The sequence below is a fragment of the SAR86 cluster bacterium genome (assembly GCA_029268615.1).
GTDB lineage: Bacteria > Pseudomonadota > Gammaproteobacteria > Magnimaribacterales > Magnimaribacteraceae > JAQWNM01.
The window spans coordinates 1-115343 of record JAQWNM010000005.1 but is presented as its reverse complement, the minus strand read 5'-3'; the positions used below and the strand labels follow the sequence as shown (position 1 = coordinate 115343).

General features: G+C 34.4%; 116 protein-coding genes and 1 tRNA gene (1 of these 117 running past the window's edge). 73 read left to right on the top strand and 44 right to left on the bottom strand.

Annotation, left to right across the window (positions count from 1 at the left end):
* The 12 genes from P8J93_02085 to tadA form a co-directional block, all read left to right on the top strand.
* Positions 1–317, top strand: the 3' portion of a protein-coding gene (locus P8J93_02085; protein ID MDG2060589.1) for a hypothetical protein. 379 nt of this gene lie to the left of the window's left edge; the window shows 317 of its 696 coding nt (coding positions 380–696); its start codon lies beyond the left edge, outside the window; it ends in the stop codon at positions 315–317.
* Positions 318–353: 36 nt separating this feature from the next.
* The gene (locus P8J93_02080) at positions 354–1130 is read left to right on the top strand and encodes an SDR family NAD(P)-dependent oxidoreductase (GenBank protein MDG2060588.1); all 777 of its coding nucleotides are present in this window, start codon (positions 354–356) and stop codon (positions 1128–1130) included.
* Between the two features lie 32 nt (positions 1131–1162).
* A complete protein-coding gene (locus tag P8J93_02075) occupies positions 1163–1687 on the top strand; it encodes a cupin domain-containing protein (protein MDG2060587.1) in 525 nt (174 codons plus the stop codon).
* A gap of 23 nt (positions 1688–1710) precedes the next feature.
* A complete protein-coding gene (locus P8J93_02070; GenBank protein MDG2060586.1) occupies positions 1711–2838 on the top strand; it encodes a zinc-binding dehydrogenase in 1128 nt (375 codons plus the stop codon).
* 58 nt (positions 2839–2896) lie between these two features.
* Positions 2897–4057, top strand: a complete 1161-nt coding sequence (neuC, locus tag P8J93_02065; GenBank protein ID MDG2060585.1) for a UDP-N-acetylglucosamine 2-epimerase — start codon at positions 2897–2899, stop codon at positions 4055–4057.
* 119 nt (positions 4058–4176) lie between these two features.
* Complete coding sequence (locus P8J93_02060; protein MDG2060584.1) at positions 4177–5007, top strand: class I SAM-dependent methyltransferase; 831 nt, start codon at positions 4177–4179, stop codon at positions 5005–5007.
* Positions 5008–5018: 11 nt separating this feature from the next.
* Positions 5019–6224 (top strand): glycosyltransferase, encoded by a 1206-nt coding sequence (locus P8J93_02055; GenBank protein MDG2060583.1) that lies wholly within the window; start codon positions 5019–5021, stop codon positions 6222–6224.
* Entirely contained in the window at positions 6214–7320 is a 1107-nt protein-coding gene (locus P8J93_02050) for a glycosyltransferase family 4 protein (protein ID MDG2060582.1), read from the top strand. Before P8J93_02055 ends, P8J93_02050 begins: the two co-directional genes overlap by 11 nt.
* Positions 7321–7360: 40 nt before the next feature.
* Positions 7361–8590 carry a class I SAM-dependent methyltransferase gene (locus P8J93_02045; protein MDG2060581.1) on the top strand — a complete coding sequence of 410 codons (1230 nt, stop codon included), beginning with the start codon at positions 7361–7363 and terminating at the stop codon, positions 8588–8590.
* 10 nt (positions 8591–8600) lie between these two features.
* Positions 8601–9617, top strand: a complete 1017-nt coding sequence (gene rfbB, locus P8J93_02040; GenBank protein MDG2060580.1) for a dTDP-glucose 4,6-dehydratase — start codon at positions 8601–8603, stop codon at positions 9615–9617.
* Positions 9618–9656: 39 nt separating this feature from the next.
* Positions 9657–10529, top strand: coding sequence for a glucose-1-phosphate thymidylyltransferase RfbA (rfbA, locus tag P8J93_02035; protein ID MDG2060579.1), 873 nt, complete (start codon positions 9657–9659; stop codon positions 10527–10529).
* A gap of 35 nt (positions 10530–10564) precedes the next feature.
* Positions 10565–11026: a tRNA adenosine(34) deaminase TadA gene (gene tadA / locus P8J93_02030; protein ID MDG2060578.1), complete on the top strand. Its 462-nt coding sequence runs from the start codon at positions 10565–10567 to the stop codon at positions 11024–11026.
* Here the strand turns inward: tadA and xthA are convergent.
* The 5 genes from xthA to P8J93_02005 form a co-directional block, all read right to left on the bottom strand.
* Complete coding sequence (xthA, locus tag P8J93_02025; GenBank protein ID MDG2060577.1) at positions 11023–11835, bottom strand: exodeoxyribonuclease III; 813 nt, start codon at positions 11833–11835, stop codon at positions 11023–11025. The two genes, tadA and xthA, sit on opposite strands and share 4 nt — an antisense overlap.
* A 15-nt stretch (positions 11836–11850) precedes the next feature.
* Entirely contained in the window at positions 11851–13905 is a 2055-nt protein-coding gene (locus P8J93_02020) for a carboxy terminal-processing peptidase (GenBank protein MDG2060576.1), read from the bottom strand.
* A 79-nt stretch (positions 13906–13984) separates the two neighbouring features.
* Positions 13985–14989: an NADPH:quinone oxidoreductase family protein gene (locus tag P8J93_02015; protein MDG2060575.1), complete on the bottom strand. Its 1005-nt coding sequence runs from the start codon at positions 14987–14989 to the stop codon at positions 13985–13987.
* A complete protein-coding gene (locus P8J93_02010) occupies positions 14986–15627 on the bottom strand; it encodes a 2OG-Fe(II) oxygenase (protein ID MDG2060574.1) in 642 nt (213 codons plus the stop codon). The genes P8J93_02015 and P8J93_02010 overlap by 4 nt, the downstream gene beginning before the upstream one ends.
* Entirely contained in the window at positions 15617–16354 is a 738-nt protein-coding gene (locus tag P8J93_02005; protein ID MDG2060573.1) for a glutathione S-transferase N-terminal domain-containing protein, read from the bottom strand. Before P8J93_02005 ends, P8J93_02010 begins: the two co-directional genes overlap by 11 nt.
* Before the next feature lie 79 nt (positions 16355–16433).
* Here P8J93_02005 and P8J93_02000 point away from each other — a divergent pair, with 79 nt between their 5' ends.
* Entirely contained in the window at positions 16434–17450 is a 1017-nt protein-coding gene (locus P8J93_02000) for a TIGR03617 family F420-dependent LLM class oxidoreductase (GenBank protein MDG2060572.1), read from the top strand.
* Here the strand turns inward: P8J93_02000 and P8J93_01995 are convergent.
* A complete protein-coding gene (locus P8J93_01995; GenBank protein ID MDG2060571.1) occupies positions 17447–18445 on the bottom strand; it encodes a quinone-dependent dihydroorotate dehydrogenase in 999 nt (332 codons plus the stop codon). The two genes, P8J93_02000 and P8J93_01995, sit on opposite strands and share 4 nt — an antisense overlap.
* 259 nt (positions 18446–18704) lie before the next feature.
* Here P8J93_01995 and P8J93_01990 point away from each other — a divergent pair, with 259 nt between their 5' ends.
* Positions 18705–21071: a hypothetical protein gene (locus P8J93_01990; protein MDG2060570.1), complete on the top strand. Its 2367-nt coding sequence runs from the start codon at positions 18705–18707 to the stop codon at positions 21069–21071.
* Between the two features lie 251 nt (positions 21072–21322).
* Here P8J93_01990 and P8J93_01985 read toward each other — a convergent pair whose 3' ends face one another.
* From P8J93_01985 to P8J93_01965, 5 genes are all read right to left on the bottom strand, one after another.
* Entirely contained in the window at positions 21323–22012 is a 690-nt protein-coding gene (locus P8J93_01985; protein ID MDG2060569.1) for a YjbF family lipoprotein, read from the bottom strand.
* Between the two features lie 4 nt (positions 22013–22016).
* Positions 22017–24155: a YjbH domain-containing protein gene (locus P8J93_01980; protein ID MDG2060568.1), complete on the bottom strand. Its 2139-nt coding sequence runs from the start codon at positions 24153–24155 to the stop codon at positions 22017–22019.
* A 19-nt stretch (positions 24156–24174) separates the two neighbouring features.
* The gene (locus P8J93_01975; protein ID MDG2060567.1) at positions 24175–26043 is read right to left on the bottom strand and encodes an SLBB domain-containing protein; all 1869 of its coding nucleotides are present in this window, start codon (positions 26041–26043) and stop codon (positions 24175–24177) included.
* 71 nt (positions 26044–26114) lie between these two features.
* Positions 26115–26990 (bottom strand): NAD(+) kinase, encoded by an 876-nt coding sequence (locus P8J93_01970; protein ID MDG2060566.1) that lies wholly within the window; start codon positions 26988–26990, stop codon positions 26115–26117.
* A 7-nt stretch (positions 26991–26997) separates the two neighbouring features.
* The gene (locus P8J93_01965; GenBank protein MDG2060565.1) at positions 26998–27711 is read right to left on the bottom strand and encodes a queuosine precursor transporter; all 714 of its coding nucleotides are present in this window, start codon (positions 27709–27711) and stop codon (positions 26998–27000) included.
* A gap of 86 nt (positions 27712–27797) precedes the next feature.
* Between P8J93_01965 and P8J93_01960 the strand changes: the two genes are divergently transcribed.
* A complete protein-coding gene (locus P8J93_01960) occupies positions 27798–28544 on the top strand; it encodes a Sir2 family NAD-dependent protein deacetylase (protein ID MDG2060564.1) in 747 nt (248 codons plus the stop codon).
* Here P8J93_01960 and P8J93_01955 read toward each other — a convergent pair.
* Positions 28541–29584, bottom strand: a complete 1044-nt coding sequence (locus tag P8J93_01955; GenBank protein ID MDG2060563.1) for an alcohol dehydrogenase — start codon at positions 29582–29584, stop codon at positions 28541–28543. The genes P8J93_01960 and P8J93_01955 overlap by 4 nt on opposite strands.
* A gap of 99 nt (positions 29585–29683) precedes the next feature.
* Here P8J93_01955 and P8J93_01950 point away from each other — a divergent pair, with 99 nt between their 5' ends.
* From P8J93_01950 to topA, 5 genes are all read left to right on the top strand, one after another.
* On the top strand, positions 29684–30874 hold the full coding sequence (locus P8J93_01950; protein ID MDG2060562.1) for an acyl-CoA dehydrogenase family protein: 1191 nt from the start codon (positions 29684–29686) through the stop codon (positions 30872–30874).
* A 39-nt stretch (positions 30875–30913) separates the two neighbouring features.
* Positions 30914–32053 (top strand): acyl-CoA/acyl-ACP dehydrogenase, encoded by a 1140-nt coding sequence (locus P8J93_01945; GenBank protein MDG2060561.1) that lies wholly within the window; start codon positions 30914–30916, stop codon positions 32051–32053.
* Complete coding sequence (gene mazG / locus P8J93_01940) at positions 32043–32843, top strand: nucleoside triphosphate pyrophosphohydrolase (protein ID MDG2060560.1); 801 nt, start codon at positions 32043–32045, stop codon at positions 32841–32843. Before P8J93_01945 ends, mazG begins: the two co-directional genes overlap by 11 nt.
* Positions 32844–32851: 8 nt before the next feature.
* Entirely contained in the window at positions 32852–33712 is an 861-nt protein-coding gene (locus tag P8J93_01935; protein MDG2060559.1) for an acetyltransferase, read from the top strand.
* Between the two features lie 86 nt (positions 33713–33798).
* On the top strand, positions 33799–36378 hold the full coding sequence (topA, locus tag P8J93_01930) for a type I DNA topoisomerase (protein MDG2060558.1): 2580 nt from the start codon (positions 33799–33801) through the stop codon (positions 36376–36378).
* Here the strand turns inward: topA and lexA are convergent.
* On the bottom strand, positions 36369–36977 hold the full coding sequence (lexA, locus tag P8J93_01925) for a transcriptional repressor LexA (protein MDG2060557.1): 609 nt from the start codon (positions 36975–36977) through the stop codon (positions 36369–36371). The two genes, topA and lexA, sit on opposite strands and share 10 nt — an antisense overlap.
* A 63-nt stretch (positions 36978–37040) precedes the next feature.
* Between lexA and P8J93_01920 the strand changes: the two genes are divergently transcribed.
* The 7 genes from P8J93_01920 to P8J93_01890 all read left to right on the top strand — a co-directional run bounded on the left by P8J93_01920 (position 37041) and on the right by P8J93_01890 (position 43886).
* A complete protein-coding gene (locus tag P8J93_01920; GenBank protein MDG2060556.1) occupies positions 37041–37913 on the top strand; it encodes a 5'-nucleotidase in 873 nt (290 codons plus the stop codon).
* A gap of 61 nt (positions 37914–37974) precedes the next feature.
* Complete coding sequence (gene thrH / locus P8J93_01915; GenBank protein ID MDG2060555.1) at positions 37975–38583, top strand: bifunctional phosphoserine phosphatase/homoserine phosphotransferase ThrH; 609 nt, start codon at positions 37975–37977, stop codon at positions 38581–38583.
* Positions 38584–38605: 22 nt separating this feature from the next.
* Positions 38606–39487, top strand: coding sequence for a methylisocitrate lyase (gene prpB, locus P8J93_01910; protein ID MDG2060554.1), 882 nt, complete (start codon positions 38606–38608; stop codon positions 39485–39487).
* 9 nt (positions 39488–39496) lie between these two features.
* Entirely contained in the window at positions 39497–40621 is a 1125-nt protein-coding gene (gene prpC / locus P8J93_01905) for a 2-methylcitrate synthase (GenBank protein ID MDG2060553.1), read from the top strand.
* A 28-nt stretch (positions 40622–40649) separates the two neighbouring features.
* Positions 40650–42098 (top strand): bifunctional 2-methylcitrate dehydratase/aconitate hydratase, encoded by a 1449-nt coding sequence (locus tag P8J93_01900; GenBank protein MDG2060552.1) that lies wholly within the window; start codon positions 40650–40652, stop codon positions 42096–42098.
* 27 nt (positions 42099–42125) lie between these two features.
* Entirely contained in the window at positions 42126–42701 is a 576-nt protein-coding gene (locus P8J93_01895) for a DsbA family protein (GenBank protein MDG2060551.1), read from the top strand.
* A gap of 27 nt (positions 42702–42728) precedes the next feature.
* Positions 42729–43886, top strand: a complete 1158-nt coding sequence (locus P8J93_01890) for a serine hydrolase (protein MDG2060550.1) — start codon at positions 42729–42731, stop codon at positions 43884–43886.
* Positions 43887–43888: 2 nt separating this feature from the next.
* Here P8J93_01890 and P8J93_01885 read toward each other — a convergent pair whose 3' ends face one another.
* Both P8J93_01885 and P8J93_01880 read right to left on the bottom strand, forming a co-directional pair.
* The gene (locus P8J93_01885) at positions 43889–45997 is read right to left on the bottom strand and encodes a penicillin acylase family protein (protein MDG2060549.1); all 2109 of its coding nucleotides are present in this window, start codon (positions 45995–45997) and stop codon (positions 43889–43891) included.
* Complete coding sequence (locus P8J93_01880; GenBank protein ID MDG2060548.1) at positions 45994–46641, bottom strand: HAD-IA family hydrolase; 648 nt, start codon at positions 46639–46641, stop codon at positions 45994–45996. Before P8J93_01880 ends, P8J93_01885 begins: the two co-directional genes overlap by 4 nt.
* A 114-nt stretch (positions 46642–46755) precedes the next feature.
* Between P8J93_01880 and aroC the strand changes: the two genes are divergently transcribed.
* The 17 genes from aroC (at position 46756) to P8J93_01795 (ending at position 62870) form a co-directional block, all read left to right on the top strand.
* Complete coding sequence (gene aroC, locus P8J93_01875; GenBank protein MDG2060547.1) at positions 46756–47847, top strand: chorismate synthase; 1092 nt, start codon at positions 46756–46758, stop codon at positions 47845–47847.
* A 12-nt stretch (positions 47848–47859) separates the two neighbouring features.
* Positions 47860–49278, top strand: coding sequence for a 3-isopropylmalate dehydratase large subunit (gene leuC / locus P8J93_01870; protein MDG2060546.1), 1419 nt, complete (start codon positions 47860–47862; stop codon positions 49276–49278).
* 1 nt (position 49279) lies between these two features.
* Positions 49280–49918 (top strand): 3-isopropylmalate dehydratase small subunit, encoded by a 639-nt coding sequence (leuD, locus tag P8J93_01865; GenBank protein ID MDG2060545.1) that lies wholly within the window; start codon positions 49280–49282, stop codon positions 49916–49918.
* Positions 49915–50991: a 3-isopropylmalate dehydrogenase gene (gene leuB / locus P8J93_01860; GenBank protein MDG2060544.1), complete on the top strand. Its 1077-nt coding sequence runs from the start codon at positions 49915–49917 to the stop codon at positions 50989–50991. Before leuD ends, leuB begins: the two co-directional genes overlap by 4 nt.
* Positions 50988–52004, top strand: coding sequence for an aspartate-semialdehyde dehydrogenase (locus tag P8J93_01855; GenBank protein MDG2060543.1), 1017 nt, complete (start codon positions 50988–50990; stop codon positions 52002–52004). Before leuB ends, P8J93_01855 begins: the two co-directional genes overlap by 4 nt.
* A gap of 7 nt (positions 52005–52011) precedes the next feature.
* Positions 52012–52362, top strand: a complete 351-nt coding sequence (locus tag P8J93_01850; GenBank protein MDG2060542.1) for a hypothetical protein — start codon at positions 52012–52014, stop codon at positions 52360–52362.
* On the top strand, positions 52352–53146 hold the full coding sequence (truA, locus tag P8J93_01845) for a tRNA pseudouridine(38-40) synthase TruA (GenBank protein ID MDG2060541.1): 795 nt from the start codon (positions 52352–52354) through the stop codon (positions 53144–53146). Before P8J93_01850 ends, truA begins: the two co-directional genes overlap by 11 nt.
* A gap of 52 nt (positions 53147–53198) precedes the next feature.
* The gene (locus P8J93_01840) at positions 53199–53822 is read left to right on the top strand and encodes a phosphoribosylanthranilate isomerase (protein ID MDG2060540.1); all 624 of its coding nucleotides are present in this window, start codon (positions 53199–53201) and stop codon (positions 53820–53822) included.
* Positions 53815–55017 (top strand): tryptophan synthase subunit beta, encoded by a 1203-nt coding sequence (gene trpB, locus P8J93_01835; protein MDG2060539.1) that lies wholly within the window; start codon positions 53815–53817, stop codon positions 55015–55017. The genes P8J93_01840 and trpB overlap by 8 nt, the downstream gene beginning before the upstream one ends.
* Complete coding sequence (gene trpA, locus P8J93_01830; GenBank protein MDG2060538.1) at positions 55017–55817, top strand: tryptophan synthase subunit alpha; 801 nt, start codon at positions 55017–55019, stop codon at positions 55815–55817. Before trpB ends, trpA begins: the two co-directional genes overlap by 1 nt.
* A gap of 5 nt (positions 55818–55822) precedes the next feature.
* Positions 55823–56677 carry an acetyl-CoA carboxylase, carboxyltransferase subunit beta gene (gene accD, locus P8J93_01825; protein ID MDG2060537.1) on the top strand — a complete coding sequence of 285 codons (855 nt, stop codon included), beginning with the start codon at positions 55823–55825 and terminating at the stop codon, positions 56675–56677.
* Between the two features lie 7 nt (positions 56678–56684).
* Complete coding sequence (locus P8J93_01820) at positions 56685–57947, top strand: Mur ligase family protein (GenBank protein MDG2060536.1); 1263 nt, start codon at positions 56685–56687, stop codon at positions 57945–57947.
* Positions 57944–58450 carry a CvpA family protein gene (locus P8J93_01815; protein MDG2060535.1) on the top strand — a complete coding sequence of 169 codons (507 nt, stop codon included), beginning with the start codon at positions 57944–57946 and terminating at the stop codon, positions 58448–58450. Before P8J93_01820 ends, P8J93_01815 begins: the two co-directional genes overlap by 4 nt.
* Positions 58451–58482: 32 nt before the next feature.
* Positions 58483–59970 carry an amidophosphoribosyltransferase gene (purF, locus tag P8J93_01810; protein ID MDG2060534.1) on the top strand — a complete coding sequence of 496 codons (1488 nt, stop codon included), beginning with the start codon at positions 58483–58485 and terminating at the stop codon, positions 59968–59970.
* A 43-nt stretch (positions 59971–60013) separates the two neighbouring features.
* Positions 60014–60505 carry a CinA family protein gene (locus tag P8J93_01805; protein MDG2060533.1) on the top strand — a complete coding sequence of 164 codons (492 nt, stop codon included), beginning with the start codon at positions 60014–60016 and terminating at the stop codon, positions 60503–60505.
* Between the two features lie 59 nt (positions 60506–60564).
* A complete protein-coding gene (gene recA, locus P8J93_01800) occupies positions 60565–61602 on the top strand; it encodes a recombinase RecA (GenBank protein MDG2060532.1) in 1038 nt (345 codons plus the stop codon).
* Positions 61603–61691: 89 nt separating this feature from the next.
* Complete coding sequence (locus tag P8J93_01795; GenBank protein ID MDG2060531.1) at positions 61692–62870, top strand: acetyl-CoA C-acetyltransferase; 1179 nt, start codon at positions 61692–61694, stop codon at positions 62868–62870.
* On the opposite strand, the gene proS is transcribed toward P8J93_01795, so the two are convergent.
* A complete protein-coding gene (gene proS, locus P8J93_01790; GenBank protein ID MDG2060530.1) occupies positions 62867–64141 on the bottom strand; it encodes a proline--tRNA ligase in 1275 nt (424 codons plus the stop codon). The genes P8J93_01795 and proS overlap by 4 nt on opposite strands.
* 105 nt (positions 64142–64246) lie before the next feature.
* Between proS and P8J93_01785 the strand changes: the two genes are divergently transcribed.
* The 12 genes from P8J93_01785 (at position 64247) to P8J93_01730 (ending at position 72283) form a co-directional block, all read left to right on the top strand.
* On the top strand, positions 64247–64540 hold the full coding sequence (locus tag P8J93_01785) for a zinc ribbon domain-containing protein (protein ID MDG2060529.1): 294 nt from the start codon (positions 64247–64249) through the stop codon (positions 64538–64540).
* Positions 64541–64573: 33 nt separating this feature from the next.
* On the top strand, positions 64574–66346 hold the full coding sequence (aspS, locus tag P8J93_01780; protein MDG2060528.1) for an aspartate--tRNA ligase: 1773 nt from the start codon (positions 64574–64576) through the stop codon (positions 66344–66346).
* 4 nt (positions 66347–66350) lie between these two features.
* The gene (locus tag P8J93_01775; GenBank protein ID MDG2060527.1) at positions 66351–67094 is read left to right on the top strand and encodes a YebC/PmpR family DNA-binding transcriptional regulator; all 744 of its coding nucleotides are present in this window, start codon (positions 66351–66353) and stop codon (positions 67092–67094) included.
* A 5-nt stretch (positions 67095–67099) separates the two neighbouring features.
* A complete protein-coding gene (locus tag P8J93_01770; GenBank protein MDG2060526.1) occupies positions 67100–67513 on the top strand; it encodes a hypothetical protein in 414 nt (137 codons plus the stop codon).
* Positions 67510–67914, top strand: coding sequence for a YbgC/FadM family acyl-CoA thioesterase (locus P8J93_01765; GenBank protein MDG2060525.1), 405 nt, complete (start codon positions 67510–67512; stop codon positions 67912–67914). Before P8J93_01770 ends, P8J93_01765 begins: the two co-directional genes overlap by 4 nt.
* Positions 67911–68585: a protein TolQ gene (gene tolQ, locus P8J93_01760; protein ID MDG2060524.1), complete on the top strand. Its 675-nt coding sequence runs from the start codon at positions 67911–67913 to the stop codon at positions 68583–68585. The genes P8J93_01765 and tolQ overlap by 4 nt, the downstream gene beginning before the upstream one ends.
* 36 nt (positions 68586–68621) lie before the next feature.
* Positions 68622–69017 (top strand): protein TolR, encoded by a 396-nt coding sequence (gene tolR / locus P8J93_01755; GenBank protein MDG2060523.1) that lies wholly within the window; start codon positions 68622–68624, stop codon positions 69015–69017.
* A gap of 1 nt (position 69018) precedes the next feature.
* Positions 69019–69660 (top strand): cell envelope integrity protein TolA, encoded by a 642-nt coding sequence (locus P8J93_01750; protein MDG2060522.1) that lies wholly within the window; start codon positions 69019–69021, stop codon positions 69658–69660.
* Positions 69650–70951: a Tol-Pal system beta propeller repeat protein TolB gene (tolB, locus tag P8J93_01745; GenBank protein ID MDG2060521.1), complete on the top strand. Its 1302-nt coding sequence runs from the start codon at positions 69650–69652 to the stop codon at positions 70949–70951. Before P8J93_01750 ends, tolB begins: the two co-directional genes overlap by 11 nt.
* A 50-nt stretch (positions 70952–71001) precedes the next feature.
* Positions 71002–71475: a peptidoglycan-associated lipoprotein Pal gene (pal, locus tag P8J93_01740; GenBank protein ID MDG2060520.1), complete on the top strand. Its 474-nt coding sequence runs from the start codon at positions 71002–71004 to the stop codon at positions 71473–71475.
* A 2-nt stretch (positions 71476–71477) separates the two neighbouring features.
* On the top strand, positions 71478–72176 hold the full coding sequence (ybgF, locus tag P8J93_01735; GenBank protein ID MDG2060519.1) for a tol-pal system protein YbgF: 699 nt from the start codon (positions 71478–71480) through the stop codon (positions 72174–72176).
* A 31-nt stretch (positions 72177–72207) separates the two neighbouring features.
* Positions 72208–72283, top strand: a tRNA-Lys gene (locus P8J93_01730).
* Positions 72284–72293: 10 nt separating this feature from the next.
* Here the strand turns inward: P8J93_01730 and P8J93_01725 are convergent.
* Genes P8J93_01725 through P8J93_01715 form a run of 3 tightly spaced genes read right to left on the bottom strand, consistent with a single transcriptional unit; the run spans position 72294 to position 74252 of the window.
* Positions 72294–73262: a TIGR03621 family F420-dependent LLM class oxidoreductase gene (locus P8J93_01725; protein ID MDG2060518.1), complete on the bottom strand. Its 969-nt coding sequence runs from the start codon at positions 73260–73262 to the stop codon at positions 72294–72296.
* Positions 73263–73265: 3 nt separating this feature from the next.
* On the bottom strand, positions 73266–73682 hold the full coding sequence (locus P8J93_01720; protein MDG2060517.1) for a DoxX family protein: 417 nt from the start codon (positions 73680–73682) through the stop codon (positions 73266–73268).
* A gap of 33 nt (positions 73683–73715) precedes the next feature.
* Positions 73716–74252, bottom strand: a complete 537-nt coding sequence (locus P8J93_01715; GenBank protein MDG2060516.1) for a hypothetical protein — start codon at positions 74250–74252, stop codon at positions 73716–73718.
* A gap of 129 nt (positions 74253–74381) precedes the next feature.
* Between P8J93_01715 and P8J93_01710 the strand changes: the two genes are divergently transcribed.
* Together P8J93_01710 and P8J93_01705 are read left to right on the top strand one after the other, a co-directional pair.
* Positions 74382–74900 (top strand): nuclear transport factor 2 family protein, encoded by a 519-nt coding sequence (locus tag P8J93_01710; protein MDG2060515.1) that lies wholly within the window; start codon positions 74382–74384, stop codon positions 74898–74900.
* Between the two features lie 10 nt (positions 74901–74910).
* Positions 74911–76323 carry an aromatic ring-hydroxylating dioxygenase subunit alpha gene (locus P8J93_01705; protein ID MDG2060514.1) on the top strand — a complete coding sequence of 471 codons (1413 nt, stop codon included), beginning with the start codon at positions 74911–74913 and terminating at the stop codon, positions 76321–76323.
* Here P8J93_01705 and P8J93_01700 read toward each other — a convergent pair whose 3' ends face one another.
* The 20 genes from P8J93_01700 to P8J93_01605 all read right to left on the bottom strand — a co-directional run bounded on the left by P8J93_01700 (position 76324) and on the right by P8J93_01605 (position 97327).
* Complete coding sequence (locus P8J93_01700) at positions 76324–78501, bottom strand: DUF3604 domain-containing protein (protein MDG2060513.1); 2178 nt, start codon at positions 78499–78501, stop codon at positions 76324–76326.
* Between the two features lie 9 nt (positions 78502–78510).
* Positions 78511–79026 carry a nuclear transport factor 2 family protein gene (locus P8J93_01695; protein MDG2060512.1) on the bottom strand — a complete coding sequence of 172 codons (516 nt, stop codon included), beginning with the start codon at positions 79024–79026 and terminating at the stop codon, positions 78511–78513.
* Entirely contained in the window at positions 79023–80417 is a 1395-nt protein-coding gene (locus P8J93_01690; GenBank protein ID MDG2060511.1) for an aromatic ring-hydroxylating dioxygenase subunit alpha, read from the bottom strand. Before P8J93_01690 ends, P8J93_01695 begins: the two co-directional genes overlap by 4 nt.
* A 109-nt stretch (positions 80418–80526) precedes the next feature.
* Complete coding sequence (locus P8J93_01685) at positions 80527–82734, bottom strand: TonB-dependent receptor (protein MDG2060510.1); 2208 nt, start codon at positions 82732–82734, stop codon at positions 80527–80529.
* A gap of 113 nt (positions 82735–82847) precedes the next feature.
* On the bottom strand, positions 82848–83453 hold the full coding sequence (locus P8J93_01680; GenBank protein ID MDG2060509.1) for a TetR/AcrR family transcriptional regulator: 606 nt from the start codon (positions 83451–83453) through the stop codon (positions 82848–82850).
* A complete protein-coding gene (locus P8J93_01675; GenBank protein MDG2060508.1) occupies positions 83450–84205 on the bottom strand; it encodes a ThuA domain-containing protein in 756 nt (251 codons plus the stop codon). The genes P8J93_01680 and P8J93_01675 overlap by 4 nt, the downstream gene beginning before the upstream one ends.
* 9 nt (positions 84206–84214) lie before the next feature.
* On the bottom strand, positions 84215–85612 hold the full coding sequence (locus tag P8J93_01670; GenBank protein MDG2060507.1) for an aromatic ring-hydroxylating dioxygenase subunit alpha: 1398 nt from the start codon (positions 85610–85612) through the stop codon (positions 84215–84217).
* 99 nt (positions 85613–85711) lie between these two features.
* Positions 85712–86464 (bottom strand): SDR family oxidoreductase, encoded by a 753-nt coding sequence (locus tag P8J93_01665; GenBank protein MDG2060506.1) that lies wholly within the window; start codon positions 86462–86464, stop codon positions 85712–85714.
* On the bottom strand, positions 86457–87272 hold the full coding sequence (locus P8J93_01660; GenBank protein MDG2060505.1) for a ThuA domain-containing protein: 816 nt from the start codon (positions 87270–87272) through the stop codon (positions 86457–86459). The genes P8J93_01665 and P8J93_01660 overlap by 8 nt, the downstream gene beginning before the upstream one ends.
* Before the next feature lie 11 nt (positions 87273–87283).
* Positions 87284–87664 carry a nuclear transport factor 2 family protein gene (locus P8J93_01655; protein ID MDG2060504.1) on the bottom strand — a complete coding sequence of 127 codons (381 nt, stop codon included), beginning with the start codon at positions 87662–87664 and terminating at the stop codon, positions 87284–87286.
* Positions 87665–87679: 15 nt separating this feature from the next.
* Positions 87680–89095 (bottom strand): aldehyde dehydrogenase family protein, encoded by a 1416-nt coding sequence (locus P8J93_01650; protein ID MDG2060503.1) that lies wholly within the window; start codon positions 89093–89095, stop codon positions 87680–87682.
* A 6-nt stretch (positions 89096–89101) separates the two neighbouring features.
* Entirely contained in the window at positions 89102–90403 is a 1302-nt protein-coding gene (locus tag P8J93_01645) for an SRPBCC family protein (GenBank protein MDG2060502.1), read from the bottom strand.
* An 18-nt stretch (positions 90404–90421) separates the two neighbouring features.
* Positions 90422–91621, bottom strand: coding sequence for a dihydrolipoamide acetyltransferase family protein (locus tag P8J93_01640; GenBank protein MDG2060501.1), 1200 nt, complete (start codon positions 91619–91621; stop codon positions 90422–90424).
* Positions 91622–91640: 19 nt separating this feature from the next.
* Positions 91641–92654 carry an alpha-ketoacid dehydrogenase subunit beta gene (locus tag P8J93_01635; GenBank protein MDG2060500.1) on the bottom strand — a complete coding sequence of 338 codons (1014 nt, stop codon included), beginning with the start codon at positions 92652–92654 and terminating at the stop codon, positions 91641–91643.
* A 26-nt stretch (positions 92655–92680) separates the two neighbouring features.
* Complete coding sequence (locus tag P8J93_01630; GenBank protein ID MDG2060499.1) at positions 92681–93649, bottom strand: thiamine pyrophosphate-dependent dehydrogenase E1 component subunit alpha; 969 nt, start codon at positions 93647–93649, stop codon at positions 92681–92683.
* Positions 93650–93663: 14 nt separating this feature from the next.
* Positions 93664–93915, bottom strand: a complete 252-nt coding sequence (gene grxC, locus P8J93_01625; GenBank protein ID MDG2060498.1) for a glutaredoxin 3 — start codon at positions 93913–93915, stop codon at positions 93664–93666.
* Between the two features lie 6 nt (positions 93916–93921).
* Complete coding sequence (locus tag P8J93_01620) at positions 93922–95121, bottom strand: acyl-CoA dehydrogenase family protein (protein MDG2060497.1); 1200 nt, start codon at positions 95119–95121, stop codon at positions 93922–93924.
* 4 nt (positions 95122–95125) lie between these two features.
* Positions 95126–95500: a limonene-1,2-epoxide hydrolase family protein gene (locus tag P8J93_01615; protein MDG2060496.1), complete on the bottom strand. Its 375-nt coding sequence runs from the start codon at positions 95498–95500 to the stop codon at positions 95126–95128.
* An 8-nt stretch (positions 95501–95508) separates the two neighbouring features.
* On the bottom strand, positions 95509–96768 hold the full coding sequence (locus tag P8J93_01610) for a cytochrome P450 (protein ID MDG2060495.1): 1260 nt from the start codon (positions 96766–96768) through the stop codon (positions 95509–95511).
* A gap of 25 nt (positions 96769–96793) precedes the next feature.
* The gene (locus tag P8J93_01605) at positions 96794–97327 is read right to left on the bottom strand and encodes a VOC family protein (protein ID MDG2060494.1); all 534 of its coding nucleotides are present in this window, start codon (positions 97325–97327) and stop codon (positions 96794–96796) included.
* A gap of 156 nt (positions 97328–97483) precedes the next feature.
* On the opposite strand from P8J93_01605, the gene P8J93_01600 reads away from it, so the two are divergent.
* From P8J93_01600 to P8J93_01580, 5 genes are read left to right on the top strand one after another with little or no spacing between them, the layout of a single operon-like run.
* Positions 97484–98674, top strand: coding sequence for an aromatic ring-hydroxylating dioxygenase subunit alpha (locus P8J93_01600; GenBank protein ID MDG2060493.1), 1191 nt, complete (start codon positions 97484–97486; stop codon positions 98672–98674).
* Positions 98675–98688: 14 nt separating this feature from the next.
* Positions 98689–99480, top strand: coding sequence for an SDR family oxidoreductase (locus tag P8J93_01595; protein MDG2060492.1), 792 nt, complete (start codon positions 98689–98691; stop codon positions 99478–99480).
* Entirely contained in the window at positions 99473–100246 is a 774-nt protein-coding gene (locus P8J93_01590; protein MDG2060491.1) for a glucose 1-dehydrogenase, read from the top strand. The genes P8J93_01595 and P8J93_01590 overlap by 8 nt, the downstream gene beginning before the upstream one ends.
* 22 nt (positions 100247–100268) lie before the next feature.
* The gene (locus P8J93_01585) at positions 100269–101027 is read left to right on the top strand and encodes an SDR family oxidoreductase (GenBank protein MDG2060490.1); all 759 of its coding nucleotides are present in this window, start codon (positions 100269–100271) and stop codon (positions 101025–101027) included.
* The gene (locus tag P8J93_01580; GenBank protein ID MDG2060489.1) at positions 101028–101366 is read left to right on the top strand and encodes a histidine triad nucleotide-binding protein; all 339 of its coding nucleotides are present in this window, start codon (positions 101028–101030) and stop codon (positions 101364–101366) included. It abuts the gene before it with no gap.
* Here P8J93_01580 and P8J93_01575 read toward each other — a convergent pair.
* The gene (locus P8J93_01575) at positions 101363–102805 is read right to left on the bottom strand and encodes a M48 family metalloprotease (GenBank protein ID MDG2060488.1); all 1443 of its coding nucleotides are present in this window, start codon (positions 102803–102805) and stop codon (positions 101363–101365) included. The genes P8J93_01580 and P8J93_01575 overlap by 4 nt on opposite strands.
* A 91-nt stretch (positions 102806–102896) precedes the next feature.
* Between P8J93_01575 and P8J93_01570 the strand changes: the two genes are divergently transcribed.
* Both P8J93_01570 and P8J93_01565 read left to right on the top strand, forming a co-directional pair.
* On the top strand, positions 102897–103124 hold the full coding sequence (locus P8J93_01570) for a sulfurtransferase TusA family protein (GenBank protein MDG2060487.1): 228 nt from the start codon (positions 102897–102899) through the stop codon (positions 103122–103124).
* 2 nt (positions 103125–103126) lie between these two features.
* Positions 103127–104191, top strand: coding sequence for an AI-2E family transporter (locus P8J93_01565; protein MDG2060486.1), 1065 nt, complete (start codon positions 103127–103129; stop codon positions 104189–104191).
* Here the strand turns inward: P8J93_01565 and P8J93_01560 are convergent.
* Positions 104186–104653 carry a peroxiredoxin gene (locus P8J93_01560; GenBank protein MDG2060485.1) on the bottom strand — a complete coding sequence of 156 codons (468 nt, stop codon included), beginning with the start codon at positions 104651–104653 and terminating at the stop codon, positions 104186–104188. The two genes, P8J93_01565 and P8J93_01560, sit on opposite strands and share 6 nt — an antisense overlap.
* Before the next feature lie 114 nt (positions 104654–104767).
* Here P8J93_01560 and dapA point away from each other — a divergent pair, with 114 nt between their 5' ends.
* From dapA to P8J93_01545, 3 genes are read left to right on the top strand one after another with little or no spacing between them, the layout of a single operon-like run.
* Entirely contained in the window at positions 104768–105664 is an 897-nt protein-coding gene (gene dapA / locus P8J93_01555; protein ID MDG2060484.1) for a 4-hydroxy-tetrahydrodipicolinate synthase, read from the top strand.
* A gap of 9 nt (positions 105665–105673) precedes the next feature.
* Positions 105674–106660: an outer membrane protein assembly factor BamC gene (gene bamC, locus P8J93_01550; GenBank protein MDG2060483.1), complete on the top strand. Its 987-nt coding sequence runs from the start codon at positions 105674–105676 to the stop codon at positions 106658–106660.
* A 3-nt stretch (positions 106661–106663) separates the two neighbouring features.
* Positions 106664–107383, top strand: a complete 720-nt coding sequence (locus P8J93_01545; protein ID MDG2060482.1) for a phosphoribosylaminoimidazolesuccinocarboxamide synthase — start codon at positions 106664–106666, stop codon at positions 107381–107383.
* Between the two features lie 2 nt (positions 107384–107385).
* Here the strand turns inward: P8J93_01545 and P8J93_01540 are convergent, their stop codons facing one another.
* Genes P8J93_01540 through P8J93_01530 form a run of 3 tightly spaced genes read right to left on the bottom strand, consistent with a single transcriptional unit; the run spans position 107386 to position 112270 of the window.
* The gene (locus P8J93_01540) at positions 107386–108441 is read right to left on the bottom strand and encodes a 2-oxoacid:ferredoxin oxidoreductase subunit beta (protein ID MDG2060481.1); all 1056 of its coding nucleotides are present in this window, start codon (positions 108439–108441) and stop codon (positions 107386–107388) included.
* 2 nt (positions 108442–108443) lie between these two features.
* Positions 108444–110270, bottom strand: a complete 1827-nt coding sequence (locus tag P8J93_01535; protein MDG2060480.1) for a 2-oxoacid:acceptor oxidoreductase subunit alpha — start codon at positions 110268–110270, stop codon at positions 108444–108446.
* On the bottom strand, positions 110267–112270 hold the full coding sequence (locus tag P8J93_01530) for an FAD-dependent oxidoreductase (protein ID MDG2060479.1): 2004 nt from the start codon (positions 112268–112270) through the stop codon (positions 110267–110269). Before P8J93_01530 ends, P8J93_01535 begins: the two co-directional genes overlap by 4 nt.
* A gap of 297 nt (positions 112271–112567) precedes the next feature.
* Here P8J93_01530 and P8J93_01525 point away from each other — a divergent pair, with 297 nt between their 5' ends.
* The 5 genes from P8J93_01525 to fdx form a co-directional block, all read left to right on the top strand.
* Positions 112568–113029: an Rrf2 family transcriptional regulator gene (locus tag P8J93_01525; protein ID MDG2060478.1), complete on the top strand. Its 462-nt coding sequence runs from the start codon at positions 112568–112570 to the stop codon at positions 113027–113029.
* Positions 113030–113033: 4 nt separating this feature from the next.
* Entirely contained in the window at positions 113034–114248 is a 1215-nt protein-coding gene (locus tag P8J93_01520) for an IscS subfamily cysteine desulfurase (protein ID MDG2060477.1), read from the top strand.
* A 30-nt stretch (positions 114249–114278) separates the two neighbouring features.
* Positions 114279–114683 carry an iron-sulfur cluster assembly scaffold protein gene (locus P8J93_01515; protein ID MDG2060476.1) on the top strand — a complete coding sequence of 135 codons (405 nt, stop codon included), beginning with the start codon at positions 114279–114281 and terminating at the stop codon, positions 114681–114683.
* Between the two features lie 4 nt (positions 114684–114687).
* Complete coding sequence (locus P8J93_01510) at positions 114688–115050, top strand: iron-sulfur cluster assembly accessory protein (protein MDG2060475.1); 363 nt, start codon at positions 114688–114690, stop codon at positions 115048–115050.
* An 11-nt stretch (positions 115051–115061) separates the two neighbouring features.
* On the top strand, positions 115062–115343 hold a 282-nt coding region (gene fdx / locus P8J93_01505; GenBank protein MDG2060474.1), incomplete at its 3' end, for an ISC system 2Fe-2S type ferredoxin.

The window sequence follows — 115343 nt, the reverse complement described above, 5'->3', positions numbered from 1 at the left end:
GAGATATGCATATATACTTTGCAATTAATGCATTTAGACTGCTAATTCCGGGTTCTATATTTTATGTCATTGTTTTGTATAGGAGTTCTGTCCCTAATAAATATACATATATAACTTCATTTTATTTATTATCGACCTTCTTTTATGTTTTTTATCAAATTTTCAGTGGCAGTCCCTTGGAAAGTAATCAAGCATTAAGAGAGGCCGCCTTGGTGCAGAAGTTTATAGTTTTAATAAGTGTGATAAGTATCTTTTCATTAAGTTATGCTTTTTCTTCAAAATTGAAAGAAAATAATATTTTGCAATATAATCTATAAATTAAATTTATCATTTATTTTAAGAAGGAGGATTAATTGGAATTAGAAGGTAAGCGAATTATCGTAACTGGCGCCTCAAGAGGTATGGGGGAAGCGACTTTAAAAATGTATGTGAAATCAGGTGCAAATGTTTTTGGGATGGATGTTCTAGATGATATGGGATCTTCAGTTTGTAAAATTGCAAATAATCAAGGACCTGGCTCAGCTAAATTTTTAAAAGTAGATGTTTCAGATAAAAACAGCGTAGAAGAATCTTTTGCTGAGGCAATAGATTCTTTAGGCGGTCTAGATGTACTTGCTCATCCGGCTGCAATACAAAGCGGATCTGATCCTGCTGAAGTAAAAGTTGAGGATTGGGATCATATGTTTGCTGTCAATGTTAGGGGAACTATGTTGACTAATCAGATAGCATATAGATATATGAAAGAATCAGGTGGCGGCTCTATAATTAACTTTGGATCTATTTCAGGGCAAAGACCAGAACCAGGGGCAGTAGCTTATTCAGCTGCAAAAGGAGCTGTGCATTCATGGACTAGGAGTGCAGCAGGAAGTTGGGGAAAAGATAATGTAAGGGTTAATGCGATCCTGCCGGCTATTGATACTCCAATGTTTCGATCTGCAGTTTCTTCTTTGAATGAAGAACAAAAGGCTGCAAATGAATGGATAAATTTTAAAAATATTTTTATAGGGGGCAAATATGGAGATCCAGAAAAGGATCTTGGTCCTGTAATGGTTTTTTTTGCTTCAGATGCATCTCACTTCATTACGGGACAGCTAATACCCGTAGATGGAGGTCAAACTAGTGTTCGATAAATCAAACTTACTAATTTAGTCTTTTATATTTTATGAGAAGAATAGTAACTGGGCATAACTCGAAAGGTAAGTCTGTTATTTTAATAGATGGACCACCATCAAGATCTATTGGCGAAGAGGTGGGAGGCTTGTTTGAAATATGGAATACAGATAGCAAAGTTACAGATAGAATGGATAAAAGTGATAAGGCAGATATTGATATAGTTCTTTCACCTGATAAAAGCTGTACAAAATTTAGGTATTTTCAGATTAATCCCACTCCAGATAATATATCTGATGAAATATTAAATGAATTAGCAGAAGAAGCATTTAAACAAATCGGCGCTGCTCATCATAGGGTGGATGTTTCTAGGCATCATGCTATGCACGAGACTGGCACTATTGATTATATTATTTTACTAGAAGGGGACATAACTTTAATATTAGATGAAGATGAAGTCGATCTTAAGCCTTTTGATGTTGTAGTCCAGAGAGGAACAAATCATGCATGGAGAAATAATGGTAAACAACCAGCTACCCTAATAGCTGTCTTGATTGATAGTGATTTTGACGAATAGAATTTTAATAAAAAGGAAAAAAAATGAATGAAGGAATTTCAATACAAATTAGATCTGAAGTTACTAATGAAGGAAAACTTAAATTATCTTTAATTGAAGAGAAAAAGCCAACACCCAAAGAAAATGAAGTGTTAATTAGAGTTGAAGCTACTCCAATTAATCCGTCTGATTTAGGACTTTTACTAGGTCCAGCTGACGTCAATTCTCTCAAAGTGGAAGGCCATAAAGAAAATATTGTGGCTGTGATTGATATTCCTGAACCTCTTATGAGAATGGTTCAACCAAGACTTGGAAAGTCATTACCGGTAGGTAATGAGGGCGCTGGGGTTATTGAGGATGCTGGTGAGAATGCTAAGGATTTAATAGGCAAAGTTGTTGGAGTCGCTGGAGGAGCGATGTATTCACAATACAGATGCGTTCCTGCTTCTAGTTGCTTAATTATGAATGAGGGAACTTCTCCCTCAGAAGCTGCCTCTTGTTTTGTTAATCCACTAACAACTTTAGGTATGGTGGAAACAATGAAATCAGAAGGGCATAAAGGCCTAGTGCATACAGCAGCTGCGTCTAATCTGGGGCAGATGTTGGTAAAGGTTTGTAAAATGGATGGAGTACCCCTAGTTAATATAGTGAGAACTGCAGATCAAGAAGATAAATTACGAAGTTTAGGAGCCGAGTTCGTTTGTAATTCTAGTAATGAAGATTTTATGACCAGTCTAGTAGAAGCATTAGTTGCTTCTGAGTCAACTTTAGCTTTTGACGCAATAGGTGGTGGAAAATTATCAGGCCAAGTTTTAACTGCTATGGAGATAGCGGCTAATAAAAATTCTGCAGAACATAGTATTTATGGTTCAACAACTTATAAACAGGTATACATATATGGTGGGTTAGATAGATCTCCAACAACTTTAAATAGAGCTTATGGCATGTCTTGGGGAATAGGTGGTTGGCTTTTGACGCCTTTTATAGGAAAGATAGGCCCTGAGAAATTTCAGGCTTTAAGAAAAAGGGTCTCTGATGAAATAAAAACAACTTTTGTAAGTAATTACTCCAAAGAAATTTCTTTACAAGAAGCTCTTCATGAAGAGAGTATTTTAGATTACTCAAAACAGGCAACTGGAAAAAAATATTTAATAACACCTCACAAAGAATAAAAAATAAATTAGAGTAGAAGAAATTAATTATTAAAGTTATGGAAATTATTTCTTAATCATGACCAAACGCAAAATATGTGTAGTTACTGGAACTCGAGCTGAGTATGGTCTTTTGTCTCACTTGATATCATTAATAGAACAATCTCAGGAATTTGACCTCCAAATTATAGCTACAGGTATGCATTTATCAGAGAAATTTGGATTAACATATAAAGATATTGAAAAAGATGGTTTCAAAATAGATTATAAAATTGATATTAATTTAATTTCTGATACCCCTTTAGGTTTATCCAGCTCTACTGCTATTGCTCTTAAAGAAATTTCTCGTGCATACCAAGATTTAAAACCTGATCTAGTTTTAATACTCGGAGATAGGTTTGAAATCTTTGCTTCCGCAATTGCCGCTATGTTTAATAGAATACCCATTGCTCACATTAGTGGAGGTGAGAGGGCAGAAGGTGCTATCGATGAAGCAATTAGGCATTCAATTACTAAAATATCCCACTTTCACTTTGTTGCTGCAGAAGAATATAAGAAAAGGGTAATTCAACTTGGCGAATTACCGGATAAAGTTTTTATGGTTGGAGGTTTAGGTGTAGATAGTATAAAAAGACTTCAACTCATGGATAAAGAAGAATTGGAGGATTCATTAGGTTTAAAATTTAAAGAAAAAAATCTTTTAATTACTTTCCACCCTGTGACGCTTGAAGAATATTCTTCTCAAGATCAGATGAAAGAATTAATGAAATCTTTAACTTCTTTAAAAGATACGCAACTTATTTTTACTATGCCCAATGCAGACACAGATAGCAGTATTTTATTTTCAATGATCGAAGATTTTGTATTATCAAATAATAATGCATATTCCTTCACTTCTTTGGGGCACTTAAGATACTTATCATGCATAGCTCAAGTAGATGGAGTGGTAGGAAATTCTTCAAGCGGGATTTCAGAAGTTCCTTCTTTTTGTAAAGGAACAATCAATATAGGTCATAGGCAGGATGGTCGATTAAGGGCATCCAGTATAATTGATTGTAATCCTGACAAGAATTCTATAATTAAAGCTATAGATAATCTTTATTCTGAATCATTTCAAAAAAGTCTTGAATTGACTGATAATCCATATGGAGAAGGTGGAGCATCACAGAAAATAATTCAAATTTTAGAAGATGCATCCTTTAAAGATCTTTTAATGAAGCCATTTTATGATTTAAGTTAATTTTAAGATTAAATGTAAAGTGTCTTTGAAAATCTTTAAAATACTTAGGAGTTGTATGTTATGTGTCTATCTCGTAAAGTGAAGAATTTTTTAATATACCATAAATTTAAATATTAAAGATGAGTAACATTGACGATAAAGTTGTAGAAGATTTTGGGAATGAGTGGTCAACTTATGATCAATCTGCATTAAGCGATCAAGATATTAAGAAAGCATTTAACCAGTACTTTGATATATTCCCCTTTAAGGATCTAGGTGATGATGTTAAAGGTTTTGATATGGGTTGTGGAAGTGGAAGATGGGCTAAATTTGTAGCTCCTAAGGTAAAACATTTGAATTGTATTGAGCCTAGTAAAAAAGCAATTAAAGTGGCTAAAACAAGACTTTCCCATCTAGAGAATATTGACTTTTATCAAGCTTCAGCAGATAACATTTCTATTGAAAAATCATCCCAAGATTTTGGCTATTGTTTAGGTGTCTTGCATCATATACCAAATACAGCTGAAGGCATAAAGTCGTGTGCGTCTTTGCTCAAAATAGGAGCTCCTTTTTTACTTTATCTTTACTATAATTTTGAGAATAAACCTTTGTGGTTTAAGACAATATGGAAATTAACTGATTTAATTAGAGGTGCAGTCTGTAAAATGCCATTTACTATTAAACGGGTTATATGCTTTATGATAGCTGTGATAATTTATCTCCCGGTTGCTAGATTTGCTATGTTGTTTGAAAAAATAGGATTCAATATTGATAATTTCCCTTTATCAGATTACAGAAACAAACCTTTTTATTTTTTAAAGACAGATGCATTAGATAGGTTTGGCACAAGATTAGAGCAACGTTTTAGTAAAAAAGACATTACTATAATGCTTGAAGAGGCTGGGTTTGAAAGAATATCTTTTTCAGATAAAACACCTCATTGGGTTAGCCTCGCATACAAGAAAAAATAAAAACATAAAATATGTCCAAGATTCTTTATATTTCTTACGACGGAATTCTTGAACCTTTAGGCTATTCTCAAGTTTGGAGTTATTTGAAAGAACTGTCTAAGAATAATGAGATATGGTTATTAAGTTTCGAAAAGAAGAAAGATATTCTTGACCAAGAAAGAATTATCAACATGAGACAAGATTGTTTAGATTGTGGAATAAAATGGAAGAGCCTGGACTATCACAAGTCTCCAACGGCCTTAGCTACAGGTTTTGATATATTTTTGGGGTGTTTAGTGGCATTTATGATTTCTTACAGAAATAAAATATCAATAATTCATGTTCGAAGTTATGTCCCCGCTCTTATAGGAGTATTTGTAAAAAAATTATTGGGCACGAAATTTATTTTTGATATGAGAGGGCTATGGCCTGATGAAAAAGTTGATAGCGGTTCTTGGAAAAAAAAAGGTATGTTGTATAAAATAGCAAAGTTTCTAGAAAAATCTTTCTTTTTAAACGCAGATATAATTGTTTCTTTAACTCGAGCTGGAGTAAAAGAGATTAAATCCTTTCCTTATTTACAGAGCATAAATAAAGAATTTAAGGTTATAACAACCTGTGCAAATTTAAAGGTATTTAATCTTCCCCAAGAAAAAGGGATAGAAGAGTCAAGCCTTAATAAACCTTTTACTTTAGGTCATGTAGGTTCAGTTACTCTTTGGTATGCTTTTGAAGAAGCTTTAGTTTGTTATCAGATGCTCCAAAAAATAGATCCCTCAGCAAGATTTTTTATTTTAAATAAAGGGCAACATGATTTAATTCAGAAGAAGTTAGATGATCTAGATATAGATCAAAAAAATGTTATCTTAATTGAAGCTAATCAGGATGAAGTGGCTAATTTTATGCAACAAATGGATGCAGGTATATTCTTTATTAAACCCTTTTATTCTAAAATTTCTTCTGCACCTACAAAATTAGGAGAATTTCTTGGATCAGGAGTACCTTGTCTCGGAAATCATGGTATAGGTGATATGACTGATATATTAGAAGCCAATAATGTTGGCGTTTCCATTAAAGATTTTAACAGAGAATCTCTGCAAGAAGGTTTGCAGGAAATAATGCAATTATCAAAAGAACCTGACATCAAAAGAAGATGCAGAAAAGTAGCTGAAGAAAATTTTTCTCTTGAAAGGGGCGTCCAGTCTTATCAACAAATTTACAATCATCTTGATAGATAGTAAGAAGAAGATTTTAGTACTTTGTCCTTATCCAGAAGGAGTTGCGGCAGGCCAAAGATTAAAGTACGAGCAATATATTGAAAATTGGCAAGAGAATGGTTTTGAGGTGGAGGTATCAAATTTTTCTGATATGGATTTATGGTCAATTCTTCACCAAGAAGGACATTATGCAAGGAAATTTCTCGGCACTATTAGAGGTTATCTAAAAAGAATTAAAATTTTATTTAGAATTAAAGATTATGATTTAGTCTATGTCTTTATGTGGGTTTCTCCGATTGGAACTTTATTTGAAAGGGCTGTGAGAGGGTTGTCTAAGTCTTTAATCTTTGATTTTGATGACTTTGTTCATATAGATTTATCTTTTAACAAGACCTCTTTTACTTCTTGGATAATTGCTAAATTAAAAGGAGGATCTAGAAAGACTAAATATTTAATAAAGAATTCTGATCATGTAATTATCAGCTCACCTTTTCATCTAGATTATTGCAGAAATTTAAATTATAAGCATGCTTCGGATTACATACCCTGTTCTTTAAATACAGATTATTTTGTACCCAGGCATTCTTCTAAAAAGGAAAGAAAAGTTGTCATTGGTTGGACAGGAACTTTTAGTTCAAAACCTTATCTTGATTCTTTAAAAGAAGTTTTTATGAGTTTGTCAGAGATGCATGATTTTAAATTAAAGATAATTGGTAATTTTGATTATAAATTACCTGGGATAGATTTAGAGGTTATTCAATGGTCTAAGGATCATGAGATAGATGATTTACAATCTATTGATATAGGTATTTATCCTATCTTCTTTGATGAGTGGGGTTTAGGTAAGGGAGGGCTAAAAGCTATGCAATATATGGCGATAGGCCTGCCAGTGGTTGCTTCGGATTATGGAACAAGTTCTATTATTTTAGAAAATCAGAAAGATGGTCTATTAGTTAAAACAAATGAGGACTGGCTAAACGCTTTAAATTTTTTAATTAAAAATCCTGATAAAAGAATTGAATTAGGACAATATGGAAGAAAAAAAGTTGTAGAAAAATATTCAACAAATGTAGTTAAGTCAAAATATTTAGCTATTTTAGAGTCTAATTGTTTATAGTTCTTGTTTTTATGTCTCGAAAATTGAATAAATTTTAAAAATGACTAAAATCTTAGAGAGCTCTTGTCGTATCTGCAACAAAATAGTAAGAGAAGTTATAGATATAGGCTCTTCGCCGCCAGCTAATAATTTTATTAGTTCTTTAGATGAAGAATCAAGACTCTATCCTTTAATTGTTGATTTTTGTGATTCATGTAGCTCTCTTCAGTTAAGAAATTGTTTAAATGAGGAGGATCTTTATAAGAATTACTCTTATATGACTCCAGATACTGATTCTCAATTTCAACACTATGAAATCTTGATATCTTATTTAAAGGAAAGGAATATTGTAGACAATAGAACAAATTGTTTAGAATTAGGGAGTAATACTGGTCTCTTCCTTAAATCTTTAGAGCCAAATGTTGCTTCAGTTTTAGGTATAGATCCTGCAGAAAATATAGCTGCTATAGCCAATAGAGAAGGGGTTAAAACTATCGCTGAATTCTTTACTCCTGAAACTGCTTCAAAAATTCTTAAAGATTATGGGGCTCAAGATCTAGTTATAGCAAGACATATGTTTGCTCATAATAAGTTCCCTAAGCCGATGCTTGAAGGAGTTTGCGCACTTCTTTCTGAGAATGGATCATTTATTATTGAAAATGCATACGCAATTCCAACATTGGAAAATGGTGAGCTAGACCAAATTTATCATGAACATATGTTTTATTATTCAGTTAAGTCCATGCAAACTTTACTAGATTTTTATTCTTTGGAGATTACCAGTCTTTTAGAAACTAATCTTCATGGAGGATCTTTAGTTTTTATTGCTTCTAGGAAAGGCTCTAGGCCTATAGAGCCAATAGTTGAAGAATATGTTGAAAAGGAAGATTCCTTATTCTTAGAAGATAAGATATTTTCTCATTTTAATGAGAATGCTTCTTCTTTAAAAGATAAAGTTCTACAGGAAATAAGACTAGACCAAGCAGGTGGAAAAAGAATTGGTGCTTATGGAGCTACTGCTAAGGCTTTTACCTTATTCTCTTTTTTGGAGCTTGATAATTCTGATCTCGAATATTGCGTTGACACTACCCCTACAAAGATAGGTAAAATATTTCCATTTTTTAATATTCCTGTTATTTCAGAAGAACAACATACATTAGATCCAGTAGATTCTTTCATAGTTACGGCTTGGAATTATAAAGATCATATAGTTAAGAAAGCACCTAAATTTATGAAAAAAGGAACTAAATTAATTTTCCCATTACCTTATTTTGAGGTAATAGAAGTTTAAAGAGTTAATGATGAAGTTATTAGTAACAGGAGGAGCTGGATTTATTGGATCTGCTTTAATCAGATATATTATTGGAAAGACAGATAGTCATGTTTTAAATCTAGATAATTTGACTTACGCAGCTAATCTTGATTCTTTGAACTTCGAAGAAGTTAATGAGAGATATTCATTTAAAAAAGGGGATATTTGTGATAAAAATTTTTTAGAAAAAATTTTTGAGGATTATCAGCCCGATAGGGTAATGCATTTAGCAGCTGAATCTCATGTTGACAGATCCATTGATGGTCCTTCAGATTTTATTCAAACCAATATCATTGGTACTTATAATCTCTTGGAAGTCTCAAGAAGTTATTGGATGAGTTTGAATAAACCGCGAAAAGAGAATTTTCTTTTTCATCATATATCTACGGACGAAGTCTTTGGAGATCTTAAAAAACATGACTCTCCTTTTACTGAAGATTCTAATTATAAACCTAGTTCTCCTTATTCTGCTTCAAAAGCAAGCTCAGACCATTTAGTTAGGTCTTGGCATAGAACTTTTAATTTACCTGTAATTGTATCTAATTGTTCTAATAATTATGGTCCATTTCAATATCCCGAAAAATTTATACCTTTAACGATAACTAATGCTATAAGCGGAAAAGCTATTCCAGTTTATGGCGATGGCCAACAGGTTAGAGATTGGCTTTATGTTGAAGACCATGCAAAAGCTTTATATCTAATTCTCACCAAAGGTGTAATTGGTGAAAGTTATAATGTGGGAGGTGATAATGAGCTTAAAAATATCGAAGTAGTTCATCAGATTTTAGATATAATTGAAAGAAAGATACCTAATAAACCAGGCACATTAAAGAATTATGAAGATTTAATTTCTTTTGTTGAAGATAGGCCGGGGCATGATCTGCGGTATGCTATAGACTGCAGCAAAATAAAAAAAGATTTGAATTGGTCGCCTTCTGAAACTTTTAAATCAGGCTTAGAAAAAACAGTAAATTGGTATTTGGAAGATTTGAATAAGAATACATAGCTTGGGATTTAATATATATTCTATTAAGAGAGAAAATTTATGAAGGGAATAATATTAGCAGGAGGCAATGGGACTAGGCTTAGACCTATTACCTTGGGAGTATCAAAACAATTGCTCCCAATATATGACAAGCCAATGATCTATTATCCATTGTCTGTTTTGATGCTAGCTGGAATTCAAGAGATTCAAATTATTTCTTCTCCTCAAGATATTGATGGTTATGAGAAACTGTTAGGAAATGGAAGCCAATTTGGTTTAAAACTATCTTACAAAATTCAACCATCTCCAGATGGCTTAGCTCAGGCTTTCATTTTAGGTGAGGAGTTTATAGGAAATGATAGTGTTTGTTTAATCCTTGGAGATAATATTTTTTATGGTCAATCCTTTAGTGAGTCTCTTCATGAAGCAGTTTCATCAAAAGAGGGTGCCACGGTATTTTGTTATCGAGTAAATAATCCAGAAGATTTTGGCGTCATTGATTTTAATGATGCTGGCGAAGCAATTCACATAGAAGAAAAACCGTCCGACCCTAAGTCAAACTTTGCAATAACTGGTCTTTATTTTTATGATAATGATGTAGTCGAGATAGCTAAATCAATAAAACCTTCAGGAAGAGGGGAATTAGAAATTACAGATTTAAATAAGGTGTATTTAGATAGAAAGAAATTAAAAGTCAAAGTATTGGGCAGGGGGTTTGCTTGGTTGGATACAGGAACACATGATTCATTATTAGATGCTAGTAAATTTGTTCAAACCATTGAGCATAGACAAGGACTTAAGGTTGCTTGTTTAGAAGAAATAGCTTATCTCAATGGGTGGATAGATAAAGAAATACTGGAAATGCAGATAGTGAAACATTTGAATACTGGTTATGGAGAATACCTTTCGTCTATCGCGCTTGATACTAAATAAAATAATTGTAATCTCATCAAAATGAATAAAGTCTTATGAAAGATAGTACCTTTCATGAAGATATGATGCTTCTTGCTTTAGAAGAAGCAAATAAAGCAGAAATTTTAGGAGAGGTTCCCGTGGGTGCTATAGCTGTAATTCAGGGGGAGGTGATTGGTAAAGGACATAATTTATGTATTAACTCTTTAGATCCGTCTGCTCATGCAGAGATTTGTACTCTTAAACAAGCAGCCTACCATCAAAAAAACTATAGGTTAAATGGTGTAAATCTCTATGTAACTTTAGAGCCCTGCATGATGTGTGCAGCTTTTTTAGTTAATGCACGCATAGATCATTTATATTTTGGAACCTTTGATGAAAAGTCGGGGGCCATCATAAGTCAAGCAAGATTTCTAGAAGAAGGATACTTAAATCATAAGGTTAAATATGAAGGAGGGATTCTTGCAAAAGAATGCTCAGAAATCTTAATAAATTTTTTTTCAAATAAGAGAAGTTAGAGATTAAAACTTGACCATACTGGTGCGTGATCTGAAGGTTTTTCCATTGACCTAGTTTCATAATCAATACCAGTATCTTGTAAAGCATTATTGAGTTTATCAGTAGCCCAAATATGGTCTATTCTGAGACCTCTTTTTGGTTCGTCTTTAAATCCCCTGCTCCTGTAATCAAACCAACTATATATTTTATTTTCATCAGGGTTCATTGTCCTGTAAGTGTCATGGAGGCCCCATTTAATAAGATCAGATAACCACTCTCTTTCCTCAGGGAGAAAGCTACATTTACCAGAGCTCAACCATCGTTTTCTGTTATTTTCGCCTATGCCTATATCAATATCTTGAGGTGAAATATTTAGATCACCCATGACAATTAAATTTTCTTGAGAATTATGATGAGATTTAAGGTGAGAAATAAGATCTTTATAGAATTTTTCTTTAGCAGGAAATTTAATAGGATGATTTCTTTCTTCCCCTTGCGGGAAGTAACCATTGAATATGGTAATTTCTTGATTATTTTTCTTAAATGTTGCCCAAAGAAGTCTTTTTTGTGATTCCTCAGTATCGGAATCAAAACCCTTGCCATATTTAATAGGTAAATCTTTAGAAAGTATTGCCACCCCATAATGACCTTTTTGACCATGTATTAAAGGGATATATCCCATCTCTTCTATCATTTCATGAGGGAAATCATCATCATGAACTTTTGTTTCTTGTAAACCAATCACGTCAGGATTATGTAAATCGATTATAGATTGTATTTGATGGGGCCTGGCTCTAATACTATTAATATTGAATGAGACTATTTTCATAATTTTAGAATATTATTATTTATTCACTGAAGCAACTATAGGTTTGAATGATGAATCAATTGAATCAGCTAATATATTAGAAGCTTCTTTTAAGATTTCCTCATATGGATCTATTAAATCTTCATCTGCATCCTTTTCACTGTCTAAATATGACTTGTAATTTTTAAATATACTTAGTCCTAATTTTCCTCTTAATTCATTTTGTCTTTTTAGAAATTCCTCTTCTAAATCTTTTTTTAATTTCTTTCTTTTGTCTAAGTTCAAACTTACAAGATTTTTTTCCTTTTGTTGAGTGCGCCACATTTTCTCTCCTACAATATACTGAAAAACAGGAGATGCATTCACTCTTTTTCTTGTAGCTTCGATTAAATCTTGATCTATGAAGGGTACTCTTTTAAAGCTCCTGAATTTAGCAGGTGAAATTGTGTCATATATGAGAGGGTTTTCTAGAGTCTTCATTCCAATTTCTTCAGAATTAATAATATCAGGCAATAAAATATCAGGCACTACTCCATTAATTTGGACACTATTTCCAGTTACTCTATAGAATTTAGATTCCGTGAACTTAAGTTTTCCTCTGCTTAAAGGTTCCATCCTTTGAACAGTTCCCTTTCCAAAAGTTTCAGTACCTATGATGATGCCTCTTTCATAGTCTTGTATTGCTCCAGCAAGAATTTCTGAGGCAGATGCACTAAATTTATTAACAAGCACAGCTAACGGTTTATCATAAAATTGGAAGCCTCTTCTTTGACCAAGGCCTTGTATATTTCCTGACGCATTTTTAACTTGTACAATTTGACCTGCTCCTAGAAATAAATGGGCTAAGGAATTAGCTTCAAAAAGAGAACCCCCGCCGTTATTTCTAAGATCAAGAATAAGGCCATCTATTTTCTCTTCTTTAAGCTCTATTAGAAGTTTTTTAACGTCATTGCTACTGCTCTTAAAATTATATTCTCTTCGTTGATATGCTTCAAAATCCATATAAAAGGCCGGTAAAGTAATCACCCCTATAAGGTAATTTTTACCTTCCTTATTAATAGTAATAGTTTTTTTCTGTGCAGATTGATCTTCTAGTTTTACTAGTCCTCTTTCGATTTCAATAATTTTTGTCTCTGATTCGTCTATTGCATTTGCTGGTATTAACTCTAGTTTTACTTTAGAGCTCTTTGGCCCCCTGATCAGCCTCACAGCGTCATCAAGTCTCCAACCAATAATATCAACAATTTCTTTTTCTCCTTGTCCTACACCAATAATTTTATCTTCCGGAGATAGTAAATTTGATTTATCTGCAGGACCTCCAGGGACTATTTCTCGAACTGAAGTATATAATCCATCGGGAGCTAAAATTGCACCAATACCTTCCAAAGAAAGTTTCATATCTATGTCAAAGTCTTCAACCATCTTTGGAGAGAAGTAATTGGTTGCAGGTCCAAATCTAGAAGTTACCGAATTCATGAATATATTAAATACATCAGATTTTTTTGTTTGACTAAAATAGTTCTTTTGACTTTTATGTCTCTTAGCTAGTTTAGATTTAGATTCATCCAATGTATTTCCATTGACCATCAATTGAATTAGATCATTTATCAAAAAGTCAGCCCAAAGAAGTTCTACTTTATTTAAATTCTTTTCCCAAAAGTTTTCACTTCTATCTAATTTTAAATTTCTATCTTCATAGAAAGACGGCGTGTCTATTTCATTTAATAGGTTTGTTTTGAATTCCTGTCTTATCTTGTTTCTGATTGAATATAAATTAAATATTTCAAATGCTTTATAAATAGTGAAATCTATATCTTTATTATTTTGTTGTGAAAAGTAGGAAACTTCTGATTCCAGAAATAATAATCGATTTGGATCTAAGGACTCTATAAATGTTTGAAGGGCGTCTTCTTGAATTTCATCAAAACTTATATCAACATAATGTTCTTGTTGCAGGATACTGATAATTTCTTTTGCCAAATCAATATCAGTTTCTTCAGCTCTAAATTTGTCTTCACTTATTATATTGAAATTACAAAAAGCTATTACAACGAAAAAAAATATTTTATTTCTATGTAGTTTTTTGACCATATTTTTTGCTTTTACTAAGAGAATTTTTGTTAGGGTAATAAAAATCTGAAAGATAAATATTTTAGAAATTAAGTTACCATTAGTCCATAGAAATAACTACTTTACCAATGACTTTACGTTCATTCATAAATTTTAGCGCTTCAAGCCCATCTTCTAGGGAGAAGATTTTACAAATATATGGTTTAAGTATATTTTCATTAGCGAGTTTATAAATCTCTTCTAAGTTCTCTAAACCTTTTTTTGGATCTTTTCTTCCGAATTCTCCTGCCCTAACTCCAACGACTGAGAATCCTTTTATAAGAGGTATGTTAACTGGTACATTAGGTATTCTGCCTCCTGCAAAACCAATTACTAGAATTCTACCTCCCCAATTTATACACCTTAAAGACTCATCAAATATATCGCCTCCAATAGGATCGTAAATAACATCAGCACCTTTGCCTTCAGTGAGGTTCTTTATTTCTTCTCTAAAAGATACATGATTATCTTGTGAAGTTACTACAATCTGGTTTGCTCCCCATTCTAAAGTTGTTTCTAATTTATCTTTTGAAGTTCCAGTTGCTATAACATTAGCTCCAATATGAGCACCTAGTTGAACGGCAGCCATTCCTACTCCTCCAGTAGCTCCATGAACTAGAAGAGTTTCATTTTCTTTTAATTTTCCTAATCTTATAAGAGCAACATATGCAGTTAAAAAAGCAGTTTGGAAAGCAGAAGCTTCAATGAAGCTAAGAGTATTAGGTTTTAATCTTGCATTTTCTTCAGGCACAATTACATGCTGAGAAAAGGTTCCATTGCCCCAAGAACCAAAACAGACTTCATCACCTACTTTGAATTTTGAAACCAAATTTCCTTTTTCTATGATGATGCCTGCACCTTCCATACCAAGTACAAATGGTAACTTTGGTTTATGTTGATATTTTCCTTGGCTCATTAGAAGGTCAGGAAAATTTACAGAAGAAGCTTTTACGTTAATTAATAAATCCGTTTCTTTTAATTTGGGTAAAGAAAGAGTTTCCAGAGAAATTCCTTCAAAGCCTTCTGATAGGGATTTACACAATAAAGCTGTTGTTTTTTTTGTCAATGCTCTTCCTCAGCTTTGCTTTCTCTATACCATAGATTGAAAGCCCATTTTTCTCCCATAACTACAGGACAAGCTCCATGAAGAGCTCCTTTATTGGGAGAGGTAGAACCAGCATGGCAATTTTGAAAAACAACAACCTTTCCTTTTTTGGGCTTTACTATTTTATCTATGTTTGGAAAAGATGTTTCTCCGCCTTTCTCAACATCATTAAGATAACCAAGTACAGTTATAATTCTTTGGCCAGAATTTCCCAAAAAAGCTCTACCAAGATCTGTATCTTGTTCAAATGTATCCATATGCGGCTGATATTCTTCTTCGACATCGTAGTGGAGGACTTGAAAAGCTTCGGCATTTTCTAAAGGCATTTGAACTAATTTTGAAATCTTTTTTGCTAAAGATAGGGTTATTCCAGAATGTGAATGCTTAACCCAGCAGTTCTTACTTGTTCTCCTTTTATCAATTGAACCAGATTTTTCCTCTGATGAATCTATTGAGCTTACAGTAGATCTTTGCATAAAATTCCAAGAAATTTCTTTGAGATGCTCACACTCTATATCGCTTAGAACACCTAGAAGAGTATATATAAGAGGGTTATGATGAATAACCTCCATTTCAAAATTTCCTAATTCAATCTTCATTATTTTTCATTTTTTCTGTCAACTCTTTGATGGATTCTGCAGTCTGACCAAACATATTTTCTAGATTTTCTTTAGTCATTTTTTGACCAAAACTTCTTGCTTCTTTACCTAGGTCCATTCCTTTTCTAACGGCAGGTCTAATCTTTATTTTATCAAACCATTTTCTGACATTAGTAAAAGAATCAAGATTTACACCATATCTTTTATAGGCAGTTACCCAAGGGAATGATGCTATATCTGCAATTGAATAGTCGCCCGCTAAATAATCTCTTTTGCTGAGAATATTATTCATGATACCTAATAAGCGGTCGTATTCATTTTTATAACGAGTTTCAGAATAAGAGTGATCACCTGGAAAATTTGGAGCGTAGTTGACAAAGTGACTTACTTGTCCGGCCATAGGACCAAGTCCTCCAATCTGCCAAAATAACCATTCTAAAATTTTAATTCTTTCTTTAGGTTTTTGTGAAAAAAACATACCTGATTTTTCTCCTAAGTACATGAGAATAGCGCCTGACTCAAATACACTTATATCATCTTTATTTGGTCCATTATGATCTACAATAGCAGGCATTTTATTATTAGGACTTATAGATAAAAACTCAGGTTTAAATTGATCTCCAGCTCCTAAATTAACTGGTATTACTTTATAAGGTAAACAGCATTCCTCAAGCATAATAGAAATCTTCCATCCATTCGGAGTCGGAGAATAATATAAATCAATCATAAAGTTAGTTAATGCATTAATTGTTAGATGATAGTATTCTAAAAAAAAGATTTATGAAATTAATATTTATGGAGATCTAATGAAAATAGATGCAGGGATTATTGCAAAAGATGCAAGGCAAGCTGGAATTTCAGCTAAAAGTCTAGAGGATGCTGGATATGATGGGGCTTTTACCTATGAGGGTCCTCATGACCCCTTTTTACCTATAGTAGGTGCAGCATTAGAAACAGAAAAGATACATCTTATGACATCCATTGCTGTTGCTTTTGCAAGAAACCCAATGACTTTAGCTAATTTGGGTTATGATTTAAATCTACTTTCCAAGGGAAGGTTTATCTTAGGTCTGGGTTCGCAAATAAAACCCCATATCACGAAAAGATTTTCAATGCCTTGGTCTAGACCAGCGGCGAGGATGAAAGAGATGATTTTAGCTATTCAAGCTATTTGGGACTGTTGGCAAAATGGTTCAAAATTAGATTTCAGGGGAGAATTTTATTCGCATACCATAATGACACCTTTCTTTACTCCTGAAGCTCATTCTTATGGTCCGCCTAAAATTTATGTAGCTGCAGTAGGTCCATTAATGACTAAGTCTGTAGCTGAGTCAGCTGACGGTCTTTTAGTGCATCCTTTTCACACTTTAAAGTTTATGGAGGAAACAACTTTACCTGGAGTTAAGGAAGGTTTGGAAAACGCAAATAAAAATGAAGAAGATTTTGATTTTTCTATTAGTGTTATGACAGCAACAGGCATTGATGAACAATCTTTTAATAATTCTGTAAATGCGGTTAGAAATCAAATAGCATTTTATGGATCAACACCGGCTTATAAAGGGGTTTTAGAGTCTTGTGGAGCAGGAGACTTGCAAGAAAGATTAAATCTTTTGTCTAAAGAAGGTAAATGGGCTGATATGGCAAATTTAATAGATGATGAATTATTAAATACTATAGCTGTTATAGCTGAAAACCCAAAAGAAGCAGCAGAAAAGATAAAAAGTCGTTACTCTGGAAAGGGTGATAGGTTAACTCCAGCTCTTTATTCAGATAATCCTGAATTAGCTCCGGAGATGCTCAAAGCTCTAAAGCATCTGATTTAATTAGAGACACTAAGAATATCCTGAATAAGTTCAGGGCCTTTATAAATTAATCCAGAATAGATTTGAACTAAATCAGCTCCTGAGTCTAATTTCTCTAGGTAGTCATGTTTAGTCATGACTCCACCTGACGCTATCAAAGGAAAATCTTTTCCAACCATATTCCTTATCTTTTGTAGGATTTCTGTAGATAATGTAAATAATGGTTTTCCACTGATTCCACTAGGTTTGTGATGATGATCATGATGAATCGAAGTATTTGTAGCTATTATCCCATCTATGCCATTATCTAAAATTGTATTTACGATTGAATCTATTTCTACATTATTTATATCCGGAGATAATTTCACTATTAGAGGTTTGTAGTGATCAATCTTAGCCATATTTAACTGTTTATCTTTCAAGGATTTTAAGAGTGTAGGGAGATACTCTTTTGATCCTAAATCTCTAAGATTCATGGTGTTTGGTGAGGATATGTTAATTGTTATAAAATCAGCTACAGAGTAAGCCTTTTCAAAACATATCATATAATCTTCTAAGGCCAGATCTAGAGGAGTTTTTGAATTCTTTCCTATGCTAACTGCAATTGGGCATATTCTTGAAGAGCTTGATATATTTTTTATCAAGTAATCCACTCCTTTATTGTTAAAGCCCATGCTGTTTATTAATGCCTCTTCAGATCTATCTCTAAATAATCTAGGTTTTGCATTTCCTGCTTGGTGCACAGGAGTTACTGTTCCTAGTTCTAAGAAACTAAAACCCAAGGATGATAAGCTTTGAATATAGTCCCCATTCTTATCGAGCCCTCCAGCAAGTCCTAGTTTATTTTTAAAATTTATTCCAAAGCATTCGATATTAGATCTTTTACTATCCTTGATTAAATTAATCCCTATCTTATTGGACACCTTTAAAGACTCAAGAGCTAAGTAATGAGATAGTTCTGTAGGTAAATATCTAAGACATTTTGTTATAAAAGAAGTTAATTTTATTAGCATCATATATTGAATTCATTGTACAATGAGTTTCGTAATAATGATCCGAAAATTATTAGGTACTACTTAGCTTTTAAAAAAAACACATAATAAATATTGTAATTATGGAATTATTTTGTAACATGATGATATGAGCCCAGTTTTGTTAACAAAAATAAGTCGAATTTAATCTTGATTCTGGGAACAGTTTCAACTAAAGTCGCATATTCAATTAACAACTGAGTTCCTATTTTTAGGTGGCAATAAAAAGACAGGTTTAAAATTCATGAAAAACAAACTAATATCAATAGCAGCATCTTTCTTTCTTTTACTGACTTCTCAGCTAGGTTTAGCTGCAGAGTCAGATGGGGACAAAAAGAAAGCTGAGGATGGAGAAAAGAAATCAACGGGTGGAGCTGCAGGTAGTGATGCAGCATCTAGCGCATCTGGAGGAATAGCACTTGGTACTGTAGCGGCTATTGCAGCAATTGCTGCAGCGGCTCTTGCAATTGCAGATTCTTCTACTGGAGGTAGTGATGAGGCTCCTACGCCACCACCACCACCACCACCACCACCACCGCCGCCGCCTCCGCCGCCGCCTCCTCCGCCGGAGCCGGTTATAGAGGAGTACATTAAATCTGAAACAAAGAACATCGTTGTAGATGTTCCTGGTACTAGAACAACCGGTGCAACTGCCACAAGAACAACGGGTGCAACGGCTACTAGAACAACCGGAGCAACGGCTACTAGAACAACGGGTGCAACGGCTACTAGAACAACCGGAGCAACGGCAACAAGAACAACGGGTGCAACTGCAACAGCAACTATGACAACTGGGGATGTAGACGAATCAGGAGATCCTGATATTACAACAGTCGCAGATGCATACGCCACAGGCTCAGCAGCAACATATTATGGAGAGTTACAAGAACAAGGACTTATTGAATCTGTAACGCTTGTAGCATCTGATTCTTACCTTATTTATACAATACCTGAGCCAGGTGCTAATGCTGAAGCTGCTAACGCGGCAGCTGGGGATACAAATACTGCTAACGCAAATATTAATGGCTTAACAGTTTATAGGGATCCAAATACGGGCGGTAATGCTCCGGGTTATTTAGGTGACTATGTAACTCAAGCAGCCAATGGTGGACCAACTAGCTTTGGCGGGGGTAACTACGCTGAAGATCCTATAGTTGCAACAAACTCAGTAAGTGGAATTGGAAATTATAGAGATATAAACACTGGCGTTCGTTATGATGCTTCAGGTGTTCCAGTTTCGGCACAAGAGGTATACATTATCCCAGTTGGTACGCCAACAGATATTATTCCTGGATCAGCTAACGCTGATGGTACATCTACTTATGTAGATCCAAACACGGGAGGAAATGCCCCAGGTTCTTTGGGTAGTTCAGTAGTGGCTTCTTCAGAATCTGGTGAGGCCGGAGCGTTATCTGCTGGATATTCTTCAAATTCTGGTTATGAAGGAGAAGGCTATAATGTTGATGGTGATAATTTAGCTGGAATGGGTGCTTCGGTAGCTTATGTAATTCCACCTGAAACTTATGTTGATGGTTCAGTTGTAGGTTTTACTGACCCTAATACAGGTAAAGGATCTTCTGGTGATCCAGAAAGTGCTCAATACGTTAGAGGAGCTGTAGGTGGAGGTAATAACACTGTTGGTAGAGACGAAGGTTTAGCCGCCTCTCCAAACGCATGGACAGAAAGTGGAGATTATAGAGATTCTGGTTATTCAGAGTCTTATGCAATACCTTATGAAGCTTATGCTGATGCTAATGCATCTGCTCTAGGACAATCAGTTGGTGGTGCAGGTAACGCTCCAGGATATCAAGGTGGAGAAGTTACTCAAGGTGCTAATATTGGAGGCTTAGTTGCAGAAGGAAAGGGATACTCAGAAGTGTATGAGATTCCATATGTTGCAGCAGATGATGTAGTAACTCGTGGAGACGTTGCTTCTACTAAGACAGGCTATAAAGATCCAAACACAGGTGGTGCAGCCCCTGGTTACTTAGGTGACTTTGTTACTGGTGCTTCAAACGGCGTAGAAGGATCTTTCAGTATGGGTAATGAAGGTGTAGGTGCATTAGAAGAGTATGTCATTGGGGAAGCTTGGGATGGAACTGGAGGAGGTTATGTTGACCCTCAAAATGGATTAGACCAATCTGTAGTTACAGGCTCATCTAGAGGTGCAGCAGACTTTGTAGGTAATGTAGGTTATGAAGAATATGTTATCCCTGCAGCTTTCAAACAGGGTGATGGAAGAGGTAACTACTATATCGATCCAAACACAGGTGGTGCAGCCCCTGGTTACTTAGGTGACTATGTATCTGCAGGTCCTGGTGGAGGTTTAGCTCCTAGCGGTGAAAGTACCGAAGGAAAAGGTTACTCAGAAACTTATGCGATTCCTTCAGATACTTATATAGACCCTAATACTGGTGGAAATAAGCCAGGTTACCAAGGAGATTATGTAACTGCTAATCAAAATACCGACCAAACTACTTTAGTTAATCTTACTGAAGAGTTCTTAGGTGATAATACAGATGCTGGTAAAACAACAATCACAGAACCATCTACTACTACAAAGGCCACAATTGTGACTTCAGTAGCAACAAGATGTACTGCTAACTGTTAACAAAAATCAGCAAAAAAAACCCGCTATGTGCGGGTTTTTTTTGTTTTTAATTTTATCTTCTCTATGTGATTAAAATAATAATGTAGAGAAGAAAAATATATAGTCCTGAGAATAACATCTCATAAAAGATCTCTCTTTATAAGAAATTTTGTTTTGCTAAATATTTATTTTTTAATGATATATTTTACCAGATAAAAATATCTAGATAATAAGGATCTGTTCAATCTAGATGTTCTAAAAGTCAAATTAATTTATGCTGAATAGGGTTTAGTAACTTCTATTACTATAGGCGGTACATTAGGAGCAATTTGTTGAATTGTCTTCCATACAAATCCTTCTGAGTCTACCCAGTAAGTATTTGTAAATTTCCACTTAATCAGCCGATTATGAATCTTTTCTGAAATTTTAATAAGTTCATATTCATTTCCTAAGATCTCTATAGTTTCTTTTTTATCTTTAGTACTGGATGTAACTTGAAGCTCAATATGACTTGCTTTTGGATTTGTTAAGCTTATTACCCTTTGAGATTTTATTTTTTTCTCTTCAAGTATTTCTATAAATTCTGGATCAGTATCATAATAATAATCTGATAAATCATTATTTAGTTTTGATGTTCTGACTATTCTTCCATTCTTGGTCTGAATAAGAACTTCGTCCCTGCTTATCCAGGAGAGTGTATTTCCTTCTATTTTTTGTAATATCATTAATCCAGCAGGACCCTTGCCTATTTTTATCCTTAAAGATGCATAGGGTATATTCTCAACCATTTCCCTTGAAATAGGATAATCAGGATATCCAAAGATCACTTTACTAAAGCTATTTATCCATAAGTTAGAAGATAAGAATCCTGCTCCACTAGACTTTAATCCTACAGCAGAGCAATTTGCTAGGATTATTGCTCCTAAAGCTAATAAAGTATTTTTTATGAATTTTCTATTCACTGTCCTAGTCTAATATATCTTGCCAATCTCTTTCCAGCTCATAGAAAGAAGTATTACCTGTAATGGAATAAAGAGAGTGATGTTGAACAAGAAGGGCGCCGCCATCTCTTGTGAGTGGATGTATACCAAAGAAGACATTACCGGTGCTGTAATTAGTAAAAAATAAGTCATGAGGTATTTGGAAGTAGATACCTTTATCAAAACTCCCTTCACCAAACTCCTCAGCTTGAACATTTGTTCTTGTAACGAAAAAGCCAAGTCTAAGACCTGTATGGAATCTTCTTGAAACATCTAAGGTTGCTCCCTTATCTCCAGCTAAGAATTGCCCTACCATTAATTGAGCAATTATTCTTTGCTTAGCAAATTCTTTATATATTTCTAGATGCCCAGTAGTAACTTCATAATCTCTAAAATCAAATAATTGGTTAAAGTCTCTTTGCCTAACTCTATGAGCTGCTATACCTACAGCCCATGATTTATTGAATGGTCTATATAGTATTTCACCTCCAACACCACCAAACATTTCCTCCATTAATCCAAAGTCTAAGCGTGCAATGATGTCTTTATAAGGAGAAAAAATATAGTCTAACTTCATTCTTTGGATATTATTTTTTCCCTCTTTTAAATATTCTTGTATGTCACTTCTTACATGAGGCAAAACACTATCACTCGCGGTCTTTAATTCATTAAAGGTACTGTAAACGTTAATACCTGCAACCGTGCTTAATTCTAAGCCCCTAGCAAATTTAATAGAATTATTAATTCTTATCCATAACTGACCTAAAAAGAAAGCTTCTGGACCGCCTATCATATTTCTTAATGCCGGTGCTATATTTGTTCTTACTTCAGGAAAGTTTACATAAGGTTTAAAATCTGCAGACTTGTAATGTTGATATTCAGGAGCCCTTATGCGTGCATTATTCCAAATTTCAGCTCTACTTCCTTTATAATTTAAATAGTCGGTTATATTTTCTCTTCTTACTGTTGTGCTACTCAATTCAACGTCAGCATTCATCGTGTTGATGGTAATAAATTCTATATTGTCAGGAGCTAGATAACTTGCAACTCTTATAGCTCTTCCTATGGCTCTAGGTTGAGATCTAAATTTTGCCTGGTTAATAGTTAAGGTAATTTCATCTTCAGATAGAGAGATTCCTTGTGTATAAATATTTTCAACAGCCAAGTTTGCATTAATTGAACCATATAAGAGTTCAGGATCTGCTTTTAGTCTATTTTTATCTTTTTGGGATGGAACCTTTAAATTTATGGGGGGGTCTATCTTAGGTACAATACTTCCAGTACCAAAATCTCCTTTCATAAAGAAGCTAAATTGAAATGTTTCCCCTCCGGAAATACCAACACTATATTCAATCATATCTCTTTGACCAGAAGTTAGACTGAAATTAAATGGAGAAGATCGGTCAGCTTTTGATGAGGCAGGATCATTATTAGCAGTATCATACTCTAATTTAAGTCTCCATCCCCTGAAAGGTAGGTTATACTCTATACCTCCAAAAAGGCCGACTTTTTCTCCTGAGAAGAAGCTGTCAAGTGAAAAGTCTCCTCCTTGACCATAATCATTAGTTCTAGATCTAAAATTTTCTCTTAATTTTATTAATGGATTACTGAAATTGCCTTGGCCTGCCAATGTACCCCAACCTAGTCCTAGTGTCGCATCTAAATTCCAGAACCTCTTGCTGGCAACTAAGTATTCAGCAGAGAATAAACCCGTACCTGCCATATCTCTAAAGCCAAATGCTACATTAGGAAGATATTTACTTTCTTTCCATGCTAAGAATCTAAAATCAAAGCCTTTATCTTTTAAAGTCTGATTACCGCTAAATGACTCAAATTCGCTATATTTTTGATTTTTAACTTCAGTATATCGATAGGTAGCCTCCATCCATGAAAAGGGTGTCGCTGTTAAAGCTGTTACCTCATAAGGGTATCTTGAAGTTATACCAAGTCTTAAGTTACCTGATGATTGAAACCTGGCTGTTGGGTATTCTATTAATCCTATTCCTCCATATCTTGAAGAAGTAGGGCCTACATCTTTGGGTAAGTAATCATATAAGGAAGCAAATCCAGCACTAGTAAAAATAAGAAGACTGAAAGCAAATAAAGTCTTATAAGACCTATGCATTGCTATATAAATACCCGACTTAATCGTCTATGGCAGCTAAAGCTGCTGCTGTTGTCGCTAGGTTGGATAATATTGGAGTTACAGTTTTGGTTGCAAGTAACCAATCAAATGGCGAGGTATCCCTTGGTATATATAAAGTAGTTCCAGGAGATATAAACTGTCTTCTTAATTTCCAAATTCCATCTCTAACTGCTCTTGCCTCTCCATTAGGTAGAATCATAAATATTTCTTTTGGGTCTGCCGATGGTCTTAGGCCTCCGGCCTGAGCTAAATAATCTTTTGTAGTATAAGAATTCTTAAAAGGAATAGTACCTGGAGAATATACATCGCCAACAACAGTCACAGCATTAACTCTGCTAGGTATATGAATTTTATCTCCATCTTCAATATATATATCCTTCTCAGGATTTTTTTCAATATTAATTGGATCTATATCCACTATCAGTCTGCCTGGTGATCTAACTGTCCTAAGTCTAGTTATTAAGTCGCTAGTTGCAGCACCTACTCCTCCTTGAAGTTTTCCTCCAATAATTGCACCAGCAATTGCAGACTCCATATCATCAGCAGCTCTTCTAAAAGAAGTATTTTGCATTTCTGAAATTGATTCTCTATTTAAAACAGCTCCAGCAATAAATGCACTCTCAGTGAAGCCTCCAGCTCTCTCCAGTAAACTTGATAATTTTTCACCATTTTTAACAGAGTAACTACCAGGATATCTAAATTGACCACTTAAGATAACATTTGCCTGACTTAAAGCGGTGATAGAAGGAACAAAGAACATATCTCCATCTAATACTTTAAGATTTAGGTTTTCATCTAAGTTAGCATTAATTTTAATTATCTCTCTATTACCTATATTTCTGTTAACTCTATTAAGCTCACCAGCATTAGCTCTGGCATTGGATCCAAGTCCTCCAGCAAAATCTATTAAAGTTTTAAGGTTTTCTCCTTCTTTTAGTTCAAATAGTCCTGGCCTTCTAAAATCTCCATGCATTCTTGCAGATTTTCTGATGGTAGGTATAAAGATTACATCTCCATTTTGGACTCTTATATCACTACTTGTATCTCCTTTTAATAGAAGATCATATAAATCAAATGTAGTAATAAGTTTACCCTTTCTTTTAAGTTCAATATTTCGAACAGATCCAATATCAGACACCCCGCCGCTAATGTGTAAAACATTGGTAATCGAAGCCAGGGAACTTACTGTATAAGCTCCAGGTAAATAAGCTGAACCCATAACGAAAACCTTTATGCTTCTGATTCCACCTAAGCTTACAATAGCTTCAGAACCCACAAACTGTGTCTTAACTTGTTTCTGTATTAATTCTCTACTTTCATTAAAGCTAAGACCGGCTAAGTTAAAAGGTTTAATTCCAGGTAATGTAATTGAGTAAGATCTATCTACTATATATTCTTGTTGTCTTCCTCCTCCGGTTAAATTCCCTCCTCCTAAAACCTGAATCATGAAAGTATCCCCAGGTCCTATTAAATAGTCGTTAGGTATAGGAATATCTGTTGCTGCAGCAAAGGTTGATGGGGCAGAGGCAAATAGTTCATATCCATAAACCCAATTCCTTGCTTTTTTTTCGTATTCAATTTTTTCTTGACCCGTTAATTCTCTTTTTTCTGGTCTAAGTACTAGAGTATTTACATCTTCAAATGTCTTCTTGATTTCATTAGTCAAAGTTTGCTGATCCATTATCTTAAGTCTCACGGCTGCAGCTTGATCTGCAGGAAGCCCTTGAAGAAGTCTTTCTTGTTCAGGTGTGATAGATTCACTTTTTTCTAAATCTATAGGTTCTGAATAAGAATTTATTGAGAAAAGAGATAAGAATATTAGAGGTAATATTCTCTTCGTATAGGTCAAATCTTCGCTTTTTAACATAGCAAGTCCATAAAAATTTTTGCGGAAAGTCAATTTTCCAATAATTTAAGTAAAATCACAACAAGAAAATGTTAAATTATGGATTTACCCCATCCCAGCTTATCTCTACATCCGCTAAAGAAATCATGATTCTTTGGATGAAGTAATAAGAGTTTAGAAGAATGTTTGCTTATATCAATTATAGAATTTGGACTCAAAGATATATTCTCTTGGCTATCAAAGCTTATTTCAGCTGAATCTATTTTTTGTTTTTCAGATAAGACAATCTTAATTTCTTTATTTGCATCTACTATAATAGGACTGCTATTAAGGCTTTGAGGAAATATTGGTAAAATTAAGATAATATCTAATTCAGGATGAATAATTGGACCTCCTCCTGATAAAGAATAAGCAGTAGAGCCAGTAGGGGTACTTATAATCAATCCATCAGCTCTTTGTTTGCATACAAATTGATCATCAACAAATAAAGTAAATTCAATCATTTGAGCTATTGCTCCTGAATGAATAACAATCTCGTTAAGGGCTTTATAATCTAATTCTTTATTATCTATTTTGGCCTTAATAAAGAATCTTTCATCTATTTGGAGTTCAGAATTTAGAATTGCTTTAAGTTCTTTTTCTATGTCTTCAGGTGCTATATCAGTAAGAAAACCCAAGCTCCCTAAGTTAACTCCTAATAGCGGTATGCCTTCAATGCCATAATTTTTAGCACTTTCTAGCATTGTTCCATCACCCCCTAAAGAGATAACCAAATCACATTTATGTTGAATTTCTTTTTTTGTTACATAATTTATATTGGTTAGATCAACGAGTGATTCAAATTTCCTATCAATTAGAACTTCTCTTTTTTCCGAAGTAAGAATTGTTACAATGGATTCAATTAATTGAGGTATCTTAGGATTATTAGATAATCCTACTATTCCTATATTCTTATATTTATTACTCATTTTTTTATCAATCTACTTTTATAGACCAGGTCTTTACCCAATATATAAAAATTGTATCTATAACTGCAATTATAACTTTTAATAAATATTTTACTGCAGCTAATGCAAAAGCTTCACTAAAACTCATACCAACAGCAATTATCCAAGTAAATTGATAAATTAGAGTATCTATAAGTTGCGATGTGATTGTTGAGAGGTTATTTCTTAACCATAGTTTTGATTCACCTGTGTAGGTCTTAATTTTATGAAAAAACCACACATCAAATCTTTGGCTTATTAAGTAGGCTGTTAATGATCCAACAACAAATGCTGGTGAATATCCGGCAAGAGTTGATATTGCATTGTGAACTTCTGCAGCAGAACCTGTCATGTCCGAAGGTTTAAATTGAATACTAATAAAAAGAGTAAGCATAACAGCTACATTAGCAAAAAATCCTAACATAACCGCTCTATTAGCTTCCTCTTTCCCATATTTTTCATTAAGAATATCTGTAGCAAAGTATATTCCTGAGTAAAGTATTGCACCCATGCTAGCTGTAAGACTATAACCAAAAATTTCTAGTTCACTTATCTTTCCACCCTGAAGGTTTGCAAGCATAATACCTAGAATCACTGAAGTATATAGTCCATATTTACCAAAGTATCTATATAAAATTAGTACCAAAGATAAGTCGTAAGCGATGGTTAAAATCCAAAGAGATTCTTGAGTAAATGGAATCATTGATTAATTTTATAATTGGTTATTTTAATTAGGTAATTATATGCTTAACCTTAATTAATAAAAATATTGTTTAAAATAAAATGACTATGAAATTAATAGAGAGTTTTAGAGAAATTTGGGACCAGAGTAGAAAACCAATATTCTTTACAGGGGCAGGGATAAGCACTGAGTCCGGTATACCAGACTTTAGAGGTCCTTCGGGCTTTTGGAAAACGAATACACCTATATATTTTGATGAATTTATTTCATCAGAATCAGCTAGACGAGATTCTTGGATAAAGAATATTGCTCTTAGAAAGAAACTCAAAGAGGTAGCCCCAAACTTGGGGCACTTATCCTTAAAAAGTTTAATGCAAATAAAGAAAGAATCTTATCTAATAACACAAAATGTTGATAATTTGCATCAAGATTCTGGGATACATGACAGTATAATTATAGAACTTCATGGAAACTCAACTTATGCTTTATGTCTTTCTTGCTCTAAAAACTATTCTTTAGAAGAAATCCATAAAAAATTAATAGATGAAGAAATTATACTTGATTGTATAAAATGTGGAGGCCTACTTAAGACTGCAACTATTTCATTTGGACAGGCCATGCCTGAAGAAAAAATGCAGTTAGCACAAAGAAAAGTCATAGATTGCGATCTATTTATTTCTATAGGTTCTTCTTTAACAGTATATCCCGCAGCAGGATTGCCTAAATTAGCAAAAGATACAGGGGCTAAATTGATCAATATAAATGCTGAAGAAACAGAACTCGATTATTTATTTGATCTCGTTATCAATGAACGAATTGGTAATTTCCTCGCAGATATAAATAAAAGTATTTAATAAATCAGACTAGCTCGTCCAAGAATCTTGCCTTCTTTTAGATCTTTTAGAGTTTGATCTGCTTCAGAGGCAGGTCTTGAGATGACTGGAATAGGATCTACTTTTCCTTCTTTCACCAGTTTCATTAATTCAGTCATTTCTTGAAGGTTTCCTACATAAGAACCAAGTAAATTTTTTGACATAATAGGTATCATTGGAAGAGGTAATGATATTTGTCCACCAAAAAGGCCTACAATGACTAAAGTTCCTCCTTTCCGAAGTAAGTTGTAACCTAAATTAGCAGAAGACTCAGCACCCACAAAGTCAATAACTGAAATCGCACCCCCACCTGTGGCCTCAAATAATTCCATAAATGTTTCATCTTTAGTTGAGTTAAATGTAAGAGATGCTCCAGAATTTTTAGCTAGATTAAGTTTTTGATCATCTATGTCCACTACTATTGGATTTATAGAAAAAGCAGCTTGGGCAATTTGAAGAGCCATCATTCCAACTCCTCCTGCTCCAATTATAACTAAGGAATTATCTCCTTCTAGAGGTATTACCTTTTTAAGAGCACTATAAGCAGTAAGACCTGAACAGGCATAGCTTCCTGCAAGCTCATCAGGTGTATCTCCTTTATCAAATAAATATTTACTATGAGGTACTAAAACATGATCTCCAAATCCACCACTACTATGAATTCCTAAGACATTTGCTGCATTACATAAGTTGCCATCTCCATCTAAGCAAAAATTGCAATTCCCACAACCTATCCAAGGAAAGGCGACATATTTTTCACCTATAGCGACATTTTGAGTTTTTTCGCCTATTGCAACAACTTCTCCAAATATTTCATGTCCTAAAGTGTAGGGAGTAGGTAATGGCATAGGTAGTTTATTTCCACCTCCTAAATCAAAGTGCCCCTCATGTATATGAACATCAGAGTGGCAGACTCCACATGCTATAGTTTTTAGAAGAATCTCTGTTCCTTGAGGTACTGGTGTTTCAAAAATATTCTCTTCCAAGGGTAATCCAGGTTCTATCACTTGATATGCTTTCATAATTTTTTAAGTTTTTTAAATTCCACTATTTAAGTTTAACTCATCTTAGACTATCCTTGTATATTCTATAATTCATTTTTTAAATATTTGGGGTAAATTATGTCAGATCTTCAAGCTTTTAGAGAAGAGACTCGAGATTGGCTAGAATTAAATTGTCCATCTGAGATGCGAAAACCCGGAGATGTGGCTTGGGGAGGCAGGAATGCTGAATTTTCTCATCCAGATCAAAAAATTTGGCTTGAAAGAATGGGAGAGAAGGGTTGGACATGTCCTACTTGGCCAAGTGTATATGGAGGAGGAGGGCTATCAAAGGAAGAAAATAAAGTTTTACAAGAAGAACTTAATTCCATGAATGCAAGAATGCCCCTTGCTAGTTTTGGAATTTGGATGTTAGGGCCTGCCTTGCTAGAATTTGCTACAGAAGAACAAAAATTTGAACACTTACCAAGCATTGTTAAGGGAGAATTTTGGTGGTGCCAAGGATATAGTGAGCCTGGATCGGGCTCTGATTTAGCAAGTTTAAGTACTAAAGCGGTCAAAGATGATGATAGTTACATAATTAACGGACAAAAAGTCTGGACATCTTATGCAGACAAGGCAGATAAGATATTCTGTTTAGTTAGAACGGGACCACAAGAACCAAAGCATAATGGAATTAGTTTTATCCTTATAGATATGGATCAACCAGGCGTCACTACGAAACCCATAACTTTGATAAGCGGTAAGTCTCCATTTTGTGAAACTTTTTTTGATGATGCTAAAGCTCCTGCAAAAGATTTAGTAGGAGGTTTAAATAAGGGGTGGACAGTTGCTAAGAGGCTTTTAGAACATGAAAGAACCATGATATCTTCATTTGGTTTAGGTTCTAGAGGAGAAGTAGGAGATAAAAAGTCTGGTTTAGTAGAGTTAAGCAAAAAATACATTGGCCTCGATTCTGAAGATAAACTCGATGATGCTTCTTTAAGATCTAAAATAGCCAGACATGATCTTAACTCCAGAGCATTTGGATTAACTATGCAACGAATTGGCGAGGAGACAAAAATAGGAGCTCCTAGTGCAGCTTCTTCTATGGGTAAGTATTATGGAAGCGAGCATAATAAATTAAGATATGAGTTGATGCTTGAGTCTATGGGAACTAAAGGAATAGGTTGGGAAGGAGATTCTTTTTCCATTGAAGAAATAGCTATTACAAGAGATTGGTTGAGGACTAAAGCTAATTCTATTGAAGGCGGTACCTCAGAAGTTCAGCTTAATGTAATTTCTAAAAGAGTATTGGGACTTCCTGATTAAAGTTTTGTACCAAAGTTAAAAAATAAGTAGGAGATCTAGATGGCTTTAGTGCTTAATGAAGAGCAACAATCTTTAAGGGATATAGCAAAAGAGTTTTTACAAAAGAATGCTCCAATTTCTCACTTTCGAGAAATTAGAGATACAAAAGATCCTTTGGGATACGATAAAGTTCTTTGGAAAAAGATGGCTGAATTAGGTTGGGCTGGAATTCTAGTGTCCGAAGAATATGGAGGTTTTAATTTTGGGATGATGGGTATGGGAGGAATTTTAGAAGAAACCGGCAAAACTTTAACTCCTTCGCCATTATTCGCTACAGGTCTTTTAGGGGTCAGTTTAATAGAGCTTGCAGGGGATGAAAAACAAAAAAAACAGTTACTACCTAAAATTGTAGAAGGAAATTTAACAACAGCTTTTGCTTTGGAAGAAGGTAGTCGACATGCTCCATGCAATATAGCTACCAAGGCAAAAAAAGAAGGTAATAGTTTTGTGTTAAATGGGGAAAAAACTTTCGTATTAGATGGTCATAGCGCTGAAAAGATTATTGTAGCTGCAAGAACTAATGGAGGGAATGACCAAAAATTAGGGATAACTTTATTTTGCATAGATTCTGGAACTCCAGGCATGGAAATTACTAGACTGAGCATGTTAGATTCAAGAAATGTTGCAGAAATTAAACTCAAGAATGTAAATATTTCATCAGATTGTCTGCTTGGCGAGTTAGATAATGGTTTTTCTATAATAGAAGAAGTCTTAGATCGAGCTCAGATAGGAATGTCAGCAGAAATGCTGGGTAATGCTACTCAGGCTTTTGAAATTACTTTAAATTATCTTAAAGAAAGAAAGCAATTTGGTTCTTTAATAGGAAGCTTTCAAGCTCTTAAACATAGAGCAGCAATAATGTATTCTGAACTGGAATTAACTAAGTCTTCAGTTGTTGGAGCCCTTAATGCTGTAGATGAGAAATCTAATGATAGAACCAGGTTTGCTAGTCTAGCAAAATTTAAAGCAGGTGAAACTTTGCATTTAGTTAGTAATGAGTCTGTGCAAATGCATGGAGGTGTAGGAGTGACTGATGAATATGATATTGGTTTTTTTATGAAAAGAAGCAGGGTAGCTCAACAAATTTTTGGTAGTGCTGATTATCACATAGATCGCTACGCAACCTTAAGTGAATACTAGAGATAAATCTTCTGAAACTTCAATACAACGTCTTTTATCTATCATGGAAAGGTTAAGAGATGAAGATGAAGGTTGTGAATGGGATAAGGAGCAAGATTTTAATAGCTTAACTCCTTTTATCATAGAGGAGGCTTACGAGGTAGTAGATGCTATCTCTAGAAATGACAAAATTGAGTTGAAATTTGAACTCGGTGATTTATTACTTCAAATTATATTTTTATCTCAAATAGCTAAAGAAAACAATTTTTTTGAATTCACTGATGTTGTTGATTCTTTATGTCAAAAGCTAATTGACAGACACCCATATGTTTTTGGAGATCCAAAAAAACATACTTCTAAAGCTCAAACAAAAAATTGGGAAATCCTTAAAAAGAAGGAAAGAAAACAGAAAGGCTTTAAAAGTATTTTAGATAATATTCCAAAAGCTTTACCGGCTCTAATTAGATCCCAAAAGATTCAAAAACGAGCCTCTAGTGTTGGTTTTGATTGGAGTGACAATAAAGATTATTTCAGAAAGATAGAAGAAGAACTTAATGAATTGAAAAATGCAATTTCATTAAAAGATCAACTGAGTATCAAAGAAGAATTAGGCGATTTATTTATGATAATAGCTAATCTATCAGCAAAGTTAGGAGTAGATGCAGAGGGGGCAATGGATGCAGGAAATAAGAAATTTGAAAGAAGGTTTAGGTTCATAGAATCTGAACTAGAAAAAAGAAATAAATCTATTTACGATAGTACAATTGAGGAAATGGATAGTTTGTGGAATAAATCAAAAGAGAAGAATTGATTTAACTTATGAGTTTTATTATTGGCGTATCTTCTTTTTTATTAATTGTCTTAAATACACTTTTTTGGTGTTTCTTTCTTCTTTCTTTTGCTATCTTAAAAATCTTTTTTCCTATTGAGGCGTGGAAGGTTCTTTGTACCAAATATATTATTTTAATTGGAGAATGTTGGATAGCTTGTAATGGAATTTGGATAAGATACTTGCATAATCCGAAGTGGATAGTCTCGGGATTTGAATCTTTAAATAGGGATAATTGGTATTTAGCTACAGCAAATCACCAGTCTTGGGCAGATATTTTTATATTACAAGGAATTACCAATAAAAAAATTCCAATGCTGAAATTCTTTATGAAAGATATATTATTTTGGGTGCCAGTAATTGGATTGGCTTGGTGGGCTTTGGATATGCCTTTCCTTAAGAGATATTCAGAGGAGCAATTAAAAAAGAATCCAGAATTAAGAGGTAAAGATATTTCTCAAATGCAGTCCTCTTTTTCCCGTTTTGCAAGATATCCAGTATCAATATTTAGTTTTGCAGAGGGAACAAGATATAGTGAATCTAAGCATTTTATACAAGAGTCTCCTTTTTTAAATCTACTAAGACCAAAGTTGGGTGGAATAGGTTTAGCCCTATCTACCATGCCCTATATTAATCAGTTCGTAGATTTTACTATTTCATATGAAGCTAAAAAAAGAACCTTTTGGGCTTTTCTTTCTGGCAAAATGTCAGAAGTAAATATTCATGTAAATATTATCGATATACCCTCTATATTGAAGGGAAGAGATTATCTAAATGATTCAACTTACCGTGAAAATTTGAAGGTTTGGATGAATGATATTTGGAAAGAAAAAGAAAAATTCTTGAAATAAATTTTACTTAAACTAAAAAAAAGTCTAGACAAAAGGTACTAATCTAACTTTATACTAAAAAGGAACTTTAAATTTTGGGAATTTATATGAAGTCTCTAGTGGTAGTTGAGTCAGGAGCTAAAGCTACAAAGATTAAAGGTTACTTAGATGATTCTTTTCCGGAAGAGGAATGGATGGTCATTCCCTGTCTGGGACATTTTAGAGATCTTCCTGACGATGATGGAGCTGTTAATCCACTTAACTGGTCTGATCTCAAATGGCAAGAAACAGTTAAAGGGAAAAAAACTATTAAGGAGTTGAGGAAGATTTGTAAAGAAGTAAATAATGTCTATTTAGCAACTGACCCTGATAGAGAGGGGGAAGCAATAGCGTGGCATTTACAAAATGATTTCGATAATAAAAAATTACTTGCAGAAACAAACTTAAAAAGAATTAGTTTTACTGAGATCACTTCTTCAGCAATCAAACGAGCTGTAGAAAATCCAAGAACTATAGATGAAAATTTAGTTAATGCTTATTTAACAAGAAGAATATTAGATCATTTGATAGGTTTCAAAGTTTCACCGTTTTTATGGAGGCATATTTCTAGAGCAAAATCAGCAGGTAGAGTTCAATCTCCTTCCTTAAGACTTATTTGTGAAAGGGAGGATGAGAGGGATGCACATATTCCAATGGAATATTGGCCAATAAAGACCACTTTCGAATTTGGAGATTCTATATTTGAGACCGACCTAATAAAAATTAATGAAAGGAATCTTAATCAAGCACCAATAGATAATGAAGACTGGGTAAATCAAATAATATCTGAGCTTAGCAATTCTTCGTTTATTCTTTCTGATATAGAAACAAAGCCTCAATCTAGTTCACCTAAACCACCATTTAGAACTTCTACCTTACAAATGGCAGCTGCCAGTTCTTTTGGTTTTACTGCTGATAGGACTATGAGCGGTGCTCAGAAATTATATGAGGGCGGATTAATAACTTATTTAAGAACAGATGGAATCTCTATTAGTACTTCTCCTAATACAGGCGATCCATATTCAGAAACAAGCCCAGGTCCAGCCCCATTGCATGAAATAAGAAATTTAATTTCAACTAAATTTAACCAATCTTATTTATCTGATCAGATAAGGGTATATAAATCAGGAGTAAAAAATACTCAAGAGGCACATGAAGCAATAAGACCTACTGATATTTCTTTAATTCCAACTAGTGTCAATTTATCTGGTGATGAAGAAAAATTGTATGAGTTAATTTGGAATAGAACAGTTGCAAGTCAGATGGTTAATTCTAAATACGAAAGAAAAATTTTGACTATTCAATCTCATGATGACAAGTACATTTTTAGAGCTACTTCACGAAAGAATTTATTCATGGGCTTTGAGAAACTTACTAAAGAAGATGAGGAATCGGACTCACAATTTCCTTCTTCATTGTCCCAAGGAGATGAATTAAATTTAAAAGAAAATATTACTGAACAAAAGTTTACTCTACCCCCTAGCAGATATTCAGAAGCTTCACTTATAAAAAAGATGGAAGAAGAAGGCATTGGCAGACCATCTACTTATGCAACTATTGTTAAAGGTTTAAGATCAAAAAAATATGCCTATGGAGCTAAATCTATAATTCCTTCTGACTTAGGAAGGATATTAACTTCTTACTTGAAATGTATTTTTAGAGATTTCTTTATAGAGACTAAATTTACTGCTGAAATGGAAAGAGATTTAGATGAAGTGGCATCAGGAGAGAAGAAATGGAATGATGTTTTGGATAGGTTCTGGAAAGAATTACAGAGTTATTTAAATAAAAAAATAAACGATATAGAAATAAGCGATAAAGATGGTTTTAAAACTAGACAAGTTTTAGATTTATTGAATGCGGAGCTTCATGACGTAATTTTTCCTAAAACTCAAAAGGGATTAATTACTCGTGAATGTCCTAAGTGTTCAGAAGAGACTAGTTTAAAGTCGGGAGCCTGGGGATATTTTGTTGGCTGTTCAAGTTGCAAGTGGACTAAAAAACCATTTGATTTCAATATTGATTGGGAAACCTATCAAATGCTTCCTAAGGATTTAGGTAATCATCCCGATTTAAATTCACCAATTTATGCTGATATGAGTATAAATGGCCCTTGTGTTTGGACCACTAAGGAAGGAAAAAAGATTTATGGCTCACCAGATGAAGATGAATTTATACTAGATATTGGGCTAAATAGAGCCATTGAATTAATTGAGAGAGATTCAGGAGAAAATATTTTATTTACTGAATCTTTAAGTAATTTACCTGTTTTCCTAAAAAAAGGAAGATTTGGAGAATATACCGAATTTGATGGATTTAATAAAGCAACAAAACTTCCACCAGAAAACAAACCTGCTAATCCTAAAGTTTCTTATTATGACCCCCATTCTCTTGATTACGAAAATCATGAAACAAGATCTTTTGTCCTTAAATCTCTGAGAGTTGAAGGCTTTCACCCAGATACTAATCAACCTGTTGGTATCAAGATAAGGAAACAGGGTAAGGCATTCAAGTTTATTAAGAATATAAAATGTGGTGATATAGAAGTACCTACTGTAAACGATTATTATAAGTTAGATTTGGAAGAGAAAAGAGAAATAATAAAAAAAGCTCTAGCTATAAAAGAATTTAAATTTTTTTATGAGTAATTTCTTAATAAACCTACACAAGTTCCTTCAAAGGACAGATCTTCTCTTGTGGGATTAATTTCTATATTTGAATATTTTGAATTCTCGGGTTTTAATATTACTTTATCAGTACTAAGTTTTTTTAAAGTTTTTACTGTTACTTCATCATGAATTCTAGCAATTACTATCGACCCTACTCTTATTTCTGTGTCTTTATTTACTCCTATAAGATCATCTTCCAATATACCAGCTTCAATCATACTGTCCCCTTTGACACGAAGATAAAAGTCAATTCCTTTGGGGTAGGTTTCTTGAGAGGCAGATATTCTTTTTTCAATATTTTCTTGAGCTAAGATGGGTCCTCCAGCTGCTACAAGGCCTATAATTGGTATTCCTAAATCTCCATTATTCAGATTAAGAATTATTCCTCTTGAAGAGCCGGCTTGAATAGATATAACTCCTTTTTTTTCTAGGGCCCTTAAATGGGATTCTGCTGCATTAGGAGATTTAAAGCCAAGTTTTTTTGAGATTTCGGCTCTAGTAGGAGGAAATCCATAGTTTCGAACATTATTTTTTATAAGGTCTAAAACTTCTCTTTGTCTTATAGTTAAATCTTTCATATTTATAAAAATGATATTATACTGTAATTATATACAGTAATTAAGTATTGAGCAAATAAATTAATGTTAGTAATTGGAATTACATCACGAGCACTTTTTGATTTAGATTCGAGTCATTCAATTTTCAGGGAGAAAGGTTTAGATGTTTATACTCAACATCAAATTGATAATGAAAATGTTCCTTTAAAACCCGGTAAAGCATTTTCTATGGTTAAAAAGTTATTAAATCTAAATTCACTAATTAAAGGTAATAGAAGTGTAGAGGTTGTTTTACTAAGTAGGAACTCGGCTGATACAGGACTTAGAATATTTAATTCAATTGAACATCATGATTTAAATATTACTAGAGCTGCCTTTTGCGGAGGAAATAGTCCACATGAATATGCAAAAGCTTTCGGAGCACATTTATTTCTTTCTTCTGAATATTCAGATTGTAAATTAGCCCTAGAGAGCGGAATAGCGTCAGCAAGGATTATGCCTTCTGGTAAATCAGAAAGCCAAGATGGAATCTTAAAGGTCGCTTTCGATGGTGACGCAGTTATTTTTTCTGATGAATCGCAAGAGATCTTTGAAAAAGAAGGTTTATTGGCTTTTGATCAAAACGAAAAATCTTTAGCAAGACTTTCTTTATCTGGAGGACCTTTTAAACCTTTCTTGTCTCAACTAAATTTAATTCAGAAAAATTTTAGTCATTACGAATGTCCAATAAGAATTGCCTTAGTAACCGCTAGATCAGCTCCCTCTCATGAGAGAGTAATTAGGACATTGAGAGATTGGAATATAAGAATAGATGAATGTCTTTTTTTAGGGGGAATGACAAAGAAAGATTTTCTTAAAGCTTATCAAGCAGATATTTTCTTTGATGATCAATTAGATAATTGTGAACTATCAAGTGAAGAGGTCGCAACTGGTCAGGTAGTAAGACTAGAAAGCTAATATTCTTTTACTCTGGTTGATATAAGTATAAAATCCTCGTTTCTTAATACAATCAAGAAATATGGAATATATTTGTTTAGACTTAGAAGGAGTTTTAGTTCCAGAAATTTGGTCAGAGGTGGCGGTTTGGTCCGGCGAAGATCAATTTAATCTAACTACTCAAGATTTAAAAGATTATTCAGAGTTAATGGATATCCGCATGGAACTTGTTAAAAAATTAGGCATTTCTATGCAAGATATTATGAATGTTGTTGAGAATATGGAACCTTTTCCTACGGCAAAGAATTTTTTAGATTGGGCTAAAGACAGGTTTCAGGTTGTAATAGTTTCAGATAGTTTTTATGAGTTAGCTTGGCCCTTAATTAGGAAGTTAGGAACTCCGTCTATAATTTGCCATAATTTAGATATAAAAGAAGGGCAACTTAAGGGATATAAGCTAAGGCAGGATGATAACAAAAAGAAGGTAGTAGAAAGCTTGCAGTCTTTAAAATATAAAGTCTTTGCTTCGGGAGATTCATATAATGATATACAAATGTTAGCAGCGGCAGACTTTGGCGTTTTTTTTCAAGCACCCCAGCACATAAGAGATGAATTTAGTTCCATTCCAGGAGTGCAATCTCATGAAGAACTAAAAGAATTATTTTCTTCACAGACTAATTACATAGTTTAACAGATGGAGTAAAATAGGTACTATGCAAAATATATCTCCAGGAAGTAAACTTAGAAATGCTTTAGAAGAAAACCATCCTTTACAATTGGTAGGAACTACAAATGCATATAGCGCTTTGCTTGCAGAAAAAACAGGACATCAGGCTATTTATTTATCTGGAGGTGGAGTAGCAGCTTCAAGCTTGGGTATACCGGATTTAGGAATAACTACATTGAATGATGTAATTGTTGATGTAGAGCGTATAACCAATGTTTGTGATTTACCTTTGATTGTTGATGCTGATGTTGGTTGGGGGGGAACCTTTAATTTATCGCGCATGACCAGAACAATGATCAAATCAGGGGCAGCAGGTATTCACATTGAGGATCAAGTTTCGCAAAAGAGATGTGGTCATAGACCGAATAAAGAAATAGTAAGTTTATCGGAAATGTGTGATCGGGTGAAATCAGTTGTTGATGCTAAAACAGACGATAATTTTTATGTTATTGCTAGGACAGATGCTATTGCAGTAGAAGGCATAGATAGTGCTATTGAGCGAGCAAAATACTGCATAGAAGAAGGAGCTGATGCTATTTTTCCTGAGGCAGTAACTAAACTAGAAGACTATAAAATGTTTAAAGAAGCAGTAGACGCACCTATTCTTGCAAATATAACTGAATTTGGAGCGAGTCCTTATTTAAATTGCAAGGAATTATCAGGTGCTGGTGTAGATATAGTTCTTTATCCGCTTACAGCTTTTAGAGCAATGAGTAAGGCTGCAGAAGAGGTATACAGAGAAATTAAAGAAAAAGGAACTCAGAAAGGAATACTCGATAAATTACAAACTAGAGATGAACTTTATGAAGTTCTAGATTATCATTCGTTTGAAAATAAATTAGATGAGCTTTTTAAAAAGAATAGTTAGAGGAAAAATATGGCACAAAAGAAATTAGAAGGAGCAGGACTAAGGGGGCAAGTAGCAGGAAAGACTTCTTTATGTACTGTAGGTAAAGAAGGTGCAGGATTAACTTATAGAGGTTATTCGATAGAAACACTTGCAGAGAAAGCAACTTTTGAAGAAGTTGCTCATCTTTTGCTTTACGGCAATTTACCTAATAAATCCGAATTGGATTCCTATAAAAAGAAATTATCTTCAATGAGAAGTCTTCCAGCGCCACTAAAAGAAGTTTTAGAAAGAATCCCTTCTTCTGCCCATCCTATGGATGTCTTAAGAACTGGTTGTTCTATGTTAGGAAACCTTGAACCAGAAGGTAATTTTAAAAATCAAAATAATTCCGCAGATAGGATGTTAGCAGCTTTTCCTTCTATCATAATCTATTGGTATAGATTTTCTCATGATGGAGTCAAAATCAATGTAGAGACAGAAGATGATTCTATAGCAGGTCATTTTTTAAATATGTTATTGGACAGAAAACCTTCAGATAATCATAGAAGATGTTTAGACGTTTCTCTTATGTTGTATGCAGAACATGAATTTAATGCCTCCACGTTTACAGGTAGGGTAACAGCATCAACTTTGTCTGACATCCACTCTTGTGTAACAGGGGCTATAGGCTCTTTAAGAGGACCTTTGCATGGAGGGGCCAATGAAGAGGCTATGGAAATGATAAAAGATTGGAAAAGCCCTGATGAAGCAAAAGAAAATATACTGGGTATGTTAGAAAGAAAAGATAAAATAATGGGCTTTGGGCATGCAATATATGCTGATAATGATCCTAGAAACGCTATCATTAAAGAATGGTCAAGAAAGCTATCAGAAGAACAAGGTGATACGGTCTTGTATGCCGTTTCAGAAGAAGTAGAAAGGGTTATGTGGGATGAAAAGAAATTATTTTGTAATGCAGATTTCTTTCATGCCTCTGCTTATAATTTTTTAGGGATTCCTACCAAACTTTTTACTCCTATTTTTGTCCTTGCCAGACTTACAGGATGGGCTGCTCATATAATGGAACAAAGGGCAGATAATAGGATTATCAGACCTATAGCTGATTATGTAGGACCTGAGAATTCTGTCTGGGTAGATTTATCAGATAGATAATTAACCAGTTAATAAATAAGGAAATTCTATGAGTGGAAATGTAGAACTTAATGTTCGTCCTGATCCGGATGATATATTGGTCAAGATTGCTGAATATGTGCTAGATAAAGATATCAAAAGCGCAGAAGCATTCAGCACAGCTAGATATTGTTTAATGGATACTTTGGGTTGTGGATTACTGGCTTTAACTTTTTCGGATTGCAAAGATTTATTAGGCCCTTATGTGGAAGGAACTTCTGTTCCGGGAGGAGTGAGAGTTCCTGGAACTTCTTTTGTATTGGACCCGGTGAAAGGAGCTTGGGATATAGGGGCTATTATTCGTTGGTTGGATTTTAATGATACTTGGTTGGCAGCTGAGTGGGGTCATCCATCAGATAGTTTAGGAGGTATTCTCGCAGCAGCTGATTATCTTTCTCAAAAGAGAATTTCTGAAGGCAAAGATCCTCTATCAATGAAAGAGGTTTTAACTGCCATGATAAAGGCTCATGAAGTTCAGGGTATCTTAGCATTAGAGAATAGTTTTAATAGAGTTGGGCTAGATCATGTTGTTCTAGTTAAAGTTGCCTCAACAGCAGTTATTTCTTCAATGTTTGGCTTAAGCAAGAGTCAAACTATAGATGCTTTGTCACAAGCATGGGTTGATGGGCAGAGTTTAAGAACATATAGACATTCGCCGAATGCAGGACCAAGAAAATCTTGGGCAGCTGGCGATGCAACTAGCAGGGCCTTACAACTTGTTATTATTACTCAAAAAGGGCAAATTGGTTATCCTAGTGTCCTAACAGCTCCTACATGGGGTTTTTATGATGTTCAATTTAAAGGTAAAGAATTTACTTTACCTAGACCTTTTGAATCTTATGTAATGGAGAATATTTTATTTAAAATCTCTTTTCCAGCAGAGTTTCATGCTCAAACTTCAGTGGAGGCAGCGGTAATTCTACATGCAGAAGTAAAAGATAGATTGGATGAAATTGAAAAAATAATAATTACTACACATGAATCTGCTATAAGAATTATTAGTAAGGAAGGGAAACTAAACAATCCTGCTGACCGAGATCACTGCTTACAGTATATGACAGCTATCGGTCTATTGAAGGGAGATTTAATTGCTGAAGATTATGAAGATGATGTCGCTTCAGATCCTCGGGTAGATGAACTAAGATCAAAGATGGTTATAGAAGAAGATAACAGATATACAAAAGAATATTTACAAGAAGATAAAAGGTCAATTGCAAATGCTATTCAAATTTATTTTAAAGATGGTTCAACTACCAACAAAGTAGAAGTGGAATATCCTGTTGGCCATAGAAGAAGAAGAAAAGAAGGAATTCCGTTATTAATGAAGAAATTCGAGAGGAATCTAATGACTCAATTTTCTGATGAAAGGATTAAATCTATTCTTAATCTTTGTGATTCTCAAGAAAAATTAGAATTAACTTCTGTGACAGATTTTATGGATTTAATGGTTGCCGAATAAGATCTCAATTAATGAAGGAGGGTTTTGGTGGAAAAAATAAAATGCTTCTTTAATTTTCGCAGTCCTTACTCTTACTTAGGTGTAAAAAAAGCATTAGACAAGGGATTAGATTTAGAATTTATTCCTCTGTGTTATCTCCCTAGAGAGGTATTAGAGTCTTTCTCAGATCCTACGGCAAGCCCATTCAAGAGAACTTATTTATTTGAAGACTGTAATCGTCTATTTAAAGAAGAAGGCGTTCAGATGGCAGAGAAGATAGCGGGTGATTGCAATTGGCCTAGAGTGCATGCAGCGTGGTTAGCAGCTTCAGATGAAGGCTTAGGTAAAGAATTTATGCTTCATGCATATAATTTTAGATGGCAATCTGGATTAAATTTAGAAGAAGAAGCAGTCATTCAGGACATTTGTGAAATAATAGAACTAAATCCTGATGTTTGTATTTCTGCTATGAACGATGAAAGATTTGATAAAAGGTTAAAATCGTATACAAAGGTCATGCGAGAATATGAAGTTTTTGGAGTTCCTACTTTTTTGTATAAGCGAGAGAGGTTTTGGGGGCAAGATAGGATAGATTTATTAATGAGTGTCTTTAAAAATACTTAAATACTTCATACTGATTAAGTTTGTTATATGGAGATAGATAATAAAGCATTAAATAATATTCTATCGAGAGCAGTGAAGGATAAGATTCCTGGAGTGGCGGCTTCCATTATTAGTTCAAGCAATACTCTTTATAAAAATCAGTTTGGATATTCTAATTATTCTGATAAGCAATATTTACAGGAAGATTCTCTTTATAGAATAGCTTCAATGACCAAGGCAATTACCTCTGTTTGTATTTTACAATTAATGGAAAGAGGTAAATTAAGAATAGATTCAAAATTAAAAGATTTCTTTCCAGAGGCCGGAAAAGCTAAAATTTTAAAGGGTTTTGATGCACGTAATATTCCTCTTTATAAAAATGTTTCTGCCGACATAACTATCAAACATCTCTTAACTCATACTTCAGGATTTGCTTATGAGATATGGAACGATAAGATATTGAAATTAATGGAGTTAGGACTTTTATCTTCTGCTTTTGAAGGAAGTAGTAATTTTTTAAAAGCTCCTTTAGTCCATGAACCAGGTACGTCTTGGGAATATGGAATAAGTATAGATTGGTTGGGACATTTAGTAGAAAAAGTTTCTGATCTTAGTTTACAAGATTATATGGTCAAGAATGTTTTTAAACCTCTTGAGATGAATGATACAAGCTATGATATTCCTTCCCATAAGATTGATAGGTTATCTTCAGTTCATAAGAGAGAAGATGAAGGCTTTACTGTTCTTCCTTTTGAAATTCCTAAGAAAGAAGACTTTTACTCCGGGGGAGGTAATCTAATTTCATCATTATCTGACTATTCTAAATTCCTTCAGATGATTTTAAATAATGGAAGTCTCAATAATAGGCAAATTTTAAAGAAAGATTCAATCCAAACAATGTCAGTAAGTCATACAAGTGGTATATCTCTTCATCCGATGAGATCAGTTGTTCCTTTTTTATCAAATGATTTTGATTTCTTTCAGGGTCAAAAAGGATCTTGGGCATTAGGTTTTTTATTATCTGAAGAGGATAGTGTATCCGGTAAACCAAAAAATTCTTTGGGCTCTTATGGTCTTTTTAATTCCTTTTGTTGGATTGATAAGATGAATGATTTAGCAGGATTACTCATAATGCAAATGCTTCCATTTTTTGATGAAGAAGTAGTTAAAGTCTTAAATTCTTTTGAAAAAAATATTTATGATTAGTATCATTCAAAAGGCACCTTAGTTACAGTTTCAATATTCTTTTTTAACTTAAAGGTTTTAAAAAACGTATCTTTCATCTCTTCTTTTGCATATAGATCCATTTGGTCATCAAAGTGTCTTGAAGTTTTATTTTGAGTTGAGCTTCCATATTGGTGAATACTTTTGGCTTTGATAGTTTGGTTCTTATCCCACTCTAAAAATATATATAATCCATCTCCTCCGCTGGCTTTTAAAGAGCCATCATCTTGTTGGATTCCATAGATTGCTCTTAATGTATCAGGTCCGCCTTGAACTGGAATTTTTCTATCCCCTCTTACTATAAAGTTTCTTTCAGACCACAAAGGATCAATACGATGATATATATCTTTTATTTCTTTGACACATGTTTTAAAAGCCTTAATAGGATCTATAACTTCTTCATTTTCTTGTTCAGCAATCCATTCATAACTGATTATACAAACTCCTAAAGGAGCACTTCTATTCATTAAATTAGTTTTTAAGTTCCAATTCTTGAGTAAGGTTTGGGCTTCAATTAACTCTTTAGTCTCAAATTTAGCCTTTAAAATATTATTTAAATATTGGTATGCTCTAGAATCTTTTGAATATTGATTATCGTATTTGATATCTTCAAATAATTTTGCTGAAACTGTCTTATTTTTATTGAATAGTTCAATAACTCTATTAGCTCTGTTTGTCATCCTAGTTTGTAGACCTAAAGTTTGAGAGTAATTTTTAGGATCTAAGTTACTTTTTTTAGATGTTACTTTAAAAGGATCTTGGTTGGTACTTGCTAACCATCCAGATTCAGGATTTATAATTAATGGTAAATCTTCAAATGGCACGGTCTCATTCCAAATAAGATCTGACACAGACCCATCTACAGGATTTATCCAATTAATAGACTCATTCCTTAGTGGAGAGGAGGAATTATGTAGAAATAGTATATTAGATTTTGCATCAGCATAAATTGCATTAAAGGATATTATGGATCTTAATTTCATGGCGTTTAACCATTCTTCTAAATTATTAGATTTATTGAGTTTGTACCACTGATCAACTTGTTTTATATCAGACATACCTGCATATCTAATTGCATAAACTCCATTTTTAGTTTCTAGGATAGGTCCATGGACTGAATAATGGACTTCTCGTTTGAAAGTCCAATAAAATGGACCAAATAACTTAATAGGAAGTTCTATAATCCTAGTGGTGAAATTAACCCAATTATCATCAAGAAGATATTGATTTGAGTTATCTGGATTAATAGAGAGTAAAAATATATCTGATAAATCTGGTTTATTAACCGTCAGGCCCCAGCCAATATTTTCATTAAAACCTACAAAAATAAAAGGTGAACCAGGAAAAAGTCCACCCATCATATTCCACCCTTCTTCACTTTGTAAGTGGGCTTCATACCAAGCAAGAGGTCCATCTAATGGTTGATGAGAATTTATCATAAGTCTAGTAGTTCCATCATCAGACTTTACAGGGCTAATTGCGAAAGCATTAGATCCTAGGACAAGGCTTTCCCATTCTAAAATGCTATCTCTAGCACTTCTTTCTTGATCCTTTGATGAACTTTCATTTTCTAGTTTTTTAATTGAGTTAACAACTCCGGAAAAAAATAGGTTTTGTATAGCAAAGCCGGCCACAATATCTTCTTTAGTAAAAGGGAAATATTTAATGTAATGATTGTCAGGATTTAATGAACCCCAATAATTTAATCCTGTTGCATATGCTTCCAGTATATTCCTAACTCCCAAGCTAAGATCTGTTAAGTAATTCTCATTAATCATTTCTCTTATTCGAAGAGTCTTTATAAGATAATCAGAAGTAGCCCCTTCATACCCAATTTTCAAACCCATTTGAGCTCTGTATAGGTCCATATTTTCAGCTATATTCTTAATATCATCTTCAGCATGCGCATAAGCTAAGCCAAACGCTACATCTGCGTCCCTTTCTCCTTGTATATGAGGGACTCCCCAAATGTCTCTTGTGATTATCGATTTATATTTTTTTGATTCTGATAAAGTAGAATTTATAAATGACGTATTATCAGTTGAGCAACTAAATATAAAAAAAAGAACTAAACTAAAAAGAAGCTTTTTCATAAAACTGGAAAAGATAGGAAAGTTTGTAATTCTTTCAAAGCATCCATAGATTTAATAACCTTGATAGTGTTCATGCCTAGTTCTCTAGCTGGTTTTAGATTTATTCCCAAATCATCTAGAAAGATAGCTTCATCAGGCACTACATTAGCTTTCTTGCAAGCTAATAAATAAAAATTAGGCTCAGGTTTTCTGACATTAATTTTGCTAGATTCAATCACAAAATCAAATAATTGAAAAATTTCATCTGTAATACTCCCTGCTATTGATTTATTGTTTTTTATTTTTTCTTCATTAAGTGCTTTGATATTATTTGTAAGGCAAGCTTGTATTAATTTTCCTTTAATATTTTTTAAAGCAATGACCATCTCAGGCCTAATCTCACCTTTGAGAAGGTTAATAACATCTGTTCCATGAATACCATAGCCTTGATCTGAACTTTCTTTAAAGAATAGTTTATTAAACTCTTCTAAAGAGATTTCGCTCTTTTCTAATTTTGCCCAAGCATTATTTTTAGGATTTGTTGCATTTATAGATCGAATAAAACCAGTAGGTAGTTTATTTTCTAATTCAAATTTATTAAAAGAATCAAAAGGGCTAGTTGTTATAACTCCTCCAAAGTCCCAGAAGACGGCTTTAATAGTCATAGTTTTATAAATTTTTTGGGTATTATATCTTACTGAATGGTTTGATTTTCTCAATTTTGCTAAAATAACTCTTTATTAAAAGTATAATCAAAAGAAAACTATTTATTAATTGAAATGTCTGGAAATACAATAGGTAAACTATTTACTGTTACCACTTATGGCGAAAGCCATGGTGAAGCTATCGGTTGTATAGTTGATGGATGCCCTCCTGGGATTATCCTTTCTGAAGGTGACATACAACCAGCGTTGGATAAAAGAAAACCTGGATCTTCTAGTTTCACAACTCAAAGAAAGGAAAATGATTTAGTAAAAATATTATCTGGAGTATTTGATGGCAAGACAACAGGGACGCCAATCAGTCTAATTATCTATAATCAAGATCAAAAATCTCAAGATTATAATAATATCAAAGATGTCTTTAGACCTTCTCATGCTGATTACACTTATACTCAGAAATATGGATTTAGAGATCATAGAGGAGGTGGACGCTCATCAGCAAGAGAAACTGCTATGAGAGTTGCAGCAGGGGCTATTGCAAAGAAATTTTTAAATGGAAAAGGTATTTTTATTAATGGCTATTTGTCTGAAATCGGAGATCTTAAGATTAACTCCATCAATTTAGATGAAATCAATAAGAACCCTTTCTTTTGTCCAGATAAATCCCTTGTCAAAGAGATAGAAATATTAATTGATACTTTAAGACAAGAAGGAGACTCGATTGGAGCAAAAATTTCTCTTACAGCAACAGGTATGCCTCCTGGTCTAGGTGAACCTGTCTTTGATAAATTAGATGCGGACCTAGCCCAAGGTTTAATGAGTATAAATGCAGTTAAAGGTGTTGAAATAGGAAATGGCTTTCAAGTAATTAATGAAAAAGGCTCTGAACATAGAGATGAAATAACACCTGAAGGTTTTACATCAAATTCATCTGGAGGCATTGCTGGTGGAATTTCAACAGGTCAGGATCTTCTAGTAAGTATTGCATTAAAGCCAACATCTAGTATCGCCAAGGAAGGAAATACAATCGATACGAAAGGAAATGCAACAAAGGTTGAAGCCAAAGGAAGGCATGATCCTTGTGTTGGAGTGAGAGCAACTCCTATTGCGGAAGCAATGATGTCTATAATATTAATGGATCATTATCTTAGAAATAGAGCGCAGAATGCAGATGTAGTTTCTGAAACTCCTGTAATCCCATCTAAATAATAATTAATTAAAATGCAAAGAACTCTTTACGACAAACTTTGGGATAGTCATGTAGTAACCAAAAGGCATGATGGCACCTTTTTATTATATATAGATAGACAGTTAATTCATGAGGTAACTTCACCTCAAGCATTTGACGGGTTAGAAATAGCTAGTAGAAAGCCATGGAGAATTTCATCTAATATTGCAACACCTGATCATAACGTGCCAACTATTGATAGAGAGCTAGGCCTAGAAGGAATAAAAGATAAAATATCTAAATTACAAGTTGAAACCTTAGATAAAAATTGTAAAAAATACGGTATCACTCAATATGATATAAATGATAAAAGGCAAGGCATAGTGCATGTAATTGGTCCTGAACAAGGAATAACATTGCCAGGAATTACTATGGTTTGTGGAGATTCTCATACATCTACCCATGGAGCATTTGCAACTCTCGCTATGGGCATAGGTACTTCAGAAGTAGAGCATGTTTTAGCTACTCAATGTTTGATCGCATCTAAACAAAAGAATATGCAAGTCAAGATAAGTAATAATTTGAAACTAGGTGTTTATGCAAAAGATTTAATTCTAGCCGTTATTCGAAAAGTGGGCACGGCAGGAGCTACTGGCCATGCAATAGAATATTGTGGAGAAGCAATTTCTAATATGTCTATGGAAGGACGAATGACTGTTTGTAATATGTCGATAGAAGCAGGTTCAAGAGCAGGCATGGTTGCTTTTGATGAAACTACTCTAGATTATATTTTAGATAGACCTTTCAGCCCTAAAGAGAAAGAATTATCTATTGCTTTAGAGTCTTGGAAAGATCTACACACAGATGATGGAGCTAATTATGATTCTTATGTGGAGTTAAATGGTTTAGATATAAAGCCACAAGTAACTTGGGGTACATCTCCTGAAATGGTTGTAAATGTAGATGAAGAAATACCTCATCCAGATACTGCTATTTCAAACTCACAAAAAGAAGCAATTTCTAGAGCTCTAAATTATATGCAGTTATCTCCTGGCATGACTCCTCAAGATATAAAACTAGATCAAGTGTTTATAGGATCATGCACTAATTCAAGAATAGAAGATTTAAGAGAAGCGGCAGCTATAGTCAAAGGAAGGAAGGTTAATAAAGCTCTAAAAAGAGCAATTGTAGTTCCCGGATCTGGATTGGTAGCTGATGAAGCTAAGAAGGAAGGTTTAGATGAAGTATTTAAATCTGCAGGATTCGAATGGAGAGACCCAGGATGTTCTATGTGCCTTGCAATGAATTCTGACAAACTTGGTATAGGAGAACATTGTGCCTCAACTTCTAATAGAAATTTTGAGGGAAGACAAGGTCACGGGGGAAGAACACATCTTGTTAGTCCAGCAATGGCAGCAGCTTCAGCTATTCACGGATCATTCGTTGATGTGAGAGAACTGATAGGAGGCTAAGATGAAAAATGAATCTTTCTTTCATTGCGGTCAAGCAGTTCCTCTGGATATCTCTAATGTGGATACAGATCAAATTATCCCTAAGCAATTCTTAAAATCTATTAAAAAAACTGGATTTGGACCATTTTTGTTCGATGCATGGAGGTTTAATGATGAGGGTCATTTAGATAAATCTTCTTCTTCAAGAGAAATTAATAATACTTTTCCATTGAATAAGAGAAAATATTTAAATTCTTCTATTCTTTTATCAAAAGAAAATTTTGGTTGTGGTTCAAGTAGGGAGCATGCAGTTTGGGCTTTGTGTGATTATGGCTTTAAATGTATTATTGCCATTAGTTTTGCTGACATTTTTTATAATAATTGTTTTAAGAATGGGCTTCTTCCAATTCAATTAGAAGAAGAGAAGGTTAATAAATTATTTGAGTGGTCAGAGTTAGGATATGAATTACAAATTGATCTTTTAAATCAAAAAATACATTCAGGCGATGAGGACCTAATTTCTTTTGAAATAGATAAATACAGAAAGCTTCAAATTTTAGAAGGCCTTGATGAGATAGGCCTTAGTTTAAAATATAGAAAAGAGATAGAAGATTTTGAAAATACAAGAAAATTAGATTTTCCCTGGATATTTAAATCATGAACGTAGAAAAAAAGATATTACTCCTGCCAGGTGATGGGATAGGACCTGAAGTAGTTGATTCAGCAAAACAGGTTTTATTAAAAATAGAAAAAGAATTTAATTTAAGGTATAAGTTTGACACAGCATTAATAGGGGGTTGTGCAATTGAAGAAGCGCAAAATCCCTTGCCAACAGAAACTCTAAAAAAAGCTTTAAATTCAGATGCAGTTCTTTTAGGTGCTGTAGGAGGTCCTAAATGGGATAATTTGCCTTCCGATCAGAGACCAGAAAGAGGATTATTAAAAATAAGATCAGAGTTGGGTCTTTTTGCAAATTTTAGACCGGCCTTGCTATCCAAGAGCCTTGTGAGCGCTTCTTCTATGAGACCAGAAATAGTCTCCGATTTAGATATTTTAATCATAAGAGAATTAACTGGAGGCTTATATTTTGGTGAGCCAAGAGGCAGATCAAAAGATCAAAATAAAGCTTTTAATACCATGATATATAGCAAAGAAGAAATCTTAAGAATAGGAAGAGTTGGCTTTGATGCTGCAAAGAAAAGAGGGTGCAAACTTTGTTCTGTAGATAAGGCAAATGTTTTGGAAGTCAGTGCTTTTTGGAGAGAGGTTATGAATGATTTATCAAAAGAATATCCGGAAGTAGAACTCACTCATATGTTAGTAGATAATGCAGCTATGCAGTTAGTGAGAGAACCTAAACAATTTGATGTAATAGTTACGGGAAATATTTTTGGAGATATTTTATCAGATATTTCTGCAATGCTTACTGGCTCAATTGGCATGCTTCCCTCAGCCTCATTGAACCAAACAAATAAAGGCTTGTTTGAACCAGTTCATGGTTCGGCACCTGATATAACTGGTTTGTGTAAAGCAAATCCACTAGCTACAATAGCGTCTGCAGCTATGATGCTAAAGTATTCTTTTAACCAATTAGAAGCTGCAATAGCTATAGACAAAGCTATAGAGAATGTGTTGGAATCTGGCTATCGAACTGCAGATATTTCGGATGTAAGTTCAATTGTTCTATCTACAAAGGAGATGACTCAAGAAGTTTTAAAACATATAAAGAAATGAAAAATCTTATTTTTCCAAATATAGCCATCATAGGTGCAACAGGCATGGTGGGTTCTACTTTCCTAAAGTTATTAGAAGAAGAATTTTTTTTAGATTCCAAGATTCACTTAGTGGCTAGTAAACGTTCTGCAGGAAAAAGAATAAAATTTAGGTCATCTTTTCAGACTGTAGAAAATTTAGAGTTATTTGATTTTTCAAAAGTTGACCTAGCTTTTTTTTCGGCTGGTGCTGAAACCGCAAGAAATTTTGTGCCTAAAGCCATTAATTTAGGATGTCTAGTAGTGGATAATTCTTCTGAATTTAGATATCAAGATGAAATACCTTTAATTATTCCTGAAGTGAATGCCAATGCTCTAGAGAGCTTTCACCCTCCGGGAGTTATTGCAAATCCAAATTGTTCAACGATACAAATGTTAGTTGCTTTAAAACCTATTCATGATGAATACAAAATAAAAAGAATAAATGTAACTACTATGCAAGCCGTATCCGGAACAGGGCAAGAAGCTATTGAAGAGTTGCAGAGTCAACAAGAAGCGATTAGTAATAAGAGTAATTTATTGGTTAAGACGTATCCTGCACAGATAGCAAATAATGTCTTGCCTCAGTGTGATAATTTTCAAGAAAATAGGTATACAAGAGAAGAAATGAAGATGGTCTGGGAAACCCATAAGATTCTTTCAAGTCAAATAGAAGTGTCTCCAACTTGTGTCAGGGTTCCAGTTTTTAATGGACATTCAGAGTCTATCCATCTAGAAACAGAGCGCACTCTCAAAGAAAAAGATGTTTTTGATCTTCTCAGTGTTAGTCCGGGTTTAAAAGTATTTTTTGGCAAGGAAAAAGAAGATTACCCAACTCCATTAACAGACGGCGATGGAGTTAACGAAGTCCTTGTGGGTAGAATAAGAATGGATTTAACTAGCGATAAGAGATTAAATCTTTGGGTAGTCGGAGATAATCTTCTGAAAGGTGCAGCATTAAATAGTCTTCAAATAGCAAAATTATTTAATAACTAAAAGACATTTGGATACAAAAGATATTTTTCAAGATTTTGTAAAAGTAATAAGTGATAATATTTTCTTTTATGATGCTCAAGGGGTTTTAGGACTAATTTCAGGGCTTCTAATATTTTGTTCTTTAATATTGATTTTTAGGTTTGAACAAAAAAAACAAGATAAAAGTATAAATATTCCAAATAATTTAAAAGACCTGGGTGATCCTGTAGAGGCAGAAATAAATATAGCAAGAAGTTTAATAGAAATGAAAAAGACTTCAGAAGCTATAGATATATTAGAAAAAATAAAGAATAAAAATATTTCGTCAGTTCAAAAAGAGACTTTAAAAAACCTTTTAACTAAAGCTAATGCAATCTAAAAAAATTGCATTAGGCATTGAGTATCTAGGCACTAATTATCATGGTTGGCAGAAGCAAACTTCAGCTACACTGACTATTCAGGCTGTAATAGAAAAAGTTTTGTCTAAAGTAGCCGATGAGGAAATTAAAACGAACTGTGCTGGCAGGACTGACAAAGGTGTTCATGCGTTTGCGCAAGTTATAGATTTTGAGATATCTTCTTTTAGAGAAGATGGGGCTTGGATTAAAGGAGCTAATTCTCTTTTGCCTAATGATATAAAGATAGTGTGGGTGCAGACTGTAAAAGATAGTTTTCATTCGAGATTTTCAGCAATATCTAGGACTTATTCTTATTTGATAAGAAATACTAAAATACCCTCAGCTTTATGGGCTAATAGGTCTTTGTTGTACCAAGCGGAACTAGATTGTGTTTCAATGCAAAAAGCAGCTAATCTATTAATAGGTGAAAAAGATTTTTCCTCCTTTCGTTCTTCAGGTTGTCAATCAAATAGTCCTTTTAGAGAAATTTATTCTATAGACGTGAGGAAAAATGGTAATTTTATATCCGTAACAATAAAAGCAAATGCTTTTCTTCAGAATATGGTAAGAATAATTGTAGGAACTTTATTAGAAATTGGATCAGGATCTTTAAATTATAAAGAAATGGGTGATATTTTAAATTCTAAAGATAGAGAGTCAGCAGGAAAGACAGCTAGCCCAGATGGCCTATATTTCATAGGACCTTTATACGATCTAAAATATCAAATACCTTTTATTTTACCAGACACCTTTAGTGTTGATTAACGTTTGATATAATTAAATTTACTTCAACTCAGCTAATATTGGATTAAATTACATGAAAATATTTTTAAAAATATGTGGCATCACGAATGTTGAAGATGCTAAATTTATAGTGTCAATGGGGGTAAATGCCTTAGGTATTATAAGGTATAAAAAAAGTCCTAGATTTGTAAATGATGAAGACTTGATTAAGATCTCAAAGGTTGTTCCTAGCCATATAAAATTAGTTCCAGTATTTGTAAATGAAGAGCAAGAAATTGTAAAAAATACCCTGTCTTTGATACCAGGAGCTATACCACAGTTCCATGGAAAAGAAAGCCCAGAATATTGTGAGTCTTTTGGGACGGAGTATATAAAAGCTGTTAGCATGGATGTTTCAATAGATTTGTCTGAAAAAAGCAATCAATATCATTCTTGTAAAGCGCTGTTACTGGATTCTAAAGATAAAAGTCTCCATGGAGGTACAGGAAAAGTTTTTGATTGGGACTTGGTTAATGACTACGTGCATAAGCCATTAATTTTAGCGGGTGGACTTAATATTGAGAATATAGATCAAGCTCTCTCTTCAGAAAAATATTGGGGAGTAGATGTCAGTTCAGGAGTAGAATCTTCTCCTGAAAAAAAAGATCATAGAAAAGTAAGTAAGTTTATAAAGAAGGTAAGAAATAAAGATGACTAAAGATATTAAAAAAATACCTGATAAATATGGAAGATTTGGACCTTATGGAGGCCGATATGTTGCAGAAACTCTAGTTCCGGCCCTAGAAGAGCTATCTAAAGAGTATTCAGATATTAAGAATGATCCTGATTTCATTCAAAAGATAGCTTATGACCTAAAACATTTTGTAGGTAGACCTTCTCCTCTATATTTTGCTAAAAGGTGGACAGAAAAATTAGGAGGAGCTCAGATATATCTTAAGAGGGAGGATTTAAACCATACAGGTGCACATAAAATAAATAACACCATTGGCCAGATACATTTAGCTAAGCACATGGGTAAGAAAAGAATTATAGCTGAGACAGGTGCTGGGCAGCATGGAGTAGCTACGGCTACTGTAGCTGCTCAGCATGGCTTAGAGTGCATTATATATATGGGTGAAGAAGATATTCAAAGACAGTCTTTAAATGTCTTTAGAATGAAACTCCTTGGTGCAGAGGTAGTTTCAGTAAATTCTGGGACTAAAACTTTGAAGGATGCAATGAATGAAGCAATGAGAGACTGGGTAACTAATGTTGAAGATACTTATTATATTATTGGTAGCGTAGCAGGACCTCACCCTTATCCTGAGATTGTAAGAGATTTTAATTCTATCGTAGGTTTAGAGCTTTTAGAACAAAGTATAAAAGAGTTTGGAAGATTGCCTGACGCATTAATTGCATGCGTAGGAGGCGGTTCAAATGCTATGGGGATGTTCTATCCTTTCTTAGACAAAGAGGAAGTCGAGCTCATTGGTGTTGAGGCTGGCGGGCTTGGTATAGATACTGGTAAGCATGCAGCTCCATTAAATAGTGGAAAAGAGGGCGTCTTACACGGAATGAAAACTTATTTAATGCAAGATAATTATGGCCAAATATCAGATACGCACTCTATCTCAGCCGGTCTTGATTATCCTGGGGTGGGTCCCGAACACGCTTGGTTAAAAGATATTGGTAGAGCTCAATATGTAGTAGCTGATGATGAAGAAACCCTAGACGCATTTCATGAATTAACAGCTCTCGAAGGCATAATGCCTGCTTTAGAAACAGCTCATGCTGTAGCTCATGTTAAAAAGATAGCACCAAATTTAAAGAATAAGATTTTAATTATAAATATTTCTGGAAGAGGAGATAAGGATATAAATACAGTTGCAAAATTGGAAGGTATAGAAGTTTAATGACCAGAATAGATGAGACCTTTGAAGAACTTTCTTCTTTTAAAAGGAAAGCCCTCATAACCTATATAGTTGCTGGAGATCCCAATGTAAACATAACTTTATCTTCTATGCATCTGATGGTAGAAAATGGTGCTGATATTATTGAATTAGGTGTTCCTTTTTCTGATCCCATGGCTGAAGGACCTTCTATTCAAAAAGGGCACGAAAGAGCACTTAAAATGAAGACCACCCTAGATGATATCTTAGAGATTGTAGGAGATTTTAGGTTGAAAGATGCTAAAACACCCGTTGTGTTAATGGGTTATTTTAATCCATTTTCAGCATTTGGATTAAATAACTTCTTTAAGGCAGCCTTGAAATCAGGAGTAGACGGAGTGTTAGTAGTGGACATGCCTCCTGAGGAGAGTGCAACTTTTTCTCAGTTAGCAATAAAATATGATGTAGATATTATTAGACTGATTGCCCCAACTACAGGAATAGAAAGAGCTAAAAATATTTTAAAGAGTGCTTCAGGATATATTTATTATGTTTCTTTGAATGGAGTTACAGGATCCAGTAAATTCAAAATAGATGACGTAGAAGAAAAGTTAAAAGATCTTTATGAGATAACAAAACTTCCAATAGTGGTTGGTTTTGGTATAAAGGACAAAAAGACAGTTAAAGTCGCAGCAAATATTTCTGCAGGAGTGGTAGTTGGTAGTGTTTTGGTAGATATTATGGAGGACTCAAATAATCGAAAGGATCTCAAGAATTCTTTAGCAATTAAGATAACAGAATTATCTTCAGGTCTTCGTGAATAAGAAAAATGACAAGCTGGCTAGATAAGATCATCCCTTCTTTTGTTAGAAAGGATTCCACTAAAAGAAAAAGTATACCTGAAGGTCTATGGAAAACTTGCCCTGCATGTAACACGATTTTATACATGCCAGAACTTGAAAGTAATCTTTTTGTTTGTCCAGAGTGTGACTATCATACTAGGATTGGTGCCAGGACTAGGCTTAATATATTTTTAGATCCAAGTGGCCAGGAAGAGATATCTAAAGATAAAAAGCCATTTGATTGGTTAAAATTTAAAGATACTAAACGCTATAAAGATAGGATTTCCTCGGCGCAAAATATCAGCGAGGAGAATGAGGCATTAATAGTCATGCAAGGATCACTTCAAAAATTACCAGTTATTTGTGCAAGTTTTGAGTTTCGGTTTATGGGAGGATCTATGGGGGCTGTAGTAGGTCAAAAATTTGTTGATGGAGTGCATCAAGCCATAGAGAGGAAGTTGCCTTTTATTAGTTTTGCTACTAGCGGAGGTGCCAGAATGCAAGAATCACTTGTTTCTCTTTTTCAGATGGCAAAAACAAGTGCCGCGATTGAAAAAATGAAAGAAGCAAATTTACCCTATATTTCAGTCATGATAGATCCAATTTATGGAGGAGTATCAGCAAGTTTGGCGATGCTAGGCGATATAAATATAGCTGAACCAAATGCTCTCGTAGGTTTCACAGGGCCAAGAGTTATAGAGCAGACTGTTAGAGTAAAACTACCTGAAGGTTTCCAAAAAAGTGAATTTCTTTTAGAACATGGAGCCATAGATATGATAGTCCACAGAAAAGATTTAAAGCAAACAATACATAGGTTGCTTCGTACTTTGCTTAAGACCTAAAGCAAAGATGTCCATTTCTTTGAATGATTGGCTAACCTTCTTAGAAAATAAAAATAAGTTTAGTGGTCCAAGGAACTTAAAAACTATTAAAGATGTTTATAAAAAGATTTGTAAAAGAAATATAGCCTCTAAAGTTATTTCTATTGCAGGTACGAACGGCAAAGGAACAACCGCTGAATGCTTATCAGATTTATTGATTAGTCGTGATAAAAAAGTAGGTCTTTATACATCACCGCATTTATTTCATTTCAATGAAAGAATAAAGGTAAATACAAATTCTATTAGCGATGCCTTAATAGTTAAAAGTTTTGAACTAGTTCATGAAGTAACTTTAGATAAATCTTTAAGTTATTTTGATTTTATTACTCTAGCTGCCCTGCATTATTTTTCAACATTGGAATTAGATTATGTAATCCTTGAAGTTGGCTTGGGTGGTCGATTAGATCCGATCAATATAATAGATGCTGATATTTCTATCCTTACTAATATTGACTTAGATCATACCAACCTTTTAGGCAAGTCAAAAAAAGAGATTGCCATTGAAAAAGTTGCAATATTTAGAAAAGATAAGATAGCTATCATAGGGCAAAGAGATATAGATCTAGATGTTAAAAAGGTCCTAAACTCTAAAGGAGCAATTATTTATCAGATGGGGCAGGATTTTACTTTTTTCAATGAAAGTTCAATGAGTAAAGGTGTTTATGAATTCTATCGATCAGATCGAGCGGTCAATGTTTCTGAGATCATCAACCCCAGCCTATCTATTGAGAGTTTTTGTATGGCTTTAACTGCATGTCATCTTTTAGATCATAAATTAATAAATAAAGATGCAGAAATATTGAATAAGATTATTATTCCTTATAGGAGGCAACTAATTAAGAACAGAGTACTTGTAGATGTTAGTCATAACCCTGCGGCATCTAAATTCTTAGCAGATTTTATTAAAAAAGAATATTATGGAAAACGAAAGCTTCATGCAGTTATAGGTTTGATGTCTGATAAAGATGCTTTGGGAATAATAGAACCAATGATTCCTCTAATTTCTAGTTGGTATACAACTTCACCAAATATTTACAGAGCTGAGAATAAAGAATATTTAAAAGAATTAATTATAAAAATCAAAAAACAAGATGTAATGTCTATAGAAGGTGTAGATAAGGCAGTTAAATTGGCTCTTAATAATCACCCAAATGAGGATATAATTGTAATATTTGGTTCATTCCATACAGTTTCAGAAGCTCATCAAGTTATTAATAATATAGAAATATGAATATTCCTTTTATAGATATAGCTTCTTTGTCAATTATCTTATTTTTCCTATTATTAGGGCTTCTCAATGGATTTATAAAAGAAGTATTTTCTTTGATTGCATGGATAGGATCTATCCTAATTGCTTGGAATTATGGAGGATACATATCTCCATATTTATCTGATTTTGGGATACAAAGTCAGTTTCTTGAATATATTTCTTTTTTACTAGTTTTTATAATTCTTTTTATAGTTTTTACTTTACTAGGTAAATTTTTTAATGGAATTATAAGTCTATTGGGTTTAAAAATGCTTGATAGGGTTCTAGGAGGAATTTTGGCGACAGCTAAATCTATCGTTATTTTGGTAGGAATTTTTATATTTAGTTTAGACTATTTAGAGGAAAAAATTTGGTGGGATAATTCTTTTACAAAAGTGTATACCCTCAAAATTAAAGCTTTATCTGAAGCTTTTATAAATCCCTCAGAAGAAATAAATCCGTCTTTTCAAAAAAATAGAATGTGAGATTAGTTGCTTAGGTATAAAATATAAAAAATATGTGTGGTGTAGCAGGAATAGTAGGCAAGGCTGATGTAGCCCAAGATCTTTATTATGCGTTAACTGTATTGCAGCATAGGGGCCAAGATGCAGCAGGAATAGCTACATGTGATGAAAATAAATTTCACATTAGAAAACAAGTGGGTCTTGTCAGGGATGTTTTTCAGGAACAACATATGCAAAGACTCAAGGGGCATTTAGGGATAGGTCATGTCCGATATCCAACTGCCGGTAGTCAAGATAGAGAATTAGCTCAACCAATGTATGTGAACTCCCCATATGGTATTTCTATTTCCCATAATGGAAATTTAACCAATAGAGAAGAGTTGACAAAATCGCTTTTAAAAAAAGACTTAAGGTATTTAAATACAGATTCCGATAGCGAAGTTTTGTTAAATGTATTTGCTCATGAATTGAGAAGACAGGGCCAGGTAGAACCAGGACCAGAAGATATCTTTGCAGCTATAAAAGCTACTTATTCGAGGGCAAGAGGAGCCTACTCGGCTGTAATTATGATTAATGGTATTGGCATAGTCGGGTTTAGAGATCCTTTTGGTATCCGCCCTTTAATTTTTGGAAGTAAAGATAATGATTTGTTAGGTTCAGACTATCTTATTGCCTCTGAAAGCTCAGTAATTGATTCTTTAGGTTTTAAAGTTATTGATGATGTAGCAGCTGGAGAGGCAGTTTTTATAAATCTTGAAGGTAAGGTTTTTAGAAAAATTTGTGCTGAAAACTCTACTGCAACTCCATGTATTTTTGAGTATGTCTATTTAGCTCGTCCTGATGCGGTGATAGATAAAATATCAGTACATAAATCTAGATCAAGAATGGGTCAAGGATTAGCTAGAAAAATTAAAAGGGTAAATCCATCTCATGATATTGATGTCGTTATTCCTATACCTGAAAGTAGCACAACTTCAGCTATTCAATTAGCAGCAGCTTTAGATATAAAATATAGGGAAGGTTTTGTAAAGAACAGATATATTGGAAGAACTTTCATTATGCCTTCACAGGAAAAGAGAGAGAGGTCAGTAAGACAAAAATTAAATGCTATTGATTTAGAATTTGAAAATAAGGTAGTTCTTTTAGTTGATGATTCAATTGTTCGAGGAACAACTAGTAGACAAATTATAGAGATGGCAAGAGCTTCTGGTGCAAAAAAGGTCTACTTTGCTTCTGCATCTCCCCCAATTATTTATCAAAATGTTTATGGTATAGATATGGCTTCAACTTCTGAACTAGTAGCTAATGGCAGAACTGAAGAAGAAATTTGTAATTTAATAGGTGCAGATTGGCTAATATATCAGGATTTAGAGGAGTTAATAGACTCAGCAAGACAGGGGAACCCTGAAATTAAACAATTTGAAACATCCATATTCGATGGAAAATATTTGAGTTCAGATGTAGATAAAGAATATTTAATCAATCTTGAGAACGAAAGGAATGATAAAACCAAAAATAATCATCAGCGGTCTTCTTTCTAATTTTTTCACCATCTTTATTATTTGTAGATAAAAAAAATAAATTGTGGCTATTGATTTTACTGAGATTACAGAAACTTTAGGATCTTTGATGATTTCAAAAGATCTTTTCATTACTACATCTGAATCCTGCACTGGAGGTTGGGTGAGTAAAGAAATAACTTCTATTTCTGGAAGCTCAAAATGGTTTGGTTGCAGTTTTGTTACTTATTCTAATTCATCTAAGAATAAAATTTTAGGAGTAAAGATGGATACATTAAAAACATATGGAGCAGTAAGTTTAGAAGTAGTGAGTGAAATGGTAGAAGGAGCTCTTCATTTAAGTGGGGCTGATATTGGAGTTTCTATTAGCGGAGTAGCCGGACCTACTGGCGGTTCAAAAGAAACGCCAGTTGGAACTGTATGTATGGCGTGGAAAAAAAAAGGATCTGATCCGAAGCTTATTACTAAAATTTTCTCAGGCAATAGAGAAGAGGTTAGGCTACAAACAGTTAAATTAGTTTTAGAAGAATCCATAAAACTTGTAAAAAGTCTTTGATTTATATACTGTATATATATACAGTATTAACTAAGTAATGAATTAAATGAGGAAATATAATGGTTGCTAAGAAAAGTAATAGTAAAAGTTCAGCTGATAAATCTCCAGCATCAGGAGATAGATTAAAACAATTACAAGAGGCATTGGGTCAAATAGATAGACAATTTGGGGAAGGGGCAGTTATGAGAATGGGTGATAAAGTTCATGTCTCTATACCTTCAATATCTACGGGTTCACTAGGTTTAGACAAAGCTTTAGGTATAGGAGGCTTGCCAAAAGGAAGAGTAGTGGAGATATATGGACCAGAGTCTTCGGGAAAGACAACTTTAACTCTCGAAACTATTGCTCAGTGCCAAAAATTGGGAGGTACGGCTGCATTTATAGATGCGGAGCATGCTTTAGATCCAGTTTACGCAAATAAATTAGGTGTAAATGTAGATGATCTACTTGTTTCGCAACCTGATACTGGGGAACAGGCATTAGAAATTGCAGACGTTTTAGTTAAGTCTGGCGGAATAGATATTTTAGTTATTGATTCAGTTGCAGCATTAGTACCTCGGGCAGAGATAGAGGGGGAGATGGGAGATCATCATGTAGGTTTACAGGCTAGATTGATGTCTCAGGCTCTGAGAAAGATAACAGGTAATATTCAGAAATCTAAAACTTTGGTAATTTTTATAAACCAAATAAGGCATAAAATTGGAGTTATGTTTGGAAGTCCTGAAACTACAGCAGGTGGAAATGCATTAAAATTTTATGCTTCTGTTCGACTAGATATTAGAAGGATAGGAACTATCAAAGAAGGAGATGAAGCTGTAGGAAATGAAACGCGTGTCAAAGTGGTAAAGAATAAAGTCTCACCACCATTTAAGCAGGCAGAGTTTCAAATTCTCTATAATAAAGGCATTAATAGAATGGGAGAATTAATAGACATTAGTGCCAATTTAAATATTATTGAGAAATCTGGATCTTGGTACAGTTATAATGAAGAACGTATAGGTCAAGGTAAGTCTAATGCTGTAGAATTTTTAGAGCAAAATCCTAAAATTGTAGAAAAATTAGAAAAACAAATTACTGAAACTGTCATTAGTGAATGAAGCTAGTATCTAATAATAAATAACTAGTTTATAGAATAGCCTTTTTTTACTTTATTTATTAAAATGCATCTTCAATTTATGGAGAAAAAATGGCAAACGCATATATAGTTGGCGCAGTAAGAACCCCCGGAGGAAGAAGGGATGGTAAATTAAGTAAAATCCATCCAACAGATTTAGGTGCTAGTGTTTTAGATGAGTTAGTAGCAAGAACGGGAATTGATTCTAGTTTGATAGATGATGTTATTTTTGGATGTGTGAGTCAAAATGGAGCCCAAGCAGGTAATGTAGCTAGAAATGCTATCCTTTCATCATCATTACCTATAAGCGTTCCAGGAACAACTGTAGATAGGCAGTGTGGATCTTCGCAGCAGGCAATTCATTTTGCAGCACAAGCTGTTTTATCAGAAACACAAGATATAGTTATCGCTGGCGGCGTAGAAGTAATGAGCCAAGTGCCTATAGGGTCAAATATTATAGATAGTTATAAAGCAGGTCATGGGGCACCAGGCCAAGGCGAAGGTATGCAAGAGAAATATCCTGGTATTCAGTTCAGTCAATTTGCAGGAGCTGAAATGATGGTAGAAAAATTTAATCTTTCTAGAGAGGAATTAGATGCCTTTGCATTCGCAAGTCATCAAAAAGCTACAAATGCTACAAATCAAGGTTATTTTGATAAAGAAATTATGCCAATAGAAGGACAAACACCTGATGGCGAATCAGTTATGGTAACTGCAGATGAAGGAATACGGCCTGATACTAGTTTAGAAAGTCTAGCAGGGTTAAAGAATTTATCAGAAGGAGGCAACCTAACAGCAGGAACTTCTAGTCAGATTTGTGATGGAGCAGCCGCTGTCATGATAGTAAATGATGAAGGTTTAAAGAAATTGAATATAAAGCCTAGAGCTAAAATAATTGCTTTAGCATTAGCAGGAGATGATCCAGTTATTATGTTAACAGGTCCTATACCTGCAACTAAAACAGTATTAGAAAAAGCAAATCTCGGAATAGAAGATATGGATATATATGAAGTAAATGAAGCATTTGCTCCGGTACCACTAGCTTGGGCAAAAGAAGTAGGTGCAGATTTAGAAAAATTAAATGTCAATGGAGGAGCTATGGCATTAGGCCATCCTTTAGGCGGAACAGGTGCAAAATTAATGACAACTCTCTTGCATGAGTTAGAGAGAAGAGATGCTAAATATGGCCTTCAAGCGATATGTGAGGGAGGAGGAACAGCTAATGCTATGATTATTGAGAAGTTAAATTAACTTTTTATTAGTTTTGCAGCCTCTTGAGGAGCAATAAATATTGGTTGCCCCTCAGTTCTGTCTTTTATTTCTACTTTATTTTCATTACAGGATTTTTCACCTATGATAATCATTTTAGGAATTCCAATTAATTCCATGTCAGAAAATTTAACTCCTGGTCTTTGATCTCTATTATCCCAAAGTACGTCTATTCCTTCTGATTTAAGTTCCTCATAAATTTTAGAACAGCCATCTGTTACATTCTGTTTTTGTTTTGGATTTACCTCTACAATTACCGCTTCAAAAGGACACATTTTTTGTGGCCAAATTATTCCCTTTTCATCATGATTTTGCTCTATAGCTGCAGCTATGATTCTTGAAACGCCTATCCCATAACAGCCCATTTCTGGATAAGTCTCTTTATCTTCGTATTGAATTTTTAGCTTCATGCTTTCAGAGTATTTTTTTCCTAATTTAAATATATGTCCAACTTCTATTCCTTTTTTTAAACTTAATATTCCCTTTCCGTCTGGACTTGGTTTTCCTTCTAATGAATCAGGATTTTGATCATCCATTAATTTTACTAATAATTCAGCATTAATTGCATAATCTGATTTGTTACTAAAAGCTAGGAGGTCTTCACCGGTATCAGCTAAAACATGAAATTCTTCGGAGTTTGAGCCTCCTATATTCCCGCTGTCTGCAGTTACTATTCTATAGTCCAGCCCTAAAGAATTAAAAATTTCTATATAAGCTTTTCTCATAGTTTGATAACTAACATCTAACCCTTCTTCATTCAAATCAAAAGAATAAGCATCTTTCATTAGAAACTCTCTTGCTCTCATTACACCAAAACGTGGTCGTATTTCATCTCTAAATTTAGTTTGTATTTGGTAAAAAGTAATTGGAAGTTGTTTGTGGCTTCTAATCTCATTTCGGCATAATTCAGTAATTATCTCTTCATGAGTTGGCCCTAAGCAAAATTCTCTTTCATTTCTATCTTTAAATTTAAGAAGTTCTTTCCCATATTGTTGCCATCTCCCACTTTCTTTCCATAACTCACTGGGTTGCACCATGGGCATAAGAATTTCTTGGGCCAATGCTTTCTCCATATTTTGTTGAACTATCGTAGAAACTTTTTTAAGTATCTTATGACCTATAGGAAGCCAAGTGTATAGACCAGATGCTGTTTGTCTTATCAAGCCAGCTTTTATCATCAGTTTATGACTAATAGATTCTGCGTCTGAAGGAGTTTCTCGCTGAGTTCCTATTAGTAGATTATTAGCTTTCATATTTTTTTTAATTAAAGTTTATAATATCATGCTAACTTTAATTTAGAAGGTTCTTCTCGGATGTTGTTATAATTCTTAGATTTATGATAATTGATATAAGAAACTATGCCAATCTACGAGTATGAATGTCAAGAATGCGATAGTACATTTGAGAAAATTATGTCTATCAGTGCTCCTTTGCCACAGGAATGTCCTTCATGCTCTAAAAGAGGATATATTAAAAAATTAGTTTCGGCCCCCTCTTTCCGGCTTAAAGGAAGCGGATGGTATGAAACTGATTTTAAGACAGGAAAAAAGAAAAATCTCTCTAAAGATGATAACGAAAAAAAATCCTCTACAACAAAAAGCACCACTGAAAAGAGCGCAAAGAAAGATAAATCAAAAGAGGATAAGAATTAAAAAATGCATTACATGAAGGAGAAAAAATAGGATATGACATTTAGAACCCACAAATGTGGTTTAGTAGTAAAAAAAGATCTAGGAAAGGTAGTAGAGATTGCAGGATGGGTGCATAGAAGAAGAGATCATGGAGGAGTCATTTTCTTAGATATCAGGGATGAGTCAGGATTACTTCAGGTAGTTTATAACCCAGAGGACGATAGTGTTTTTTCTTTGGCAGAAAGCTGTAGAAATGAATACGTAATTAAGTGTTCAGGGATTTTAAGATTAAGGCCTGAAGGGACTATTAACCAAGAAATTATGACTGGAGAATTTGAGCTTTTAGCATCTTCCCTTGAAGTTCTTAATACTTCTGGTCCTGTTCCATTTCAATTGGATGAGCATCTAAAAACTGGAGAAGAAACAAGGTTAAGATATAGATTTTTAGATCTTCGAAGAGAAGAAATGCAAAATAATATCAGGTTAAGATCAAGAACTTCTTCCGCTATAAGAGCTTACTTAGAGAAATACGACTTCATAGAAATTGAAACCCCTATCTTGACTAAGGCTACACCCGAAGGAGCTAGAGATTATCTTGTACCAAGCAGAACTTTTCCAGGTTCTTTTTTTGCTTTACCTCAATCACCTCAATTATTTAAGCAGACTTTGATGGCATCTGGTTTTGAAAGATATTATCAATTTGCAAGATGTTTTAGGGATGAAGACTTAAGAGCTGAAAGACAACCAGAGTTTACTCAAATAGATATAGAAGCTTCTTTTGTTAGCTCTAAAGAAGTTATGGACCTAACTGAAGAGATGATCTTAAATACTTTTAAAAATATTTTAGACATTGATTTAGGTATTTTTAGGAGGATTACATATAAAGAAGCAATGGAAAAATTTGGAACTGACAAGCCTGATTTAAGAAATCCCTTAGAATTTGTAGAAGTTAAAGAGTTATTTGTGGATTCAGATTTTAAAGTTTTTAGTGATCCTGCAAATGATTTAAATTCTAGGATTGCTGCCCTAAAAGTTCATGGAGGCGAAGCTATAACTAGAAAAAAAATTGATGACTATACTAAGCATGTTATTTCTTTAGGTGCGAAAGGACTTGCATATATTAAGGTACAGGACATTACAAAAAATAGAGACGGTCTTCAATCGCCAATTTTAAAATTTTTAGACGATAAAACTATCAATTCTCTTATTAGTTCCTTGAATCTTCAATCTGGAGATATTTTATTTTTTGGAGCGGGAGATGCAAAAATTACAAATGATTCTTTATCTTCTTTGAGGGATCTCTTAGCAAAGGATTTAGGTCTTCTAGAAAGTAATTGGGCTCCATGCTGGGTTACTGATTGGCCAATGTTTGAATTAAATAAAAATAGTCAATTAACACCATTGCATCATCCTTTCACTAAACCTCTATCCTCTAAGGAAGAGCTGACTAAAAACCCCTTGACAGTTATAGCAGACGCTTACGATATGGTTATTAATGGAGTCGAAGTAGGAGGAGGATCTATTCGTATACATGATCAAGAAATTCAGTCTTTAGTTTTTGATCTATTAGGTATCCAAAAGGAAGAAGCAGAAGAAAAATTTGGGTTTTTGTTATCTGCCTTGAAATATGGGTGTCCTCCTCATGGAGGCATAGCTTTTGGACTAGATAGAATGCTTATGTTAATGACAGATTCTGAATCAATTAGAGATGTAATAGCATTTCCAAAGACTCAGACAGCGTCTTGTCTATTAACAGAGGCCCCAGGCATAGCTTCTATTGAACAACTTCAGGAGCTAGGTATTCGCATAAAAGAGGAAGAGAAATAGAGTTATGGCAGGACATTCTAAATGGGCTAATATAAAACACAGAAAAGGTCGGCAAGATGCTAAGAGAGGAAAGGTTTTCTCAAGACTAATAAGAGAGCTAACTGTAGCAGCAAGATTAGGGGGTCCTAGTCCAGAAGATAATCCAAGATTACGAACAGCACTAGATAAAGCACTTTCAGCTAATATGCCTAAAGATACTATAGATAGAGCTATTCAAAGAGGTGCTGGAGGCGGGGAAGGTGAAAATTTAGAAGAAGTCTTATACGAAGGTTACGGAGCTGGAGGAGTTGCTATTTTAGTTGAAACTATGACAGACAATATAAATAGAACTGTAGCTGAGGTAAGGCATGCTTTTAGTAAGGCAGGAGGAAATTTAGGCACTAATGGTTCAGTCTCTTATTTATTTAAGAAACAAGGGCAGATTCAAGTAAGTGCGCCCAATGATCAAGAGAAGGTTATGGATTTAGCTATAGATTCTGGAGCTGAGGATATAGAAATACATGAAGATGATTCAATAACCATTATCACTCATCCAGATAAGCTTCAAGAGGTCGCTAAATCTTTGAATTCCTCTAATATACAATTAGAGGAATCTGAAATTACATTATTACCAGAAACTACTATTAGTTTAGATCATGATACCTCTTTATCTGTATATAGATTATTGGAAATCTTAGAAGATCTAGATGACACTCAAAATGTCCACTCTAATGCTGAGTTTTCTTCTGAATTAATGAAACAAATTTAAATTCAATGACAAATTCAAGGAATAAAGGAGCTTCATTTGAAAGAGAGATAGCAAATCTTTTGACAAATGATTTAGGGCTCAAAAATAATATTAGGCGAATTCTTGAACAAACAAGAGAAAAACATTTGCCTGATTTAAGGTTAGGAAGATGGAATATAGAATGTAAAAGATATGGATCTGGAGCAGAGCCTCTAGAAGCATGGTGGAAGCAAGTTCAAGATGCAACTAATCAAAATAATGGAATCCCTGCATTAGTTTATAAATTTGATAGACGACCCATAAAAGTAAGAGTGCCCATTGGTGCAATTAATCCAATGCTTCATATTAACTCCCCCTTTATAGCAGACCTCCTTTGGGAAGACTTTATATTTTTACTAAAGGAGCTATATCAAGAAGATATTGACTTCCAGAATGAATGACTCAGAATCATAAATTCTCTTTAAGGATATATTTTGAAGATACTGATGCGCAAGGAGTTGTTTATTACGCCAATTATCTAAGATTTTTTGAGAGGGCTAGAACTGAATATTTAAGAGAGATTGGCTATGGTCAACAATCTCTTATAGAGGAAGGGGGTATTTTTGTTGTAAGAAAACTAGATATTAAATTCAGAAAGCCGGCTATTCTTGATAATGAGATAATTATAGAAACTAAGTTAATTAAATTAGGGAAAGTAAGCTTTGATTTTTCTCAAAAAGTGTTCTTAGATAGTACACTGCTTGTGGAGGCAACTATTGGTTGTGGGTGTTTATCTTTTGAATCTTTCTTGCCTATGCGCCTTCCCAATAAGTTATTTGAAGGAATGAAAACATTGTTATGAATCAATCTTTAAATATTATTAACCTTTTCTTAGATGCCAGTTTAATGGTTCAAGGGGTAATTGTATTATTGTTCCTATTTTCTATCCTTTCTTGGATGGTCATTTTTGAAAGGTGGTCTGTATTATCTAAGTCCGAGGAAGAATTTAAGAATTTTGAATATTTATTTTGGTCTGACATTGATTTAGATATCGTATATGAGATGGGCGGAGATAAGGATGAAAGTCCAATAGGTGCTGAATATCTTTTTAGATCTGGATTAGAGGAGTATAAAAAATTAATTTCTGAAAATATACCTTCTGAGATGTTAATGGAGGGGGTCGAACGTTCCATGCAGACATCCTTGAGACATGAAGAAGTTTTACTTGAAAAAAACCTTCCATTTTTGGCTACTGTAGCTTCAGTCAGCCCGTATATAGGATTATTTGGGACTGTCTGGGGAATCATGAATTCATTTATAGGTCTTGCTGAGGCTTCTCAAGCTACACTAGCATCAGTAGCACCCGGTATTTCGGAAGCCCTAGTAGCTACAGCAATAGGTCTATTTGCTGCTATTCCTGCACAGATCGCCTATAACAGGTTTTCTGTAAGGGTAGATAATCTTGTGACATCCTATCTTGGTTTTACAGATGAACTTTGTTCTGTGCTTTACAGAGAAATTCATAGGAACTAATAAAAAATGATACGGCGAAGGTCTAAGAAAAAATTAATGTCAGAGATTAATGTAGTCCCTTATATTGATGTCATGCTTGTTTTGCTTGTGGTTTTCATGATTTCAGCTCCGTTAATGGTACAGGGCGTATTAGTAAATCTTCCTGAAACATCATCTGAAGCATTACCAAGAACAATTTCTGATCCATTAATTGTATCTGTAAAATCAGATGGAAGTTATTTTCTAGAAACTTCTGCTACATCTAATAAATCGTTATCAGAAGAAGAGTTGGGTAAGAACATACATAAGATTTTATCTGCCAACCCTGAACTACAAGTTGTAGTCAGGGGGGATGGTGAAGTAAAGTATGAAAAAATAATGGCTGTAATGTCTAAATTACAGGCTTCTGGTGCGAAAGAAGTGGGTTTAATAACAAAACCTCCTAAAACTTAAAATGAAACAAAATTTCTATGCTGGATTTTTAATATCTTTAAGTTTACATTTTATCTTAATTTTTTTTTCTGTTTGGGTATCTTATTTTCAGCTATCTTTTATCCCTATAAAATCTTCTGATGCTATCATTAAAGTTTATACTTTGTTTGAAGATGAGAAAATAGATAGGCCTATAGTTTCAAGTTTTATAAAAGATCAAGATTCTAATTCTAAATCCATCAAAAATAATAATATTGAAAAAGAGTTACTAGAGACTTTAAATCCTTCTTTAGCTTTAGAGAATCTCAGAATAAGAGAATTGGCTGACCCTCTTAAAGAAAAGATTAATTTAGAAGGGTATTTAGGTAAAATCTCTGAGTATTCTAATATCATAAAGAAACAAATTATTGATAGTTGGAATCAACCAGAATCTGCAAAGATAGGAATGTCTGTAGAATTATCCATCAGTATGCTTCCAACTGGAGAAATTGTATCTATGAATCTAACTAAAAAAAGTGGAGATGAAGTATTTGACCGTTCAACTCTAACTGCAGTTGAAAGTATAGATTTTATTAGGGGAATCAATTCTATGCCTAGAACAATGTTTGATAATAATTTCAGGAATTTCTTACTTGTATTTATTCCTAAAGAAAATGACGGTTAAAAAGTTTTTCTTTCTTATACTTTTGGTTTTTATTGCTTCATTTATAAATGCTGAATTAAGGATAGAGATTACAAAAGGATCCAATGATCCAATTAATATTGCCATAGTACCTATATCATTGAGTATGGATATATCTATTGATTCATATTTACATGAATTAATTGCAAATGATTTAGAATTTATTGGAGAGTATAAGATCTTACCTCCAAGTCAGATGTTAAGCTTTCCCAGCTCTGAGAATGAATTATATTATAGGGATTGGAGGCTACTTAATATTGATTATCTAATTTTTGGAAAAGCAGAATCTATATCTGCTAGTAAATTAAAAAATAATATTGAAGTTACTTATTTTATTTATGATATTGCTAGAGAGAAAAGATTACACAAGGCTTATATAAAAGGATCTACAAATGATTTTAAGAGTCTTGCTCACGGCATAAGTGATAGTATCTATAAAGAAATAACAGGTATACCTGGAATTTTTTCGACTAAGATTCTTTATGTAGATGGTTCTGATTATTTAAATGAAGAGTATCTTTTGAGAATAAGTGATTTTGATGGCGGCAGAGACAAGGTTCTAGTTTCTTCCAATGCTCCAATTATTTCCCCAACTTGGTCTCCAGATGGCCAGTCTGTTGCTTATGTCTCTTTTGAATTAGGTAGGTCTAATATTTATGTTCAATCAATTTTATCTGGCAAAAGGCAGCTAATTAAGCCTCAAGAAGGCTTAAATAGCTCACCTGATTGGTCTTCAAATGGTAAGTTTTTAGCAGCAGTCTTATCTAAAAATGGAAACTCAGATATCTATAAATATCATCTAAAGAAAAAAGTTTGGACTAGGCTAACAGAGCACTATGGGATAGATACTGAGCCAGACTGGTCATCTAATTCTAAAAGGATAGTTTTTACTTCAAATAGAAGTGGTTCACCACAAATCTATGAAATCAATTTATCTAATAATAAAATAAAAAGACTTACCTTCAAAGGCAACTACAATGCTAGGGCACGATATTTACCAGATGGAAAAAGCATAGTTTACGTTCATAGAAATAATGGAGTATTCCATATAGCTCGCCTGCATCTAAAGAGCGGCATTATGGATATCTTGACAGATACTCCTTTGGATGAATCGCCAACCATATCTCCAAATGGAAACTTGATAATGTATGCAACAAAATATGATGGTGTGAGTCTCCTCGCTGGCATATCTGTTGATGGAGAAACTAGTTTTTTTCTTCCTTCAACAAAAGGCGAAGTTAGAGAGCCTGCTTGGTCACCTTTTTTGAACTAAACGGTTATAATGATGTCATAGACTAATATAACTTTAACATTGGAAATTTAATGAATGCACTGCAAGTTTTTTTCTTTTCTTCCGTAATTTTCTGCTCTTTTATAGGTTGCTCATCAGGCCCTTCATATGAAAATGCTGTAAATTCAGAATCAAGTTCTACCTCTATTAACGCAAGTTATGAAGGCGCTTCTTCTACAAATCAGGGAGTTTATTTATTTGATTATGATAGTAGTGACATTAATCCTGCTGTTGCAAAAGAGGTCCGTCTTTTAGCTAAAATGCTGAATGAAAATTCATCTCTTAATGTCCGAATTGAAGGTCATTGTGATGAGAGAGGGACTAGAGAGTATAATTTAGCGTTAGGTGAGAGAAGGGCCCAATCAGTTTCAGATTTATTAATTATCAATGGTATAAACTCAAGTAGAGTAACAACCGTAAGTTATGGCGAAGAAAAACCTTTAAGCAGCCTTTCTACTTTGAAAGCCTGGGCTCAAAACAGAAGAGTTGAAGTAAAAGCATTTTAGAATTGTATAATTTTAGAAAATTTTTTTTTATTGCTATTCTCATTGGAATAATTGGGCATGTTTTAACGGAAGATCTTAATTCAGAAGAGGGTCTTAATCTTTTGTATCAAAAAATAAATAGACTTGAAGATGAAATTGCAGAACTCAGAGGAAAACTTGAAGAAACTTCTTATTTATTGAATAGATTCGAAGAACTTAATCAGCAAAGATATGTTGATATCGATAGAAGGCTATATGAATTAACTCAAATCTCGCCAGGTCAAGCTGAAGAATTATCATTTACTGATGCCGAGCAAAATATAACTGAAGAAGATTATAAAGAATTGTCTCTTCATAGAAAGGCGCTTGAGTTATTTGATTTAGGTAGGTTTGCTGAGGCATTAGAAGCTTTTGATATTCAAATTATAAAATATCCAAAAGGGAGATATTCAGGAGATGCTTATTTTTGGTCTGGAGAATTATTCCTTGCTCAGGAGAATTTAGCAAATGCAAAAGAAAGTTATTTAGTATTAATTAACAACTATAAGGATCACCCAAGATATCCTGATTCACTTTATAAATTGGGGGAGATATCAAGGATTTCTAGTGAGATAATAGAAGCAAATACTTACTACAACCAGGTAATAGAAAATTATCCAAATACAGCAAGCTCTTTACTGGCATTAAAATCTAAAGAAAGTTTAGAAGAAGTCTCGAAATAATTGAATTAAACCTTTATCATACGCACTTTGTGGGCCGTTAGCTCAGTCGGTAGAGCAGTTCCCTTTTAAGGAATTGGTCCTGCGTTCGAGTCGCAGACGGCCCACCATTTTTAAAGATTATTTCCCGCTAAGTTTTTCTACAATGGGAATTGCAGCTTCAGCTGAGTTGTCAGAAAAAGAAATATAACTAATTCCATAAAGCTCTCTTCTTTTTTCAAGCTCTTCACATATATAATCTGTAGATCCTATTAATGCATGCGGGAATGATAATAGTTGATCTACCGTCATTCCCATCATTTCTGTCATTGATTCAACAGTCTCTTTTTGATTATCAGTAATTATAGTTAGATAGGCTCCTATTTCTAATTCAAGTTCATTAAATCTTTCTCCCGCTCCATCTTTTATCCAATTTATCTTCTGCATAGTTCCTTCAGCCGTATCAGTTTCTCTAGAGCCAGCTAAATTTCCTGCACTATTATTGTAATTAACACTTACAATATCAGCTTCTTTTCCGGCTAATCCTAAGATTCTAGGCGCACCACCTCCAATCATAATTGGAACATGGTTATTGAAAGCCGCTGGAAGACCTTGATAATTTTTTGCTGTAGCTTGTTTTCCTTCAAAATCAAGCTGTTCAGCTTTCATATGAGCTTTAATGATTCCAAGTGTTTCCTCAAGCCTATCTATTCTTTTACCTGGCGAGTCGTATGTTATTCCCATGGCTTCGTATTCACTTTTTACCCATCCAGCTCCTAAACCCAATTCAAGCCTTCCTTCGGAAAGAAAATCTATAGTCATAGCTTCTTTTGCTAAAACTGCTGCTGGACGGTAACTTGTACAAAACACTCTACAGCCAACTTTTATAGTATTTGTAGCATCTGCAGCAGACATTATTGCGGGCACTGCTGCTAAGTTTTGGACAGGGTGTGCAGCTTCTTCTAAGGCTGATCCTGGACCTATATAATGGTCTGCTAGATGAAACGCTGAATAACCAGAGCCTTCAGCTTTTTTAGCCCTATTAGTCCATTCTTTTGGAGAATCTGCAGCAAAAGATTGCCAGGAGAATCTAAATGGTTTTTTTGACATGTCTTAGTTATTATTCCCCTTTATTGCAAAATAAATACCCAAAACAAGTAAGAATATTTGTTCAGTGGTAAAGATTTTGCCAGAAGAGATCCAGTCTAAATGGACTAAAATAATAGCGCCAATCATGATAATTGCTATAGCCCCTCCAGAAAGCCTTGTTGCAATGTTTCCTGTATTTCCTTTAAACAGACCCCCTAAAATGATTCCTATTCCTGCTCCCATTTCACCTAAAGAAACTAAGCTGCTAAGTATTTCAGGAGCAGGCAATCCCATTGATTCAAACCCGCCAGATAGTCTTTTAGGTGGAAGTGGTAATTTCCCCCAACCGTGAATAAAAAATGAAATACCAAGGCTGAGCCTTAATAACCAATGAGCTATATCAATGAAAGGGTTAGCCATTTTAGATAAGAAAGAATTCATAGTTTTATATTTAATTATAGTTAAAAAAAATTTCTAGCTTTCTGGAGCCCAGTCTCCTGGAGCATCAGCATCAGGAGTTGCTGCCCACATTTTATCTCCATCATAAACTATTTTCTTTTCACTTGTAAATTCGAAGACAACTCTATGTGGGGAGTCAAGAAAATCTGCAAATTGAATTCTTTTCGCTTCTGAAGCCTCACCTTCAGGGTACAGCCTTGAAGCAAGAGCAGGATAAAACCAATCATTAATTTCCTTAATTCCTTCATGTATAACTGTATGGCCTTTATAAGTCACAGTCTTTCCTCCACCCATTTCAGTACCTGTACTCGTAATGCAAATAGAGCTTAATCCGCTTCTTTTGATAGCAGGAACTCTGGCTCTAGTATTAGTAGCCGTTAGCCATAATTTCCCTTCATACTCCAGATAACTCATTATTACACCTATTGGATGGCCTGCTTTATTTGCCCACATGAAGCAACATTCTCTTTGTAGTTTAATTAATTCAACTTCTCTTTCCGGATCCAAAGGATATTGGGTTACATCTTCATAATCTTTTGCCATATCTGCCATAAATTTCTCCAATTATTTTCTCTAATATTTACATATTAACTCATATCTAAAAAAACAAACAACTCTGTTTTTTTTAGACGCTTAAATGATATAGTTGTCTATTAATTTTATAAGAAATACGGGGGATTCATGTCAGAAAGAGATTTAACTAGATTGGAAATAGCTGCTGATAAACTTGAGATACAGGAAGTAATTTATAATTTAGCTAGAAGTGTTGATAGGTGTGATGCAGATCTAATGAAATCATGTTTCCATCCAGGTGCAACAGATGATCATGGACAATTTGTTGGTACTGCGGAAGATTTTGTAACTTGGGTAATGCCAGTTTTAGAAACTATGGAGCAAACCCAACATTGTATTTGTAATATTCTTATAAAGCTGGATGCTGATAAAGCAACTACTGAGAGTTACTTTTTAGCTTTTCATACGCTTGATATTGAAGGTTCAAGTTCTCATATGGTTGCGGCGGGAAGGTATCTAGATACACTTGAAAAAAGAGATGGAGTATGGAAAATCACTCATAGACAAGCTATATTTGATTGGAATCAATTAGAGCCATCAACAGATACATGGGGACATCCGCCAGCTGTTGATCAGCTGTTAAGGGGCGCAAGAAATTTAAGTGACGCTTCGTATAAAAACGTTTAGGAGATTATAAATGAATCAGAATGTAAAAGATAAAGATACAGTAAAAAAAGCAGGAGACGCTAGATCTCCTTATAAAAGTTATACAGAATATTTAGATGAAGATTCTCAAAAAGTACCTGCATTTATGGTTGAAGAGAATTTTGAATTTCTCGGATCAGAAGATATCTCGGCAGATAGATATATTTCAGAAGAGTATTTTAAAGCTGAAGCTGAATGCATGTGGACAAGAGTTTGGCAATTTGCTTGCAGAGTAGAGGATATTCCTAAGGTTGGCGATAGCTTGGTTTATGATATTCTAAATTGGTCTTTTATTATTGTCAGAACAGAAGAAGATAAGATTCAAGCTTTTTACAATTCTTGTTTGCATAGAGGAAGAAAATTAAAGACTCATAGAACGCATAGTATGGATCTAAAGTGTCCATTCCATGGTTACTGTTGGAATTTAGATGGATCTCTTAAACACACGCCAGCTTCATGGGATTTTCCCCATGTAAAGGACGATGAATGGAATCTTCCTGAAGTAAGAGTTGAAATATGGGAAGGCTTTGTATTTATTAATATGGATGATAATGCAATTTCGCTTGAAAAGTATTTAGAACCTCTTCCTGAGCATCATAAAAGATGGAATTTGGGAAATTGTAAAAAAGTTATTCATGTTTCTAAGGTAGTACCTGGAAATTGGAAAACTGTCCAAGAAGCATTTATGGAATCTTTTCATGCTACTGAGATTCATCCTGAGATTATGCCTTTTACAACTGATGAGAATGCAAGATATGATATTTATGGAGACCACATGAATAGAAATATTGCATTAACTGGCAAACCTAGTCCTCACTGTTGGGAGGTGGATGAACAAGAGATTTTAGACACTATATTTTATGGATCAGGAAGAGTAGATGCAGATGATAAAGTTCTTATTAAAGAAGGCGAAGAAGCAAGAAAGGTTGCAGCTCAGACTATGAGGGATAACTATCATCAAAGAGATGGCCATGATTATTCTGATAAATCTGATGCAGAAATGTTAGACGCTATTGTTTACAATGTTTTTCCTAATTTCTCTCCATGGGGCGGTTTTGCAAATAATCTTATATATAGATTTAGACCTAATGGAACTAGAGTTGATTCAGCAATCATGGAAGCTTTCTTTCTAGAAAGAAATTCAGCAGACCCTGATGCCGAAGACAACTATGAACCTTTGCCAATCCATCATCTAACAGAAGATCAAAATTGGACTGATGCCGAAGAATTAACTGGTATAGGTGTTATTTTTGATCAAGATATGTCAAACATACCTGAAGTTGAAGCTGGGTTAAGAACTTCAAAAAAAGGTGCAGTTACATATGCAAATTATCAAGAAAGTAGATTACGTCATTATCACCAGACAATAGATAAGTATATTGCGAAGGGTCCTCTAAAATTTTAGTTAAAGTTTATTTATAAATATAGGGGAGGACCAAGCTCTTTCTTCACTAGGAGCAAGACAATCATCTGTTTTAGAGGTTTTATAGTCGCCATAACAAGGATTCACCTTGATGCAAATTCCGTTCTCATCGTATTCGCATCTTAAGTTATCTGCATTGATGGTGTCAGATGCCTCTTGGATAGCTCGAGCATAATAAACAGCCTTTCTATCAAGTGAAATAAATTCATCATCTTGGAATTCGAATGTACATCCTGTTTCATCAGGCTCACAAACAAAAGTTTTCCACGGGTCTTCTATTAGTTTTCCTAAGTCTTCATTTTGGGAAGTTTGAGGCAAGATTCTTATAATTTCTATTCTAGAAATAATTTTTCTTTCATCCGAAGGGTTATAGCACTCTCCACCGCATAGTTTTTCTAATCTATCAGGATCTAAGGAATTTAAGCTAAATTTTGGGCAGCCTGGGTTTTGTTTAAAGGCACCAACTGCATTAACTTCAAATAATGGGCTTTCTTTTACAACAGTTTCACTGCCCATCGGCATTTTACCTTTCTCTCCATTAATCAAATCAAACCAAAGTAATATTCTATCGCCACTAGTTCCATAGGTTTCTTTATTATTTAAGGCTTTCCATATAGATTGCTTTGTTCTATCTTTAGAGTGAACAGCAGCTAGTCCGCCTGTAGTTAAAAAGGAAGAGAATCTAGCTAATTCAATATTACTTGATATACCAGGAAGGGCAGCAGCAACTTTTGGTTCTGATGGGCCATTTCCATCAGTGTTCTTGAGTCTTAATACCTCTTTATAACCTGTTCCTGGTCTAGCACTATGAACATCGCTTGCAGCTATAAATCCCCATCTATAATTTTTTGGGTTATTTGGATCTGAGAAATCTGTTTTAGCTAATGAATATTGAACAGAGCTTTTTGGTCTATAGTTATAAGAGGGCAAGAAGCAGTCAGTACATTGACCTGCATTTAACCATTCTTCCATTTTGGTTTTTCCAACAATTTCACCTCTTTGATTCATTCTTGATTCAGCAAATTCTTGACTCTTTTCCTTGCGAAGCAAAGAGCAACTTTCTTTATTTTTTCCTTCAGTCAGACATCTATCTTCTACAATTTTCCCAGCTCTCCAACAAGAAGGTTCATAATCTTTTGTAGGCATTGGACAACTGATATTCCCATCTTCATCTATTATGATAGTTTTAAATTCCCTATATTCCTCTGAGTTACCATGACCAGACATCACTTCTATCAAGAATTCACGATCTTGTTCTGGTTTAGTTTCTGATAATTGCTTATCCCATGACTGACCTAGGGGGGTATATATACCCCAAGCATTGCCATGCGGGATAACCATATGGTCTACATTTAGATTTTCTAATTTAGTAAAAAGTTCTTCAGGCGTAGAAGCGTCTTCATAACAATTCTCGTCCCATAAAGACTCATCTCCTTTGCAGTCTTCTATAGGTTTATATTCATCATTAAAGGTAACAAAATTTTGAATACGCTGCATGTCTTCTTTAGCTACAAGATCTGAAACACCTGCAGCTATATCAAATAAGGGTATTCTACCTCTAATAAAATCACTTCCAGTACCAGTTGAAGCGATTGGTCTTAAAGGCACTTTATCTTCTTCCTCTTCAAGCAAGATAACATTTTTATGCCCATAATGAGCATCTCTCTCACCTGCTGCTTGGGTCCATTCCCAGCCAAGAAAAGTTACCATATCAGGATTCATAGAATTACTTGAAGTTACAGCATTACATGAACGAATAGCTTCTTTTGTAGAACTCCATTTTCTAGCAGTGGTTGCCTCAGCATGGTCATTTATAGACCAAAAATCCACAGAAGAACAAAATCTTGCATAATCGCATGCATCGGCTACTGGATGAGCACCTTCATTCCTTCCATATTGAATTGGAAGACTCCAAAGGTTTGCATCAGTAGAATAAGTGCTGTGAACATGTAAATCACCAAATAGTATTTCCTTGGTTTTATTAATCCTATTTAAGGCCGCTTCTTGCTGATTTTTAGTTCTTTGAACCACAATATCTTGAGGTATTTCAATATTTGTTAACTCACCAGCACCTTCTAAGAAGCCTACTATTTCTTCATCTGATGAACATGAAGATAGTAAAAGTATAAATAAGAAAGAGATTATATTAATTGTTTTCATAGTATTTTTTTACTTTAGATAAAAGGGGTCTTTAGGGAATTTCTTTCCCCTTGTTTTAAGTTGGCCATAAAGACCTTCATTCCATTCAGCGGTTGATTGAAAATTTTGGTTCCAATCCATTACATAAAGCCTGTGTTTGATCTTCCATTCATCTCCTCTTTTCTCAAGATCATCTATATATCTTCCACCAACAATCATATCATTATGAGCGCCTTCCCCGGGTATATAGTGATAAGCAGAGACATATGTTTCTGCTTTTGCTTTTTTTTCATCGATAAAATCTATAGAAACATTTCCAATAAAATGCATAGTTTGATCCATTCCGCTTAGAGCTGGTATTAAATAATCAGCAAACTCCCATGCATTACCATTAAAAGTTCCGTGATCATCAGTGGCATCTGACCAATAAACTGATTTAAGTGTTTCAATATCACATCGATCTACACCCCTGCTATACCTGACCATCAAGTCATATATATCTTGTTTATCTACTACTTCTTGAATTTTTTTATCAGAAACACTCATGAATACTTTCCTATGTAGCTATTAATCATTTGATGGAAGTGCCTTATTCTTACTTCTTGATAGTTTCCTAATGTTTGAGCACCTTTTTTACTTGTTTTAAATCCTCTTTGTTGTGATTCTAGATTAATTGTATCTTGGTCATAAACTCCTCCAAGTCCAACATTTATTCCTGGTACAGAGCAGTAAGAATCCTCAATTCCTAAATCATAGGGTTCAGCAGGAGGAGGGCAGGTCTTTCCTTCAGGTATTGGCTCCATAAATAAGAGATCAAAAATTGTTGAATCAACATCATCTCCATTTGGCCTAAACCTATAAACCATAGGTAACGATAAGCCTGGGAAAAAACATGCATTAGGAAATAAGTGATACTCTATTGAATCTATAGTTTCAGTAATAGTGGCATCAGAAAAATCCATTTTATATGCTTCACCTAAATTTTTCTTGGTATTAGCTGCAAAAATTTCTCTTGCGGTTTTTCCATCAGGAACTATAAGTTTAGATTCTTCATGCTCTTTTGGATGTTTAACCCCCATAGCACTATCTAAAATCTGTTGTTGAGATAACTCTTCCTTAACATGTGGACTTTTATATCCCAGAGTATGAATAAAACGAGTAACATTATTTCCGAATACATCGTATTGAGCATTTGCATCTCCAGCATAATTTATAGCTTGAGAATGAGTTTCCAATACATGATAAGCTTCTAAGAAAGCTTCTATGCAAGCTTTCCAATTGGCAGGAAGTACTTTTCTTACATGAAGAGCCACATATCTATCTTCAAGAGGCCATTTCTTAAAATGATCTGGTAAAACTCCTAAATAATCTAATAAAGGTTCAGGATCTTTAGATAAATTTACAAATATAAAACCACCCCACATCTCCACATTAACCTCTGGTAGTTTTGACTTTTCCCAGTTAAGATGTGGAAAATCCCAATCACACGGTACTTCTAAAAGTTTTCCTTCCAGAGACCAAGTCCATCCATGATAGGGGCATCTTAAATTATTTGATCTACCTGCAGATGCACAAGGTTTAAGTTGAGTACCTCTATGAAGGCATGAATTATAGAATCCTTTTATACCCTTTTTTGTATTTACAATTAATACCGAAAGATTTCCAATATCATAGACATAATAATCTCCAATATCAGGTATATGTTCAAGTCTGCAAGCCCATTGCCAGGTATTTGCCCACATTTTATCCATTTCTTCATTAAAGAATTGCTCAGAGGTGTAATGATCGAATGAAATATCTTCATCTCCAATAAAAGAATAAGATTCTTCTAGAAATGGTGGAGGTGCTCCTCCAGGGTCTTTTGCAATTATGTCAGCGGTAGAAGGGCCAGGACATCTAGCCTCTCCAGGTGCTTGTTTAGTCTTATCTTGATTCATTTTCTCCCCCTTAAAGAATTATTATAAGCTTAATTAACAATTAACCAAGTCAACTTTTAAGTAAAAAAAACCCTCTAAAAGAGGGTTTTTTTTATTTGTAGCTTAAGAATTAAAATTCTAATCCTAAAGTTACTCCTACTTGCCTTCTTGGGACTATTTCTAGCCAACCAAATGCTCCGGCATCAAAAGCACGACTAACTCTATTGCCACTTTCTAATACATCTGTTCCGTAAAGAACAGCTTTAAAAGTACCATTATCTGTAGGCTTAAGCCATGTTGCAGAAACATCAAGTGATCTATAGTCTTCAACAATAATCTGTGGGCCAGTTTGGAAACTATAAGTTTCCCATCCTGCTGTACCATAGACTTCGTCTTTATAACTCCATCCTGCACTTAGCGTTAAGTCTCCACCAAAAGCCTGCGAATCATGCTCAACGGTTAAGTTTGTTGTTAATTCAGGAGCATAAATAAGTTTAGCTTTACCAGAAATATCACCATATATACCCATTTCATACTTATTATATTTAGGATCCATAGTTCCTATTGTAGCTCGTATTGTAAGAGAGTCAGTGGGGGTAGCTACCCCTTCAAATTCCCAACCATCAATAGATGCTTCAGCTACATTTCTAATGAATGTACATGTTTGAGTATTTGGTAAGCCACACTGGGTTCCATCAGTTACCACAAACGCCTGCTTATCACTATAATCTGTTTGGAAGAATGTTAAGTTTAACTGTAAGTTTTGCGAAGGGTTAGCACGAACACCAAGCTCTAATGTTTCTACTTCCTCAGATTGATATGGACCAACTGTATTACCACTTGTTCCACGCGCATTAAAACCACCACTTCTAAAGCCGGTAGCATGAGAAAGATACATCATCCCACCTTCGTAATTTCTTTGAAGTACTATTCTGTGGGATAGATTGTCATCAGAGAAACCAAGATCAAACATTGTTGGATTCTTTCTAGCATATTTATTCGCTTCAGCTTCTGGACCAAGTCCATATACTTGATTTGATATATCTTTTGTTTCATCTGTATAACGAGCTCCAACAGAAAGTGTCCAGTTATCATTAAAGTCATAAGTAACTTCTCCAAAAAGTGCTTCAGCTTCAGCAGCTTGTCCTGAAATAAAGTTATTGTTAGGACCAGAAAGAAGCTCTGTATCAGTTTCTAAGAAATATAAACCAGCAACAAAATTTAATGGACCATCATAGTTTGAAATATACTGGATTTCATGAGATGTTTGTTCGTAGGAATTCTCACGAATTACTGGATATAACACTCTAGGTGCACCCCAAGAACTAAAACCATTGTATTCATCAAATTCCATATTACCCATAATATATTTTAAGGTAAAATTATCACCTTCATGAACAACATTAAGGGTCATATTTTCTCCTGCTATAGTGCTTGTTATAGGCACAAGAGCATTTGAAGTTGTATAGCCAACTTTAGCTGATAAATCAGATGAGTTGCTTGCACAACCCCACGAGTAATACAAGCAAAAAATACTATCACTAGTTCCAGAGGCAAGAACATCCGGAGCTGTAGTATCATGATCATAGTCATCGTAGCTAAATGTAGCGGTTGTGTTGTCAGTGAAGTCGTATCTCACAGCTAAGCCAGTTGTTGAAGAGTCTCTCCAATCACGCCTTTTATTAACTGTAGTATTATAAAGATGAGAATCTTGAGTTAATTCTCTAGCACTTATCTTAATACCACCATTTTCACCTAAAGGCATGTTAATAATGGCTTTCACATCTTCTCTATTATTAGCAGCAGATGTTACTTCCAATTTAGCCCCAAATTTTCCAGTTGGTTGGGATCTAGTAATATTAATTACTCCCGCAATCGTGTTACGACCGTAAAGAGTTCCTTGAGGTCCACGAAGAACTTCAACTCCTTCTACATCAAAAAAGTCTAATACTGCACCACCATTAGAAGCCATAAAAACGCCATCGATAGAAATTCCAACGGTTGGCTCATAAGTCTTTTCTAGATCATCAAAAGCCATTCCACGAATTGATGCACCTAGGGCACCTCCTGCTTGAGTAACTTCGTGCAGTTCCACATTTGGAACTAGTTTCGCTACATCTAGAACTGTTTGAACAGAGCCTCTTTCAAGTTGACCTGCGCTTAAAGCTGAGACAGCAACAGGCACATCTTGAAGTGATTCAGCTCTTTTCCTAGCTGTTACCACAATCTCTTCGACACCACTAGCTTCTGCTTCATCTGCAGAGAAAGTTTGTGTAGAGAAGGTACTGACTAGGATCAAAGAAAAAAAGCCTAAAAGACTTTTATTTATTATTTTCATTATTTTCCCCAAATTGATATTAATACTTAGTCATTATGCCAGTCTTTAATAAAAAAGACAGCCCTGTTTGTTTTATGCAACTCACAGTATCGTATGAAGTACTTTGAAAAAAATTAACCTTTTATTAACTCAAGTAATTTCAATTTAAGATATGCCATTAACGAGTCTTTGCTAAAAGTCTTGCTTCCGTTTACATGATGGCTTGCCATTCCTTCCATTAGGAACTGAGTTAAATCCATAGCTAGTTCAAATTTGTCTGGTTTAGTCTTCCATTCTGGAAATAAAGTAAGAACAAAAGATCTCCATCCGTCCTCTATTTCTCTTGTGGCATCATGTAATAATTTACTATATTGAGAGTCAGTTCTAGCTGCATTTCTCAGTTCTTGGAAAGCTATGTATTCTTTAGAAGTTAATAATTCCCAGTATGCCTCAAGGCCAGCTGCTTGCTCTAGGCGTTTAGTGTCAGGAATTGCATTTATTAGATCACTGAATACAAGTTTCCTTTTTTCTGAAAGATGAGTTATTAATGCTCTGATTAAATCTACCCTGGTAGGGTAGTGATGCATCATAGCACCCCTCGAGAGACCTGCCTTGGCTGCTATTAGAGCTGTAGAAGAAGCTGCATATCCTTCTTCTTTCAGACAGTCTACAGCTGATTCCAGAATACGAATTCTGGTGGATTCACTCTTTTTTTCTTGTGGGCTTAGAGGATTTCTCATCCCTTTAGTTCATCCTTACACCATAAAATTCCTCTTCTTAACAAATCATAAAAGACAGGTACATCCCATGATCCTTTTTCTATTTCAGGATAGAAGTCAGTAATAGGATCCATATCATAGTGTCCTCTGCAATGACCAAGAGTTAAGTATAGAACTGAGCCCTTACCAAGTTTATGTATATAAAATACAGGCCATCTCCTATTCTCCCATTCACTATCAACAAATCCTTCAGTTGTTCCACCCCATTCCTCTGTATGCAAAAGGATTTCTAGATCACCATGAATATCCATTAGATATAGTTCATCTGTTACTTCAAAAGGTTTTACATCTTTCACCAGAGCATTTTCTTGGTCAGCCACTTCTACCATGTAAGGAGCTATGGGTGGATGAGAGATAAATTGTGATCCAAGAGTTTCCATTAAGTGTGGAGCCCATCTAGGTGCACTTACTTGACCATTATCTAAAAACCTTAAGATTGAGTTTGTGCCATGAAGTGCATACCATTTTCCGCCGTTAGATACGAAGTCCCTTAAAGCTTCTTGTTCGTCTAAGCTTGGCATAACATCACATGTATAGGTAATAAGAAAATCTGATGATGTTATAGCATCAATATCTTTATAATCTTGTCCTACTTTTGTTCTTATTCGTTCATCTTCGGCAAGTAATTTTAGGATTTCGAGCCTAGCAAAATCAATATCATGATATTTTCCACCAGCGACTAGATATACGTTAATTTTTTTTTGTGCTTCCATTACCTATTCCTATCGTTTATTTTTAAAAACATAATCATCAATTGTTTCATGGAAGTGTCGGATTCTTAATTCTTGCGTTCCTAGCCATAAACCATCATAGCCATCGGAGTTCATTCCTTTCTGAACATGAGGTAGATTGTAAGCGTCTTGATCTAATACAACTCCGAGGGATTCTTCTCCGTGCTTAAATTGCCTATGAATAGGTCTCTCCACTTCAGTGGGAATCTCTTTAAAAGTTCCACCCATTCTTCTTTTTCGAGCTACTACTTCTTTTTTTTCTTCTGTATTCTTACTTTTAGAACCAGAAATATCTTGATTATCCGTTACCCCAGGTATTGTTGCTTCTGGTTGCATGAGATAATTTTGAAGATCAAATAAAGATTTATTAGGGTCAGTAGGATGAGGCCTTTGCCTGAATAACATCATCGACTCTGGATAAATATTGAGAGTGATATTAGGAAAAATTAAATAATGGAAATCATCGCTAAGTTGATCGTCATTAAGTTCTGAAAAATCATAACCCATGTCAGCTCCATGCTCTCTTCTTTGAAGTTGTATTGCTCTTCTAACTTCAGTTGCATCACCTTTAAATTTACTTGAGTCTAACCCAGCTTGTTCCATATATAGACGTAAATCATCAGAAATAGTTTTTTTATCTTCAAGGTGGGAGCTAGGTGTTCCGAAAGGGACAATATAACGATTATGTTTATCATAAACATCTATTTGTATGTCTAAATCTTCTAGCCAAGATGTCAATTCAGGATGAGTTTCAACTACATGATAAGTTTCATTAAATGCATCAACAGATGTTTTCCAGTTGTAAGGCATTTCAACCGTTACATCATTTACTAATTGCATGTTTTCAAAATGATAAGGATCAAGATGTTCAGGGATTATGCCAAGGAAGTCCATCAAAGGTTCAACATCTTTATTTAAACTAAACCAGGCAAAGCCTCCCCACGTATCACAAGGGATCTCTTTTAAGCTTAATTTTTCACACGGAGCACCTTGAGAAAAGGTTTCTTCATCAGGTACATTTATTAGAGTACCAGCTGAGTTATATGCCCAAGCATGAAAAGTACACTTATGTTGCTTCGCATTACCTAACGGAGAATGGACTAACTGATTCCCTCGGTGTTGGCAGACGTTATAAAAGGCTCTTATTTTAAGGTCTTCACCTTTCATTATTAGAATAGATTCATCTAATATTTCTGTAGTTATATAATCTCCTGGTTCCTTCAGATCTAGAAGAGGACTACCCATAAGCCAGATTTTTTTCCAGATATTTTCTCTTTCAAGGTCCATAAATTCTTGTGAGACATATCTATCTTTTGAAATAATGTCATGCCCATAATCAGGATCAATTTGTTTATCTTGATCAGAATAATATTCCCAATGCTTTGCCATAATATTTCCTCCTCATATAACTAGTTTAAGTGCCTAATAAATTTATTTTAATGTCTAATAATGAATCATAAATATAAAAAAAACAATACAACTTGTTTTTTACCAAGATGCTGCGACTAATGCCCCTCCATCTATTACTAATCCATGCCCTGAAACAAAGCTGCTTAAATCTGAAGCTAAGAAGAGTGCTCCTTTCGCTATATCTTCTGGTTGCCCTAGCCTTTTTAGAGCAGCTCTTTCAATCCAAAAATTAGTAAATTCTTCACTCGCCGCGATGGCATCTTTAGTCATTCCAGTTACTATTGAACCCGGTTGAATATAGTTAGCGGTTGCTTGTGAATTACCTAATTCAAAAGCAAGAGATTTTGTTAAGCCAGCAACGGCATGTTTAGATGCTGTATATGCAGGTAGATTTGCATCTCCTAAGCTACTCATTATGGAACCAATATTGATTACCCTGCCTTGAGAGCTATTTTTTATTAAAGTCATTAAAGATTTAGTGATCTCTATATTTGCATCTACATTAACTTTAAATACTCTAGACCATTCCTCCGAAGATACTTCGCTAATAGGTAAGTTTGAAATAACCCCTGCATTATTCATTAGAATATCTAAGCCACCTAGATACGTCTCCACATGGTTTAGTATATTTCTAGCTGCATCTTGGTTTGAAATATCTTGCACCAAGCCAGTAATTTTATTATTTTCTTTGTATATATTCTCTATTTCTGGATTCATATCAAAAGCTAAAACCTCTGCACCATTTTCCGCAAACAATAGAGCACTTGCAGCTCCAATACCGCTTGCAGCTCCAGTAATTACAGCTTTTCTTCCCTCTAATAAATTAGACATTTTTTTTCTCCTTTTCATTTTGAGCCCATTCCTGAGCCTCTTTACTAGTCAACCAATCAATGCTTTGACGTAAGAGTTTTCTATAAGTTTTATTTTTGTAAGTACTTGGACCATCTCCCATCTGCAGGTAGACAATTGGACTATTTTTATATGATTTAACCCATGCTACATGGCCAAGTCCAGGAGGGTGATCCCAATTATCATTATTATACATCTGACCATTAATAGCGTTGTTTGCTGAATAGAAGTTTTCTTTTTCAAATAAATAATCACTTGTTAAAAGAGGGTAGATCGAATCTTCAAAGATTTCATAAAGATAGACTTCATCAGTAATCTTAATTTCTTTAATTCCTTCTGTAATTGGATGTGGATTTACAACTTTAGCAACGTGCGTTATGTCATGACGGTAACCAGAATCAATGGTAAGTTTGCCTCTTAGCTTTTTTTCTTTGTATAAAAATTTACCGCCTATGATTTCAGCGTATTGATCCCATGCAGGCCATCCAGCTATTGAGTGATGTATAAACAACATTGGCTTTCCTTCTTCTAAGAGTTGATTAAACCCTTCTTTAAAATCCTCATTTGGGTCTATTTCAATATTATCTTCTGGCAAATCAAAATTCATTCCTGGCATGTCGTAAAAACAAAGTAAATTGTAATTAACCGCATTATTTGGATTAAGAATATGTTCCGCTGCAGGATGTTCTATATGAGTATATTCAATCTCAAGTGAGTCATACATATCAAAGAATGGACCTCTCTCAAAAGGATGACCTTTCGTAATCAACAACGCATTAATTTTTTTCATCCGAATATGAGTTAGCAAATATCTCTTAATAAGGCTGTATCAAGGAATTCTCTTAATTCTATTATTAATCCGTCTTTTACTTTCCAAATATGACAATATTCATTATTGTAAGGTTTGCCTGAGAGTGTTGTGGCTTCTCCATCAGCTATCGAGATAACCCAATCGCCGCCGTCAATTACTTTTTTAACATTTAATTTTATAGGACCAGCTAGAAGAGCCATTACGTTTCCTACTGTTGCAAGGAATTCATCTTTACTGAATGCTTCCCCTGATAGAGAAGTACTTCCGCACATCTTAAAATACATATCTTCAGCGAGCAAACTTTCATAATTTTCAAAGTCACCATCGCTTAACATTTCTAAGGCTTTATTTATTGTATCTATTGCTTTCATTATATTGTTCCAGATTTATTTCTTTATATTTAAAATTTTAAGTTGAGTAAATTCCCTCAAACCTTCTTCTCCCCATTCAACTCCTAAACCTGACTCTTTGGCGCCAGATAAAGGAATATCAGGGCCAATTGCAGCATGTTGATTTACCCATACAGAGCCAGCTTCCAGTTTGATTGCTACTTCTCTAGCTTTCTTTATATTTTCACTCCATACCGATGCTCCTAGCCCATATTTTGAACTATTTGATAAATCTATTACTTCATCAATATCATCATATTTTATGATTGGAAGAATAGGTCCAAACTGCTCTTCATCAACTAACTTAGCTCCATCCTGAATATCTTTAACAAGGGTTATGGGAATAAAGTAACCAGGTCCCTCAAGAGGCTCTCCTCCAGAAATTATATTTCCTTTCTGCTTAGCTTCTTCTATATAGCTTTTTACTTTTTCATATTGATTCTTATTTTGCAAAGGGCCAAGGTCACTTCCTTGCTCAAAGCCATCTCCTACTTTGGTGCCGTCTGCTATCTTTTTAAGTTCATTACACATTTCTTCATAGATGTCTTGATGGACATAAAGCCTTTTTATCGCTGCACAAATTTGTCCAGTATTATTCATAGAAGAATTAAAAATATCTTGGGCTATTTTTGAGGGTTGAGCATCTGCCATAACAATTGCAGGATCATTTCCGCCAAGTTCAAGTGTAAGTCTTGTTAAAGTAGAGCCGCTATTTTCTGCTACCTTTTTTCCTGTAAATGTTGAACCAGTAAAAGATATTTTTGCTATATCAGGATGCCGAGTAATAGTTGGACCTAGTTCATTCTCATCTGTAATTATATTTATTAACCCTCTTGGAATAATTGGCTGCAGCAGTTCCCCAAAGAAGCATGTAGAAATCGGTGTGGTAGGTGCCGGCTTCAGTATGATGGAGTTGCCCATTAGGATTGCTGGAGCCGTTTTATATACTGCTATTAAAAAAGGAAAATTCCAAGGAGCTATTGCAGCAACAACTCCTAAAGGTAGTCTGTGAATTTCTATAATAGAACTATCGTCATCTTTTAGTAATTGATTATCTAGAGATTGATTAGCAAAATAATTACAAAACGCTTCTGCAAATTGAACTTCACCTTTAGCAGCTATAAAAGTTTTGCCTTGTTCTAAGGTAAGAATTCTGGCTATCTGATCTCTATTATCTTTAATAACATTGGTTATTTCATGAAGAACTTGTTGCCTTTCTTCAATCCCTATTTTAGCCCAGAGTTTTTGACTTTTTTTAGCTGATTCAATAGCAAGGTCTAGTTCTTTATTTGTAGCTTTGGAACAAAGAGCAATTATTTCTTCATTAGCAGGATTTATAACTTCAATAGATTGCTCTGTTGTTATAAGTTCTCCATCCAACAGGAGTTTATATTTTTTAATATCTTTAGACATTAAGGTTTATTCCCATTCTTCAATAAATTTATCCAGCAAAGGTTCTACCTTGCAACTTTCTGGAATAGAATTATTACCAATGAGCTTGTCAATTTCTTGATGTGTGTAATAAATTCTTCTTTCTTGATAGTTTAGTGGAATTGACTTGAATCCTAGAGATTCTAAGGAATTTTGTATCCAAGGTAGGTTTAAGGTGTCTTCAGAAAGTATTTCATCAAAAACATCCATTCTTGTTTCCCATTCTTCTAGATTTGGATTATTGCCATCTCCCCAATCTGGAGAGAACCAATGAACATCCATTCGACAGGTATTTAACGTTTCCGGCCAAAATTGTAAGAAAGGAAAACCTGTATGATTCAATGGAGTCACTAAATTAGGAAAAACATTCAAAGATAAGTTATTCTGCCTTGAAAAATCTCTGACGGTGTCTATTTCAAGTGGAGGTAATTTTCTAACAGAAGCTTCTTTGAAATCAGTCTCATCTTCCGACTCTTCATTTGATAAAACAGTTAATCCATCAGAAGAAAGGTTTTGTCTATTAGGAGTGGTCATAACTGAATGTCCGTTTTTTAAAAGGGCCATAACTGCCCCTCTATGATCAAGTAATTCAGATACAGAATAAGGATGAACAGTTTTAAGATGATAGACTTCCATAAAAGCATCTTGGCAAACTTTCCAATTACAATTTACTTGCCAGCTTCTTTTACCAACATATCTAATTGTAGATAGTTGAAATTGTTCCATAATTTTGTTTACAACCCCTAAAGAGTCTAAGAGGGATTTGGAATCAGGGTTTTGATTTATAAAGATTAAGTTACCCCAAAGTTCACATTTTATTTCGATAAGGCTGTTACATTTTTTATCTAAATTACTCCAATCCCTTTCATCAGGCACAAAACTTAATTCTCCATTCAACTCATAAGCCCAACTATGATATTGACATACAAACCTTTTAGTATTTCCTGTTGCTTCTCTAACTACAGCTGAACCTCTGTGTTGGCAAGTATTGTAAAAAGCTCTAATTATTGAATCTTGTCCTTTTACTATAATAATCGGTGAGCCTCCATCTTTCCATACTAGGTAATCTCCAGGGTTTTGAATTTGATCAATATGAGCTGCATAAAGCCAAGATTTATCCCATAAAGCTTTTTTTTCTAATTCAAAAAAGGCAGGATCTATATATCTTTCTGCTGGTAGAGGAGGGAGGTCTATGAAGCCTTTAGGGGGTGAATCTTTCCTGTTAAGTTCAAACTTTGATCTTTTAAGTATCTCTTCTTCTATCTGTTCAGCTAAAAATGAAATACCCATAACCTATCTCCAAGAAAACTACTTAGGATTTTCTATCTTTTCCTTCAATATTTTTAAGAATTCAGCTCCAACTGCACCATCAATTATCCTATGATCGCATGATAGAGAGACACTCATTATATTTGCTGAGACTGGTTTTTTATTTTGAGATATAATTTTTTCTACGCCCGCCCCAATTGCCAAGATAGCTCCTTGAGGAGGATTGATAATAGCTTTAAAATTAGATATTCCATAAGATCCAAGATTTGAGACACTGAATGTTCCACCAACTATTTCATCTCTTTCCAATTTTCCTATTTGAGCCCTTTCAGCTAGGTCTTTGACTTCTATAGCTATTTCCTGTGGTGATTTAGTATCTGCTTTTCTTAAAATAGGAGCTATTAAACCTGAATCTGTAGCCACAGCTAAAGAAATATCCGCATGCTTAAAAGTCCTTAATTCATCATCTATAAATTGTACATTTGCTCTAGGCTCCAATATTAATGCTTTAGCCACTGAGTAAATAATTAAATCATTTAGAGATAATTTATTTTTGTCATTAGACATAGCATTCTTCATTTCTAATAGAGCATCTATATTAAACTCGCTAGTAAGATAAAAATGTGGAATTGTTTGCTTAGACTCAGTTAATCTTGTAGAAATGGTTTTTCTCATGCTACTTAGAGTTGAGGATTCAAAAGGATTATTTGATGATTCTTCCTTGGGAGCTAGGCTTTCGCCTCTGCTTGCTGCTTCAACATCTTCTTTTGTGACTTTTCCATTCCTACCTGTTCCGGCTACTGAGGTAAGATCAACACCTAGTTTTTTTGCCAGTCTTTTAACTGCCGGATTTACTTGCCCTTCACCAGGAGCAGAAGTTTGGGTGGGGATATTAATGGACTTAGCAACGCTTGACCCTGAAGCGGAAGGAGTGGATAACTCAATTGGCTTATAAGAACTAATAAATTCATCTATTTCATCGGCTGAAACCTCATCATTTGCAATTATGCCTATAAGTGAGCCTACAACTAGAGTTTCTCCTTCGGGAGCTATAAGTTTCTTTATAATTCCTGATGTAGGGGACTCAAGTACATTAACTATTTTTTCTGTTTCTATTTCTGCAATCTCAGTTTTCTCCATAACTTCATCACCTTCTTTGGCATTCCATTTGACAAGAGTTCCTTCTGTCATTGTGAGACCCCATTGAGGCATAGTTAACGGTTGAATATTTTGAGACATTTCTTCCTTAGCTGATTATTTAATTAGAACCTAGAACTTCTCTACAAGCTACTAATATATCGTCCACTTGAGGAAGAAAAGCTTGCTCAAGAGCTGGAGAAAATGGAACAGGTGTATGAGAAGCAGTCACTTTTTTAATAGGAGCTTTTAGGGCTTTAAAAGCTTTTTCTGCAATGATTGAAGAGATATCAGATGCTATACTGCATCTTGGTGTGCTTTCATCAACAATAACTACCCTTCCTGTTTCTTCAGCAGATGCAATGATAGATTCTTCATCAAGAGGAGAAGTAGTTCTAGGATCTATTACAGTACAATTTATTCCTTCAGCTTCAAGTTTCTCAGCAGCTTCTAACGCTTTTGGAACCATTGCAGAAAAAGCAATAATTGTTAAATCTTCACCATCTTTAAGCCAATTAGCTTCTGCAAAAGGTATAGTATATTCACCGTCTGGAACTTCACCCGTCATGCCATAAAGTAGTTTATGCTCACAAAAAATAACAGGATCATCATCTCTAATAGCCTGGATTAATAAACCTTTTGCATCATATGGATTTGAAGGCATTACCACTTTCAGGCCTGGTACAGATGTAAATGTTGAAAACATGGTTTGGGAGTGCTGCGCAGCAGCACTTAATCCTGCACCGACAGCTGTCCTAACAACTAAAGGAGTGGTTGCTTTTCCTCCAAACATATATTTAAATTTTGCTGCTTGGTTATAAATCTGATCAAAGCATACCCCCAAGAAATCAACAAACATAAGTTCTGCAACAGGTCTGAGACCTGTCATTGCTGCTCCTGCAGCTGTACCTATGATGGCAGATTCAGTTATAGGAGTGTCAATAACTCTACTTCTACCATATTTTCTTCCTAGGCCAACAGTTGTTCCCCAAATTCCTCCAATAGCTTCAACGTCATCTCCTTGGGTTCCTGCCCCTCCAGCTACATCTTCTCCTATTACAATAACAGTTGGATCACGTTCCATTTCTATATCTAGTGCTTCACGTATTGCTTCCGTATAACTTTTTTCTGGCATTTTTTTTCCTGTTTATTTAAATAAGATTAGTAAGAGATATATACATCAGTAGTTAATTCAGATACATCTGGTAGAGGAGCGACTTTCCCTGATTCAGCGCAACTTTCTATTAACTCTTCAACTTCTGTATCTATAGCATCTAATTCAGCATCATTTATATCATGATCCGATGTTGCTTTAGCTCTAAATATTTTTAAACAATCTTTATTTTCTCTTAAATCGTCATGCTCGCCTTCGCCTCTATAATTTTCTGGATCTCCAATGAAGTGGCCTCCATATCTAACAGCTTTGGCCTCTATAGCACATGGTCCATTGTCATTTCGGGTTTCTTTAACAGCTTTATCCATAGTTTCATAGACATCAAAGAAATCTGTACCATCACAAGTGTAAGCAGGCATTCCAAATGCTGCAGCTCTTCCAGCTATATCATTTGACCCAACGGCGTACTCTGCTCCGGTATGTTCTCCGTAGCCATTATTTTCAAAAAGAAATATTGCAGGAACTTTCAATACAACCGCCATATTCATTGCTTCAAAAGTAGTACCTTGGTTTGATGCTCCATCTCCAGAAAAGGCAACGGCAACGTTCTTAGTGCCAAGAGTTTTAGCAGATAGAGCGGCTCCAACTACTGTTGGCGGACCGCCTCCAACAATTGCATTTGCTCCAAGCATGCCTTTACTTAAGTCTGCAATATGCATAGAGCCACCTTTACCTTTGCAGAGGCCATCAGCTTTACCCATGATTTCATGCATCATGCCCCTTACATCACAACCTTTTGCTATGCAATGGCCATGACCTCTATGTGTGCTTGCAATCTTATCTTCTATTGAAAGATGAGAGCAAGCACCTACAGCAACTGCTTCTTGACCTGCATAAAGATGAACAAATCCAGGTATATTTCCTTGAGTAAATTCTTTTTCGCATCTTTCCTCAAAAAGCCTTATAGTTTTCATGGTTTTATATGCTTCAAGAAGCAAGTTCTTAGAATAGGTCATGATTTTCTCCCTTTTTATAATATTAATTTTTCAAGCTCACCATTTTGCTCTAGAGCATACAAGTCATCGAAGCCGCCGACATGTTTATTATCAATCCAAATTTGCGGAACTGATGTTTTGCCAGCCTTTTCTGCCATTTTCTCTCTGAGTTTAGGTCTTAGATCTACTGGAATTTCTTTATATTTAACTCCTAATTTATTAAGCAAAGATTTTGCTTTATAACAGTATGGGCAAGTATAGGAAGTGTAAATAATAGTTTCTTTCATTTTAAACTATAAGCCTAAAACTGCCTTCGCAATAATATTTTTTTGAACTTCTCTAGAACCCCCATAAACGCTAGCAGCTCTTAGATTTTGATAAGATCCAGCTATGGTTAAATATGACTCATGTCCTATAGCTATTGTGTTAGAGCCATAGCTTGTGTCTTGAAAAGCATTTCCATAGTAACCGATAATTTCCAAGGCTAATTCAGAGATATCCTGTTGAAGATCTGCTCCCAGATTTTTCATCATAGAAGATTCAGGACCAGGTCTGCCCCCATCTTTCATTGCCGAAAGACCTCTTAGCTCTGTGTACTGAACTGCCTGAGCACGAATTTCCAGATCAGCAAATTTTTGTAGATATTCCGAAGAACTGATTAGATTAATCCCTTCATCTCCCTTTATATTCTCAGCTAATTTCTTAGCAAAATTGATGGCCTTAAAGGCTCTAGCAGAAACCACTCCTCCACCTCTTTCAAACTCTAGAAGGTACTTAGCTACTGTCCAACCTTCTCCTTCCTCACCTATTCTGTCGGTTATTTTAGCTTCAGCATTATTAAACACAACTTGATTAACATCATGATCTTTAGCAAGAGTTATAATTGGTTCAACTTTTATACCAGGTTGGTCCATATCTACCATGAGAAATGTTATACCAGCTTGAGGTTTATTTTGGTTATCAGTTCTGACAAGACAAAATATTTTATTTGCGTAGTGCGCATGAGTAGTCCAAATTTTTGTACCGTTAATAATATATTTATCATCTTTTACTTCCGCTTTACATTGTAAACTTGCTAAATCAGAACCTGAACCTGGTTCACTGTATCCCTGACACCAATAATCCTCTCCGCTTATCATTCTTGGAAGATAATAGTCTTTTTGTTCCTTAGTTCCATAACCTAGTAAAACAGGCCCCAACATAGCAAGACCCATGGGAATAATGGAGGGTGCTTCAGCTTCAGCGAGTTCTCTAGCAAAAATATACTTTTGAGCTGGATTCCAATTTGTTCCACCATATTCTTCTGGCCAGGAAGGAACCAGCCAACCTTTCTTGGCAAGGATAGATTGCCATTCAAGAGCAACTTCTTTTTCAGGGAAAACTGCACTAGATTTCTTAGCTGCTGACACGAGGTGAGCAGGTAGTTCGGTTTTAAGAAAATCCTTAACTTCTTTTTGAAAAGCTAATTCTTCTTGATCAAATTTTAGATCCATTATTTTAAGACTCTCCCATGATTTGTTTTTGAAAAGTAGAAAGATCAAAATAATCTCTCCACTTAATTATTTTACCATCTTTAATTTCAAAAGTTCCCATAACTGGAAGACTAATTTTACGACCATCTTTATAGTTAAAATTATCAACTCTTTCAGTGAGCACTACACCTCGATTCTCAGCTATGAATAAAAGTTCCCAAAATATAGATTCACACTCTGAAAGACTCCTAAGAAAACCAAGAGCTGCTTCTTTACCTTGGAGCGGTTCCATGGGAATATTATGATATAAAACATTTTCATCCAAACTTTCAGATATCGAATCAAAGTCCATTTGATTCCAGGCTGCTATAAAATCGGTTATAACTTTGGAATTAGACATATATTTTCTTAAATTCTATCAAAAGTAATTGGAATTTCTTCAAGTCCTCTTAATAAGATATTTGGCATATATTTTAACTCTTCGGAATCAGTAGCTAAACTAAAATTTTCTAACTTATTAAACAACATTTCCCATCCATTTTTCATTTCTTGTTTTGATAGTAATTGACCAATGCAGACATGAATACCAAATCCAAAGGCTATATGTGATCTTGCATTTTCTCTAGTAACATCAAACTTCAAAGGGTCATCAAATACTTCTTCATCATGATTTGAAGAGAAGTACTTTAAAAGCATTTGACTTCCAGCTGGGATGGACACTCCTCCAAGCTCAGTATCCTCTTTAGCAATTCGCCACATATTTGAAGTAGGAGTTGCTAATCTTAAAGATTCGTCAACGAAATTAGTTATCAATGATCTATCATTTTTAAGAATATCTTGTTGATCTTTATGCTGACAAATCTGCCTCATTCCCTCTGCTAGCGTAGCCGTAGTTGTTTCATTACCGGCAACAAGAAATTGAGTGCAGAAAGAGATGCATTCTTCTATGCTTAGTTCTCTTTCATCTTCATATCTCGCTGAAGCTATTACTGTTAATAGATCTTCTTTAGGACTTTTCCTTCTAGCTTTTATTTCTTCAGCAAAAAAAGCATGTTGATCAGCAACTCCATGATGGGCTGCTATTAGTTCTTCCTCATTAGCAACTCCCGATAGAGCCGTGACAGAATCAACAGTCCATTTGAAGCAATCATCAAATCTTTCCAATGGAATTCCTAAAACATGAAGTATTACTGATAATGGAAGAGGTCTAGCAAAAGATTCAATAAATTCGCATTTACCTTCATCAGCAAATTTATCTATTTGTTTATCTGCAAAATCTAAAATCCATCCTTCGTAGGCAGCAATTTTTTCTGGTATAAAGAAGTCTTTAACCAAAGATCTGTATTTTTTATGCTCTGGATCATCTATCGTTAGTAAAGTTCCTTTTCCCATGTTTGCTTGTCTTTTCATGGCCTCCATGACAGCAGGAGGATGAGAGCTTGTTTCTGAATTAAGCCCAAATTCATTAGAGAAGACATCCTTCTTCCTAGCGGCTTCTTTTACTAACTCATACTTAGAAACTAGAAAAATACCAGTATCCCCATCTTGATAAACAGGAGCTTTGTCTCTCAGCTCTTGATTGTGATGATAAGGACATTCTAGAATTTCTTTATCAAAGAGTTTTAACTCACTAAGCGGTTTTGATTTATCTATGTAATTAGTAGCCATATTATATCCTCTTAATTGTAATAATTTATCCTATAGGTAAAGGTCTAATAGGATCTTTACCGTCCCAATTCTTATGACTTTCTACGAATAAATCAAATACTGCTTGAGTACCAGGATTTTCTTCATAAAGTTCTATATGCCCACCAAGATCTTTCTCTGCATCTAAAAAAGCTACTCTAGCTGAAGTGGAAAAAGCTGTTGTTTCTTCGTAACCTAAACCAGTAAGTCTGTTGTACTCTTCTTCATAATTAGGAACAAATATAGCCCAATGATGGAATCCTTCTTCATCCTCTGAGAACATATCTCTAAATGTAGATGGCCCCTGATTGTGTTGAACCATAAATTCTATTTGGACATCTCCTGATTGAGCAAAAGCAAAAGTCATATCTAATTCACAAGGTTCTCCTTTATATGTAACTCCCTCAGGTTTAAGGTTCTCCATGATCCAGAATGGGCCTGCTCCATGGGCTTCTGCCCATTTCAAGCAATGGTTATTTAAGGAATCCATATCTTTGCACATATAGGCATATTGAATTATGTTATGTTGTATAATTTTCATTATTTTTTCCTCTTCTTCCAAATGGTATTTTAACTATTCTAGATTGACTATAATATATAAAAAAAACAGTGTTGTTTGTTTTTTTTACTATGGGCTATCATACAACAACTTATAAACTAAAATTTTAAGTTATATATTCGGTTAAGAGGATAAAGAATGAAAAAGGAAGATTTAGATATAGTAGCTAAAAAGTTACTGAGTCTTGTAGAAGGAAAAACTACAACAATGGCAACTAATGAAGAGGCTCCATTTTATGTAGACATTGATACTTACACAAATACAGAGCTTTTTGAAAGAGAGAAAAGAATGTTATTTAAAGAAAGGCCTTTGCTGATGGCTTTTTCTAATGATCTTCCAGGAAATGGAGATTTTATAACTAATGAAGATACAGGTATTCCAATTCTAATAACCAGAAATTCACAAGGTATAATTAGAGCTTTCTTAAATGTCTGTCGTCATAGAGGGGCAAGGTTGGAAGACGTTTCATGTGGAAAAAAACCGAGAGGATTTGTCTGTCCTTATCACGCTTGGAAATATGATCATGATGGCAATTTAACCTCTATTTATGGAGAGGAAACTTTTGGAGAAATAGATAAATCTTCTCATGGACTGACTGAATTAGTAGCCGAAGAGAAGTACGGTATGATCTATGTTAGACCAACTCCTGGACCTTCAATGAGTATTGATGATATTTTAGGTGATGAGCTAGGTCCTCAATTGGGTACTTGGGATTTGGGTAATATGCATTTAGTTGATAGACAAATCTTTACCATGCCTACTAACTGGAAATTAGCATTAGATACTTTTTGTGAAGGATATCATTTTGGGCCCCTTCATGCAGAAACGATAGGTGACTCCACTTTCAGCAATCTAATGACCTATGATAAATATATTTATAATCATAGAGTTGGATTTGCTAATAAAACAATCTTAGAATTAAATAATGTACCAGAATCAGAATGGGATTCGCTGCAACATTTTCAGTTTGTTTATTTTTTATTTCCAAATGTAATCATATTAGTTAGTCCTGATTATATAAATTATTTTGAATTGTACCCAGGAAAAGAAGTGAATAATCATCTGACAAGGTTCTCTCTGTATAAAAGGTCTCAAATGACAACCGAAAAAGAAAAAAGAGAAGCTCAAGAGCAATATGATTTTATATATAGTGTAGTTGAAAAGGATGATTATTGGGTGAGCGAGAATGTAATGAAAGGTTTTAATTCTGGTTTGCACCCGCATTCTATTTTTGGTAAAAATGAATTATCTTTAATTTATATGCACCAATCTTTTCGAGATGCTGTAGGCCTTGATCCAGAGGATGTAGAATTAAAAAGAGTTAAATAAATATGGAGGAAAAGATGCCAAAATTGGATGGCAAGATAATCTTAGTTACTGGAGCTGCAAGAGGTATCGGCGAAGCATGTGTTACTAAGTTGTTGCAGGAAGGGGCCAAAGTCGTGGCAACCGATGTTGATGAAAACCTATTATCAAAGTCTATCTCTAATTGGACGGATAAATATTCAGAATCCATACGTGGATGCAAATTAGACGTAGCTTCTGAAGAAGAGTGGAATGAAGTGATTGCTGAAATAGAGCTAACAGAAGGCACTTTACATGGTTTAGTTAACAATGCTGGGATAGTTAACCTAAAACCTATAGAAGACCTAACTTTAGAAGAATTTAATCAAACTCAAGATATTAATCTTACAGGAAATTTTATAGGTATGAAGTTGGTAATTGATCTTATGAGAAGAAAAAATAATTCAACGGGAAGTATTGTAAATATGTCTTCTTTATCTGGTTTAACAGGCACTTTGTATTGTGGTGCTTATAGCGCTAGTAAAGGTGGAAATAGACTGCTAACTAAAGCAGCTGCTTTAGAAATAGGTGCTAAGGGAGAATTTATTAGAGTAAATAGTATGCATCCAGGGGTGATTATGACTCCAATGCAGACAGAGCGAGAAGGAAGAGAAGAAATTTGGGAAGGAATTAGAAAAACAATACCTACTGGTAGGTTAGGTGAAGGAGAAGATATTGCAAATGGGGTATGTTTTTTATTATCAGATGCGTCCAGTTTTATGACTGGAGCAGAATTAACAATAGACGGAGGCATGAGGGTAGCTTTACCTGGAACAAGTTATAATGAGTAATCTAAATAATAAAGTAGCCATAGTAACGGGGGGCACTTCTGGAATTGGTAGGTCATGCTGTCAAGTTTTAGCAGAACAAGGTGCAAGCATAATAGTGACTGGAAGGAATCAAGAAAGAGGAGTCCAGACAATTGATTTGATAAGAGAAGCAGGCGGAGAAGGATTGTTTTTTGAACATGATATTTGCTCTCAAGAAAGTTGGGTTGAGTGCATTGAATTTACTAAGAAATCATTTGATCATATCGATATATTAATAAATAATGCAGGAGCTTTTTTAATTAAGTCAATTGAAGAAACTTCAGTTGATGAGTTTAAATCTCTTATTAAAACAAATGTAAATAGTGTATTTTTAGGCATGAAACATGTAATGCCTGAATTGGATAAAGCAGGGGGAGGGGCTATAGTCAATGTTTCTTCTTTAATGGGTGTAGTAGGTCTCGAAGATGGAGCTGCTTATTGTGCTAGTAAAGGAGCTATATGCGGCATGACCAGATCTGTAGCTCTTGAGGCAGCTGCAAACGGCAGAAATATCAGAATTAATACAATGGTACCTGGAGTTATTTGGACTGAAATGTTGGCTGAAGCTTTTGGAGAAGATGAAGAATTAAAAACAAACTTAATGAATTTAAATCCAATGAAAAGAATGGGACAACCTACTGATATAGCTCAAGCTATATTATATTTAGTTTCTGATGAATCTTCATTTGTCACAGGCACTGAATTAATTGTTGATGGTGGTCGCGGTGCTGGAGCGAGAGGGGCTTAAAATAAAAAATAAAGGAGATAAAATGGCTAGGTTTGAAGGAAAGTTTGCAGTAATTTCAGGTGGAGCTTCTGGAATGGGTGCTTTAACAGCAAAGAAATTTATTGAAGAAGGAGGGTCGGCTGTAACTATAGATATTAATGAAAGCGAAGGAGAGAAGATCGCAGCTGAAATAGGAGAAAAATGTGAATTTTTTAAAGTAGATGTTACCAAACAGGAAGATTGGGATGCTTTAGAAGGACATTTAGGGGAAAGGTTTAAAACGATAACGACAGTTGTAAACGCTGCTGGTATTAGCGAGCCCGCAACAATAGAAGATGAAACTTTAGAGCACTGGAATAGAACTCATGCAATCAATGGTACCTCAGTCTTTTTAGGTTGTCAGTTTGCAGTCAAGGCAATGAAGGAAGCAGGCGGTTCTATTATTAATTTTTCTTCATCTTTAGCAACAAGACCAAAATCTTTTGTCTTAGCATATAACTACAGTAAGGCTGGAGTTCTTTCTATTACAAGGACAGTGGCCCTGCATTGTGCAGAGTTAGGCTATAATATTAGGTGCAATGCAGTCCAACCGGGAGCTATTAATACACCCATGGTACAAAGGTATCTAGATGCTGCAGAAGATCCAGAAGTCCAATTAAAAGAGTTTGCAGTTCAACATCCTATGAATAGGATTGGCGAGCCAGAAGAAGTAGTTTCAGCAGTTTTATTTCTAGCTTCTGACGATTCTTCATATACAACAGGTGATTCTATTTCAGTTGATGGCGGAGTTATAGCAATTTAAGTGGACGCCTTATTCCAAAAAATAATCGATAGAGAAATACCGGCTGATATTATCTATGAGGATGATCTAAGTTTAGTTTTCAAGGACATTAATCCTATTGCTCCAATTCATTTATTAATAATCCCTAAAAAACAAATAGCAAAAATAGCAGATGCAGAAGAGTCAGATCAAGATATTTTAGGGCATCTTATGTTGGTGGCTGGAAATGTGGCTAGACAGTTAGGAGTTGAAGAAGCATTTCGCTTGGTTGTTAATAATGGAGAAGGAGCTCAGCAATCTGTTTTTCATCTTCACATCCATTTGCTTGCTGGAAGAGAATTTAATTGGCCTCCTGGCTAACTTAATTCTTTGATGCTTCTCTTGGTCACATGAAAATCTTCAATTCTTGATTCAATTGACTGAGTTAGTTGGAAATTATTTCCAACTAACTCTAAAGCATATCTTAAGTGCTTGATTGCTTCATCATACCTTCCTCTTAAAGAAAAATATTCAGCTCTCGATCGATGTAAATTAATTGTATTTCTTGATAATCCTTGTATTTCAGCTAACCAATACCATACATGTAAATCTGTAGATCTTTTGGTTAAAAGGTTCTTTAATACCCCTTCAGCTTCTTCGTAGTCTTGGCTATCCATTAGTATTCTTGCATACAACATAGATAGGGGATAATTATCTGTATTTGTAGCTAACAACTCTTTCCCTAGAGCTTTAGCTTCTAATAAATGTCCAGCATTGAAATGAATTTCTAAAAGACTTGACTGGAGAATGAGGTTTTTTGGCTTTAAATTGAGAGACAATCTGATCATTTCAAGTGCTTCGTTATTTTTACCATCTCTAGACAGGGCCAAAGCTAGTCCATAGTTATATATTACTTTTTCTCTTTCAGATTTTGATTTTCTAACTGCTTGCTTGTAGTAGGTTATAGATTGCCTTAAATTACTTGAGAAGTGAACTCTTACCCTTTGTTTGATTAGATAGTATTCCAAGCTATCATTGAAATTTCGGCTTTTGATTTTATTGGCTCTATTTTGAGAATCACTAATCCTAGACTTTGTGACTGGATGAGAACGAAGAAATTCAAGGCTATCTCTACCACTTAATCTGCTGATGTCTTGAAGTTTTCTAAACATATTTGGCATACCTTCAGGATTAAATCCTGCAGAAGTTAAGTTTAAAAACCCTATCCTGTCAGCTTCTTGTTCATTACTTCTACTATAGGCTAATGCTTGCTGAGCTAAAATTTGTTGTCCTGCCATAACTGCATCAGGACTTGAAGCTGCAGCTACTGCAATACTCGCCAGGATAATAAAGGCATTTGCTAGTCCTCTTTCTTGTTGTCTTTGCAAGTTTCTTGCGAAATGTCGTTGACTTAAATGTGCTAATTCATGAGACAAAACAGACACTAATTGAGCTTCCGTTTCCGCTTGATTTATTAATCCTCCGTTAACTCCTATGACACCGCCGGGTGCTGCAAAAGCATTGATAGTATTTTGATCTATTAGAATAAGTTCCAACCTTCTATCCTTAAGTTGGCTATATTCTGACAATCTGTATAAAAGATGTTCTAAATAATCTTGAGTTATCGAATCTTCAATTTGAGGAATGCCATTACGCATTTGGGCTAACCAAAGTCTACCTAACGAATATTCAGTGCTGAGAGAGATTGCTGAAGAAGAAGCGTCTCCTAAAGAGGGCAGTTTCTCTTCTTCTGCACTAATCAAGTAAATAGAACAAAATGTTAGAATTATGTAGCTAAGAATTTTTCTATTTGATGGCATGGATAGTTACTAGAGGAGGTATAATTATTATGTATAGTTAAGTAGACTATTTTTTTTAAAAATAGTTCTGCATTATTATGCGATTAACAACATGAAAAACGCAACTATTTTAGATTTAACAGGATTAGAATGCCCTTTACCTTTGCTAAAAACAAAAGTGGCTTTAAATAGTCTTGAGTCAGGAGATATTCTAGAAGTAACTACCTCTGATCCAACTTCATGGGATGATTTTACTGTTTTTACTAAAATAAGTGGTAACCTACTTGTAGAAGCAAATAAACTAGAAGACAAGTATCTTTTTAAAATAAAAAAATCGTAAATATGGGTACATTATTAAACAACATCATTAAAAAAGTTTTTTTTAATGAAGAAACTGTAATTTTTGCCCTTCTTTTATTGTCTTTTTTCTTACTTTTATTCCTCTTCGGCAATGTATTAATGCCTATTCTCATAAGTGTTGTCATAGCATTTTTATTAAATGGCCTTGTTACCTGGCTTTCTTCTATAGGCCTTAAAAGAACCTGGGCTTTAATCTTTTCTTTTTTTGTTTTTTTTGGATCATATGCTGCTGTTTTCTTTCTCCTCCCTTTGATAGGATCTCAAATTAATTCTTTGCTGAATTCATTACCTTCTATTGTGAATTCTTTTCAAGATAGTCTTATAAATTTATCAACTTCTTATCCGGATATTATTTCTCCAGAAGCTGTGAGTTCTTTTTTAGCTAATCTTACTAATCAAGTAAACACGATTCTATCGCAAGCATTATCTCAACTTGCTGGCACAATATCCTTTGCCTTTAATGCAGTTCTTTATGCAGTCCTTATTCCATTAATGGTTTTTTTCTTTGTTAAAGATAAATCCATTCTTTTACCTCTTATATCAACTGTTCTTCCCAAAGATCATAGATTGCTTGATGATATTTATATAGAAATGAATGAACAACTTTTTAATTACGTAACAGGCAAATCTATAGAAATTATTATTATAGCAATAGTTAGTTACATAGCTTTTAGCTTCCTTAATCTACCTTACGCAATACTTTTAGCAATCTTGGTAGGTCTTTCAGTAATAATACCTTTCTTTGGTGCCATCCTAGTAACGATTCCAGTTTTATTGATAGGTCTTGCTGAATGGGGAGTGACTGATCAATTTTATTGGTTGTTATTTATCTATCTTTTAATCCAAATTTTAGATGGGAATCTTTTGGTGCCTTTATTATTTTCTGCAAGAAATAATCTTCATCCAGTGATTATCGTTGTAGCTGTATTATTTTTTAATGGCATTTGGGGATTTTGGGGTCTTTTCTTTGCCATTCCTCTAGCAACTTTTGTAAAAGCTATAGTTAATTCTTGGCCTAAAAATAATAATTTAAATTTAGATTCATAATTCATCCAGAGAATTTAGCACTTCTTCTGCATGACCAGTTACTTTAACCTTTCTCCATTCTTTCCTTAGTTTTCCATTTGCATCTATCAAGAAGGTACTTCTGTCTATTCCCATATATTTCCTTCCATACATACTTTTCTCTTTTATTACATCATACTGATTACAAATCTTTTCATCTGGATCAGAAATTAAATCAAAGGGAAAAGATTCTTTAGACTTGAATTTTTCATGAGATTTAATTGATTCTCTTGAAACTCCAAAGATAACGGTATTTTTTTTAGAAAATTTAGAGAATAAGTCTCTAAAATTTTGACCCTCGGTAGTACAGCCAGGAGTGCTATCTTTTGGATAAAAATACAGAACTACATTTTTTCCTTTTAAATTATTTAAGTTAATATCTTGATCTCCAGTGCACGGCCCTTTGAATATAGGGGCTTTATTTCCAACTTTAGGTGTTGCCATCATTAGTCCTTTTGAATAAAAAACATATAATATTATTAAAGCAATGAATTACAATGTCATTTATAAATATTTTATAACTTATTTACTTATTTTATAATTTAAAAACTAATTAAAATGCAATCATTAAAAGGTGCTATTGTAGCTTTGGTAACTCCGATGGACGAGAATGGAGATATAGAGTGGGAAACTTTATTTCTATTAATTGATATGCACGTTAAAGCTGGAATCTCAGGAATTGTTCTTGTAGGAACAACTGGAGAGTCGGCAACAATCGATATGGTAGAGCACATTCAAATAATTGAGAAATGTGCAATGCACATAGATAAAAGAATAAATTTAATAGCAGGAACCGGTGCTAATTCTACTAAAGAAGCTTTGTATTTAACATCCTCAGCATTAGAAGCTGGAGCGGATGCAGTTTTACTAGTAACTCCATATTATAATAAGCCAACACAGGAAGGCTTGTATGCTCATTATTCTGAAATAGCGGAGAGTGTTGATATAAAACAGATATTATATAATGTTCCCTCGAGAACTGGGTGCGATTTGGTACCAGATACAGTAGCAAGACTTTCAAAACATGAAAATATAATTGGATTAAAAGAAGCCTCTTCTGAACCAACAAGAATAAACTCCTTAATACAAAAAGTTGAGTCAGTTGTTGAAGACAATTTCCTCTTATTTTCTGGTGATGATTTAACTGCTATAGACTTTATAATAAAAGGCGGGCATGGGACTATATCAGTCACCGCTAATATAGTTCCTGAAATAATAGTTGAATCAACCAAAGCAGCCCTTGAGGGTTCAAATGTAGATTTAGCACTAAAATTAAATTCTAAATTAGAAAATTTAAATAAATTATTATTTATTGAATCAAACCCAATTCCTGTAAAATGGGCTTTAATGAGGATGGGAAAAATAGGAACTGGAATTAGGCTACCACTTACACCATTAAATAAAGAATTTACTTACGAGCTAGAAAGCGAGTTAAAAAAATTAGAGTTAATATAGGACTTAAATATGCCAAATAAGATAATTTATTCTCTTTATTGCCTCGGTGTTTTTTCTTTGTCTTCCTGTAGTCTTTTATTGGATGATCATAGAAATGATTATTTACAGGAAAGTCAAATAGACGAACTTAAACTAAAGGATGAAGAAAATCCTGGAAGTATTGTTGATTTTTATCCTATACCGAATGACAAAGAATTAAATCTACTAACCTATGATGTGCCGCAGCCAGAACAATTTTTTTCTTCTGGAACTACTAATGAGATAAGGCTTCATAAGTTGGGAGAACTTAGATGGGTATATATTGAGAGCCTTCCTAGTAGCATATGGCCACTTATGAAAAATTATTGGACGCAATCAGGTTATGGGATTTCATTTGAAAATCCTGATACAGGCATAATTCAATCTGAGGAAGTTGATGTTCAGGGAAATACTACTAGGTTAGAAATGAAATTAGAGCATGGCATTCGTCAAGCAAGTTCCGAGATATTCGTGAAACATTCTGCCCTAGATGATTCAGGTCAAGAATTAAGAGTATCAACTGAGGAGAATCTAGAAGAATCGATATTGAGAGGTGTTTTGGATTACCTTTCAGATAGTTCAAGACAGAAATCAGGAACATCTTTAGTAGCTTTAAATTTAAATATTGGGAAGAAAGCAACCCTAAGAAAAAGAAATGATGGTGAAAGTATTATTCAAATGAATTTAGAATTTGCTAGAGCTTGGGCTGCAGTAGACAGAGCGTTGAAGGAGGCCTTAATTTCTGTTTACGATTTAGATAGAGAAAATGGAATATTTTACGTAAACTTTTCTAAGAAAAAGGAGGCAGGCTTTTTAGGAAAGTTATTTAGATCTGATAATAGGAGCGCTACAAGATCTTTCAGAATTTCTGTTGAAGAAATTGCCAAAGAAAAATGCATTGTGACTATCTTAGATATAGATAAAGAATTAGAATTATCCAGAGACTTATTATCAGAAATCAATCAATCACTTTCTTAAGTTATGAATCTTATAGAAAAAAACTTAATATCTTCAGGTAAAGCAAAATCTCTTTATACAACAGAAGACCCTGATGAATATATCATGCACTTTAGGGATGATACTTCGGCCTTTGATGGTAAGAAGATAGAAAGCTTACAAGGCAAAGGAGAGACAAATAATTTATTTAATGCTTTTGTCATGGAGAAGTTGGAAAGGGCATCTATAAATACTCATTTTCTAAAAACTTTATCAAATGTAGATAGTCTGGTAAAAAAACTTGATATGTTGCCTGTAGAATGTGTTATTCGTAATATAACGGCAGGTAGTATTTGTAAAAGATTAGGCCTTAATGAGGGTGAAACTCTAGAAACTCCATTATTTGAGTTCTTTTATAAAGACGATGCTCTTGGTGATCCTCTTATTAATGACCACCATATTTTAATTTTTAACTGGGCAAATCAAGATCAGATTGAAGAAATGAAGAGAATCACTTTTGAAGTAAATGAGGTACTTAAAAAACTTTTCTTAACAGGGGACATGCTCCTTGTAGATTTTAAAATAGAGTTTGGAATGCATAATAATCAGCTTATTTTAGGTGATGAATTTACACCAGATGGCTGCAGAGTTTGGGATGTAGAAACTAGAGAGAAATTAGATAAAGATAGATTCCGTCAAGATCTAGGTGATGTTGTTGAATCTTATGCAATTATTGCTAAGAGGTTGGGTTTAGAAATATCTTAGTTTTATTTTAATTTTTTATTTAATTCTTGTAAGGCTTCGTTGCCAGGGCACAAGTCATCTTCTTTTAGAGCATTGAGAGGTTTATCAGTTATATCAAGTATTTCTTTTAAGTCTTTTGACTTAGGGTTAATATAAAGTAAACCGGTTAAAATCTTATTTTCCTCTTGAGCAATTTGCATTTTATTAAGGGCATTGATCTTATCTTGCGGATCGTAGTTTATAGATAATTTTTCAAGGTTAAGTAAAGATCCATCATGTAGTTTTACCTCTTTAGATTGACCTTCAGAATACTGAACTGTGATTTCTTCTCCCAAGGGAACAAAATCTGGTTTACTAACGGCTTCGTTGTGTTGCCTTACATAGTCATAACTTTTAGTAGACGTATTATGATTATTGAATGTAACACAAGGAGAGATTATATCTATGAAAGCAAAACCTTTATGTTGCATAGCTGCCTTAAGAAGGGGCACTAGTTGTTCCTTATCTCCTGAGAAACTCCTAGCGACAAAGCTTGCACCAAGCTGAACCGCCATAACAGGGAGGTCAATGGCTGGAAATAGATTGTCATCTCCATATTTACTTTTTGATTCCAAATCATTGGTTGCTGAGAATTGTCCTTTTGTCAGGCCATAAGTTCCATTATTTTCTACTATATATACTGCATTCAGTTGTCTTCTAGCTGCATGTACGAATTGCCCCATTCCTATGGAAGCAGAATCTCCATCTCCAGAGACGCCTAGATATGTAAGTTCATGATTTGCTAGGCAAGCTCCAGTCATGACTGAGGGCATTCTTCCATGTACTGAATTAAATCCATGGGCTTTGTTTAAAAAATAATTAGGAGCTTTAGAAGAGCACCCTATGCCTGAAAGTTTTGCCACTTGATGACCATGGATATTTAATTCAAAACAAGCATCAACAATGGCTGCACTAATTGAGTCGTGTCCGCAGCCCGCGCAAAGGCTAGAAACAGCACCCTCATAATCTCTCCTGGTAAGACCTAAGTCATTTACAGGTAAATTAGGATGATGATTAATTGGTTTAACTATATAAGTCATTTTTATTTCCCAGACACAGCTAGTTGTTCTGAATTAGATAGCAAGTAATCTCTTATTTTACTTGAGATAAGGTCAGCCGTTATTGGTTGCCCATCATAACAAAGTATAGAAACTAATTTTTCTGCAGATATTCCGCCTTCTGCCATAATCAGGGTTTTCATTTGGCCGTCTCTGTTTTGTTCTACCAAGAAAATTAAATCATGGTCTTCTATAAATTCCCAGACTTCTAGATTAAAAGGAAAGGCTCTAATTCTCATTCCATCTAATTGAATATCCATGTCTTGTAAGGTATCTAGCGCTTCTTGCATAGAGACATCTGTGCTTCCAAAGTAAATTACGCCAAGATTACTATTATTTTCCTCTTGATTGAATAAAGGTCCGGGAACAAACTGGGAGGCAGTTGAGAATTTTTTAACTAATCTTTTTAAATTTTCTGCGTTTATTTTTCCATCTTCTGTATATCTTGCATACTCATCATGGGAAGTGCCCCTAGTAAAAAATGCTCCTTTATCTGGATGAGTTCCAGGATAAGTTCTATAGGGAATTCCGTCGCCATCTACATCAAGATATCTTCCAAAATCTTCTAATTCATCTAGATCTTCTTTTGATAAAACTTTTCCTTTATTATAATTTTTTGAATCATTCCACTCTAACTGCTTAGTAGACCAATCATTCATACCAAGGTCTAGATCTGACAGAACTATTATTGGTGTCTGAAGTTGATCTGCCAAGTCAAAGGCTGTTGCAGAAAATTCAAAACATTCTTTAGGGTTTGATGGAATCAATAAGACATGTTTTGTATCACCATGAGATGCATAAGCACAAGACAAAATATCTGATTGTTGAGTTCTTGTTGGCATCCCGGTAGAAGGACCTCCTCGTTGAACATCAAAAAGAACTAGAGGGATTTCTGCAAAATAGGCTAAACCAAGGAATTCACTCATTAAAGAAATTCCTGGACCGCTTGTTGCAGTAAAGCCTCTTGCTCCATTCCAATTTGCGCCTATTACCATGCCAATAGCAGCAAGTTCATCTTCAGATTGAATGAAGGCATAATTATTCTTTCCTGAGATTGGGTCTTTCCTGAATTGTTCTGAATACTTAGCAAAGGCTTCTGGTAAAGATGTAGAAGGAGTAATCGGGTACCAGCTGCAGATGGTAGCTCCACCATAGACACATCCTAGGCCGCTTGCGTCATTACCACTAATCAAAATCATATCATCTGTCTTATTTCTCTTTTCTATTTTTATATTACAAGAAATCAAGGAATCTTTGATGTGATCATGCCCTAACATTAGGGCGGTAATATTTGGTTCTATTAGTTTCTCTTTGCCTTGAAATTGCTCTGAAATTAGACCTTTATAAACCTCAATATCTATATCAAGAAGAGCTGCAAGGGCTCCAACATAAACAATATTTTTAAATAGTTGTCTTTGTTTAATATTAGTAAATTTTTCTTGGCACATTTTAATTATTGGTATGCCAATAACATTTATATCAGTTCTATCAAAATTTCTTTCCCAAGAGGAATCATAAATTAGATACCCCCCAGGAATTAACTCTTTAATATCTTGATTGTAAGATTGAGGATTCATGATAACGGCGATATCAACACCATCTCTTCTACCTAAATATCCTTTTTCATTAACTCTTACTTCAAACCAAGTAGGCAGTCCTTGAATATTTGAGGGAAAGATATTTTTTGGACTTACTGGAATGCCCATTCTAAAAACACCTTTAGCAAACATTTGATTTGCTGAGGCAGAGCCAGAGCCATTTACATTTGCAAACTTAATTACAAAATCATTTATTATTTTACTTTCACTCATTGGTATGCTTTTGCTTCTTCATAAAGATATGTTTGCATGTCCCATGCTCCAGTTGGACATCGCTCTGCGCATAGTCCGCAATGCAGGCAAACATCTTCGTCTTTAATCATGACTCTTGCAGTAGGAAGTTCCTTTGAAACCAGAATATCTTGGTCTAAATTAACCGCTGGTACTCTTAGGTTTTTTCTGACATCTTCTTCAGTTCCATTTGCAATAAAATTTATACAGTCAGTTGGGCAAATGTCTACACAAGCATCGCATTCTATACAAAGGCTTTCAGAAAAAGCAGTTTGGACATCACAATTTAAGCATCTTTGAGTTTCTTCAAAACCCATTTGTTTATCAAACCCTAATTCTACTTCTACTTTTAAGTCTTTTAAGGCAATAGCTGGATCTGCATGAGGAACGATAAATCTTTCAGCTTGTGAGATATCATTATGATAGGACCATTCATGGACACCCATTTTCTGACTAATTAAACTTGTTCCTGGTTCTGGTCTATCTTGAAGATCTTCACCTCGACAGAATTTATCTATAGATATAGCTGCTTGGTGTCCATGTGCTGCAGCCCAAATGATATTTTCTGGACCCCAAGCTGCGTCACCTCCAAAAAAAATCTTTTCATGTGAAGATTGAAACGTAGTTTTATCTACGTTAGGCATATCCCACTCTCCAAATTCTATTCCGATATCTCTTTCTATCCAATTAAAAGCATTATCTTGACCTATAGCAATTAAAACATCGTCACACTCAATAATAACTGGATCTTCACCTGTAGGAATAAGAGATCGTTTACCATTACTATCAAATACTGCTTTTACTTTTTCAAATTCCATACCAATTAACTTACAATTTTCAACTAAGAATTTTTTTGGAACATGATTATCTAAGATAGGTATTCCTTCTCCCATGGCATCTTCTTTTTCCCATTCAGATGCTTTCATTTGTTCAAATGGACTTCTAACTGTAACAGTAACGTTTTCTGCGCCTAGTCTCAGTGAAGATCTACAACAATCCATAGCTGTATTACCTCCTCCAAGTACAATAACTTTCTTACCAATAGATTTAGTATGTTCAAAAGCTATACTTGTGAGCCAATCTATTCCAATATGAACATTAGCATCAGCTTCAATTCTACCCTCTATTGATAGATCTCTACCTTTAGGGGCACCAGTGCCAACAAATATTGCATCAAAATCTTCATTTAATAGAGCCTTCATACTGCTAATTTCAGTATTAAATCTTACACTTACTCCCATATCTAAGATTTGTTCTACTTCTTCGTTTAAGACCTTTTCTGGAAGTCTAAAAGAAGGGATATTAGTTCTCATTAAACCGCCTGCTTGAGGATCTTTCTCAAACAAAACACATTCATAGCCTAAAATTCTTAGGTCTCTTGCAACAGTAAGTGAGGCTGGCCCTCCTCCTATTAAAGCTATTCTTTTACCATTATTTTCTCCTGCCTTAGGGAGTAAATTTGAGATATCATCTCTATTATCAGCCGCAACTCTCTTAAGTCTACATATTGCAACCGGCTTTTCATGAGTTCTTGTTCTTCTGCAGGCTGGTTCACATGGTCTATCACAAGTCCTTCCTAGAATCCCTGGAAATACATTAGATTCCCAATTAATCATATAAGCATCTGTATAGTTTCCTAGAGCTATTTGTCTTATATATTCAGGAACAGGTGTATGAGCAGGACAGGCATACTGACAATCTACAATTTTATGATAATACTGAGGGTCAGATAAGTCAGTAGCAGGTAAGTATTCTTGAACATCTGCTGATAACTTATCATTTGATAAATTATTATTTTTAGCGACTTTTATTTTTGATTTAAGCCTTGAAACAACTTCCTCTCTTAGTAAATGAGCTTGATTAATATCATGAGTTGATAATGATTCTCTAAGGTCATAACCTAATTTTGATTTAAGAGTTCTAGGAACGGCAACTTTAACCCACCAAGTATTATGTCTTTTAAAAAGGTATTTTGTATCCATATTATAAATAAAAAATATTTAACTAGAGTTCTAAATAAGTGTATGGTACATAAAAAACCTGATAAATCCAAATTATAAAATTAAAATTATAAACTGATTAAATTTTGTACAGGTACATGTACCCTTTATTTATGAAAAAAGTAATTATTGTACAATTATTATACAGGTACATATACATGTACATGTACCCTGTAGAAGATTAAATAGGATGAGATTCATTCTCATTAAAGGTACAAATAATTGTTGATAAGTTTAGTCAGGAATATATAATCGCATTCATAATAATTAAAAAACTTAATGTACTTAACTACAAAAGGTAAATACGCTGTTACGGCCATTTTAGATATGGCCGCACATCAGCCAAGAAATTCATTTACGTCTATATCTGAGATTTCAGTTCGTCAGAATATCCCCCTACCATATTTAGAACAAATCTTTAGAATTTTAAGGATATCAGGTATTTTAGAAGCAGCTAGAGGCCCTAAAGGTGGTTTTAGACTTGCTAAAAATCCTAATAAAATTTCAATAGGTCAGATAGTTTCGAATTTAGAAAATAAAATGGATGCTACTAGTTGTAAAGGATCTGGTAATTGTAACCAGGGTATGTCGTGTCTCACTCATGGCTTGTGGTCTGACTTGAATAAGAACGTTGAAAATTTTCTTTATTCTAAGACTATTACTGATGTTCTTCTTTCTCAACATACCAAGTCTGTTATAGATAGGCAATTTAATTTAAATAAATTAATAGCTAGAGGATAAGTAAATGAGATTACCAATATATTTTGATTATGCTTCCACTACTCCAGTAGATCCGAGGGTTATAAATAAAATGCAAGAATGTCTTTCGTTAGAAGGTAACTTTGGCAATCCTGCTTCTAGATCCCATATTTTTGGTTGGAAGGCTGAAGAAGCTGTTGAAGAGGCTAGGTCTAGTATTGCAGCTCTAGTAAATTGTGATCCCCGAGAAATAGTTTGGACTTCAGGAGCGACTGAATCAGACAATCTAGCAATTAAGGGAGCAGCTAGGTTTTATAAAGATAAGGGCAATCATATTATTACTTCAAAGATAGAGCACAAGGCTGTCTTAGATACTTGTCGTCAATTGGAAAGAGAAGGATTTGAAGTAACTTACCTTGATCCAGATTCAAATGGAATTATCTCACCAGAACAAATTAATAAAACAATAACTGATAAAACAATATTAGTTTCGCTAATGCATGTAAATAATGAGATTGGTGTTATAAATGATATTAAATCAATTGGAGAGATCATTAGAGAAAAAGGAATAATCTTTCATGTAGATGCAGCTCAAAGTACAGGAAAAGTAGACATAGACTTACAGTCTCTCAAAGTCGATTTGATGTCCTTTTCTTCACATAAGACGTATGGCCCTAAAGGAATTGGAGCGCTTTATGCAAGTCGAAAACCTAGAATTAGACTTGAAGCCCAAATCCATGGTGGTGGACATGAAAGAGGTATGAGGTCAGGAACTCTTCCTACTCATCAAATAGTTGGCATGGGAGAAGCTTTCAAAATAGCAAAAAAGGAGATGAAAGAGGAAAACATCAAAATAAAAGAAATGAGAGATCGTTTTTGGAAAGAATTGCAAGATATTGAAGAAGTTTACTTGAATGGAGATACAGATCAGAAAGTAAGTGGTTTTATGAATGTTAGTTTTAACTTTATAGAAGGAGAGTCCTTAATGATGGCTTTAAAAGATATTGCTGTGTCATCTGGTTCCGCTTGCACTTCTGCAAGTTTAGAGCCATCTTATGTGCTTAGAGCATTGGGCATGAAAGATGAATTAGCCCATAGCTCAATAAGGTTTGCCGTTGGGAGGTTTACGACAGATGAAGAAATAGATTACACCATAAATCTAGTAAAGACTGCGGTTATTCAGTTAAGAGAACTATCTCCTTTATGGGACATGTATAAAGATGGGGTAGACCTAGATTCTGTAGAATGGGTGGCCCACTGAAAATAATGTATAATTAATATAGGAATAATTATGGCTTATAGTAAAAAAGTAGTAGATAAATTTGAGAAAACTCTGTCTAACCCAGAAGGATCTAGTGTTGGTAAATGGGATCCAAAAGAAAAAGATGTAGGTACAGGCATGGTTGGAGCTCCAGCTTGTGGAGATGTTATGAGACTACAAATAAAATGTGAATCTATGAATAACTCAAATGTAATAAAGGATGTAAAGTTTAAAACTTATGGATGTGGTTCAGCAATTGCATCCTCCAGTGAGCTTGTAGACATGCTTGTAGGAAAGACGCTTGAGGAAGCAAGAGAGATAAAAAATAAAGATATTGCTAATGCTTTAGATTTACCACCTATCAAGATTCATTGCTCAGTTTTAGCAGAAGACAGCATTCATAAGGCAATAGAGGATTACGAATCTAAGATATAAATTAATGAGTAGTTCTTCGCCAGTATCTTTTGATCCAAACAGCTTTTCATTAACTGATACAGCTGTAGATCATTTCTCAAGCAGTCTTGCTAATAAAGATTATTTAGGAGTAAGGTTTTCTGTACTTGAAGCTACAGGCTGTTCTGGTTATACATATGAATTGGATTATGTGAATGAGAAAGGTCCTGAAGATGTTATTTTTACCTTTGAAGGTGTTTCAGTTTACATAGACAAAGACTCTTTTAAGTTTCTTAAAGGAACGAAGATTGATTTCTCAGTTGACGGAGCCAATGAAGGTCTTAAATTCTTAAATCCTAATGTAAGCGCAGTTTGTGGCTGCGGTGAGAGTTTCGAAGTAGATACATAACTCTATCCTAAATGACTGTAATCAAAGTAAAGCCTCATAAGGAGCTTTGTCCTGATGGAGCAGTTCTTGAAGCAAAACCAGGCCAAACGGTAGCAGAAGTCCTTTTAGAGAATGACGTAAAGATAGAACATGCTTGTGAATTATCTTGTGCTTGCACAACTTGCCATGTGATTGTGAGGAAAGGTTTTAATTCGTTAGATTTTGCCAGCGAAGAAGAGGAAGATATGCTTGATAAGGCTTGGGGCTTAGAAGCGGAATCTAGGCTTAGTTGCCAAGCAGTAGTTGAAAGTGAT

Coding starts and splice junctions, on each gene's coding strand:
- P8J93_02075 (MDG2060587.1), top strand. CDS start 1,163: ATGAGAAGAATAGTAACTGGGCATAACTCGAAAGGTAAGTCTGTTATT.
- P8J93_02070 (MDG2060586.1), top strand. CDS start 1,711: ATGAATGAAGGAATTTCAATACAAATTAGATCTGAAGTTACTAATGAA.
- neuC (MDG2060585.1), top strand. CDS start 2,897: ATGACCAAACGCAAAATATGTGTAGTTACTGGAACTCGAGCTGAGTAT.
- P8J93_02060 (MDG2060584.1), top strand. CDS start 4,177: ATGAGTAACATTGACGATAAAGTTGTAGAAGATTTTGGGAATGAGTGG.
- P8J93_02055 (MDG2060583.1), top strand. CDS start 5,019: ATGTCCAAGATTCTTTATATTTCTTACGACGGAATTCTTGAACCTTTA.
- P8J93_02045 (MDG2060581.1), top strand. CDS start 7,361: ATGACTAAAATCTTAGAGAGCTCTTGTCGTATCTGCAACAAAATAGTA.
- rfbB (MDG2060580.1), top strand. CDS start 8,601: ATGAAGTTATTAGTAACAGGAGGAGCTGGATTTATTGGATCTGCTTTA.
- rfbA (MDG2060579.1), top strand. CDS start 9,657: ATGAAGGGAATAATATTAGCAGGAGGCAATGGGACTAGGCTTAGACCT.
- tadA (MDG2060578.1), top strand. CDS start 10,565: ATGAAAGATAGTACCTTTCATGAAGATATGATGCTTCTTGCTTTAGAA.
- xthA (MDG2060577.1), bottom strand. CDS start 11,835: ATGAAAATAGTCTCATTCAATATTAATAGTATTAGAGCCAGGCCCCAT.
- P8J93_02020 (MDG2060576.1), bottom strand. CDS start 13,905: ATGGTCAAAAAACTACATAGAAATAAAATATTTTTTTTCGTTGTAATA.
- P8J93_02010 (MDG2060574.1), bottom strand. CDS start 15,627: ATGAAGATTGAATTAGGAAATTTTGAAATGGAGGTTATTCATCATAAC.
- P8J93_02005 (MDG2060573.1), bottom strand. CDS start 16,354: ATGATTGATTTATATTATTCTCCGACTCCGAATGGATGGAAGATTTCT.
- P8J93_02000 (MDG2060572.1), top strand. CDS start 16,434: ATGAAAATAGATGCAGGGATTATTGCAAAAGATGCAAGGCAAGCTGGA.
- P8J93_01995 (MDG2060571.1), bottom strand. CDS start 18,445: ATGATGCTAATAAAATTAACTTCTTTTATAACAAAATGTCTTAGATAT.
- P8J93_01990 (MDG2060570.1), top strand. CDS start 18,705: ATGAAAAACAAACTAATATCAATAGCAGCATCTTTCTTTCTTTTACTG.
- P8J93_01980 (MDG2060568.1), bottom strand. CDS start 24,155: ATGCATAGGTCTTATAAGACTTTATTTGCTTTCAGTCTTCTTATTTTT.
- P8J93_01975 (MDG2060567.1), bottom strand. CDS start 26,043: ATGTTAAAAAGCGAAGATTTGACCTATACGAAGAGAATATTACCTCTA.
- P8J93_01970 (MDG2060566.1), bottom strand. CDS start 26,990: ATGAGTAATAAATATAAGAATATAGGAATAGTAGGATTATCTAATAAT.
- P8J93_01965 (MDG2060565.1), bottom strand. CDS start 27,711: ATGATTCCATTTACTCAAGAATCTCTTTGGATTTTAACCATCGCTTAC.
- P8J93_01960 (MDG2060564.1), top strand. CDS start 27,798: ATGAAATTAATAGAGAGTTTTAGAGAAATTTGGGACCAGAGTAGAAAA.
- P8J93_01955 (MDG2060563.1), bottom strand. CDS start 29,584: ATGAAAGCATATCAAGTGATAGAACCTGGATTACCCTTGGAAGAGAAT.
- P8J93_01950 (MDG2060562.1), top strand. CDS start 29,684: ATGTCAGATCTTCAAGCTTTTAGAGAAGAGACTCGAGATTGGCTAGAA.
- P8J93_01945 (MDG2060561.1), top strand. CDS start 30,914: ATGGCTTTAGTGCTTAATGAAGAGCAACAATCTTTAAGGGATATAGCA.
- P8J93_01935 (MDG2060559.1), top strand. CDS start 32,852: ATGAGTTTTATTATTGGCGTATCTTCTTTTTTATTAATTGTCTTAAAT.
- topA (MDG2060558.1), top strand. CDS start 33,799: ATGAAGTCTCTAGTGGTAGTTGAGTCAGGAGCTAAAGCTACAAAGATT.
- lexA (MDG2060557.1), bottom strand. CDS start 36,977: ATGAAAGATTTAACTATAAGACAAAGAGAAGTTTTAGACCTTATAAAA.
- P8J93_01920 (MDG2060556.1), top strand. CDS start 37,041: ATGTTAGTAATTGGAATTACATCACGAGCACTTTTTGATTTAGATTCG.
- thrH (MDG2060555.1), top strand. CDS start 37,975: ATGGAATATATTTGTTTAGACTTAGAAGGAGTTTTAGTTCCAGAAATT.
- prpB (MDG2060554.1), top strand. CDS start 38,606: ATGCAAAATATATCTCCAGGAAGTAAACTTAGAAATGCTTTAGAAGAA.
- prpC (MDG2060553.1), top strand. CDS start 39,497: ATGGCACAAAAGAAATTAGAAGGAGCAGGACTAAGGGGGCAAGTAGCA.
- P8J93_01900 (MDG2060552.1), top strand. CDS start 40,650: ATGAGTGGAAATGTAGAACTTAATGTTCGTCCTGATCCGGATGATATA.
- P8J93_01890 (MDG2060550.1), top strand. CDS start 42,729: ATGGAGATAGATAATAAAGCATTAAATAATATTCTATCGAGAGCAGTG.
- P8J93_01885 (MDG2060549.1), bottom strand. CDS start 45,997: ATGAAAAAGCTTCTTTTTAGTTTAGTTCTTTTTTTTATATTTAGTTGC.
- P8J93_01880 (MDG2060548.1), bottom strand. CDS start 46,641: ATGACTATTAAAGCCGTCTTCTGGGACTTTGGAGGAGTTATAACAACT.
- aroC (MDG2060547.1), top strand. CDS start 46,756: ATGTCTGGAAATACAATAGGTAAACTATTTACTGTTACCACTTATGGC.
- leuC (MDG2060546.1), top strand. CDS start 47,860: ATGCAAAGAACTCTTTACGACAAACTTTGGGATAGTCATGTAGTAACC.
- leuD (MDG2060545.1), top strand. CDS start 49,280: ATGAAAAATGAATCTTTCTTTCATTGCGGTCAAGCAGTTCCTCTGGAT.
- leuB (MDG2060544.1), top strand. CDS start 49,915: ATGAACGTAGAAAAAAAGATATTACTCCTGCCAGGTGATGGGATAGGA.
- P8J93_01855 (MDG2060543.1), top strand. CDS start 50,988: ATGAAAAATCTTATTTTTCCAAATATAGCCATCATAGGTGCAACAGGC.
- truA (MDG2060541.1), top strand. CDS start 52,352: ATGCAATCTAAAAAAATTGCATTAGGCATTGAGTATCTAGGCACTAAT.
- P8J93_01840 (MDG2060540.1), top strand. CDS start 53,199: ATGAAAATATTTTTAAAAATATGTGGCATCACGAATGTTGAAGATGCT.
- trpB (MDG2060539.1), top strand. CDS start 53,815: ATGACTAAAGATATTAAAAAAATACCTGATAAATATGGAAGATTTGGA.
- trpA (MDG2060538.1), top strand. CDS start 55,017: ATGACCAGAATAGATGAGACCTTTGAAGAACTTTCTTCTTTTAAAAGG.
- accD (MDG2060537.1), top strand. CDS start 55,823: ATGACAAGCTGGCTAGATAAGATCATCCCTTCTTTTGTTAGAAAGGAT.
- P8J93_01820 (MDG2060536.1), top strand. CDS start 56,685: ATGTCCATTTCTTTGAATGATTGGCTAACCTTCTTAGAAAATAAAAAT.
- P8J93_01815 (MDG2060535.1), top strand. CDS start 57,944: ATGAATATTCCTTTTATAGATATAGCTTCTTTGTCAATTATCTTATTT.
- purF (MDG2060534.1), top strand. CDS start 58,483: ATGTGTGGTGTAGCAGGAATAGTAGGCAAGGCTGATGTAGCCCAAGAT.
- recA (MDG2060532.1), top strand. CDS start 60,565: ATGGTTGCTAAGAAAAGTAATAGTAAAAGTTCAGCTGATAAATCTCCA.
- P8J93_01795 (MDG2060531.1), top strand. CDS start 61,692: ATGGCAAACGCATATATAGTTGGCGCAGTAAGAACCCCCGGAGGAAGA.
- proS (MDG2060530.1), bottom strand. CDS start 64,141: ATGAAAGCTAATAATCTACTAATAGGAACTCAGCGAGAAACTCCTTCA.
- P8J93_01785 (MDG2060529.1), top strand. CDS start 64,247: ATGCCAATCTACGAGTATGAATGTCAAGAATGCGATAGTACATTTGAG.
- aspS (MDG2060528.1), top strand. CDS start 64,574: ATGACATTTAGAACCCACAAATGTGGTTTAGTAGTAAAAAAAGATCTA.
- P8J93_01775 (MDG2060527.1), top strand. CDS start 66,351: ATGGCAGGACATTCTAAATGGGCTAATATAAAACACAGAAAAGGTCGG.
- P8J93_01770 (MDG2060526.1), top strand. CDS start 67,100: ATGACAAATTCAAGGAATAAAGGAGCTTCATTTGAAAGAGAGATAGCA.
- P8J93_01765 (MDG2060525.1), top strand. CDS start 67,510: ATGACTCAGAATCATAAATTCTCTTTAAGGATATATTTTGAAGATACT.
- tolQ (MDG2060524.1), top strand. CDS start 67,911: ATGAATCAATCTTTAAATATTATTAACCTTTTCTTAGATGCCAGTTTA.
- tolR (MDG2060523.1), top strand. CDS start 68,622: ATGTCAGAGATTAATGTAGTCCCTTATATTGATGTCATGCTTGTTTTG.
- P8J93_01750 (MDG2060522.1), top strand. CDS start 69,019: ATGAAACAAAATTTCTATGCTGGATTTTTAATATCTTTAAGTTTACAT.
- tolB (MDG2060521.1), top strand. CDS start 69,650: ATGACGGTTAAAAAGTTTTTCTTTCTTATACTTTTGGTTTTTATTGCT.
- pal (MDG2060520.1), top strand. CDS start 71,002: ATGAATGCACTGCAAGTTTTTTTCTTTTCTTCCGTAATTTTCTGCTCT.
- P8J93_01725 (MDG2060518.1), bottom strand. CDS start 73,262: ATGTCAAAAAAACCATTTAGATTCTCCTGGCAATCTTTTGCTGCAGAT.
- P8J93_01720 (MDG2060517.1), bottom strand. CDS start 73,682: ATGAATTCTTTCTTATCTAAAATGGCTAACCCTTTCATTGATATAGCT.
- P8J93_01715 (MDG2060516.1), bottom strand. CDS start 74,252: ATGGCAGATATGGCAAAAGATTATGAAGATGTAACCCAATATCCTTTG.
- P8J93_01710 (MDG2060515.1), top strand. CDS start 74,382: ATGTCAGAAAGAGATTTAACTAGATTGGAAATAGCTGCTGATAAACTT.
- P8J93_01705 (MDG2060514.1), top strand. CDS start 74,911: ATGAATCAGAATGTAAAAGATAAAGATACAGTAAAAAAAGCAGGAGAC.
- P8J93_01700 (MDG2060513.1), bottom strand. CDS start 78,501: ATGAAAACAATTAATATAATCTCTTTCTTATTTATACTTTTACTATCT.
- P8J93_01695 (MDG2060512.1), bottom strand. CDS start 79,026: ATGAGTGTTTCTGATAAAAAAATTCAAGAAGTAGTAGATAAACAAGAT.
- P8J93_01690 (MDG2060511.1), bottom strand. CDS start 80,417: ATGAATCAAGATAAGACTAAACAAGCACCTGGAGAGGCTAGATGTCCT.
- P8J93_01685 (MDG2060510.1), bottom strand. CDS start 82,734: ATGAAAATAATAAATAAAAGTCTTTTAGGCTTTTTTTCTTTGATCCTA.
- P8J93_01680 (MDG2060509.1), bottom strand. CDS start 83,453: ATGAGAAATCCTCTAAGCCCACAAGAAAAAAAGAGTGAATCCACCAGA.
- P8J93_01675 (MDG2060508.1), bottom strand. CDS start 84,205: ATGGAAGCACAAAAAAAAATTAACGTATATCTAGTCGCTGGTGGAAAA.
- P8J93_01670 (MDG2060507.1), bottom strand. CDS start 85,612: ATGGCAAAGCATTGGGAATATTATTCTGATCAAGATAAACAAATTGAT.
- P8J93_01665 (MDG2060506.1), bottom strand. CDS start 86,464: ATGTCTAATTTATTAGAGGGAAGAAAAGCTGTAATTACTGGAGCTGCA.
- P8J93_01660 (MDG2060505.1), bottom strand. CDS start 87,272: ATGAAAAAAATTAATGCGTTGTTGATTACGAAAGGTCATCCTTTTGAG.
- P8J93_01655 (MDG2060504.1), bottom strand. CDS start 87,664: ATGAAAGCAATAGATACAATAAATAAAGCCTTAGAAATGTTAAGCGAT.
- P8J93_01650 (MDG2060503.1), bottom strand. CDS start 89,095: ATGTCTAAAGATATTAAAAAATATAAACTCCTGTTGGATGGAGAACTT.
- P8J93_01645 (MDG2060502.1), bottom strand. CDS start 90,403: ATGGGTATTTCATTTTTAGCTGAACAGATAGAAGAAGAGATACTTAAA.
- P8J93_01640 (MDG2060501.1), bottom strand. CDS start 91,621: ATGTCTCAAAATATTCAACCGTTAACTATGCCTCAATGGGGTCTCACA.
- P8J93_01635 (MDG2060500.1), bottom strand. CDS start 92,654: ATGCCAGAAAAAAGTTATACGGAAGCAATACGTGAAGCACTAGATATA.
- P8J93_01630 (MDG2060499.1), bottom strand. CDS start 93,649: ATGACCTATTCTAAGAACTTGCTTCTTGAAGCATATAAAACCATGAAA.
- grxC (MDG2060498.1), bottom strand. CDS start 93,915: ATGAAAGAAACTATTATTTACACTTCCTATACTTGCCCATACTGTTAT.
- P8J93_01620 (MDG2060497.1), bottom strand. CDS start 95,121: ATGGATCTAAAATTTGATCAAGAAGAATTAGCTTTTCAAAAAGAAGTT.
- P8J93_01615 (MDG2060496.1), bottom strand. CDS start 95,500: ATGTCTAATTCCAAAGTTATAACCGATTTTATAGCAGCCTGGAATCAA.
- P8J93_01610 (MDG2060495.1), bottom strand. CDS start 96,768: ATGGCTACTAATTACATAGATAAATCAAAACCGCTTAGTGAGTTAAAA.
- P8J93_01605 (MDG2060494.1), bottom strand. CDS start 97,327: ATGAAAATTATACAACATAACATAATTCAATATGCCTATATGTGCAAA.
- P8J93_01600 (MDG2060493.1), top strand. CDS start 97,484: ATGAAAAAGGAAGATTTAGATATAGTAGCTAAAAAGTTACTGAGTCTT.
- P8J93_01595 (MDG2060492.1), top strand. CDS start 98,689: ATGCCAAAATTGGATGGCAAGATAATCTTAGTTACTGGAGCTGCAAGA.
- P8J93_01590 (MDG2060491.1), top strand. CDS start 99,473: ATGAGTAATCTAAATAATAAAGTAGCCATAGTAACGGGGGGCACTTCT.
- P8J93_01585 (MDG2060490.1), top strand. CDS start 100,269: ATGGCTAGGTTTGAAGGAAAGTTTGCAGTAATTTCAGGTGGAGCTTCT.
- P8J93_01575 (MDG2060488.1), bottom strand. CDS start 102,805: ATGCCATCAAATAGAAAAATTCTTAGCTACATAATTCTAACATTTTGT.
- P8J93_01570 (MDG2060487.1), top strand. CDS start 102,897: ATGAAAAACGCAACTATTTTAGATTTAACAGGATTAGAATGCCCTTTA.
- P8J93_01565 (MDG2060486.1), top strand. CDS start 103,127: ATGGGTACATTATTAAACAACATCATTAAAAAAGTTTTTTTTAATGAA.
- P8J93_01560 (MDG2060485.1), bottom strand. CDS start 104,653: ATGGCAACACCTAAAGTTGGAAATAAAGCCCCTATATTCAAAGGGCCG.
- dapA (MDG2060484.1), top strand. CDS start 104,768: ATGCAATCATTAAAAGGTGCTATTGTAGCTTTGGTAACTCCGATGGAC.
- bamC (MDG2060483.1), top strand. CDS start 105,674: ATGCCAAATAAGATAATTTATTCTCTTTATTGCCTCGGTGTTTTTTCT.
- P8J93_01545 (MDG2060482.1), top strand. CDS start 106,664: ATGAATCTTATAGAAAAAAACTTAATATCTTCAGGTAAAGCAAAATCT.
- P8J93_01540 (MDG2060481.1), bottom strand. CDS start 108,441: ATGACTTATATAGTTAAACCAATTAATCATCATCCTAATTTACCTGTA.
- P8J93_01535 (MDG2060480.1), bottom strand. CDS start 110,270: ATGAGTGAAAGTAAAATAATAAATGATTTTGTAATTAAGTTTGCAAAT.
- P8J93_01530 (MDG2060479.1), bottom strand. CDS start 112,270: ATGGATACAAAATACCTTTTTAAAAGACATAATACTTGGTGGGTTAAA.
- P8J93_01525 (MDG2060478.1), top strand. CDS start 112,568: ATGTACTTAACTACAAAAGGTAAATACGCTGTTACGGCCATTTTAGAT.
- P8J93_01520 (MDG2060477.1), top strand. CDS start 113,034: ATGAGATTACCAATATATTTTGATTATGCTTCCACTACTCCAGTAGAT.
- P8J93_01515 (MDG2060476.1), top strand. CDS start 114,279: ATGGCTTATAGTAAAAAAGTAGTAGATAAATTTGAGAAAACTCTGTCT.
- P8J93_01510 (MDG2060475.1), top strand. CDS start 114,688: ATGAGTAGTTCTTCGCCAGTATCTTTTGATCCAAACAGCTTTTCATTA.